This window comes from Donghicola sp. (genome assembly GCF_025210255.1).
GTDB lineage: Bacteria > Pseudomonadota > Alphaproteobacteria > Rhodobacterales > Rhodobacteraceae > Donghicola > Donghicola eburneus.
Genome location: NZ_JAOARZ010000035.1, coordinates 1 through 113,957, shown reverse-complemented (window position 1 = coordinate 113,957; position 113,957 = coordinate 1). Strand labels below are relative to the sequence as shown.

General features: G+C 58.0%; 108 protein-coding genes and 1 pseudogene (1 of these 109 running past the window's edge). 59 read left to right on the top strand and 50 right to left on the bottom strand.

Annotation, left to right across the window (positions count from 1 at the left end; all coding sequences use genetic code 11):
- The 5 genes from N4A58_RS16260 to N4A58_RS16240 form a co-directional block, all read right to left on the bottom strand.
- Nucleotides 1-1,095, bottom strand: partial view of a serine hydrolase gene (locus N4A58_RS16260; RefSeq protein WP_293711360.1) — the 5' portion only. It extends 105 nt beyond the left edge of the window; 1,095 of the gene's 1,200 nt are visible here — the first part of the coding sequence; the start codon lies at nucleotides 1,093-1,095; the stop codon falls past the left edge of the window.
- A gap of 96 nt (nucleotides 1,096-1,191) precedes the next feature.
- Nucleotides 1,192-2,199 carry an AraC family transcriptional regulator gene (locus tag N4A58_RS16255; RefSeq protein WP_293711357.1) on the bottom strand — a complete coding sequence of 336 codons (1,008 nt, stop codon included), beginning with the start codon at nucleotides 2,197-2,199 and terminating at the stop codon, nucleotides 1,192-1,194.
- A 117-nt stretch (nucleotides 2,200-2,316) separates the two neighbouring features.
- Nucleotides 2,317-3,282, bottom strand: coding sequence for a 2-hydroxyacid dehydrogenase (locus N4A58_RS16250; RefSeq protein ID WP_293711354.1), 966 nt, complete (start codon nucleotides 3,280-3,282; stop codon nucleotides 2,317-2,319).
- A 7-nt stretch (nucleotides 3,283-3,289) separates the two neighbouring features.
- Complete coding sequence (locus N4A58_RS16245) at nucleotides 3,290-4,057, bottom strand: SDR family oxidoreductase (RefSeq protein ID WP_293711351.1); 768 nt, start codon at nucleotides 4,055-4,057, stop codon at nucleotides 3,290-3,292.
- Nucleotides 4,054-5,250: a mandelate racemase/muconate lactonizing enzyme family protein gene (locus tag N4A58_RS16240; protein WP_293711348.1), complete on the bottom strand. Its 1,197-nt coding sequence runs from the start codon at nucleotides 5,248-5,250 to the stop codon at nucleotides 4,054-4,056. The genes N4A58_RS16245 and N4A58_RS16240 overlap by 4 nt, the downstream gene beginning before the upstream one ends.
- 198 nt (nucleotides 5,251-5,448) lie before the next feature.
- Between N4A58_RS16240 and N4A58_RS16235 the strand changes: the two genes are divergently transcribed.
- On the top strand, nucleotides 5,449-6,159 hold the full coding sequence (locus N4A58_RS16235; protein ID WP_293711345.1) for a FadR/GntR family transcriptional regulator: 711 nt from the start codon (nucleotides 5,449-5,451) through the stop codon (nucleotides 6,157-6,159).
- A gap of 9 nt (nucleotides 6,160-6,168) precedes the next feature.
- Here N4A58_RS16235 and N4A58_RS16230 read toward each other — a convergent pair whose 3' ends face one another.
- On the bottom strand, nucleotides 6,169-7,242 hold the full coding sequence (locus N4A58_RS16230) for an AraC family transcriptional regulator (protein WP_293711342.1): 1,074 nt from the start codon (nucleotides 7,240-7,242) through the stop codon (nucleotides 6,169-6,171).
- 179 nt (nucleotides 7,243-7,421) lie between these two features.
- On the opposite strand from N4A58_RS16230, the gene N4A58_RS16225 reads away from it, so the two are divergent.
- From N4A58_RS16225 to N4A58_RS16200, 6 genes are all read left to right on the top strand, one after another.
- A complete protein-coding gene (locus N4A58_RS16225; protein WP_293711339.1) occupies nucleotides 7,422-9,782 on the top strand; it encodes a glycoside hydrolase family 3 C-terminal domain-containing protein in 2,361 nt (786 codons plus the stop codon).
- A 39-nt stretch (nucleotides 9,783-9,821) separates the two neighbouring features.
- Nucleotides 9,822-11,045, top strand: a complete 1,224-nt coding sequence (locus N4A58_RS16220) for an ABC transporter substrate-binding protein (RefSeq protein ID WP_293711336.1) — start codon at nucleotides 9,822-9,824, stop codon at nucleotides 11,043-11,045.
- Nucleotides 11,046-11,111: 66 nt separating this feature from the next.
- A complete protein-coding gene (locus N4A58_RS16215) occupies nucleotides 11,112-11,987 on the top strand; it encodes a carbohydrate ABC transporter permease (RefSeq protein WP_293711333.1) in 876 nt (291 codons plus the stop codon).
- Nucleotides 11,987-12,862 carry a carbohydrate ABC transporter permease gene (locus N4A58_RS16210; RefSeq protein ID WP_092464918.1) on the top strand — a complete coding sequence of 292 codons (876 nt, stop codon included), beginning with the start codon at nucleotides 11,987-11,989 and terminating at the stop codon, nucleotides 12,860-12,862. Before N4A58_RS16215 ends, N4A58_RS16210 begins: the two co-directional genes overlap by 1 nt.
- Nucleotides 12,863-12,866: 4 nt before the next feature.
- Complete coding sequence (locus N4A58_RS16205) at nucleotides 12,867-13,937, top strand: ABC transporter ATP-binding protein (RefSeq protein ID WP_293711327.1); 1,071 nt, start codon at nucleotides 12,867-12,869, stop codon at nucleotides 13,935-13,937.
- 134 nt (nucleotides 13,938-14,071) lie between these two features.
- Nucleotides 14,072-15,142 carry a nitronate monooxygenase gene (locus tag N4A58_RS16200; RefSeq protein WP_293711324.1) on the top strand — a complete coding sequence of 357 codons (1,071 nt, stop codon included), beginning with the start codon at nucleotides 14,072-14,074 and terminating at the stop codon, nucleotides 15,140-15,142.
- A 7-nt stretch (nucleotides 15,143-15,149) separates the two neighbouring features.
- Here the strand turns inward: N4A58_RS16200 and N4A58_RS16195 are convergent, their stop codons facing one another.
- Entirely contained in the window at nucleotides 15,150-15,695 is a 546-nt protein-coding gene (locus tag N4A58_RS16195; RefSeq protein ID WP_293711321.1) for a YaeQ family protein, read from the bottom strand.
- Between the two features lie 215 nt (nucleotides 15,696-15,910).
- Between N4A58_RS16195 and N4A58_RS16190 the strand changes: the two genes are divergently transcribed.
- Both N4A58_RS16190 and N4A58_RS16185 read left to right on the top strand, forming a co-directional pair.
- Nucleotides 15,911-16,441, top strand: a complete 531-nt coding sequence (locus N4A58_RS16190; protein WP_293711318.1) for a hypothetical protein — start codon at nucleotides 15,911-15,913, stop codon at nucleotides 16,439-16,441.
- Between the two features lie 84 nt (nucleotides 16,442-16,525).
- Entirely contained in the window at nucleotides 16,526-16,912 is a 387-nt protein-coding gene (locus N4A58_RS16185; RefSeq protein WP_293711315.1) for an ester cyclase, read from the top strand.
- On the opposite strand, the gene N4A58_RS16180 is transcribed toward N4A58_RS16185, so the two are convergent.
- The gene (locus tag N4A58_RS16180; RefSeq protein WP_293711312.1) at nucleotides 16,903-18,333 is read right to left on the bottom strand and encodes an FAD-binding oxidoreductase; all 1,431 of its coding nucleotides are present in this window, start codon (nucleotides 18,331-18,333) and stop codon (nucleotides 16,903-16,905) included. The genes N4A58_RS16185 and N4A58_RS16180 overlap by 10 nt on opposite strands.
- A gap of 48 nt (nucleotides 18,334-18,381) precedes the next feature.
- Here N4A58_RS16180 and N4A58_RS16175 point away from each other — a divergent pair, with 48 nt between their 5' ends.
- Nucleotides 18,382-19,302: a LysR family transcriptional regulator gene (locus tag N4A58_RS16175; RefSeq protein WP_293711309.1), complete on the top strand. Its 921-nt coding sequence runs from the start codon at nucleotides 18,382-18,384 to the stop codon at nucleotides 19,300-19,302.
- Between the two features lie 5 nt (nucleotides 19,303-19,307).
- On the opposite strand, the gene allE is transcribed toward N4A58_RS16175, so the two are convergent.
- From allE to N4A58_RS16125, 10 genes are all read right to left on the bottom strand, one after another.
- The gene (gene allE, locus N4A58_RS16170) at nucleotides 19,308-20,045 is read right to left on the bottom strand and encodes a (S)-ureidoglycine aminohydrolase (RefSeq protein ID WP_293711306.1); all 738 of its coding nucleotides are present in this window, start codon (nucleotides 20,043-20,045) and stop codon (nucleotides 19,308-19,310) included.
- A complete protein-coding gene (locus N4A58_RS16165) occupies nucleotides 20,042-21,166 on the bottom strand; it encodes a M20 family metallopeptidase (RefSeq protein WP_293711303.1) in 1,125 nt (374 codons plus the stop codon). Before N4A58_RS16165 ends, allE begins: the two co-directional genes overlap by 4 nt.
- Nucleotides 21,167-21,169: 3 nt before the next feature.
- Entirely contained in the window at nucleotides 21,170-22,108 is a 939-nt protein-coding gene (locus N4A58_RS16160; protein ID WP_293711301.1) for a polysaccharide deacetylase family protein, read from the bottom strand.
- Nucleotides 22,109-22,112: 4 nt separating this feature from the next.
- Complete coding sequence (locus N4A58_RS16155; protein ID WP_293711299.1) at nucleotides 22,113-23,012, bottom strand: polysaccharide deacetylase family protein; 900 nt, start codon at nucleotides 23,010-23,012, stop codon at nucleotides 22,113-22,115.
- The gene (locus N4A58_RS16150; protein WP_293711297.1) at nucleotides 23,009-23,743 is read right to left on the bottom strand and encodes an aspartate/glutamate racemase family protein; all 735 of its coding nucleotides are present in this window, start codon (nucleotides 23,741-23,743) and stop codon (nucleotides 23,009-23,011) included. Before N4A58_RS16150 ends, N4A58_RS16155 begins: the two co-directional genes overlap by 4 nt.
- A 34-nt stretch (nucleotides 23,744-23,777) precedes the next feature.
- Nucleotides 23,778-24,590, bottom strand: a complete 813-nt coding sequence (locus N4A58_RS16145) for an ABC transporter permease (protein ID WP_293711295.1) — start codon at nucleotides 24,588-24,590, stop codon at nucleotides 23,778-23,780.
- Nucleotides 24,587-25,441: an ABC transporter permease gene (locus N4A58_RS16140; protein WP_293711293.1), complete on the bottom strand. Its 855-nt coding sequence runs from the start codon at nucleotides 25,439-25,441 to the stop codon at nucleotides 24,587-24,589. The genes N4A58_RS16145 and N4A58_RS16140 overlap by 4 nt, the downstream gene beginning before the upstream one ends.
- Nucleotides 25,438-26,496, bottom strand: a complete 1,059-nt coding sequence (locus N4A58_RS16135) for an ABC transporter ATP-binding protein (protein ID WP_293711291.1) — start codon at nucleotides 26,494-26,496, stop codon at nucleotides 25,438-25,440. The genes N4A58_RS16140 and N4A58_RS16135 overlap by 4 nt, the downstream gene beginning before the upstream one ends.
- Nucleotides 26,497-26,499: 3 nt before the next feature.
- Nucleotides 26,500-27,531, bottom strand: a complete 1,032-nt coding sequence (locus N4A58_RS16130) for an ABC transporter substrate-binding protein (protein WP_293711289.1) — start codon at nucleotides 27,529-27,531, stop codon at nucleotides 26,500-26,502.
- 115 nt (nucleotides 27,532-27,646) lie between these two features.
- Nucleotides 27,647-29,290 (bottom strand): thiamine pyrophosphate-binding protein, encoded by a 1,644-nt coding sequence (locus N4A58_RS16125; protein WP_293711287.1) that lies wholly within the window; start codon nucleotides 29,288-29,290, stop codon nucleotides 27,647-27,649.
- 300 nt (nucleotides 29,291-29,590) lie between these two features.
- Between N4A58_RS16125 and N4A58_RS16120 the strand changes: the two genes are divergently transcribed.
- Nucleotides 29,591-30,133, top strand: a complete 543-nt coding sequence (locus tag N4A58_RS16120) for a sigma-70 family RNA polymerase sigma factor (RefSeq protein ID WP_293711286.1) — start codon at nucleotides 29,591-29,593, stop codon at nucleotides 30,131-30,133.
- Nucleotides 30,130-30,882 (top strand): anti-sigma factor, encoded by a 753-nt coding sequence (locus tag N4A58_RS16115; protein ID WP_293711284.1) that lies wholly within the window; start codon nucleotides 30,130-30,132, stop codon nucleotides 30,880-30,882. Before N4A58_RS16120 ends, N4A58_RS16115 begins: the two co-directional genes overlap by 4 nt.
- 105 nt (nucleotides 30,883-30,987) lie before the next feature.
- Here the strand turns inward: N4A58_RS16115 and N4A58_RS16110 are convergent, their stop codons facing one another.
- From N4A58_RS16110 to N4A58_RS16095, 4 genes are all read right to left on the bottom strand, one after another.
- Complete coding sequence (locus tag N4A58_RS16110; RefSeq protein ID WP_293711282.1) at nucleotides 30,988-32,631, bottom strand: BCCT family transporter; 1,644 nt, start codon at nucleotides 32,629-32,631, stop codon at nucleotides 30,988-30,990.
- Nucleotides 32,632-32,714: 83 nt separating this feature from the next.
- Nucleotides 32,715-33,128, bottom strand: coding sequence for a universal stress protein (locus N4A58_RS16105; protein WP_293711280.1), 414 nt, complete (start codon nucleotides 33,126-33,128; stop codon nucleotides 32,715-32,717).
- 523 nt (nucleotides 33,129-33,651) lie between these two features.
- Nucleotides 33,652-36,012: a DUF1989 domain-containing protein gene (locus N4A58_RS16100; protein ID WP_293711278.1), complete on the bottom strand. Its 2,361-nt coding sequence runs from the start codon at nucleotides 36,010-36,012 to the stop codon at nucleotides 33,652-33,654.
- A gap of 60 nt (nucleotides 36,013-36,072) precedes the next feature.
- Entirely contained in the window at nucleotides 36,073-37,416 is a 1,344-nt protein-coding gene (locus tag N4A58_RS16095; RefSeq protein WP_293711277.1) for an NAD(P)/FAD-dependent oxidoreductase, read from the bottom strand.
- A gap of 178 nt (nucleotides 37,417-37,594) precedes the next feature.
- Here N4A58_RS16095 and N4A58_RS16090 point away from each other — a divergent pair, with 178 nt between their 5' ends.
- The 6 genes from N4A58_RS16090 (at nucleotide 37,595) to glnT (ending at nucleotide 44,043) form a co-directional block, all read left to right on the top strand.
- Nucleotides 37,595-38,890 (top strand): ABC transporter substrate-binding protein, encoded by a 1,296-nt coding sequence (locus N4A58_RS16090; protein ID WP_293711276.1) that lies wholly within the window; start codon nucleotides 37,595-37,597, stop codon nucleotides 38,888-38,890.
- 24 nt (nucleotides 38,891-38,914) lie between these two features.
- Nucleotides 38,915-39,553 carry an XRE family transcriptional regulator gene (locus tag N4A58_RS16085; protein WP_293711275.1) on the top strand — a complete coding sequence of 213 codons (639 nt, stop codon included), beginning with the start codon at nucleotides 38,915-38,917 and terminating at the stop codon, nucleotides 39,551-39,553.
- 198 nt (nucleotides 39,554-39,751) lie between these two features.
- A complete protein-coding gene (locus N4A58_RS16080) occupies nucleotides 39,752-40,642 on the top strand; it encodes a glutamine amidotransferase family protein (RefSeq protein ID WP_293711274.1) in 891 nt (296 codons plus the stop codon).
- Between the two features lie 4 nt (nucleotides 40,643-40,646).
- Nucleotides 40,647-41,330: a GXGXG domain-containing protein gene (locus N4A58_RS16075; protein ID WP_293711273.1), complete on the top strand. Its 684-nt coding sequence runs from the start codon at nucleotides 40,647-40,649 to the stop codon at nucleotides 41,328-41,330.
- A gap of 10 nt (nucleotides 41,331-41,340) precedes the next feature.
- The gene (locus tag N4A58_RS16070; RefSeq protein ID WP_293711272.1) at nucleotides 41,341-42,666 is read left to right on the top strand and encodes an FMN-binding glutamate synthase family protein; all 1,326 of its coding nucleotides are present in this window, start codon (nucleotides 41,341-41,343) and stop codon (nucleotides 42,664-42,666) included.
- A gap of 60 nt (nucleotides 42,667-42,726) precedes the next feature.
- Complete coding sequence (gene glnT / locus N4A58_RS16065; RefSeq protein ID WP_293711271.1) at nucleotides 42,727-44,043, top strand: type III glutamate--ammonia ligase; 1,317 nt, start codon at nucleotides 42,727-42,729, stop codon at nucleotides 44,041-44,043.
- Between the two features lie 58 nt (nucleotides 44,044-44,101).
- Here glnT and N4A58_RS16060 read toward each other — a convergent pair whose 3' ends face one another.
- A complete protein-coding gene (locus N4A58_RS16060) occupies nucleotides 44,102-45,049 on the bottom strand; it encodes a GlxA family transcriptional regulator (RefSeq protein WP_293711270.1) in 948 nt (315 codons plus the stop codon).
- 120 nt (nucleotides 45,050-45,169) lie between these two features.
- Here N4A58_RS16060 and N4A58_RS16055 point away from each other — a divergent pair, with 120 nt between their 5' ends.
- The 15 genes from N4A58_RS16055 (at nucleotide 45,170) to N4A58_RS15985 (ending at nucleotide 59,815) form a co-directional block, all read left to right on the top strand.
- Nucleotides 45,170-46,420, top strand: coding sequence for a sarcosine oxidase subunit beta family protein (locus N4A58_RS16055; RefSeq protein WP_293711269.1), 1,251 nt, complete (start codon nucleotides 45,170-45,172; stop codon nucleotides 46,418-46,420).
- A gap of 9 nt (nucleotides 46,421-46,429) precedes the next feature.
- Nucleotides 46,430-46,711 (top strand): sarcosine oxidase subunit delta, encoded by a 282-nt coding sequence (locus N4A58_RS16050; protein ID WP_293711268.1) that lies wholly within the window; start codon nucleotides 46,430-46,432, stop codon nucleotides 46,709-46,711.
- On the top strand, nucleotides 46,708-49,653 hold the full coding sequence (locus N4A58_RS16045) for a sarcosine oxidase subunit alpha family protein (RefSeq protein ID WP_293711267.1): 2,946 nt from the start codon (nucleotides 46,708-46,710) through the stop codon (nucleotides 49,651-49,653). Before N4A58_RS16050 ends, N4A58_RS16045 begins: the two co-directional genes overlap by 4 nt.
- Nucleotides 49,646-50,197, top strand: a complete 552-nt coding sequence (locus N4A58_RS16040; protein ID WP_293711266.1) for a sarcosine oxidase subunit gamma — start codon at nucleotides 49,646-49,648, stop codon at nucleotides 50,195-50,197. The genes N4A58_RS16045 and N4A58_RS16040 overlap by 8 nt, the downstream gene beginning before the upstream one ends.
- A gap of 1 nt (nucleotide 50,198) precedes the next feature.
- Nucleotides 50,199-51,116 carry a bifunctional methylenetetrahydrofolate dehydrogenase/methenyltetrahydrofolate cyclohydrolase FolD gene (gene folD, locus N4A58_RS16035; protein WP_293711265.1) on the top strand — a complete coding sequence of 306 codons (918 nt, stop codon included), beginning with the start codon at nucleotides 50,199-50,201 and terminating at the stop codon, nucleotides 51,114-51,116.
- 71 nt (nucleotides 51,117-51,187) lie between these two features.
- Complete coding sequence (gene purU / locus N4A58_RS16030) at nucleotides 51,188-52,072, top strand: formyltetrahydrofolate deformylase (RefSeq protein WP_293711264.1); 885 nt, start codon at nucleotides 51,188-51,190, stop codon at nucleotides 52,070-52,072.
- Nucleotides 52,073-52,216: 144 nt separating this feature from the next.
- Nucleotides 52,217-52,930: a FadR/GntR family transcriptional regulator gene (locus tag N4A58_RS16025; protein ID WP_072703370.1), complete on the top strand. Its 714-nt coding sequence runs from the start codon at nucleotides 52,217-52,219 to the stop codon at nucleotides 52,928-52,930.
- A gap of 358 nt (nucleotides 52,931-53,288) precedes the next feature.
- Nucleotides 53,289-54,668, top strand: coding sequence for an ammonium transporter (locus N4A58_RS16020; protein ID WP_293711261.1), 1,380 nt, complete (start codon nucleotides 53,289-53,291; stop codon nucleotides 54,666-54,668).
- Nucleotides 54,669-54,695: 27 nt separating this feature from the next.
- The gene (locus N4A58_RS16015; RefSeq protein ID WP_177218640.1) at nucleotides 54,696-54,872 is read left to right on the top strand and encodes a hypothetical protein; all 177 of its coding nucleotides are present in this window, start codon (nucleotides 54,696-54,698) and stop codon (nucleotides 54,870-54,872) included.
- Nucleotides 54,873-54,973: 101 nt separating this feature from the next.
- The gene (locus N4A58_RS16010; protein ID WP_293711259.1) at nucleotides 54,974-56,107 is read left to right on the top strand and encodes an aminomethyltransferase family protein; all 1,134 of its coding nucleotides are present in this window, start codon (nucleotides 54,974-54,976) and stop codon (nucleotides 56,105-56,107) included.
- 72 nt (nucleotides 56,108-56,179) lie between these two features.
- Nucleotides 56,180-56,782: a dimethylamine monooxygenase subunit DmmA family protein gene (locus tag N4A58_RS16005; RefSeq protein WP_293711257.1), complete on the top strand. Its 603-nt coding sequence runs from the start codon at nucleotides 56,180-56,182 to the stop codon at nucleotides 56,780-56,782.
- Nucleotides 56,779-57,726 carry a PDR/VanB family oxidoreductase gene (locus N4A58_RS16000; RefSeq protein ID WP_293711255.1) on the top strand — a complete coding sequence of 316 codons (948 nt, stop codon included), beginning with the start codon at nucleotides 56,779-56,781 and terminating at the stop codon, nucleotides 57,724-57,726. The genes N4A58_RS16005 and N4A58_RS16000 overlap by 4 nt, the downstream gene beginning before the upstream one ends.
- Nucleotides 57,727-57,734: 8 nt before the next feature.
- The gene (locus N4A58_RS15995) at nucleotides 57,735-58,775 is read left to right on the top strand and encodes a DUF3445 domain-containing protein (protein ID WP_092464952.1); all 1,041 of its coding nucleotides are present in this window, start codon (nucleotides 57,735-57,737) and stop codon (nucleotides 58,773-58,775) included.
- 5 nt (nucleotides 58,776-58,780) lie between these two features.
- Nucleotides 58,781-59,095: a multidrug efflux SMR transporter gene (locus tag N4A58_RS15990; RefSeq protein WP_293711252.1), complete on the top strand. Its 315-nt coding sequence runs from the start codon at nucleotides 58,781-58,783 to the stop codon at nucleotides 59,093-59,095.
- Between the two features lie 336 nt (nucleotides 59,096-59,431).
- Nucleotides 59,432-59,815, top strand: coding sequence for a response regulator (locus N4A58_RS15985; RefSeq protein WP_293711250.1), 384 nt, complete (start codon nucleotides 59,432-59,434; stop codon nucleotides 59,813-59,815).
- Between the two features lie 63 nt (nucleotides 59,816-59,878).
- On the opposite strand, the gene cysN is transcribed toward N4A58_RS15985, so the two are convergent.
- Together cysN and cysD are read right to left on the bottom strand one after the other, a co-directional pair.
- On the bottom strand, nucleotides 59,879-61,780 hold the full coding sequence (gene cysN / locus N4A58_RS15980) for a sulfate adenylyltransferase subunit CysN (RefSeq protein ID WP_293711249.1): 1,902 nt from the start codon (nucleotides 61,778-61,780) through the stop codon (nucleotides 59,879-59,881).
- A 43-nt stretch (nucleotides 61,781-61,823) separates the two neighbouring features.
- The gene (gene cysD, locus N4A58_RS15975) at nucleotides 61,824-62,729 is read right to left on the bottom strand and encodes a sulfate adenylyltransferase subunit CysD (RefSeq protein WP_072703342.1); all 906 of its coding nucleotides are present in this window, start codon (nucleotides 62,727-62,729) and stop codon (nucleotides 61,824-61,826) included.
- Nucleotides 62,730-62,842: 113 nt separating this feature from the next.
- On the opposite strand from cysD, the gene N4A58_RS15970 reads away from it, so the two are divergent.
- Nucleotides 62,843-63,796: a hypothetical protein gene (locus tag N4A58_RS15970; RefSeq protein WP_293711248.1), complete on the top strand. Its 954-nt coding sequence runs from the start codon at nucleotides 62,843-62,845 to the stop codon at nucleotides 63,794-63,796.
- Here the strand turns inward: N4A58_RS15970 and N4A58_RS15965 are convergent.
- Genes N4A58_RS15965 through atpD form a run of 9 tightly spaced genes read right to left on the bottom strand, consistent with a single transcriptional unit; the run spans nucleotide 63,793 to nucleotide 70,238 of the window.
- On the bottom strand, nucleotides 63,793-64,626 hold the full coding sequence (locus N4A58_RS15965) for a F0F1 ATP synthase subunit gamma (protein ID WP_293711246.1): 834 nt from the start codon (nucleotides 64,624-64,626) through the stop codon (nucleotides 63,793-63,795). The two genes, N4A58_RS15970 and N4A58_RS15965, sit on opposite strands and share 4 nt — an antisense overlap.
- Nucleotides 64,623-66,131: a F0F1 ATP synthase subunit alpha gene (locus N4A58_RS15960; protein WP_293711245.1), complete on the bottom strand. Its 1,509-nt coding sequence runs from the start codon at nucleotides 66,129-66,131 to the stop codon at nucleotides 64,623-64,625. Before N4A58_RS15960 ends, N4A58_RS15965 begins: the two co-directional genes overlap by 4 nt.
- Entirely contained in the window at nucleotides 66,124-66,858 is a 735-nt protein-coding gene (locus tag N4A58_RS15955; RefSeq protein WP_293711243.1) for a F0F1 ATP synthase subunit delta, read from the bottom strand. The genes N4A58_RS15960 and N4A58_RS15955 overlap by 8 nt, the downstream gene beginning before the upstream one ends.
- 12 nt (nucleotides 66,859-66,870) lie before the next feature.
- Nucleotides 66,871-67,119 carry a F0F1 ATP synthase subunit C gene (locus N4A58_RS15950; RefSeq protein ID WP_072703327.1) on the bottom strand — a complete coding sequence of 83 codons (249 nt, stop codon included), beginning with the start codon at nucleotides 67,117-67,119 and terminating at the stop codon, nucleotides 66,871-66,873.
- Nucleotides 67,116-67,814: a F0F1 ATP synthase subunit A gene (locus N4A58_RS15945; RefSeq protein WP_293711241.1), complete on the bottom strand. Its 699-nt coding sequence runs from the start codon at nucleotides 67,812-67,814 to the stop codon at nucleotides 67,116-67,118. Before N4A58_RS15945 ends, N4A58_RS15950 begins: the two co-directional genes overlap by 4 nt.
- On the bottom strand, nucleotides 67,814-68,092 hold the full coding sequence (locus tag N4A58_RS15940; RefSeq protein ID WP_293711239.1) for an ATP synthase subunit I: 279 nt from the start codon (nucleotides 68,090-68,092) through the stop codon (nucleotides 67,814-67,816). The genes N4A58_RS15945 and N4A58_RS15940 overlap by 1 nt, the downstream gene beginning before the upstream one ends.
- Nucleotides 68,089-68,364, bottom strand: a complete 276-nt coding sequence (locus tag N4A58_RS15935) for an AtpZ/AtpI family protein (protein ID WP_293711237.1) — start codon at nucleotides 68,362-68,364, stop codon at nucleotides 68,089-68,091. The genes N4A58_RS15940 and N4A58_RS15935 overlap by 4 nt, the downstream gene beginning before the upstream one ends.
- A complete protein-coding gene (locus N4A58_RS15930) occupies nucleotides 68,365-68,814 on the bottom strand; it encodes a F0F1 ATP synthase subunit epsilon (protein WP_293711236.1) in 450 nt (149 codons plus the stop codon). It abuts the gene before it with no gap.
- Nucleotides 68,814-70,238, bottom strand: coding sequence for a F0F1 ATP synthase subunit beta (gene atpD / locus N4A58_RS15925; RefSeq protein ID WP_293711234.1), 1,425 nt, complete (start codon nucleotides 70,236-70,238; stop codon nucleotides 68,814-68,816). The genes N4A58_RS15930 and atpD overlap by 1 nt, the downstream gene beginning before the upstream one ends.
- 277 nt (nucleotides 70,239-70,515) lie before the next feature.
- Between atpD and N4A58_RS15920 the strand changes: the two genes are divergently transcribed.
- Nucleotides 70,516-70,983: a (2Fe-2S)-binding protein gene (locus N4A58_RS15920; RefSeq protein WP_293711233.1), complete on the top strand. Its 468-nt coding sequence runs from the start codon at nucleotides 70,516-70,518 to the stop codon at nucleotides 70,981-70,983.
- A complete protein-coding gene (locus N4A58_RS15915; protein ID WP_293711231.1) occupies nucleotides 70,983-73,232 on the top strand; it encodes a molybdopterin cofactor-binding domain-containing protein in 2,250 nt (749 codons plus the stop codon). The genes N4A58_RS15920 and N4A58_RS15915 overlap by 1 nt, the downstream gene beginning before the upstream one ends.
- An 11-nt stretch (nucleotides 73,233-73,243) precedes the next feature.
- Here N4A58_RS15915 and hpbA read toward each other — a convergent pair whose 3' ends face one another.
- On the bottom strand, nucleotides 73,244-75,280 hold the full coding sequence (gene hpbA, locus N4A58_RS15910; protein WP_293711229.1) for an N-methyl-L-proline N-demethylase HpbA: 2,037 nt from the start codon (nucleotides 75,278-75,280) through the stop codon (nucleotides 73,244-73,246).
- Between the two features lie 305 nt (nucleotides 75,281-75,585).
- On the opposite strand from hpbA, the gene N4A58_RS15905 reads away from it, so the two are divergent.
- Nucleotides 75,586-76,212 (top strand): TetR/AcrR family transcriptional regulator, encoded by a 627-nt coding sequence (locus N4A58_RS15905; RefSeq protein ID WP_293711227.1) that lies wholly within the window; start codon nucleotides 75,586-75,588, stop codon nucleotides 76,210-76,212.
- Here the strand turns inward: N4A58_RS15905 and N4A58_RS15900 are convergent.
- Entirely contained in the window at nucleotides 76,209-77,138 is a 930-nt protein-coding gene (locus tag N4A58_RS15900; RefSeq protein WP_293711225.1) for an AEC family transporter, read from the bottom strand. The genes N4A58_RS15905 and N4A58_RS15900 overlap by 4 nt on opposite strands.
- A gap of 134 nt (nucleotides 77,139-77,272) precedes the next feature.
- Here N4A58_RS15900 and N4A58_RS15895 point away from each other — a divergent pair, with 134 nt between their 5' ends.
- Together N4A58_RS15895 and N4A58_RS15890 are read left to right on the top strand one after the other, a co-directional pair.
- Entirely contained in the window at nucleotides 77,273-78,154 is an 882-nt protein-coding gene (locus N4A58_RS15895) for a LysR family transcriptional regulator (protein WP_293711223.1), read from the top strand.
- Between the two features lie 60 nt (nucleotides 78,155-78,214).
- Nucleotides 78,215-78,640, top strand: a complete 426-nt coding sequence (locus N4A58_RS15890) for a YqaA family protein (RefSeq protein WP_092464969.1) — start codon at nucleotides 78,215-78,217, stop codon at nucleotides 78,638-78,640.
- Nucleotides 78,641-78,898: 258 nt separating this feature from the next.
- Here the strand turns inward: N4A58_RS15890 and N4A58_RS15885 are convergent, their stop codons facing one another.
- From N4A58_RS15885 to N4A58_RS15860, 6 genes are all read right to left on the bottom strand, one after another.
- The gene (locus tag N4A58_RS15885) at nucleotides 78,899-79,219 is read right to left on the bottom strand and encodes a hypothetical protein (protein ID WP_293711218.1); all 321 of its coding nucleotides are present in this window, start codon (nucleotides 79,217-79,219) and stop codon (nucleotides 78,899-78,901) included.
- A 79-nt stretch (nucleotides 79,220-79,298) separates the two neighbouring features.
- Nucleotides 79,299-80,768: an aldehyde dehydrogenase gene (locus tag N4A58_RS15880; RefSeq protein WP_293711216.1), complete on the bottom strand. Its 1,470-nt coding sequence runs from the start codon at nucleotides 80,766-80,768 to the stop codon at nucleotides 79,299-79,301.
- A 25-nt stretch (nucleotides 80,769-80,793) separates the two neighbouring features.
- On the bottom strand, nucleotides 80,794-81,828 hold the full coding sequence (locus N4A58_RS15875) for an LLM class flavin-dependent oxidoreductase (RefSeq protein ID WP_293711214.1): 1,035 nt from the start codon (nucleotides 81,826-81,828) through the stop codon (nucleotides 80,794-80,796).
- A gap of 2 nt (nucleotides 81,829-81,830) precedes the next feature.
- Nucleotides 81,831-82,754 carry a flavin reductase family protein gene (locus N4A58_RS15870; protein WP_293711212.1) on the bottom strand — a complete coding sequence of 308 codons (924 nt, stop codon included), beginning with the start codon at nucleotides 82,752-82,754 and terminating at the stop codon, nucleotides 81,831-81,833.
- Nucleotides 82,751-83,530 carry an alpha/beta hydrolase gene (locus N4A58_RS15865; protein WP_293711210.1) on the bottom strand — a complete coding sequence of 260 codons (780 nt, stop codon included), beginning with the start codon at nucleotides 83,528-83,530 and terminating at the stop codon, nucleotides 82,751-82,753. The genes N4A58_RS15870 and N4A58_RS15865 overlap by 4 nt, the downstream gene beginning before the upstream one ends.
- Nucleotides 83,502-84,101 (bottom strand): amino acid synthesis family protein, encoded by a 600-nt coding sequence (locus N4A58_RS15860; protein WP_072703279.1) that lies wholly within the window; start codon nucleotides 84,099-84,101, stop codon nucleotides 83,502-83,504. Before N4A58_RS15860 ends, N4A58_RS15865 begins: the two co-directional genes overlap by 29 nt.
- 105 nt (nucleotides 84,102-84,206) lie before the next feature.
- Between N4A58_RS15860 and N4A58_RS15855 the strand changes: the two genes are divergently transcribed.
- Both N4A58_RS15855 and N4A58_RS15850 read left to right on the top strand, forming a co-directional pair.
- Nucleotides 84,207-85,070: a LysR family transcriptional regulator gene (locus N4A58_RS15855; protein WP_293711207.1), complete on the top strand. Its 864-nt coding sequence runs from the start codon at nucleotides 84,207-84,209 to the stop codon at nucleotides 85,068-85,070.
- 187 nt (nucleotides 85,071-85,257) lie between these two features.
- Entirely contained in the window at nucleotides 85,258-85,719 is a 462-nt protein-coding gene (locus N4A58_RS15850; RefSeq protein ID WP_293711205.1) for a hypothetical protein, read from the top strand.
- Nucleotides 85,720-85,726: 7 nt separating this feature from the next.
- Here the strand turns inward: N4A58_RS15850 and oiaX are convergent, their stop codons facing one another.
- Complete coding sequence (gene oiaX, locus N4A58_RS15845; protein WP_293711203.1) at nucleotides 85,727-86,974, bottom strand: 3-oxo-isoapionate-4-phosphate decarboxylase OiaX; 1,248 nt, start codon at nucleotides 86,972-86,974, stop codon at nucleotides 85,727-85,729.
- A gap of 103 nt (nucleotides 86,975-87,077) precedes the next feature.
- On the opposite strand from oiaX, the gene N4A58_RS15840 reads away from it, so the two are divergent.
- The 3 genes from N4A58_RS15840 to N4A58_RS15830 are packed head-to-tail and all read left to right on the top strand — an operon-like array spanning nucleotide 87,078 to nucleotide 90,587.
- Nucleotides 87,078-88,097, top strand: coding sequence for a Gfo/Idh/MocA family oxidoreductase (locus tag N4A58_RS15840; protein ID WP_293711202.1), 1,020 nt, complete (start codon nucleotides 87,078-87,080; stop codon nucleotides 88,095-88,097).
- Nucleotides 88,094-89,806 (top strand): hypothetical protein, encoded by a 1,713-nt coding sequence (locus tag N4A58_RS15835; protein ID WP_293711200.1) that lies wholly within the window; start codon nucleotides 88,094-88,096, stop codon nucleotides 89,804-89,806. The genes N4A58_RS15840 and N4A58_RS15835 overlap by 4 nt, the downstream gene beginning before the upstream one ends.
- Before the next feature lie 52 nt (nucleotides 89,807-89,858).
- On the top strand, nucleotides 89,859-90,587 hold the full coding sequence (locus N4A58_RS15830) for a transcriptional regulator NanR (RefSeq protein WP_293711198.1): 729 nt from the start codon (nucleotides 89,859-89,861) through the stop codon (nucleotides 90,585-90,587).
- Here the strand turns inward: N4A58_RS15830 and N4A58_RS15825 are convergent.
- A complete protein-coding gene (locus N4A58_RS15825; RefSeq protein WP_293711196.1) occupies nucleotides 90,584-91,933 on the bottom strand; it encodes a four-carbon acid sugar kinase family protein in 1,350 nt (449 codons plus the stop codon). The genes N4A58_RS15830 and N4A58_RS15825 overlap by 4 nt on opposite strands.
- A 118-nt stretch (nucleotides 91,934-92,051) precedes the next feature.
- On the opposite strand from N4A58_RS15825, the gene N4A58_RS15820 reads away from it, so the two are divergent.
- The 7 genes from N4A58_RS15820 to N4A58_RS15790 all read left to right on the top strand — a co-directional run bounded on the left by N4A58_RS15820 (nucleotide 92,052) and on the right by N4A58_RS15790 (nucleotide 100,147).
- On the top strand, nucleotides 92,052-92,879 hold the full coding sequence (locus N4A58_RS15820) for a phosphogluconate dehydrogenase C-terminal domain-containing protein (protein ID WP_293711194.1): 828 nt from the start codon (nucleotides 92,052-92,054) through the stop codon (nucleotides 92,877-92,879).
- Between the two features lie 109 nt (nucleotides 92,880-92,988).
- Nucleotides 92,989-93,561 (top strand): sugar O-acetyltransferase, encoded by a 573-nt coding sequence (locus N4A58_RS15815; protein WP_293711192.1) that lies wholly within the window; start codon nucleotides 92,989-92,991, stop codon nucleotides 93,559-93,561.
- Between the two features lie 84 nt (nucleotides 93,562-93,645).
- Complete coding sequence (locus N4A58_RS15810) at nucleotides 93,646-95,076, top strand: alkaline phosphatase D family protein (protein WP_293711190.1); 1,431 nt, start codon at nucleotides 93,646-93,648, stop codon at nucleotides 95,074-95,076.
- Between the two features lie 340 nt (nucleotides 95,077-95,416).
- Nucleotides 95,417-97,120 carry a methyl-accepting chemotaxis protein gene (locus tag N4A58_RS15805; RefSeq protein ID WP_293711188.1) on the top strand — a complete coding sequence of 568 codons (1,704 nt, stop codon included), beginning with the start codon at nucleotides 95,417-95,419 and terminating at the stop codon, nucleotides 97,118-97,120.
- 217 nt (nucleotides 97,121-97,337) lie between these two features.
- Entirely contained in the window at nucleotides 97,338-97,538 is a 201-nt protein-coding gene (locus tag N4A58_RS15800) for a hypothetical protein (protein ID WP_143152075.1), read from the top strand.
- A 205-nt stretch (nucleotides 97,539-97,743) separates the two neighbouring features.
- Nucleotides 97,744-98,256 carry a methanogen output domain 1-containing protein gene (locus N4A58_RS15795; protein WP_293711186.1) on the top strand — a complete coding sequence of 171 codons (513 nt, stop codon included), beginning with the start codon at nucleotides 97,744-97,746 and terminating at the stop codon, nucleotides 98,254-98,256.
- Nucleotides 98,246-100,147 (top strand): response regulator, encoded by a 1,902-nt coding sequence (locus N4A58_RS15790; RefSeq protein WP_293711184.1) that lies wholly within the window; start codon nucleotides 98,246-98,248, stop codon nucleotides 100,145-100,147. Before N4A58_RS15795 ends, N4A58_RS15790 begins: the two co-directional genes overlap by 11 nt.
- 24 nt (nucleotides 100,148-100,171) lie before the next feature.
- On the opposite strand, the gene N4A58_RS15785 is transcribed toward N4A58_RS15790, so the two are convergent.
- A complete protein-coding gene (locus tag N4A58_RS15785; RefSeq protein WP_293711183.1) occupies nucleotides 100,172-100,447 on the bottom strand; it encodes a hypothetical protein in 276 nt (91 codons plus the stop codon).
- 565 nt (nucleotides 100,448-101,012) lie between these two features.
- Here N4A58_RS15785 and N4A58_RS15780 point away from each other — a divergent pair.
- Nucleotides 101,013-101,750, top strand: a complete 738-nt coding sequence (locus tag N4A58_RS15780) for a response regulator transcription factor (protein WP_293711182.1) — start codon at nucleotides 101,013-101,015, stop codon at nucleotides 101,748-101,750.
- 301 nt (nucleotides 101,751-102,051) lie between these two features.
- Here the strand turns inward: N4A58_RS15780 and N4A58_RS15775 are convergent, their stop codons facing one another.
- Nucleotides 102,052-102,912 carry a delta-class carbonic anhydrase gene (locus N4A58_RS15775; protein ID WP_293711181.1) on the bottom strand — a complete coding sequence of 287 codons (861 nt, stop codon included), beginning with the start codon at nucleotides 102,910-102,912 and terminating at the stop codon, nucleotides 102,052-102,054.
- A gap of 661 nt (nucleotides 102,913-103,573) precedes the next feature.
- Between N4A58_RS15775 and N4A58_RS15770 the strand changes: the two genes are divergently transcribed.
- The 5 genes from N4A58_RS15770 to N4A58_RS15750 all read left to right on the top strand — a co-directional run bounded on the left by N4A58_RS15770 (nucleotide 103,574) and on the right by N4A58_RS15750 (nucleotide 108,909).
- The gene (locus N4A58_RS15770; protein WP_293711180.1) at nucleotides 103,574-104,491 is read left to right on the top strand and encodes a PAS domain-containing protein; all 918 of its coding nucleotides are present in this window, start codon (nucleotides 103,574-103,576) and stop codon (nucleotides 104,489-104,491) included.
- Nucleotides 104,488-105,993 (top strand): HAMP domain-containing sensor histidine kinase, encoded by a 1,506-nt coding sequence (locus tag N4A58_RS15765; RefSeq protein WP_293711179.1) that lies wholly within the window; start codon nucleotides 104,488-104,490, stop codon nucleotides 105,991-105,993. The genes N4A58_RS15770 and N4A58_RS15765 overlap by 4 nt, the downstream gene beginning before the upstream one ends.
- On the top strand, nucleotides 105,980-106,408 hold the full coding sequence (locus N4A58_RS15760) for a response regulator (RefSeq protein ID WP_092465465.1): 429 nt from the start codon (nucleotides 105,980-105,982) through the stop codon (nucleotides 106,406-106,408). The genes N4A58_RS15765 and N4A58_RS15760 overlap by 14 nt, the downstream gene beginning before the upstream one ends.
- Before the next feature lie 42 nt (nucleotides 106,409-106,450).
- Nucleotides 106,451-107,503 carry a HAMP domain-containing sensor histidine kinase gene (locus tag N4A58_RS15755; RefSeq protein WP_293711176.1) on the top strand — a complete coding sequence of 351 codons (1,053 nt, stop codon included), beginning with the start codon at nucleotides 106,451-106,453 and terminating at the stop codon, nucleotides 107,501-107,503.
- 80 nt (nucleotides 107,504-107,583) lie between these two features.
- Complete coding sequence (locus N4A58_RS15750; protein ID WP_072703231.1) at nucleotides 107,584-108,909, top strand: AarF/ABC1/UbiB kinase family protein; 1,326 nt, start codon at nucleotides 107,584-107,586, stop codon at nucleotides 108,907-108,909.
- Between the two features lie 66 nt (nucleotides 108,910-108,975).
- Here N4A58_RS15750 and N4A58_RS15745 read toward each other — a convergent pair whose 3' ends face one another.
- The 3 genes from N4A58_RS15745 to N4A58_RS15735 are packed head-to-tail and all read right to left on the bottom strand — an operon-like array spanning nucleotide 108,976 to nucleotide 111,334.
- Complete coding sequence (locus N4A58_RS15745; protein WP_293711174.1) at nucleotides 108,976-109,701, bottom strand: NAD(P)-binding domain-containing protein; 726 nt, start codon at nucleotides 109,699-109,701, stop codon at nucleotides 108,976-108,978.
- Nucleotides 109,701-110,729 (bottom strand): proline racemase family protein, encoded by a 1,029-nt coding sequence (locus N4A58_RS15740; protein WP_293711172.1) that lies wholly within the window; start codon nucleotides 110,727-110,729, stop codon nucleotides 109,701-109,703. The genes N4A58_RS15745 and N4A58_RS15740 overlap by 1 nt, the downstream gene beginning before the upstream one ends.
- 2 nt (nucleotides 110,730-110,731) lie before the next feature.
- Complete coding sequence (locus N4A58_RS15735; RefSeq protein ID WP_293711171.1) at nucleotides 110,732-111,334, bottom strand: dimethylsulfonioproprionate lyase family protein; 603 nt, start codon at nucleotides 111,332-111,334, stop codon at nucleotides 110,732-110,734.
- A 536-nt stretch (nucleotides 111,335-111,870) separates the two neighbouring features.
- Here N4A58_RS15735 and N4A58_RS15730 point away from each other — a divergent pair.
- On the top strand, nucleotides 111,871-112,299 hold the full coding sequence (locus N4A58_RS15730) for a hypothetical protein (RefSeq protein ID WP_293711169.1): 429 nt from the start codon (nucleotides 111,871-111,873) through the stop codon (nucleotides 112,297-112,299).
- A gap of 413 nt (nucleotides 112,300-112,712) precedes the next feature.
- Here the strand turns inward: N4A58_RS15730 and N4A58_RS15725 are convergent.
- A pseudogene (locus N4A58_RS15725) lies at nucleotides 112,713-112,820 on the bottom strand (IS5/IS1182 family transposase); the annotation flags it as partial.
- Nucleotides 112,821-113,314: 494 nt separating this feature from the next.
- Between N4A58_RS15725 and N4A58_RS15720 the strand changes: the two are divergent.
- Nucleotides 113,315-113,957, top strand: a 643-nt coding sequence (locus N4A58_RS15720) for an IS30 family transposase (RefSeq protein ID WP_293711168.1), incomplete at its 3' end; no start/stop codon positions are given.

The following is a 113,957-nucleotide window of genomic DNA, read 5'->3' as shown; positions in this document are numbered from 1 at the left end:
AACGCCTGCAGCGCGATCAATCCAGTAGAAACTATTGGCCAACCCGGCCCAGCCGATGGCCCCAGCAGGGCGGCCTGTCGGGGACTCTTCGGTGTTCACCATAAAGGTATAGGACCAGTCTTTTCCGAGCCCCGGAAAGAATTCAGCATCATTCGACAGTTCCGGGTTCACGCCGGGCAACATGGTGACTTTCTGCGGCGGGACTAGGGCGCCCTTGACCGCCCATTCCACAGTCTCTGGCTTCAAAACGCGGCCGTTCGGGCCTGCGCCATCGTTCAGCCACATGCGGATGAACTTCATGTATTCTGGCACAGTCCCGTACAGACCATGGCCACCCATGTGCACTTCGGGATCATCCGGCAGTTCGAATTCGTCCATTGGGGTCAGGGTCATGTCTTCGCCCCTTGCGTGGATCGTGGCAGTGCGCGCCTTCATCGCTTCGCTGCGGGTAAAAGCGATATCCTCCATGCCCAGCGGATCAAAAACGCGCTCGCGCATGACCTCGCCCAAACGCTTGCCGCGGATGCCCTCGACCACTTGGCCAACCCAGTCGATATTGGTGCCATATTCCCATTTGGTGCCCGGATCGAAAAGCAGCGGCGTTTCGATGGACGCGCGGCTCCCTGTCACAATCGAGGGCTTCCCGTGCTCGTCGGCCATGCGCTTGTACATCTCGTTGAAGAAGTCATAGCCAAAACCCGCTGTGTGCAACATGAGCTGCCGCGTCGTGATTTCGGTCTTCGGGGCACGCAGACGGGGGCTTCCGTCGGCGTCAAAGCCCTCTAGAACCTGCACCTGACCAAGCCAAGGCGCATACTCCTTGGCGGGGGCGTCCAGATCGAGCAAACCCTCTTCGACACATTGCAGCGCACAGGTGCCCGCAATCGCCTTGGTCGTCGAAAAGATGGCAAAGACGGTGTCCTCTGTCATGGCGTCATCCCCCAAGCGGCGCTCACCGGCACAGCCGGAATAGATGTCACGCTCGCGATCCGTCACCATCGCAACCACGCCAAGGACACGTGCGGAACCTTGGCTGATATCGCGCAGAACGATGTCGAGCGCAGCCGCCAAATCTTCGGTGTGAATATCTTTCATCTTATCCTCCCATTGAGATGAGAAGATCAGGATGCGCGTTCGCAGCGCGGCAGGCTGCCACTGACCGGTACAGCCTGTCCCGTTTCGGAATCCAATTTACCCGCCTTTACGCGCGCGCGTTTGCGAGGGTGTTTCGCCGAACCGCTCGCGGTAGCGCCCCGCCAACGCGCCGAAATTGCTAAAGCCCCAAGCGCTCGCGATCGCGGTGACGGTCAGATGCTCTGGCTCCGTCTCCAGATCACACCGAAAACCCTCGAGCCGCCGTGCCGCCAGAAAAGCGCGCGGGGTGACACCGCGAAACTTCTGAAACCCGCCGGACAGGGTGCGCGCCGTGACGCCGACACGGCCTGCGACCTCGCCAATCGAGGGCGCCTCGCGCGCTTCGGCTTCCATGATCTCTTCGGCGCGGCGCACATAACCCGGCGCTGCGCAGCGCGCGCCAGTCTCGAGAGAGAGCCCCGCGGCCTCCGCCCAGTGCCGCAGCAGCTCAACGCACAGGATCTCTTCGATGTGGCGAGTCATCGCGGTGTCGGCCGCTCCGTCGCCAGCCTGCGCAACAGTACCCGCCGCGTAATCCAAGAGCGATAACCAAGGTGAGTCGGGCCCGCCAAACTTGACCCGCCGCGTCCATAGCCCGTCGTCGGGGACAAAGCCGAACCAACGCTCTGACATTTCCGCCATGCGCTGATGGGGGACCGTCAGGTTCAGCTGCATATGATCGGCATCCCCCTCGAGCCAGTAGTCCGTCCGTGAACAGTCCACCACAAAACTTTCGCCCGCGCCGGTGGCGACCGACCCGCCATCGGTCTGATGATCAAGAGCTCCGCCAAGGGTATTGAGAACAAGGATATTTCCTGCCTCTGGGTCAAAACGATCCAGATGAATTCCCGTGCCATACGAGAAACGCGTCATCGTCACGCGCCCCGCCTTGGCCGAGATCATCGTGGCATCGGGGCGCGACAGCCGCTGCAGCGGACGCACCCGATAGGGCATGTAAACCGATTGGCAGAAGGCCTCGACCTCGTCCCAATCCGCAGAGCGCGTGCTTGCGCCATGACGGATGAGCTGGCCTCGGGCATCCCGCACGAGGGCATTCTCCAACAAAATCCCGCTCCTCCTCGCGATTTCGATGATCACGCAAGGTAGCACACTTTTAAAGTGTTTCAGGAATGTTTGTTTACTGGTCTTCAAGACCGGCGGGAAAGAGCCAGTGCTGCGCTCTTAGCCCGCTGCGTTCCTAATAACATTGAGCAAGGCATCGCCCCGCGCGAGCCTGTTGATGTTCTCGGCCACCGTGGCAGTGCGCCGTGCGATGGTGCCCGTAGTCCAGCCCGACATATGCGGCGTGATCGTAACGTTGGGCAGCTCGTGAAACGGATGATGCGACGGCTGCGGCGCGCCAAAATCGGTGCATGGGTAAATGTACCACGTATCAATCACACCATTCAGGCGCCCATCTTTCAAAGCGTCGAACAAAGCGTCCTCGTCAATGACAGGTCCGCGACCCACGTTCATAATCAGGGCGCCATCGGGCATCGCAGACAGTACATCGGTCCCGATCATCCCCTTTGTCTGGCTAGTCAGGGGCAGGGTGTTCAGCAGGACATCGACCTGAGCAGCCATGTTCGGCAGCTCGTCCAGCCCACAGGGCGTGATGCGTGAATCCTCAATCGCCGACCGATTGGCCACGAACACCCGCATCCCAAAGGCCAAGGCACGCTCTTTAACCGCTTTGCCAATATGACCATGTCCGACGATGCCAATAGTCTGCTGGCCCAATTCGGTACGCAAACCGTTCGGTCCACCGGCCCAGTAGTGCCAATCTCCCTTGCGCAAGCGCGCATCTGCGTCGACCAGAGGCACATGACGGGACAAGAGTGCGGCCATCACATACTCTGCAATCGCATTCTCATGGCCAAAGGCGTTGCAGACCGCGCAGCCCTCTGGCAGCGCAGCCATGTCCACCTTGTCGTATCCTGCAGCGGGCAACTGAAAAAGCCGCGCGTTCTGAACGCTATCTCCTGCGTAATGGACCCCGACGACAACGTCGGCTGTTCCCATAGCCTCCGCCTCTTTCGCGCCATCAGCTGCATCCGAAATTACGGTGATGTCATGAGGCATTTCCAGTTGTTCGGACAAGCCCGGTTCAAAGGTCGCGGCGTTGGCACCGTAAAACACAATCTTCATTTTGCCCTCACAGAACCGAAATCATGCCGCCATCGGCGTATATGATCTGTCCCGACACGTAGTTTGACGCGTTCGAGGCCAGATAGATGCAAGTACCTGCCAACTCTTCTGGCAGACCCCAGCGGCGCATCGGCGTGCGCCCTTTGACCCATGCATCGAAGTCGGGATTATTGATCAAGGCTTCGTTCATATCGGTAACCATATAGCCCGGCCCAATGGCGTTTGCCTGAATACCCGCTTCGCCCCATTCGGCAGCCATTGCCTTGGTCAGCATTTTGATGCCGCCTTTTGCGACCGTGTAAGGCGCGACGGTGGCGCGCGCCAATTCCGAGGTCAGGGAGCCGATATTGACGATCTTGCCATGGCCGCGTTCTGCCATTCTCTTTGCCGCCTCGCGCCCAACCACAAAGGCTGCGGTCAGATTGATGTCAATCACGCGCTGCCAATCGGCTGTTTCAAGCTCGAGCATCGGTTTGCGAAACTGGATGCCCGCATTATTCACTAGAATGTCGATTGCCACCCCATCCGCATCGAACTGATCAAAAGCGGCCTTGATGGCCACCTCGTCCGCGACGTCAAAGGCCGAGGTCAACACGTAGTACCCTTGCGCTTGCATTTCTTTGGCAGCTTCCTCTAGCCGCTGAGGATTTACGCCATTCAGCACGACGCGCGCACCAGCTTGCGCCAGCCCTTCGGCAAAGGCGCGACCCAAACCACGAGAAGAGCCCGTAATAAGGGCAGTTTTACCGGATAAATCAAAAAGAGGATGGGTCATGAGACCTCCGAAATTCGTGTTGTCAGGTCAGCGCGATCAAAGAAGTCAGGCACCAGTTCGGTCCCCAGACCTGGCCCTTCCATCGGGTAGACGTAGCCGTTCTCGATACGCGGCACTTCGGTCACCAGTTCTTTGTACCAACCGTTGTAGAACGCCCGCACAGATTCCTGGATCAGGGTGTTGGGCTGGCTAAAGCTCATGTGAATGGCTGCGGCAAACCCAACTGGTCCGATGCAGTCGTGGGGGGCAAAGGGCTTGTGGTGCAGATCTGCCAAAGCGGCAATCTTGCGCCCCTCGGTTAGGCCGCCCGTCCAGCACAGATCCGCCATCACGACGTGCGCCGCGTCGCGGTCCAGATAGTCCTTGTAGGCAAAGCGCGAGCCCAGCGTTTCAGACGCGCAGGTCCAGACGTGGGTCGATCGCGCGAATTCGGCCAATGCCTGAGGGTTAGTCATGCGGATCGGATCTTCGTACCAGCGCGGATCGTAATCTTGCAGCACGCGGGCGATATCCATAGCCACGGGCAAATTCCAAAGGCAATGCATCTCGACCATGATCTCCATCCGGTCGCCAACAGCCTTGCGGATTTGTTCGAATGGGGTCACGGCGGCCTTCATTTGCTCTGCCGTGATGAACATGCCCTTGTTCTCAATCGCGGGTGGATCAAAGGGCCAAATTTTCATGGCGGTGATCCCCTGAGATAGCAAATCCTCGGCCAGCGCCCCGGCATCGGTCATAAAGGCATCCAGATCCTCGTACTGGCCTTCGCCGCGGTTCCATGTGTCCACCGGCTTGATCTTGTGTGTTCGAACGTAGCGTGTACCCGCACAGGTGTTGTAGACGCGGATTTTATCCCACGATTGCCCGCCGAGCATGACATGCACCGGCTGACCCGCAACCTTGCCAAAGATGTCCCAAAGCGCGATGTCGATGGCAGAGGCCGCCCGATATTCCACGCCAGTCGACGCCTGCGCATTTGGCAGGCTGACCATTTCCTTGTGCAGGGCTTCGATATTCAGCGGGTTTTGTCCCAGCAGACGCACGGCCAGTGTGTTGTGGATGTGCGCCTCGCATGCTTCTGCGCCGTAAAAGGTCTCTCCCAACCCTGTGATGCCCGCATCGGTTTGCACGTGGACCCACAGCACGTTGGCAAATTCCTCTGCACGGTAGGTGCGGATGGCGGTAATTTTCACGACGATGTCCTCCCTGCGCGCTCGGCGGCCCGAACGGCGATATTTCAAGGGCAGAGTAGGGGCCACCGCGCTAAGGCGACAATATTTTGTGACAATCTGCACTTGATTGTCAGACAATAACCGTCAATTTTCCAGAGAACACTCCATTTTGGCCCCCAGACCCAGAGTACGTTGCGCGATGCCGACCAAACACACGCCATGACAAAACCAATTTCTAGCCAGAGCGGGCTGGCAGAAATCGCCATGTCCGGTATCCGTGATCTAATCCGGTCCCAAGGATTGCGCCCAGGCGATATGCTGCCATCAGAGGCAGCCCTTGCCACCCATCTCGGTGTATCCCGCCCTGTCACGCGAGAGGCGTTGAGGGGCCTCGCCACATTGCGCATCCTAGACATCGGCGGTTCGCGCAAAGCGCGCGTAGCGATGCCAGACGCCTCTGCCCTGAGCCTTGTTCTGGATCATGCAACGTACAGTCAGGGCCTAAGCATCCAGCAGGTTCTGGATGTGCGCCGGACATTGGAAATGCGGACGGTCGCGCTGGCCGCCATGCGCCGCAGCGACGCCGAGGCCACGGAACTGCTCGACATCACCACACAGATGTTCACCGCGCTTGAAGGGGGGCATACCGAATTGATGGAGTTGGACATCCGTTTTCATTCGCTGATCGCCAATGCCTCTGGAAACCACCTTTACGCCATGCTCGTAGACAGCTTTTGGGTGATCACGCGGCAAACATGGCCGATTGGCTGGCGCTCGCGGGCGAACCATCAGAACCGCCGGGACAACATCAAATGTCACGAACGCATTGCAACAGCGATCATGGCCCAAGACGCTCGGCGCGCCGAAGAAGCAATGTCCGAACACTTTGATAGCGCAGTCAGTGTCCTGCTCCGCGCCGGCATCACCTGACCCAAGGCGTTATCGCGTGGCCAAGTTGCTGAGCGCGTCGGGCCGCTGTGCACTGGCCTCATGTGGTCCGCTCATCAAGCGGCGGCGCCCCACATAAGACGTCGGGAACAGAATCCGCTCAACCCCGTCTTTGATATCCGGAAAGCGCGCGGTCAAAAGCTGCCTTATATCCCTAATATCCTGATCCGACATTGTCTGGTCGCCGCTGAAATCGGGTTTCTGGCGACGGTAGTCTGTCGGGCTCCAGCCAAACCTCTCTTTGAACTTTTTATAAAAAACCGTGGGGTTTCCGAACTGTAAGCGCGCTGCGATATCCGTCACAGTCGCGTCTGTCCGCAATAGATCCTCTGCGGCTTTGTCCAATCGCAGGTTTAGGGCATAGGTTTTGTACCCCATGCCCAAGTGCTCCTTGAATTGGCGGGACAAGTAGCTGAGCGACAGGTTCTCGCGCTCTGCGATCGCGCCCAAAGTATCGACACCCGCAACCGGATCCAACTCGTTGAGAAGGCGCAATATCCGAGCACGGCCCGCAGAACGGGCCGCATCTTCTGACAGGTCCTGCTCTTTGAAAGGAATATTCGCATAGATAAAAAGCGCGAGCATATCTGCGGCGATCGCTCTGGACATGGCGTCTTCGGGTTGGTCGGGCAGGCCGATGATCAAGCGCGCGATCAGCGCCTTCATCGGGGCAATCTTTTCGCTAAAGGATCGACTGTGCAGAAAACTGCGGCACAAAAAGTGTCGTGTGCTGAATTCGGGCAGGCCCGAGCGCTCAAAATGGTAGGGGTCCAGGTGCACGCCGCAGACGAGCGTGTCGCGGGTTTTCGAGACTGAATTATGGGGCACATTTGAGTTGATGATCATCACATCACCCGCGCTCATGTCACACGCCAAGCCTTCGACCATCAGGCGCAATTGCCCCCGCAGCACATAGACAACTTCGAGTGCACGGTGCCAGTGATAGGGCACATCCGCCCATCCATGCGTAAAAGTTCGGCAGTAGGGCCGCTCTGTCAGCCCGGCCTGTCCTGTCGGGAATTGCGTCTCATAGGCCGAGGTCCGGTGCTCATCGTCAGTCTTCAAAGGGGCTCTCCGCTTTTTGCGCGCAAAAGGTCAAAAACTGTCACAGATAAAGTGCAATTTTCACCGCTAGATGAGTCCGAGCGGCTGTGTCACCGTCAAGAGTAACGCTGCCATGTTATCGGCATAAATACAGATTCTTGGACTTTTTAACGTCCAAAACAGCTTTAAAGGGCCATTTCATGGCATGGAACATCACCGATCAGGAAATTGACGCGCTGGTCTCGAAATTGTCTCTGAGCGCGAAAATTGACCTAGTCTCAGGCAACGGGCTGTGGCGGACATCGCCAAATTACACCCACAATATTCCCGAGATTTTGATGACGGATGGCACCTATGGCGTGCGCTACTCGGTCGAGCAAATTGATGGCCCACAGGACCGTGCCGAACAGCTCTCGGCCTTTCTAAGCGTCGTGAATGCGGATCTATCGCGCGGTGTCGAGGGGGCATTCGGGTCCTCGCGGCCGGCAACGTGTTTCCCGAATGGCTGCTGCTACGCATGTTCGTGGGACCCTGAACTGGCGTATGACTTGGGCACAGCGTTGGCCGCAGAATGTGCCCATTTTGGCGTGAACGTCCTGCTCGGGCCCGGCATCAACATCCGCCGGACACCCTTGGGCGGGCGCAGCTACGAATACTTTTCCGAAGACCCCTTTCTAACGGGCGAAATCGCGGCCGAATTAATCAAAGGCATGCAGGACAACGGCGTTGGCGCGTCACTGAAACACCTTGCCTGCAACAACTCGGAAATCCACCGGACCACCATGAGTTCCGAGGTCGAGGAGCGCGCGCTACGCGAGATTTACCTGTCCGCCTTCGAGCGAGCGATCCGCAAGGCCGAGCCATGGACTGTCATGAGTTCTTACAACCTGATCAACGGTGTTCAGGCGGCTGAAAATAAATGGTTGTTAACGGATGTGCTGCGCGACGAGTGGCGTTTCGACGGGGTCGTGATCTCTGACTGGCACGGGATCAAAGACCGCCCCGCATCGCTCTTGGCAGGGAATTGCCTAGACATGCCCGAAAGCGCCCCACGCAAAGAAGACCTGCGCCTCGCGGTCGAGGCGGGCGAGGTCCCCATGGATGATCTGGATGGGGCCTGCGTGCGCATGCTGCATTTGGTGCGCAAAGCACATGCATCTCATATCACAGAGCCCCAAACCAATTTCGAAGCTCACCATGAACTGTCCCGACGTATCGCCGCCGAAAGCATTGTCCTGCTGAAGAACGAAAACGATCTGTTGCCTCTTAACATGGACGCGATCGGATCTATCGCGATCGTCGGCGAAACAGCGCGCGCGCCAATCTATCAGGGCTCTGGCTGTGCCACGACCAGCCCAACGTTCGAGGACAATCCTGTAAACGAGATCATTAAGCTGGCTCCAAATGCCAACGTCACGACCTACGATATTGCTGATTTGCAAGGCGACAGCGCCGAGGACGTCCTGAACACGCTCAGCGCCGCAGACGTCGTCTTGTTCTTTGGCAACACAGAGGTAGGCGTCGATGGCGAAGGCGCGGATCGCGCCCATTTGAACCTTCTGGACGGCCAAGATGCGGCGGTTTCGCAGATCGCTGCCCGCAACCCCAACCTTGCGGTCATCATCGCGACGCCGGACGCAGTCGTGATGCCTTGGATCGACGAGGTGGGTGCTGTGTTGATGCCATTCTATGGCGGCCAAGGGGTTGGCAATGCCATTGCGCAAATTCTTTCGGGCGCTCAGAACCCTTGTGGCAAGCTGACAGTGACCTTCCCCGAAAAGCTAGAAGACGTGCCGGGCTTCCTGTCTTACCCCGGTGAAAATCACCGTCATGTCTACGCCGAAGGGCTGTTCGTCGGGTATCGCGGCTACGACATACGCAAGACCGAAACTTTGTTCCCGTTCGGGTTCGGACTCAGCTACACGTCTTATAGCTATGCAAACGTGACCTGCGATACAGACCGCATCACCGAGGACAGCACCTTTACGATCAAGGTTGACGTAACCAACACCGGTTCGCGCGCGGGCAAAGAAATTGTTCAGGTTTATGTCCGCCCTCATACCCCGCGCCTGAGCCGCCCCGTACGCGAGCTCAAGGGTTTTGCCAAGGTCGCGTTAGAGCCAGGTGAGACCAAAGAAATCCAGATCACGATCGAGGCACGCGACCTGCGCTATTACGATCCCGCCTTCGGGGAGTGGTTTCTGGATGTCGGCCCAATGTCGATCGAAGTTGGCGCGTCCTCCAGAGACATCCGCCAAACGCTCGAGATCACCGCAGAGGCGCGTCCCCTGCCTGCGACCCGGCTTGATATCAACAACGAAGCCTCGCAGATCGTCGAAAACCCTGAAATCCGGTCAGCTTTTGGCAACTTCCTGAAAAGTCGTTTGGACCTGACCGACGCAGAGACCGAGCAGATGCTGGATTACTGCGGCGGGTCGTTCCTCAACCTCTACGACACGGTGTCATGGGTTGCCGGTGAGAAAATCTCCAAGGCCGAAATGACCAGCTTTCTCGACCAAATAAACAGCGAGTTCGGAGCCGCGCGGAACCCCGCGTCGTAAATCCGAGCCATTCCTCCAACACCCTCCGGGAGAATCACCATGACTGCAAAGACCATGCTTCTGTCCTGCGTAATCGCGGCCGCCGCGACCCACAGCTTCGCGCAAGTCGCGGACGTTCAGCAATACTGGACCAGCGCCAGTGAGTCCAAAGCGATGAATGTGATCGCTGACGCCTTCAAGGCCCAAGGCGGCACGTGGATCGACAGCCCTTCGGCCGATTACGATAGCACAATTGCAGCCGCCACCAGCCGCATCGTCGGCGGCGAGCCGCCCTCGGCCGTTCTGATGACCCCGAACGGCGCGATGCTGGACCTTGCCGACGGCGGCATCCTGCGGTCCCTGAATGATCTGCGCGACGCCGAGGGATGGCAGGATTCGCTGGCCCCGCTCATTTATGAGCGCGTGACCGTCGACGGCGAGATGGTTGCACTCCCCTTAGGCGTCCACGCGGACAACTGGATTTGGTACAACACCGCGATCTTCGATGAGGTTGGGATCGAAGAACCCACGACGATAGACGAACTCTTTGCCGCCGCAGACGCGATCCAAGGCGCGGGTTACACCGCCTTTGCCGTTGGGGGCGAGCCATGGCAGGAACTTTACATCCTGACCGACATGATCCTGTCGCTTGGCGGTCCCAAATACTGGAACGAGATCATGGTCGAGCGGGACGATACCGCGCTTCAGGACCCGCTGCTGGTCACCGCATTCGAATACTTCCGCAAAGTCTCGGACTATGTGGACGCGGGCAGCACGGGCCGCTCTTGGAACCAAACCACCAACATGGTCATCACCCAAGAAGCTGGCATGCAGTTCATGGGCGATTGGGCCAAGGGCGAATTTCTGGCTGCCGGTCAAACTCCGGGCGAAGAGTTTGGCTGCTTCTTGATGCCCTCGGACAAGCCTGCCTATGCGGCGGTCACCGATGTCTTCGTCTTCCCCGAAATCGACGATGACGAACAGGTCGCAGGTCAAAACCTGCTGGCGCGCACCGTCATGGACCCAGAGATCGAAGTTCAGGTCGCCGCCGTCAAAGGCTCTGTCCCTGCGCGCACCGACGTTGACCTTTCGGCGCTCGACATCTGCGCGACGCGCGGGGCACGTGCACTCGCGACGCCCGGCGTTGCGGTGGCCTCGACCTATGATGCCCTGCCCGGTGACTTGAACGGCCAGCTGATCGACATGGCGACCCAGTTTTGGACCGATCCCGACATGACCGCAGAAGAAGGCGCCGCCGCCCTGCGCGACGTGCTGGCAGACTAACCCAAGACGCGGGCGGCTGACCCCTGTCGCCCGCACCCTGATTGTCATGACGCCCCAGGAGGAGCTATGACACGTTGGCTACAAAGGCAGATGTTCCGGCCGACCTTCACGGTTGTCGCGTTCTTCGCTGTTATTGCGATCTTCTTCTACGGGTCGATCGGCTGGACATTCCTGATGTCCCTGACGAAATCCAGCTTGATGCCGCGCTATGATTTCATTGGCTTTGAAAAGTATGCAGACCTGATGGACAACAAGCGTTGGATCGTGTCCTGCATCAACATGGTTGTCTTCGGCGCGCTGTTTATTGTTGGATCACTCATCCTTGGGTCGATCTTGGCCATTTTTATTGATCGCGGCATCCGCTTCGAGGGCGTCTTTCGCACAATATTCCTTTATCCATTGGCGATTTCTCTGATTGTCACGGGACTTGGGTGGCGCTGGCTGCTCGATCCATCCCTTGGGATACAGGCCATGGTCCGCGACATGGGGTGGGAAAATTTCGCCTTTGACTGGATCACTGAACCGGACCGCGCGATCTATACTTTGGTGATCGCCAGTGTCTGGCGTTCAGCAGGTCTCGTGATGATTATCGTTCTGGCGGGTCTGCGCAGCGTTGACGGCGACCTGTGGAAAGCTATCCGGATGGAGAAAATCCCTCAGTGGCGCGCCTATGTCCAAGTTATCTTTCCGGGCATGCGCCCCGTATTCGCGTCCTGCATCGTATTGCTTATGTCCGAAGTCATTCGCGGGTATGACCTGATCGTCGCAATGACCAACGGCGGACCCGGTATTTCGACGGAAATGCCCGCCAAGTTCGCGGTCGACTTCTTCTTCTCGCGTATGAACCTGTCGCTGGCCTCGGCCGCATCTATCCTGATGCTGCTTTTGTCGCTGCTGATGCTCGCGCCCTATCTCTATAGTGAATTCAGGAGGCGCGATTGATGTCTTCACCTGCAAATGCCGCCGCAATGCCGCGGGTTGCCGTCGTCGGCATGTACGCCTTCCTGATCGTCTCTGCCCTGTTCTTTTTAGCTCCGTTTTTGGTCATCCTGATCAACTCGGTTAAGCCCATGGCAGATATCCGTAGCGGGAACCTGCTAACCCTGCCCAGTGAGATCACCTTTGAGCCATGGCGCATCGCGTGGAGCAGCGCCTGCACTGGACTTGATTGTTCTGGCATCAAACCGGGCCTTTGGAATTCAATCCTCATCACGGTGCCCGCCGTCGTAATCTCGGTGCTCACCGGGGCACTGAACGGGTATGCGCTGGCCCAATGGCGCTCGCGCTTTGCGGACTGGCTGATGCTGTTTATCCTGATTGGCCTTTTCGTGCCATATCAGGCGATGCTCTATCCCACGGTCAAAATCTTATCGGGGATGGGCATCTTCCGCAGCTATACCGGCATTATCTTTGTGCATGTGGTTTACGGGCTGCCCTACACGACACTCCTGTTCCGGAATTTCTACGTTGGAGTCCCCGACGAAATCAGCCGCGCGGCGCGTATGGAAGGGGCCAGCTTCTTGCGCACCTTCTGGTCCGTGATCTTACCCATTTCGACCAACATCATCGTTGTCGTAGCGATCCTGCAGTTCACGGGCATCTGGAACGACTACCTTTTGGGTCTGATCTTTGCTGGCAACGACAACCTGCCGATGACGGTCCAGCTGACCAATATCGTGAATAATTCCCGCGGCGCCGCAGAGCCTAACGTTAACATGGCCGCCGCGCTGCTGGCCGCCATTCCCACTCTGATCGTTTACTTCGTGTCCGGTCGTTATTTCGTCCGGGGCATCGCTACCGGCGCCGTCAAAGGATGAAAACATGTACAATATCTCTCTGAACAAAATCAGAAAAACCTACGGCGACCTGACCATCCTGCACTCGATCGAGATGGAGATCACCGAAGGCGAGTTTGTCGTGATCCTTGGTTCATCGGGCTGCGGAAAGTCCACTTTGCTGAACATCGTGGCGGGGCTTGACACCTGCGACAGCGGACAAATCCTGATCGGCGATAAGGACGTCACGGATTTGGAGCCAAGCGACCGAGATCTTTCCATGGTCTTCCAAAGCTATGCGCTTTTCCCTTCGATGACCGTGCGCCGCAACCTGTCCTTCGGGATGGAGGTCGCCCGCGTTCCCAAAGCAGAACGCGAGGCCAAGGTGGCCAAGGTCGCGCAACTTTTGCAGATTGACGCTCTGCTGGATCGCAAACCCTCGCAACTGTCAGGCGGTCAGCGCCAGCGCGTCGCGATTGGCCGTGCACTCGTCCGGTCGACCGGGGTGTGCCTGTTCGACGAGCCGCTCTCGAACTTGGACGCCAAACTTCGAACCGAAACGCGGGTAGAGCTCAAGAAGCTGCACAATGACCTAGGCTTCACCATGCTCTACGTGACCCACGATCAGGTCGAGGCGATGACGATGGCCGATCGTGTTGCCGTGATGAACAAGGGACGGGTCGAACAATTCGCGCCGCCCCAAGAGATTTATGAAAAGCCCGCCAATCTGTTCGTTGCCAGTTTTGTCGGCTCGCCTGAAATCAACCAGATCGCAGGGCACCTGTCTGGCAATGGGTCCTTTGACATCGGAAAAACACATATCGATCTGTCAGCCTACACCTTTGAAAATGGCACACGGCCCGCGCAGGACGCCATCCTTGCCGTGCGCTGCGAGGATATCAAGATCGTCCCGCCTGCCGCAGGCCACATCACCGCGCAACTCGACTTCGTTGAACTCCTTGGCGCAGATGCCTTGGCTTGGGTGCTGTATCACGGCAAGCGGCTGAGCATCCGCATGGGAGTGGATCAGGCCCGCGCTCTTGAGTCCGAAGTCGGCCTACAATTTGACCTGACCAAAGCCTCTGTTTTCTGCGCCAAGGACGGTCACCGCTTGTGAGCATCGCGAGATAGGGCGAAAGATCAAAATTCGGCTAAAAATAGTTGTTGGTTTCGCCCGTTCATAGGCAAAGCTTGTTATTTGCGAGCAAGAGAAGCACCCTCGGCAATGATGAAGAGCGGGGGGAATGGAATATGCTGAGACAAGCAAAGCAGCGCGCGCAAACATTTTGCGACGACTATGGGCTGGATCTTCCAATCCTGATGGCGCCAATGGCAGGCGCTTGCCCGCCCGCATTAGCCGCAGCTGTTATGAAAGCGGGCGGAATGGGCGCTTGCGGCGCTCTGTTGATGGGGCCTGAAGCTGTTGCCCAATGGGCGGCGGATGTCCGAACCACGCAGGCAGGTCCATTCCAGTTGAACCTGTGGGTTCCGGACCAGAAACCGGCCAGAGACCGCGCGCACGAAACGCGCGTGGCGGATTTTTTAGCTCAGTGGGGGCCTCGACCATCAGAGATATCAGCGGATATCCCTGTCTCTTTCGCTGATCAATGCAACGCCTTGATCGAGGCGCGCCCCGCTGTGGTCTCCTCGATCATGGGTATTTTCCCGCCGGAAGTGGTCGCGCAACTCAAGGCGAAGGGCATTCGATGGTTCGCGACAGCCACGACTGTCGCAGAGGCGTTGGCAGCGGAAGAGGCCGGCGCAGACGCGATTGTCGCCCAAGGCAGCGAGGCGGGCGGACACCGCGGGGCTTTTGACGCGCAGAACGCGGCCGCGCAAACGATTGGGCTTGTCTCTTTGGTACCTGCGATTTGTGATGCGGTGAAGGTTCCAGTGATTGCGACTGGCGGTATCGCGGACGCACGCGGTGTGCTCGCAGCACTGGCGCTCGGAGCGTCGGCAGTCCAGATCGGAACCGCCTTACTCCGGACGCCAGAGGCCGCCATTCCAGCGTCTTGGGCCGATGCCATCGGACGCGCTCGCCCCGAGGATACGGCCGTCACCCGCGCGTTTTCTGGACGCCTCGGGCGATCCTTGCGCACAGACTACGTGACCGCAGCCGAAGCGGCCGATGCGCCCGATCCATTGCCATATCCACTACAACGATCCGCAACGGGACCTATGCGGGCGGCTGGAACACAGGACAACGATATCGCTAGATTACAGGCTTGGGCCGGCCAAAGCGCCGCTCTGGCACAGGCCGCACCAGCAGAGGATGTCGTCAGAAACCTGTGGGCCGAAGTCAAGGCGACCCTTGGGTAACGCCGCGCTATTCGGCGCGTTTCCAGATCTGGGGCGTCAAATAAACCACGCTCTCATCGACGCTGACCATCAGATCGCCATCTTGAATATTCACCTGCAGCTTCATTGCGCGGCTGGCCAGCCCCGCCAGCGCCGCCGTGTCTTCTTCGGTCAGATTTACGACCTCTAGTCCCGCAAAGCGGGCGGTGCTGTTCTTGACCTTGTCCCACCAAATCTCAGCCGGTTTGCCGCCATAGGCGTAGATATAGACTTTGCCCGCCTTGGCACAGGATTGCCGGATGACCTTCTCGCTTGGCAACCCGAGAGCGACCCACACATCTAGTTCGCCACTCAAGCTTTTCTGCCAGATATCAGGCTCGTCGTCCGAGGACAGGCCTTTGGTCATCTCCAGATGCTCGTGGGCATTCAGCGCAAAGGCGACAAGCCGCACCATCAACCGCTCATCGGTTTCTGACGGATGCTTGGCCACGGTCAGCTTGTGGGTCTCGTAATAGTGGCGATCCATGTCCGACACGGAAAGTTCGACTTTATAGATAGTAGCATTCTGCGCCATGGACTGTCCCAACCTTGCAAAGATCGGGCTGCCTACCCCGTCCGGCAGGATTTGGAAAGCATTGACCGGACGCGAGCACGGGACATTCTTGGCTCTCGCAATACGCGCACCTGTTGACACCCCACATAAACATCGCCCGACACTTGCGTTCTATCGGTGTTTCGCGGGATACGGGCCCATACCTTCAAGCCTCTTAGACAAGGTCGATCGTCAGAATGTCCCAAACCGACCATCTCGTCACCGATTGCTCGAAATGCGCGGCGCTCTGCTGCATCATGCTGGCCTTTGACAAGGGCGATGACTTTGCCTTTGACAAGAACCCGGGCGAACCCTGTCGGAACCTGTCGGGGCATTTATGCTCGATCCACGACACCCTGCGCCAAGATGGCTTCCGGGGTTGCGTGGCGTATGACTGTTTGGGCGCTGGCAACCGTGTGGTCCAAGAAGTATTTGGCGGCAAGACTTGGCAAACCGAGCCACGGCTCATTCGCGTGATGATGGAGGCATTCCATGGAATGCGCGAGGTGCACAAGCGCATCGACATCCTGCGCGCAGCAGAAACCCTGCCGCTTGACAAAAATGACGAGCAAATCCGATTGGGCTACCTTGCCCGGCTCGAGGACACGCGATGGAGTGGGTCCGAACTGAACGAGTTCGAAATGACACTCGCGCTCGAGATAGACATCTTCTTTCACAGCATCCGCAAATATATGCCGCCATCCTTTGCGGCCGAGATTGAAAGTTAAAAGACGCATCCAAAACTCGAACTGCTCCGACGCGCTGTCGGCTTAGGTAGAGTCAAGACGCCATATGATCAGAGAGGTATGCCCATGACACGCGACGAAATCATCAAGGCATACGAAGGCTACCTCGCCTGTTTGAATGCCCAAGACTGGACAAACCTGCATCGCTATGTGGCTGATCAGGTGACCTATAATGGCCATCTGGTCGGCCTAGACGGCTACAACACCATGCTGGTCGGCGATTTCGAAGCGATCCCTGATCTCTCGTTTAATCTCACGCGTTTTTCCTGTGATCCCCCCCTGATCGCGTGCAGCCTCGCGTTCGACTGCACGCCTGTCGGGCAGCTGTTCGGCATGCCCGTCAATGGCAAACGGGTACGGTTCACCGAGAACGTTTTTTACGAGTTCTCGGACGGCAAGATTGTGAACGTCTGGTCTGTGATCGACAAAGCTGCCATCGCGATTCAGATCTGATCGAACAGCGCACCCGGGTTCAAAATTCCCTGCGGATCCATCTGTGTCTTTAGCCCGCGCATCAGAGCCAACTCTTGGGGTGAGCGGCTATGATCCATCCAGCGGGCTTTGATCCGGCCAATGCCATGTTCTGCCGTGACAGCGCCGTCCCAATCCCGCAGCAACCCATAGATGGCAGCCTCGATACTCTCTTCAGCGGCGTGTGAACCGTCATGGGCCACCAACAGGTGCACGTTTCCGTCCCCGACGTGGCCGACCTTGATCACACCAAGGGCTTCGGGCATATCCGCCAACAAGATATCCGCCGCATCACAAAACCCACCAAGCGCAGACGGCGACACACCGATATCAAAGTTGATGTGATGGCCGAAGTCGTCGTCAACCTCGCCTACCGCCTCGCGCACTTGCCAGAGCGCACGCATTTCGCTGATGGATTTTGCCAGAACACCATCTTGGGCCAAGTCCGCTTCGAACAGATCAGCGAAGAACGCTTCCAACTCCGCTTCGCTCTCTGGGCCCTCGGCCTCTACCTCAATCAACAGATAGAACCCATACTGTCCATCAAGCGGCGAGGGCGCGAGGCTGGTTTTGTGACAAACAAAATCCCAGTAGTCGGGCCACATCCCTTCGAAGGCGGTGATACGCGAGCCAAAGCGCTGGCGCGCAGCGGTCAGACATTTCAACGCGGCCCCATGATCAGGTAGGGCGAACAGGGCAAGCGCACTTTGCGGGACATGCCGGCGCAGTTGCAGAACTGCGCGGGTGACGATCCCCAACGTCCCCTCGGACCCGATAAACATGTGCTTCAGGTCAAAACCGGAATTGTCTTTGACCGTTTTGCTCAGGCGCGAGATCACCGCACCGTCAGCGAGAACGGCTTCTAGGCCCAAAACGTTCGCACGCGTCATCCCGTGCTGCAGCACACGGATACCGCCCGCGTTGGTGGCGATCGTTCCGCCAATCGTGGCCGAGCCACGTGCGCCAATGTCCACCGGGTAATCCAATCCAGATTCGCGCGCGGCCTCTTGCACGGTTTCTAGCGGGGTGCCCGCCCAAGCGGTTAGGGTCATCGCGTCCTGATCCAACTCGATAATTCCCGTCATTCGCTCGGTCGATAGAACGACGGTGCCTTGCGGACTGCAGGCCCCGCCGGACAATCCCGTCCGTCCCCCCTGAGGAACTACGCCGATCCGATACCGGCTGCAGATCGCCATAGCCTCGGAGACGTCATGAACCGATGCCGGGCGTATAACAGCGAGCGGCGGCGTGCCGTGCAGGCCGGACTGGTCCGAGGCATAGCGCGCGCAATCCTCTGGTGAAGTCAGAATTCCTGCAGGACCAAAGACTTGAGCCAGCGCCTCGATCACGTCAGGCTGCGCCGTATCCTGTTGGCTTACCTGTTGAATATCGGTTTGGTCCATCTATGATGCGCTCCTTGACCCGTGGCCATTCGATTGTGGGAGTTTCTGATGCCGTCTAGCACCATCCTCGGTCGCTTGCCCGGTCTGCGACATTTCATTGAAGTTGCTCAACAGGGATCTTTCCGTGCTGCGGCAGACCGACTGCATGTGGCGCCCTCGGCGGTCAGCAAACAGATCAAGAACCTCGAGCTCGCGCTGGATGTAGAGCTCTTTCGCAGGGATCGCGGTCGCGGCGGTCTGGAACTGACCGAAGCCGGAGAGATCCTCCTGTTTCGCTGCGCTTCTGTCGTCAATGAACTGACCATCGCGCAGGACGAGATTGACCAACTTCAGGGAATGCAGCGGGGACACCTGCGTCTTGGCGTGAACGAAGTGCTGGCCTCGGACCTTTTGCCTGGCATTTTGCGGGACATGAAGTACAACCACCCCGGCCTGAACTTCTCGATCAAGGTCGAGAACACCCGAGAGATCGTCCAGCGTCTGCAAGAGGGCGATATCGACATCGGGCTTGGCTATAACTTTCCATCCGCGCCCGAGATCGAAACGCTCGCGACCCTGCGCAGGCGGACTTACGCGATCACATCCTTGGACCACCCGATGGCGCAGTTGCGCAAAGTCAAGCTGACCGATCTGGACGGAGAACAAGTTATCTTCCCCGATGAGTCCATCGCCATGCGCCAGCTCTTGACCGAAGCCATGGCGCAAGCCGGCGTCAGCGTCCACGAGGTCATGAACACCAATAGCTTCACCCTGCTGCGCCAAATGGTCGAAAGCGGGATTGGCATCGGCATTGTCTTTGGCCGTTTTCTGCAAATTCGGCGCGAGCGTATTTCCTTTGTCGAACTGCAAGACCTTCCGTTCGAGAGCCCGCCAGTGGCCTGCTGCCGTATGGCGGGGCGCACGCCAACGGCGTCCTCTGTTGCCTTTGGCGCAGCGATCCGGACGATTTTCGTCCAATATGGCGGGTAATGCGGTCATCGCGGCTCCAACGGAGCGCGATTGTAGTTTTTGTAGATCAGGTAGCGCGAAGGTTCGCGGCCCAAAGCACCAAACCACTGCGGCACGTGGGGTCCCATCCAGATGGCATCGCCAGCCCCAACAGGGTACCACTGATCATCCAAGCGGTAGACACCGCCACCGTCCAGCATAAGAAGCCCGTGTTCCATAAAATGGGTTTCCACATAGGCTAGCGACGCGCCCGGATGGAAATTCATGATATTGAATTCACCGTCAAAACCAGCGTCCGTCGGCAACATTTTTTGCACCATCAACCAGTCGTCACCGCGCAGAGCAGTGCCTTCGATGTCCGCGACCGCACCGAAAACCGGTGCGGGAATGTCGCCTCGGGCCAAGAACCGCCACTCAAACAGGACAAAAGAGGCACCAACAGACGCGTTCAGAGTCAGCGGTTCATTTGGCGGCAGAAATGCGTATCCATCCGGCTGCAGCGTCTGGCCCATCGCAAAGCCAACCTCTCCCTGAAGCACAAAGATGAACCGCGCGATGCCTTCGGGCGCTGGTGGAATATCAGTCAGACCATCCACACAGCGGACCAGTCCCATGGCAAATTTCGCACCCATATCTGGAGTGATCAGATAGGCCAGCTCTGCGCCTGGCCAGTCGGGCTGGGTGATCCATTCGTGGCTTTCTGGCGTCAGAAGCGCGTGGTTTCGTCGGATATCCGAGCGGGTTTGTCCAAAGCTAGGTTTCATGCGGTCTCTCCAGTGGGGCGCGTGCCCGCATAGGTCAGTATCAAGTCGCGCAGCAAAACCATGCGGCGCGATAGTGGCGAGACGAGGATATGTTCCTGCGGCGAGTGCCAATTATTGCCAATCGCACCAAGGCCATCGAGTGTCGGCACGCCAGCTGCACAAGTGAAGTTGCCATCGCTGCCCCCTCCAGAACGGGTTTCGATCATGGGAGCGTCCATTGATGCGTTGATCTGGACTGCGCGGGCGAACATCGACAGAGTTTCCGGCGTACGGGCTAGGCTTGGCTTTTCGATTTCACCTGACAATGTGATCGAGACCGATGGATCATCCGATTTCAGTGCCCGCAACGCATCTTCGACCGCATGCCCCAGGGCGTCATCGGCAAAGCGCACATCGATATCGCACGCCGCGTGGCCTGCGACGACGTTTGGTTCTGTCCCGCCGCGCACGCGGCCGACATTCACGGTAGTCTCTGTAGCCAAATCGGTCATCTGCTCCAGCTGCCCAATCGTCCGTGCCATCTGCAGGATCGCCGAGCGCCCATCGGCAAAGGCTGAACCTGCGTGGCTTTCGACCCCGTGAAAATCGAGCGTGTACTTGGCGCGCCCCTTGCGAAAGGTGATTGCCTCGTCCCCGCGAGCGGGCTCTGGGATAAGAGCCGCGCCCATCTTGCGCGCCTCTGCTTGGATAAGGGCGTGCGAGGTCGGAGAGCCGATCTCTTCGTCCGAATTGTAGATCAGCGTGACGGGGCCGGGCAGCGCCACGCCTCTGGCCACGATATCCTTCATCGCGCAAAGCGCTAGGAAACCGCCGCCTTTCATATCCGCGATACCGGGGCCGTATTGCCGATCTCCATCGCGGCGGATCTCAACGGTCCCCGGCGCGCAGACTGTGTCGATATGGCTAGTGACCAAGACGCCCGGTCCATCCCCGCCCGCAAAACGGGCGATCAGATGATCGCCCATACCATCCCGGCCAGCGACCCGCTCTATCACGCAACCAAGGGGTTCCAGTTGCGACTGGATCAGGTCGACGAGCTTTGCAATCCCTGCAACGTCACCGGTCGGAGTGTCGATCTCGACCCACTCTAGCAGGCCCTCTAAGATATCTTCGCTCTGCATGGGTTAGCTCAGGCTGTCTTCGTAGTCTTGCCAGATGCTCGGGGCGAGCTTCAGAGTTTGCTCGGCGGGGTGCGCCTTGTGCCAATGATCCGCGATCTCGGACCCGGTCGCAGCCCACACACCGGGGTGCGCCATTGCATCTCGCAAAACGGTTGCAAAGTTCTCGAACCGGTGCCCCCATCCCGAACGCGCAGGCGAAACACACATGTTGAAGTAACGGCCACGGCGGTACTGCGCGCGGAATTCAGCCCGCCAGTTGTTGAGCAGAGCTTGCGGACGTTCGAGGCCGGTCCCTTCGCGCGGGAACATCAAGAAGAAGGTATCATCAAAATGGTAGTAGTAGGGCAGGGCCAGCAATGCCTCGGCCTTGCCGACATCGGACACCCAGTAGTAGGGCGCATCATCCGCTAGACCGTTGCCAAAATAGCTATAGCCGCGCGCCCTGAGCAACCCGATTGTGTCGTCCGTGGCGCAGCCGGTGGCCGCCCGATCGTCAGGGCGTGACAGGGCAAACCAACCCTTGGGCGCTGCGCCTATGGCGTTGGTCAGAATGGCGGTGGCCCGGTCCATGTGCTCTGCCTCTTGGCCTGCGGCCAACAAAGACGGATCCTCGCCATACAATCCTTGGGCCGCGATCTCGTGACCGTCATCCAGAATGCGGTCAAAGATGTCGCGGTAGCTTTCGACGATCACCGCTGGGGCCGCGAAGGTTGCCTTGATGTTAAAATCTTTGAAAAGGTCGAGGAAGCGATCCAAACCTTCGTTCAGACCATAATGCCATGTGGGATAGGCCAGATCCTTGGCAGTGATGCCTTTGCCCGCGCCGGCGGGATTCAAATTGACGGTTAGTCCCAGCGCCATGTGCTGACCACTGGGCCAAGAGACCGCATCGTCGCGCATCCCGATCTCGTCAGAGGTGGTGTAGAAGTCTTTCCAAGGCATATCGTTACTCCGCCTCCGCCAGAGGGTGATGCATCAGGATGTGCTGCGCCAGTTCATCGCACGTCGGGAACCAGACGCCGGGCAGGGTTTTCATCCGCTGGATCAAGCGCTGGATCATGTCGACGCGCATGGCGTGACCCGACACGAAGGGATGAAGCAGAAAGTTTACGTAACCGCCTTGCTTGTACTGCTGCAGGAACGCGGACCACCAGATTTCGAACACCTCGTCCACGTCCATCACGCGCTGAGCATCATTGGGCGTGTCGAGCCAACCAAAGCTGAAATACATCGCGTCGTCCAAAGCGTAGTGAAACGGCAATTGCAGGATCGGGTTCTGCCCGTTTGAGTCAAATTCGTAGAACGGCATGTCACTGGCCGAGGTGAACGAATTGTAAACCACACCTTTGGATTTCAACAGCGCGGGTGTGTGACTGGAACGTGTCCCCGTGATGGGCTTGCCTTGCACGGCGCTTAGCGCTGCCAAAGTGCGGGTGAGGTGAGCATCCTCGACCACTGGATCGGCGTAGACCTCGTGCTCCCACATATGGTCTGCCAGCTCGTGCCCGTTCGCGACCACGTCTTTCAGTGCCTCTGGGTATAGCTCGCAAATCCGGCCAGGGGTAAAAAGAGTGACCTTCACGTCTTCGGCGTCAAACATCTCCATGATCCGCCAGACGCCGACACGTCCACCGAACTCACCCTTGGCTTTTTGCCCCCAAGGCTCGTTCAGCAATCTGCGCAGCAGCATCGCGTCAAAGTCTAGGGTAAAGTTCACCGCGATTTTGACACCCTCGGGGTAAGCGAAGTCGGGAATCGGGATACGGCGGCTCCGCTGGAAACGAGCCGTCTCAACAAGGCTCAGGAACGGGTCTTGAGCCGAAGCGGTGGGATCTGGGGAAGTCATTCCGCACTCCGGGTTGTGGTGGTGAAAGATGCGCGCGGCAAACCCGCGCGGTACAGAACGGCCGCCTCGGCCGCCTTGAGGCCAGCGATAACCGGATTGATGACCGGTACGCCCACTGCGGCGGTCAGCTTTTCCGGCAAGCCTGGGATGAATGACAGCGCAAAACAGCCCAGTACGAGCACATCTGCGCCTTGGGCGACACAGCCTTTGGCCCGTGCCACGATCGCAGACAGATGGCGATCGGGGTCGCGGTTCAGATCGGCGACAGACCCTCCAATGGTGACCTCGGAAACGAAACTCCCCTCTATCCCGATGCCGCGAATGCGGCGACGCAAGCCCTTGGGCGTGGGGTCAGACGACAGCACCGAAAACCGCTCTCCAAGCTGCGTTGCCGCCAAAAGCCCCGCCTCTCCGGGTCCAATAACGGGGAGGCTCGAAACTTCGGTCAACGCGTCCACTGCAGGGTCACTAAAGCACCCGATCAGAACGGCATCGTATTGGTCGGACCATTTCGATGCTGCACCGCGAAGGGCCGGAAAAACCATCGCTGCGTCCGCCGCTGACTCGATCGCATCGGGGCCGTCGTCGGGCGAATTGATGAAGACCGCAGCCGAAGGCGCCCATCCGCGCAGCATCTGAAGACGGCGCTCGACCACATCCGACCCGGCGGTGCGATGCAGGGGGCTGGCCAGTTGATAGAGCACACGGGGGGTGGCCGATGAAGAAAGCATCGGGGAACGTCCTTTGATCAAGGGTGGGTCGGGATCAGAAAGCGCGCTGCAATCCGACAAGTTTCTGGACAAGCGCCACGCCGCCAATCGAGAGCAGGATCGACAGGGTCGCAGCCGCTGCCGCTGTGGGCTTGAACTCGTAGGTCAGGAAGTCAAACAGCGCGAGCGGCAGGGTGTTACCCCCTAGCGGTTTCAGCAGGAGCGAGATGGTGTAGAGATCGAAGCTGTTAATAAAAGCAAAGATTCCTCCCATCGCCAGCCCCGGCATCACGAGCGGCAAGATTACCAACCGAAAGGTCTGCCATCCCGTCGCTCCGAGACTGGCCGACGCTTCCTCAAGCGAAGCGGGCACCTGACGGATTGCCGCCGCGATCGACACGTAGGCATAGGGGAAGGACATCAAAATGTGTCCCATCTGCAGGCCCATGACAGTCTTTGCCATCTGAATTTTGTATAGGAAAAACAGCAGGCCAACAGCGGTCAGCAACTCTGGCACCAAGAGCGGCAGGGTCATGCCCAGTTGGAACCAGCCTGACAGCTTGCCCGAGATCACCTGACCAGCCATCGCCGCCATCATCGCGACGGTCATGGTGACCACCGCTGTAATCGCACCAATCCGAAGAGACATCAGAAGGCCATCGACCAGATCTTTGCGCTCGAAGAACTCGACATACCAACGCCAAGAGAAGCCTTGGGGCGGGAATTCAATCATCATACCGTTGGTGAACGACGCGCCGATGATCATGACCAGCGGAGCCATCAGGAAGGTGTAAAGCAGGACGATCAGGATACCAAAGCCGATGTTCACCGGCTTTTGGTTGGAAAAGGTGTTGGTCATCTCGCTCATGCCTTGGACCTTTCCATGAGACGCGACGTGAGGGCGGTAAACAGACCCACGACAAGAATGGTAGAGACCGACAGCACGATGGCGAGCGCAGAGCCAAAGGGCCATTGGAAGGTGCCCGTCAACTCGCCGATGATGAGCGTCGGCATGTAGCTGACCATTTGCCCGCCAAGCAGCGCAGGGGTCACATAGGCGGCCACCGCCAATACGTAGACGAGGATCATGCCAGGATAGATGCCAGGAAAGCTTAGCGGTAGGATGATGTCACGGAACACTTCGCGGCGCGTTGCGCCCATCGAAGACGACGCCTCGATCAAGGTCGGTGAGATATTGCGCAGCGCGTTATTGATCGGCAGCACCATGAACGGCACAAACACGTGCACCAGCGCGAGGATCACCAGACCTTGGGTGAATAGCAGCCGCAGGGGGCGTTCGATCATCCCGAGTGCGAGCAGCGTTTCATTAAGTGGACCGTTCAGTGCGGCCGCGATCATCCAACCAAAATTCCGGACCAGAACACCTGTCATCAACGGGGAGGCGATGCAGGCATAGAGGAAAACAGCCTTCAGCCCTTTGGCTTTGGACATGTGCCATGCGATCGGATAGCTGACGATCAAGCAGAGCAGGGTTACCGCGCCCGCAGTCAGCAGCGAACGTCCTAGCACCCCCCAGTAATAGCCGTCACTCAGAATGCGGTCGTAGTGCATCGTGGTGTAGTCATCACCAAAGGGTTCTGACTGGCCAGGGGTGCGAAAGCTCATCTCGATCATGTTCGTGATCGGCAAGATCATAAACACAAAGATCAGAGCAATCGCAGGGATCGCGAGCAAGAGTTTCGGGCTGCGCAGGCTCATGGCGCGACCTCTGGCATCAGCCACGCGTGGCTGTGGTCAATCGCGATGCCAACCTCTTCGCCGGGTGCGACCTGATGGTTCGGCGGCGCAGTCAGCTTCAGGACAGAACCATCCTGCAAGGTGATTTCGCAGTGCAGCGCTGCACCTAGGAAAGCGGACTTGGTCACTTTGCCTCCAAACGTGCCAGCACTAGGCGAGGTCAATTCCAACGCCTCGGGGCGCAAGAGCAACTCAGCGGGGCCAGCGATGCCAGGTACGCCGCTCAATTCAAGCTTTGCGCCGGCTGCTTTGATCTCGTAACGGCCATCTCCCATCGGGATAACGGACTGACAGGGGATGAAATTCGCTTCGCCGGTGAAGTCAGCGACATAACGTTCGACCGGCTTTTGGTAAATTTCACGAGGTGTCGCGAACTGGGCCACGCGGCCTGCCTTCATCACGGCAACCATGTCGGACATTGCCATAGCTTCGGACTGGTCGTGCGTAACGTAGAAAGCCGTGATCCCAGACCGCTGCTGCAGATCGCGGATCAGCCAGCGCACTTCGTCGCGGAGACGCGCATCAAGGTTCGCGAGCGGCTCGTCCAACAAAAGGAGTTTCGGTTTCAGAACCAGAGCACGGGCCAAGGCGACACGCTGCTGCTGACCACCAGAAATTGCGCGCGGCAAGCGGTCGCGCAGACCATCCAGCCGGACCAGTTTCATCACGTCGTGAACGCGGGTCTCGATCTCTGCCTTGGGCAGCTTCTGAAGTTTGAGCCCGTAGCCGATATTCTCGGCTACGGTCATGTGCGGGAACAATGCGTAGTTCTGAAAGACCACGCCGAAACCGCGACGGTTGGCAGGGGTCCCGAGGATAGATTCCCCATCTACTGTGATTTCCCCGCCATTTGCCTCGAGAAAGCCGGCAAGACACCGCAAAGTGGTGCTCTTACCGCATCCAGAGGGCCCGAGTAATGTCACCAGTTGGCCGGACTCGGCCTTGAGTGACACGCCATCGAGCGCAAGAAAATCCTGATACCGCTTGCGCAGATCCCTGACTTCAACCGTCGCCATAACTTAGATTGTCCGTTCCCAGAGGTCGTTCAAGCCCGGCATGATTGCGAGCGTTTCGTCCCAGTCAAACCGGATGGCTTGGCTGACAACTTCGGGCTGCAGTGGCCATTTCTGTAGCTCTTCGGACAGCTCGACTGTCTTGTTGGTCGGTGCGATCAGCCAGTTTTCCGCCATCCACAGCTGGATTTCCGGGGACAGAACGAAGTTGATGTAGTCAAAGCCCAGCTGCTTGTCGGGGCTGTTTTCGAAGACCGAGAACGAGTGGTCGAACACCAGCATGCCTTCTTCGGGGACGACATAGTCGATCGGAATACCGGATTCCTGCATCGCTTTGACTTCGCCAAGATCGATGGGCGCGACAGCAACCTGACCCTGCGACAGCAGCGGTGTCAGCTGAGCCGAGTAGCCGATCTGCGGGAACGGACCCAGCTCCTTGAACTTCGCAACTGCAGTTTCGATGTCGTCGCGGCCCGAACCAAAGTGCTCGCCCGCCCACATCGCCATCATGGTCGCGGCAGAGTTGGTGATTTTATACAGACCCAGCTGGCCGCGGAAGCGTTCGTCCCACAGATCAGCCCAGCCTTTGGGCGGCTCGTCCACAAGGTCGGTGCGGTACGCGATGACCAGCGGGGCCAGCATGCCGGTGACAGCGGTGTTGCCCTTGAGGATTGCAGGTTCGATCACGTCGGCCATGTTCGGCACGTTCTCGGGTGTCAGTTCCGCAAAGTAGCCGTCGTTGCGGATCATCGCGGTGTACTTTTCGTTCAGCATAACGGCAGGGAACGGGGGATTCTCGGGGCCCGCAGCGCGGAAGTTCGAGATCCAAGCCATGCCCAAACCGATGTCCAGATCGAAATCCTTGCCAATCTGTTCAGCAAACTTGGGCATCACGTGCTGACGCCAGTCATTCTCCCAGCGGCCGCCGAACATGTTGACGATAAAGGTATCGGACTGCGCCAGCGCGGGCATCCCGATCGCCCCCAGCGCAGCAGCGCCTGCGGACGTCTTGAGGAAATTACGTCGAGTGAAGGTCATTGATGGATCTCCTGTTGGGGAACATTATTAGCGGGTCAGTTGCGCGTTTGGGAGGCGTAAGCTGCAGCCGCCCTATTTTACCCACCGGGGAGGCGGCGGGATTCGGTTGCGGGCCTTACATCTCGATCTTGTCAGGGTCGAGACGTAGGTCGATCAAAAGGGGTTTGCTCCGTTCGGCAATGGCAGTGCAGGCGGCACTCAGACTGCTTTCGTCGGTGACCCGGACGGTGGTAAATCCGAGCGTCGCGCAAGTGTCGGCAAAGTCGATGCGCGCAATCATCGACAGCTCCGGGCTCATGTTTCTGTTAGTGAATTGAACGTGTTCCGCGCCGTAGCTACCGTCATTACAGATAATGACGATCAGGTCGGCTTGCTGTTGAACAGCGGTGACCATTTCGCTCAGACCAGACAGAGTAAAACCGCCATCACCCGCGACCAAAACCGTGGGACGGTCCGTGATTGCAGTCGCGGCGCCGATCGCCTCTCCCAAGCCGCAACCAATCGCACCGAAATGCGAGGTGTAGACCAGATCTGCAGGACGGGTCACTGGCAGGTTGCGCCAGGCTGTGGTGACAAATCGGCCCAAGTCAGCCACCAGAACACGGTCTTTGGGCAGGGCCTGGTGCAAGCGCCTTAGGGCAGGGACCATATCAACCGTACCTTGGGCGGTCGGAGCAGCCTGCGGCAGGGTCGCAAAGGCGGCAGCCTCTGCTGTCAATTTCTCGCCTAGATCAGCCGTCGCGCCAGAACCGGGGATATCCGCCATGTCCAAAAGCTCGGTAAAGGCACGGGCTGTTCCAGCGATATCGCCAATGATCCGCACAGACGGAATATCGAGACGCGGCGTTTCCTCGGCGTCGGGCAGGATTTGCACGACCCGCTTGCCCTTGGTGTAGGCACGCTCTTCGGTGGTGTGTTTACTCAGGCTTGCGCCAAAGGCCAAAATGCAGTCGGACTGCATGATGACCTCTGTCGCAGTTGGATGGCTGAGACCGCCGCAGATACCGATATTAAAGGGCTCGCCTTCGAACAGGCCCTGCGCTTTGAGAGTGGTAGCGAGTGGGGCTTCAATCCGCGCGGCCAGCTCTATCAGAGCAGCCCGTGCTTCGGGGCTGCACGCTCCGCGCCCCGCAAGGATCAGGGGCCGGCGCGCCGAGGCCAACATGCCCGCGGCATCTTCCAGCGCATCGCCCGAAGCAGGCGCGGCCGTAAAATCTGGTACGGGCATCGCGTCAATGTCGGGGCTCAAATCCTCCCACATCAGGTCAACGCGCATGTTGAAAACGACAGGGCACCGATGGTGGGCCGCGATCCGGAACGCTCGGCTCAGATCCTCGATCGCAGTGTCAGGGCTGCGCATTTCAATGAATCGCGCACCGGTGCTGGCAACAACTTCGCGCTGGTCGATATTCTGCAGGTGCTGCAGATCGCCGGGCTTGGTATCACCGCACAAGACAACAAGAGGGATGCCGCCGCGCGCCGCCTCGGCCAAGGGTGTAATAACGTTGGTGAGCGCGGGACCATGTGTGATCGTAGCAACGCCAGTGCGTCCGGTCGTCTGTGCAAACCCGATTGCGGCCAAGACAGCGTTTGCCTCGTGGGTGCACGCCACATATTTCCCAAGGCTGCCTTCGATATACGCATCCACCATGAAGAGGTTGGCATCCCCGACCAAACCATACAGGTGTGTCGTCTGGTGAGCGGCCAGCGCCCGCGCCAATCCTTGGTGTAGTTTCATGGTATGTGCCGTATCTTTCATGTCTCGCCGCTGGCTGAACTCTGTGAGTGAATCAACATTATGCCGCAGCGCATCGCGACAAAAGTTCAAGTTACTCTCATTAAAAGTTCTGATAAGTGAACATTCCGGAACCACCTCACGGCAAAGGAATTTCCGCTTCGCATGCGGTGTCGCTTGCAAAAAAATCACAACTTGGCCGGCCGTGTGGTGTTCTGGAAAACAACCCGTGATTTGACAGAACGCTGGCGGGCCAATAGCCATTTGGGAACTGCGCGTCGGGATTGATCTCCTGAGCATTCCCAAACAGGAGCACTGTCCCGAGTGACACAACAAGCCATAGATCATGCGCAATTAATCTGCGCTTGCGCGGCAGGTGAGCGCGCGGCTCTCAAAGGCCTGCTGGATGCCGAAGGCGGACGTATGCTGGGTGTTGCCAAACGGATGCTGAAACGGACAGATCTTGCCGAAGATGCGGTTCAGGATGCCTTGGTGCTGGTTTGGCGTAAGGCCAGCCAGTATGACCCCGAACGTGGCAATGCGACCAGTTGGCTCTACACCATCTTGCGTAATAGGTGCCTGACAATGCTGCGGAACGAGGCCAGAGAGACGCCGACCGCACCCGAGGCGATTGACGAAACGATCGACGACGGCGTGCTCAACACCGCTTGGGATCGTCTTGAATCCACTTCCGACCTGAAACGGTGCCTTGCGGGGCTCGATTTCGACACGCGCCGCGCAATCCTGTCCTCCTATGTCTTGGGCCACAGCCATGGAGAAATTGCGGGACGCATGAATGCGCCACTCGGATCGGTAAAATCATGGGTGCGGCGCGGACTGGTCAAGTTGCGGGAGTGCATGACATGACAGATCGCTCTCTTGGACTACTGATTGACGAGGTTGCGCTCGGGCTAGCTGACGACGACGATGTTGCGCGGCTCGAAGCTATGGCCGCCGCAGATCCTATTGTCGCCGCGCGACTAGATCATGCACGCGCAACCTTTGCTCTACTGGACGACACCGCTGATCCACTGCCGCTGCCCGACGACATTTGGAAACGGATTGACCAAAGCATCGACCTTGCCGAAGCCGAGGCGGCTCCGGTCGCTGCGAACGTGTCGGGTCAGCGCGCCTCCAAGACCGAAGAAAGCAACGTTGTCGAGCTCGGCGCCGTGCGCGCGCAGCTTTCGCGCTGGCGTCTGTCCGCTCTTGCGGGGCTCGCTGCCGTGGTGGTTTTGGCCGTTGCGCTGTCTTGGACCGTGATGTCCCCCAAGAACCCAGCTGTCATCGCAGTGCTGCTTAATGATCAAGGAGACGCCGTTGCGCTGATCGAGGGACGCCCCGACAACACCACACGCGTTACCCTGCTAGAGCGCCCGGATGTTGCTGCCGATCAGGTCATGCAGGTCTGGACAAAACCGGATGCTGACGGCCCGCCCGTATCCTTGGGCCTGCTAGAAACCGGAGAGTCGCGCACCTTGACAATCCAAGGCCTGCCCGCGCCCAACGCGCAGCAGCTTTACGAGATCACGACCGAGCCTGCAGGTGGGTCGCCCACCAATTTACCAACCGGACCGATCCTTGGCAAAGGGTTGGCAAAAGAGCCTGTGATCTAGACTAAACGGCTGCGAAAAAACAGACTGACAGCTACCGATTGAACAATAAAAAGCCCTCTCCGACAACACGCCGGAGAGGGCTGAGTTCTTACGAAAGAGCTGTGCTTACTTCACTTTGCGCTCTGCAAGTAGACCTTTCCAGATCGCCCAACACATGACCAGCAGGACCACGGTAAAGGGCAGACCGGTCGAGATCACCATCGACTGCAGTGACTGCAGGCCACCCGCCGACAGCAGCAGAACGATCGCAACAGCACCTTCAAAGATGCACCAGAACACTCGCTGGGGCACGGGCGCGTCGACTTTGCCGCCTGCCGTGATCGTATCGATCACCAGCGAACCCGAGTCCGACGAGGTCACGAAGAACACGATGACCAGCACGATACCGATCAAGCTTGTGATCTGGGTTAGGGGCAGAGCGTCCAACATCTTGAACAGCTTGAGTTCCAGAGGCGCATCTTGCGCGGCAGTGTAGCCGTCTTGAATGACCTGCTGGATTGCCACGCCGCCAAAGACCGACATCCACAGAACACAGACCAGCGACGGGATCAGCAGAACACACACAACGAATTCACGCACTGTGCGGCCACGGCTGACGCGGGCGATGAACATGCCAACGAAGGGCGACCAGGAGATCCACCAAGCCCAGTAGAACGAGGTCCAGCCTTGGCTGAAGTTCACGTCTTCGCGGCCAATGGGGTTCGACAGTGCTGGCAAGTAGGTCAGGTAAGCCGCCAGGAAATCCACAAAGCCAGTCAGGATGGCAATGGTCGGTCCGGCGATCAGCACGAACAGCAACAGCAGTGCTGCCAGACCCATGTTGATCTCGGACAGAACTTTGACGCCCCCGTCCAGACCACGCACAACCGAGATCAGCGCGATTGCCGTGATCATCGAGATCAGTACGACTTCGGTTGTCGAGCTTACGGGAATGCCGAACAGTTCGTTCAGGCCCGCATTCGCCTGTGTCGCGCCAAAGCCGAGCGAGGTCGCCAGACCAAAGAGCGTTGCAAAAACCGCCAGAATGTCAATCACGTGGCCGGGCCAGCCCCAGACTCGGTCGCCAAGGATCGGGTAGAACGCCGAACGGATCGTCAGAGGCAGACCCTTGTTGTACGAGAAGAGCGCCAGTGCCAACGCAACAACCGCGTAGATCGCCCAAGGGTGCAGGCCCCAGTGGAAGATGGTCGCAGCAAAGGCCAGCTCGATTGCGGCTTGCTCGTCACCAGCCGCCGCGCCGAGCGGGGCCCAGTCGGTACGGACGCCGCCTTCGGTCGCGGTGCCGCCAATGGACGATGCAAAGTGGCTCATAGGCTCGGACACGCCATAGAACATCAGACCGATGCCCATACCGGCGGCAAACAACATCGCAAACCAACCCATGTAGGTGTAGTCCGGACGCGCATCCGCGCCGCCTAGGCGTACCTTACCAACCGGCAGCACGATCAGCAGCAGACAGAAGATGACAAAGATGTTCGCGGCTCCGAGGAAAAACCAGTCAAAGCCTTTGGTGACTGCGCTAAAACTCCAGCTGAACACGGCGCCTGCCTGATCCGGCAGTGCAAGCGCGTAAAAGACGAATGCAATCACGCACATCCCAGAGATCAAGAAGACGGGATTGTGTACATCCAGCCCGAACGGGCCAATCTGTGTTTCAATATTATCCTGACCGATTTCATAATCGGTATCGATAATCTGGGACTTCCCTTCGGGTTCCGGGATCCCCTGATTTTCAGTTGTTTCGGCCATACATGGCCCCCCATTTTTTCACTATTGTTTTACTGTTCCCAGGGATCTTAAGTCCCACGGGCCCTGTTGGTTCCGCTAACAATTCAACGAACCACCATCACCGACACTTTTGCGCGGCGCGCGATCGTGCCGCCGTTGGACGGCCAGATGTAGTCTGTGAGGTTCGGAATGTGGCTGGCCATTACAACCAGATCCGCACCACATCGGTCCAGTGCGTCCAGCAGCGTCGGGTCCAGATCGGTGGACGGATCGTGACTGGTCATCGCCAAGCTATCCGTTGAAATTCCAGCGTTTTCGCCCTGAGCAGCGGCAAAGGCAGCGAGCTTTTCCGAGAATTCCTGCGGTGTGTGCGCAACGGAGCTAGGGGTCGCCGCTGCGACGCCGACATAAACGACCGTTGCCTTGTAGTGCGTTGCCAGATCCGCCGCGCATTGCAGCGCACGTTCTAGCTTGTCTGCATGTGCCAGGTCGACCGGCACCATGATTTTTGTGAACAAATTTGTCCCTCCTGCTGATTGGACCAGCACGGCGGGCGCACTGGTCTGTTCGGTCTTGGCCGGTAGGCGATCCCGCCTGGTCCTTGCGCCACTGGCCGCTCAAACACCCCAAAGGTGCGACGTCTTAGAGAGTTTTTATTGGGCGTCCTCTGCGTGAAAGGCACAGACGCCATAGACCTTTGATATAGCCTAAAGGTTTTGTGACAGGACTTAAAAGCGACACTTCTTGGTCGCTCAGCGATTTTCGGTCACAGTTTCGTGACAGATCGTTAGTTGCCTGCTCCGACCAGTGGTCCCTGCAAACGCTATATTTCACAGTATTTTTCGAACCCAAGCCATTGCGTTTTCAGGCATCGACCCTCTCGGCGACGCGCCGGCCGTATGCAATAAGCGAGCTTGGGTTACAAGTGCAAGCCGCCGCGCTGTCCGGCCACTTTCGGCGGACAGCGCGACAGCTCATACATCACAAAGGATATATCAGCGCCTGTTGCCTGCACTGGGCAAGGCAAGCGAGAGCCGCGCTTCAGCTGCGCGGCCGGGATTTTCGCGGATCGTAGTGGGGGAAGGGCGCGATTTTGGCCGCATAGCGTTTCAGGTGACCATCCAGTTGGCCGACCTCCACCTCGGTCCCGACATCCGCATGCGCCACGTCGACCCGCGCCAGCGCGATCCATTGCCCCGTCCGAGGAGACCGCATAGCCGAGCAAACCTCGCCGATTTGCGCGCGGCCAATCCGAATGCAATCGCCGTGGGCGATGGCATTCTGCCCTTCGACCTCCAAACCTACGAACTTCCTCGACGGATGCTCTTTGCGGCGGAGCAGCGCATCGCGCCCGACGAAATCAGTGGTTTTCGATTTGAGCGGCACTGTGAAACCGATCCCTGCTTCGAACGGGTCGGTTTGGTCAGAGAAATCATAGCCCGCAAAAACCAGCCCACTTTCAATCCGCACAAGATCGAGCGCAGCCAAACCCATCGGCTTAATCCCCATGGGCTGTCCGGCCGCCCAGATTGCATCGAAAATCGCGGCACCGTCTTTGGGGTGGCAAAAAACTTCGTAGCCCAATTCACCCGTGTAGCCCGTCCGCGAGATAACAACAGGAATTCCTTCGGAACCACCAAGGCGCGCAGGCGTAAAGCGGAACCAGCCCATCTCGGTCAGGTCTGTGTGATGAGGCGCCGTCCAAAACAGCGATGTGATCAGCTCGCGGGACTTCGGGCCTTGGACCGCCAGATTATGCATCTGATCTGTCGAGGAGCGGATCATCACGTTCAGGCCCAAACGCGCGGCCTCTTCGCGCATCCATGCTCCGCCCACATCCGATCCGCCAATCCAGCGGAAATTCTGCGGCCCAAGCCGGAAGAGCGTACCATCATCCACCATACCCCCGTGCGGATAACACATGGCAGAATAGACGACTTGGCCCTCGGCCAGTTTTTCCACATTGCGCGTCAGCACCCAGTTCATCAACGCTTCAGCATCTGGGCCCGTCACCTCGAATTTGCGCAGTGCGGACAGGTCCATGACGACCACGTCCTTGCGGCAGGCCCAATAGCTTTCGACCGGATCACATTGCGGGAAAGAGTTTGGCAGCCAGAATCCGTTATAGTCGTCAAAGTCTTGGGTCATTGCGGCAAAGCGATCGTGAAAGGCGCTCTCGCGGGTCATGATGGGATCCTCGTCAGGGGTCGGGCGCCACGCGGTCGCGCGGCTAAACCGCTCTGCGCCGTCATATGTGCGCACGTGAATTTCGGTCAGCAGCCAGCCGTTCGCAGGGGATGTGTCGTCGGGGCAGGCCGAGGACACGCAGATCAGGTCAGTCAGCGCCCGCAGCAGAACATAGTCACCAGGACGCGACCACGGCTCGTCGGAATACATGACGCCGTGCTCATCAATGCCGGTGTTGAAAAAGAAGTTGGCCGCCATCCAGCCCGGTCGTGCGGGCACGCCATACTGGGCCAGCGCCCCATTGAAGTTGTCCGAGCAATTCAAATGACCAGGATACCCGATATCGTCATAGTATTTGGCATTGCAGGCCAGTGCAAAGGCGTCATGGCGCCCGCAAGTGTCCTGCACCACTTCGATCAAAGGGGTAAGATCGTGGTCGAAATATTTTCCATGCAAGCCGGGCATGGGGTAGCTGTGCCCTTGGATCGTGCGGGTGGTGGTCACATCCAGAGGGTGGAAAATACCCTTGTCCACCTTGCGCGCATCAAAGGCTTGGAAGTCCGTACACTGCCGTCCGTCCACGTCCATGATCTGGATGTAATCACCCTTTTTCACGCGATAAGCCCGCGCGGTGGCAGAGGCCACGCGCAGGTCGAGCACCGGCTCGGCCAAGGGATCAGGCAAAGCGAACGCACCTGACTGCCGTGCGGTGGCTCGGGTTAACGTCACTGCAAGCGGGGTCGCAGTGACCTGCGCCTCAAAATCAGGAGCGGGGCAGGGGGCCGTGATTAAAACCCAGCCATCAGCTTGCGAAGCAAAACTTTCTGCCGTGCCTGCGGGTGATGTGGACGAGAACATTTGCAACGTTTGCGCACTGGAAACATCAATTCCGCGCTCAACCAGACCCGCTTGTAGGCGCGGCATATCAGCAAGCGCAGCACGCACGCCAGCTCCCTGCGCATTTCCAGCAGCCCCAAGGATTGCCGGATCGCATCGCCCATCACGGTGCGCCGCCAATACCTCGCAGATCTGGCCACCTTCGGTATTGCGGACGACCAGCCTGTCGCCAGCCTTGATTTCGATCAGCGCAGCGCCGCCACCTTGCACGGTGTAGCGCTCTTCTTTCGGGCCAAGCCCGTAGGCGGCCGCACGCCGCGGGACGGAGCCACGCGGCGGGCCGGGCCGGAACGGCTGACCAATCTGGTCGAGGATCATAGCATCTCTCTTTGCATGAAAGGTGCCTCGGGCCGATCAGGCCCGAAGCGCAGGTCTTGCTTAGTTTTGCAGATAGACTTCAAGGCTATCGTCCAACGCATCTTTCCACGGGGTGTGATGGACGGGCGCTTCGGTGCCGGTGATGACCGACGTGTACGAATTGTTGCGGAAGCCCATAATGTTCTCGGCCTTGTGCTTCTTCCACTCAAAGAATGCCTCGCAGGCACCATCCACGTTGAAGGACGGATAGTCAGTCTCAGCGACAAGCTCTTTGATGTAGTCCGCCTGATACTTTATGGCGTATTTGGTGTCGTCCGAGGCCTCTTCGCGCGCTTCGCGCTCTGCCACGTCAGCCATCAGAACCTGCTTGTCTGCGGGGATCTCGATCCGGCCCATGATCGCGTCACGCACCCACCATGCCTGAGCATCAAACATATTAAAGGTGAACCACTGATCCTGCATACCCAGATAGAAAAGCTTAGGATTGTGGACATAGGCCACGCCTTTGTACAGGTCCGCGGTTGCCAGACGGTTCGCTGTCTTGAGCCGCAGATCATCTGGCAAGAACGGGAAATAGTGGCGATAGCCGGTGCACAGGATGATCGCGTCGATATCCTTGGTGGTGCCGTCCTTGAAATATGCCGTTTTGCCTTCGACACGTTCAAAACCGCCTTTTTCCTCCCAGTTGTCGGGCCAATCAAAGCCCATGGGGGCCGAGCGATAGCAGGTGGTGATCGAATTCGCGCCGTACTTCCAGCACTGGGACCCGATGTCTTCCGCCGAGTAAGACGAGCCCATCAACAGCACATCTTTGCCCTCGAACTCGCGGGCATCGCGGAAGTCGTGCGCGTGCACGATCCGGCCATTAAAGCGGTCAAAACCGGGATATTCAGGCACATTGGGCGAAGAGAAGTGACCAGACGCCACAATCACGTTGTCAAAGCGTTCGCGGGTCACGGTGTCTGACTTCATATCATGGACGGTGACCTCGAAATCGCCCTTGTCGGCGTCGTATTCGACCCAACGAACAACGGTCGAGAAACGGATCCAGTCACGCACATTCGCCTTGAGCACGCGGCCTTCGATATAGTCGAATAGTACCGCGCGGGGCGGGTAGGATGCGATCTGCTTGCCGAAATGCTCTTCAAAGGAATAGTCGGCGAACTCCAAACCTTCTTTGGGACCATTCGACCACAGGTAGCGGTACATCGAGCCATGCACAGGCTCGCCATTTTCATCGACGCCGGTGCGCCACGTGTAATTCCACAGACCGCCCCAGTTCGACTGCTTTTCAAAACATACGATTTCGGGGATTTCTGCGCCCTTTTGCGCTGCGGATTGGAAGGCTCGTAGCTGAGCAAGTCCCGAGGGGCCCGCGCCGATGACTGCAACTCTTTTGGTCATGTCGTCTTCTCCATGTTGGCTCGCTTATTGGTGTGAACCATTTTTGTGAATTGGTTCTTTTGGTTGTTACTGGTGTGGGCCAAAAATTTAATGGTGGTCAACAAATTTTCTTTGGGAGAGAATAATTGTTGGGAAAACCTACCCCGGACTGTCGTGTTTTTAGGCGTGAGGTAAGAAGATGAGCGCAGCCTCCTTGGCACAGCGACTCGCCGTGTCGGGCAGCTTGCCTCGGCTCAGCGTCCAGATGCGGGCCGCTGTGCGGATCGGCATGCTGGTCCCCATGACCGGCCCAGAAGAGTTCTGGGGCCGTCCAGGCCTGAAGGGCTGCCAGATTTGGGTGGATTGGATCAACGAACGCGGCGGCATGATGATCGGGGGCCGCCGCCATCTCGTCGAACTCGTCGCCGAAGACAGCGCGCATGGCGAAGAGGCGACGCTAGAAGCGGCCCGTCGCATGGTCGAAACCCAAAATGTTCGCCTGATGCTGACGCTCGGCGGACCGAACATGGGCTTGGCCTTTGCCTACCTGATGGAAAAAAAGGTACTGACTGCCACGCTGCTGCCGTCTGACCTGTCGCCGGATCACCCGACGCTGATCGCTCCGGCCGAGGTGCACCCCTTCTTTAACGTCACAGGCGTCGAATGGCTGGCCCGCGCCCACCCCGACGCACGCCGCATCACGCTGTGTTCGCAGCAAGATCCACTGGGACTACCGTCACTTGCCACCTACCGTGCCGCGTGCCGTGTGGCTGACCGCGATGTAGTGGCTGAAGTCCTGTATGATGACGACACCGCCGATATCGACGCCATCGTTGCCGAAATGATGGCGTCGGACCCAGATGTCCTGTGCTGGTGCAGCTCGCCGCCCCCGACCATCGACGCCATGACCCGCGCTGCCTATCGCGCAGGCTTCAAGGGGCGCATTCTGGCCTGCACCTGCGACACCTATCGCGACCTTCTGGAAAGCACAGCCCCCGAATTTATGGAGCGGTTCACCTTCCAGTTTCCAGATTTTGACGATCCAGCTTTGGACGACGCGGAATTCTTTTTTCGACAGCCCAAAGCCTTCTTTCAGACATACACGCAACGATTTCCGAATGAATGGTCCGCCGTGAGCTGGGAATATGCGTCGATCCTCGACATCTGGCACGAGGCGGTCGAGACAGCCGCCAGCCTCAGCACCTCTCCGGTTCTGGCAGCGCTAAAACGCGGTCGGCACATGCCTCATGCCTTCGGGATGGCGAAATGGTGGGGGGACGACGTTTATGGCATCGACAACGCCTTGGTCGGCGATTGGCCCGTCGTGTCCATCAAGGGAGGAAAAGCCGTGATCGAAGAGTTCGGCTCCGTTCTGGATTGGCTCGAAACCCACAAAGACATCCTGATCGAAGAGTTGGGCAATGTCGGGCAGCTCTGGCATCAGCGGGGAAAACCCGACCTTGTCAGTGCGCTCGCGAGCGCAGACGAACAATAAAAGCAAACAAGACAGAGTAGGCCCTTGGAAAAGAAGACAGGCACCGCCCCCCTCCGCCAGAACCCTCATGCCATCAAGGAGCAGCGGGAAAAGAACCTAGAAGTCGCGATTGGCCGTCAGGTCCGCGAGTTGCGCAAGCGGCAAAGGCTGACGGGGGCTGATCTGGCAGGGATGACGGGACTATCTGTCGGGATGCTGTCCAAGATCGAAAACGGCGTCATCTCTCCGTCGCTGAACACAATCTCGGCTCTGGCGAATGCACTGAAGGTGCCTCTGATCCAGCTGTTCTCGGGCTACGAGGAAACACGCGGCTGCATGCATGTCAAAGCAGGCGAGGGCGCAGAGATCGAACGCGAAGGCACCCGCGCAGGCCTTCAGTACAATCTGCTCGGCCATATCGGGTCTAATAATTCCGGCGTGGTAGTCGAACCTTATCTGATCACGCTGGACGAAAACTCACACTTCCAGACCTTTCAGCACGAAGGAATCGAGTTCCTCTATATCCTCGAGGGTAAGGTGAATTACCGACACGGCGACCAGCGCTATCTATTGGAAGAAGGCGACTCGCTGTTCTTTGATTCGGATGCTCCCCACGGCCCTGAGGAGATCACGAGCCTGCCGCTGCGCTACCTGTCGATCATTACCTATCCGCAGACACGCTGATTGGTCCAATAGTGGACCAATCGCGGTTCAATCCATACGCGCACCCAAATTTTCGCACAATTCTTAGGCACAAAAGCTTCATTCCGAGCAATTTTCCGGTGGAGAGATAAACTTTCCTGTTGGGAAAATAAATATCCCGCTACTAAAGGGTCAAGGACGCAAGCTCGCGTCTCGTCTTAAGTCACAAGGAGACCCCCCATGTGCGGCATTGTTGGCCTATTCCTGAAAAAGGACGACCTGCGCCCCAAGCTGGGTGACATGCTGACCGATATGCTTATCACCATGACTGACCGCGGCCCCGACAGTGCGGGCATTGCGATCTACGGTGACGAAGCGGCGGGAAGCACCAAGATCACCGTGCAATCGGACACCCCCGATATTGCCTTTGCAGGACTGGAAGCTGCGCTGAACGAAGCGCTAGGCGCCACCGCATCGGTCAAAACAGTCGACACCCACGCCGTGATCGTTTTGCCTGTCGAGAAACAGGATGCAGCGGTTTCTTTCCTCGAAGGAAAGGGCCTGCGGATCATGGGCGTTGGCTCGTCGATGGAAATCTACAAAGAGGTGGGCCTGCCCAAGGACGTTGCAGCGCGATTTGGTCTGCGCGACATGGGTGGCAGCCACGGCATCGGCCACACCCGCATGGCGACTGAATCTGCCGTGACGACCATGGGCGCACACCCGTTCTCGACCGCCGATGACCAGTGTCTGGTCCACAATGGCTCCCTGTCGAACCACAACCAGATGCGCCGCAAGCTGGCGAAAAAGGGTGTCTTCACCAAATCGGAAAACGACACCGAAGTGGGCGCAGCCTATATCAGCTCGCGCATCGCAGAAGGTGCCTCGTTGGGTCAGGCGCTGGAAGGGACCATCGACGATCTGGACGGCTTTTTCACCTTTGTGACTGGCACTAAGAATGGTTTTGGCGTGGTCCGTGACCCCATCGCCTGCAAACCCGCCGTCATGGCCGAAACCGAAGACTACGTCGCCTTTGCCAGTGAATACCGCGCCTTTGCGGACCTGCCGGGCATCGAGGCCGCCAAAGTCTGGGAACCCGAACCCGCCACCGTCTACTTCTGGGAGCGTTGATCCGATGACCACTCTGGATATGTCCACCACCCCCCTGCGCGAGGTCAACGTGACCCTGCAAGAGGCCGCGAAATCCCAATCGAACAGCGCGTACGAGATCACAAATCCTCGCGGAAGCCACGCAGTTGCTGTGGGCCTTGATGGCCCGCTGTCGGTCACGATCAAAGGCTCGACCGGTTACTACTGCGCGGGCATGAACAAATCCGCGACCATCCGCGTTGAAGGCTCCACTGGCCCCGGCGTTGCGGAAAACATGATGTCCGGCGAGGTCGTGATCGAAGGCGACGCGTCCCAGTATGCAGGCGCGACCGGCCATGGCGGTCTGCTGAATATCAAGGGCAACGCGTCTTCCCGCTGCGGCATCTCAATGAAGGGCATCGACATCGTCGTCCACGGCAACATCGGCCACATGTCCGCATTTATGGCGCAAAAGGGCAATCTGGTCGTGTTGGGGGACGCGGGTGACGCGCTGGGGGACTCGCTGTACGAAGCGCGCCTGTTTGTGCGTGGCTCCGTGAAATCTCTGGGTGCCGACTGCATCGAAAAAGAGATGCGCCCCGAGCATCTGGAAATCCTCAAGGACTTGCTGGCCAAAGCCGGCGCGGACGCGAAACCCGAAGAGTTCAAGCGCTATGGCTCGGCCCGCAAGCTCTACAATTTCAACATCGACCACGCCGACGAATACTGAGGAGCGCGACATGGACAAGACACCCCAAACCGATCCGCGCCAGAGCTGGACGTTTTCGAACTCGGTAAACTCTGAAATCCGCCGTGCCGCTGCAACCGGCATCTACGACATCCGTGGTGGTGGCGCGAAACGCCGCGTGCCGCACTTTGATGACCTGCTGTTCCTTGGCGCGTCGATGTCGCGCTACCCGCTCGAAGGGTACCGCGAGAAATGTGACACCTCGGTCACCCTCGGCACCCGTTTCGCCAAGAAGCCGATCGAGCTGAAAATCCCGATCACCATTGCGGGTATGTCTTTCGGCGCGCTATCCGGCCACGCCAAGGAAGCCCTTGGCCGAGGTGCGACAATGGCGGGCACGTCGACCACTACTGGCGACGGCGGCATGACCGAAGAAGAGCGCGGCCACTCGGAAAAGCTGGTCTACCAGTACCTTCCCAGCCGATATGGCATGAACCCTGACGATCTACGCCGCGCCGATGCGATCGAGATTGTCGTGGGGCAGGGTGCCAAACCGGGCGGCGGCGGTATGCTGCTGGGGCAGAAAATCACCGAACGTGTGGCTGGCATGCGCGATCTACCCGTGGGCATCGACCAACGCTCGGCCTGCCGTCACCCCGACTGGACCGGCCCCGATGATCTGGAGATCAAAATCCTCGAGATCCGCGAAATCACCGGCTGGGAAAAGCCGATCTACATCAAGATCGGTGGTGCACGCCCCTACTATGACACCGCTCTGGCGGTCAAAGCAGGCGCGGATGTAGTCGTTCTGGACGGCATGCAGGGCGGCACTGCGGCGACCCAAGACGTGTTCATCGAGCACGTCGGCCAGCCAACTTTGGCATGTATCCGTCCCGCCGTTCAGGCGCTTCAAGATCTGGGAATGCACCGCGAAGTGCAGCTGGTCGTCTCTGGCGGCATCCGTTCTGGCGCGGACGTGGCTAAAGCGCTGGCTTTGGGCGCAGATGCTGTCGCCATCGGCACCGCTGCGCTGGTCGCACTAGGGGACAACGACCCCAAGTGGGAGGCCGAATATCAAGCCTTGGGATCGACCACAGGCGCCTATGACGATTGGCACGAGGGCCGCGATCCTGCGGGCATCACCACTCAAGACCCAGAGTTGATGAAGCGTCTGGACCCAACCGCTGCGGGCCGCCGTTTGCGCAACTACCTGAACGTGATGACGCTGGAGTGCCAGACCATCGCGCGCGCTTGCGGCCACAACCACGTGCACAACCTTGAGCCAGAGGATCTGTGCGCCCTGACCATGGAAGCCGCCGCGATGGCGCAGGTTCCGCTGGCGGGCACCAACTGGTACCCCGGCAAACCCGGCTTCTAAGAGACACGCCAGAGGGGCCAAAGAGCCCCTCTGCAACCAACAGGGAAAAGGGATAATAATATGAGTAAACTCGCGAAATTTGCCGAAGAGAACGGCGTTAAGTACTTCATGGTCTCCTACACTGACCTGTTCGGCGGTCAGCGCGCGAAACTGGTCCCCGCCAGCGCCATCGCGGATATGGAAGAAGACGGCGCGGGCTTTGCCGGCTTTGCCACCTGGCTTGATCTGACGCCCGCTCACCCCGATATGCTGGCCGTGCCCGACCCCGACGCGGTGATCCAACTGCCTTGGAAACCCGATGTTGCGTGGGTGCCCGCAGATTGCGTTATGGAAGGCGAGCCCGTTGAACAAGCGCCCCGCAACGTGCTGAAAAAGCTGATTAAAGAGGCATCTGCAGCAGGCCTGCGCGTCAAGACTGGCATCGAAGCCGAATTCTTCCTGCTGACGCCCGAGGGCGACAAAATCTCGGACCCCTTCGATACCGCAGAGAAACCCTGCTATGATCAGCAGGCGGTCATGCGCCGCTACGACGTGATCGCTGAAATCTGCGACTACATGCTGGACCTCGGCTGGGGCCCCTACCAGAACGACCACGAGGACGCGAACGGCCAGTTCGAAATGAACTGGGAGTTCGACGACGCGCTGGTGACCGCCGACCGACATTCGTTTTTCAAGTTCATGGTGAAATCGGTCGCCGAAAAGCACGGTCTGCGCGCGACCTTCATGCCCAAACCGATTGAAGGTCTGACTGGCAACGGCTGCCACGCCCACATTTCGGTCTGGGATATGGACGGCAAGACCAATGCCTTTGCGGGCGATGCGGGCGGTCAAATCGGCGAGGTCGGCCTGTCAGAGCAGGGTGGCTTCTTCCTTGGCGGGATCATGAAGCACGCCGAAGCCTTGGCCGCGATCACCAACCCCACCGTGAACAGCTACAAACGGATCAACGCCCCGCGCACCATGTCGGGCGCAACCTGGGCCCCGAACACGGTGACGTGGACCGGCAACAACCGTACACACATGGTGCGCGTTCCCGGCGCTGGCCGTTTCGAGTTGCGCTTGCCTGATGGCGCAGTGAACCCCTATCTTCTGCAAGCCGTCATCATCGCGGCGGGCCTGTCGGGCATCAACGCCAAGGCCGACCCGGGCAAGCGTTGGGACATCGACATGTACGCCGAAGGCCACACCGTCACCGACGCCCCCAAACTGCCCCTGAACATGCTGGACGCGATCCGCGCATTTGACGCCGACGAAGGGCTCAAGTCAGCTTTGGGAACCGCCTTCTCTGCGTCCTACATCAAGATGAAGCATCAGGAATGGAACGCGTTTGTCTCGCATTTCTCGGCTTGGGAAAAAGACAACACGCTCGACATCTGATCCGGTGATCCATCCCATCCGGGGCAGGTTCCCTCCTCGGATTTCCCTGGGTCCGGCATCACGCCGGGCCCTTTTTCCGTCTTAGGGCAGAGGGCGCGGTGCCATACACCTTGCGGTAGGCGTCCGAAAAATGGGTTTGACTGGCAAAGCCAGTGATCTGCGCCACCTCGGACAGCGGCATCCGGCTACCCTCGATCAACTCGCGCGCGGTTTCGAGTCGAATGCGGCGATATTCCTCCATCATCGAGCGGCCAATAGACTCGACAAACTGCCGGCGCAGCTGTCGCGATGACACACCCGCCAGATCGGCAAGTTGCTCTTGGCTCAGCGGGTCCGCGATGTGAGACTCCATCATCTCGAGCGTCGCCATCACGGCATCCGGCACCACGCCGTAGCGAGCAGAGATCGAAGACTGCTGCGGCGCGTCCGCTCCGCGCACATCGGTCTGGATAAACCAATCCGAAATTCGCTGCGCAAATCGCGTTCCGTGATCCCGCGCGATGATGGCGTGCATCATATCCAGCGGTGCAGACCCACCGGCGCACGTGTAGCGGTCGCGGTCGATCACAAACAGGCGGCGCTCCAGCAAGGAAACTCCGTCCATCCCTTTGAATGCGTCATAATGATGCCAGTGGACCGTGAAGCGCCGCCCCGACATTAGCTCTGCTTTAGCAAGCAAAAGAGCACCGCCCGAGATCCCTCCCAATGCCACTCCATTGCGATCCGCCTGCCTCAACCAAGCGAAAAGGCTTGGGTCATTGATGCCCGCCGGATCGCCACCCGCAACCACGAAAAGAATGTCATAAAGCGGTGTAACGTCGCGAAAATACTTTGTCTCAAACCATGCCCCAATTGAAGATTGCGCGGTCTTTCCAGTGGTAGAGAGCAGGGTCACATCGTAGGCCAGAGTTGGCGCAAACATGTTTGCGGCGCGCAAAGGTTCAAGCGCTGCTGCGGTCGAGAGAAGCGCAAAATCATCCACCAAAAGAAAGCCGATTCGCCTCATGTCTCCCCCCTCAGCCCGATGCTTCTATTCGCGGCCATTTTACAGAGAATAACGTCCAATAGAAAGAAGATGTACCGCAGCAAGACCGATAAAACAGACGTCATACGAAGGAGAGAAATTATGAAATTCTCTGGATTTAAGGTCTTTAAGGAGGCGGTGACCGGCCACAAGGGCTGGAAGCCCCTTTGGCGGAACCCCGAGCCGAAAAAGTCCTACGATATTATCATCGTTGGCGGTGGCGGGCACGGCTTGGCTACGGCCTATCATCTGGCCGCGACCTACGGGCTAAAAAACATCGCGGTGCTCGAGAAAAGCTGGCTTGGGTCGGGCAACATCGGGCGCAACACGACGATCATCCGGTCGAACTACATGCTGCCCGGCAACCAGCCATTCTACGAATTTTCGATGAAGCTCTGGGAGAGCCAAGAGCAGGATCTGAACTTCAACTCGATGGTCAGCCAGCGTTCAATTATAAACTTGTGCCACACGGACGCACAGCGTGATGCTTACCGCCGCCGTGGCAACGCGATGCACCTATCAGGCGCCGGCGGCACATTGCTGTCGCAAGACGATCTGCGCGAGATGGTGCCCTTCTTGAACTTTGACAACGCCCGCTTCCCGATCAAGGGCGGCCTGATGCAGAAGCGCGCAGGCACGGCCCGTCACGACGGCGTTGCCTGGGGTTACGCGCGCGCCGCAGACATGCGCGGTGTAGACCTGATCCAGAATTGCGAAGTCACCGGCTTCCGTATTGAGGACGGCAAGATGTTGGGGGTCGAGACCTCTCGCGGGTACATTGGCGCCAAGAAAGTGGGGGTCGCTGTCGCAGGATCCTCGTCGCGCGTCATGGCGATGGCAGGCATGCGACTTCCGATCGAGAGCCACGTCCTGCAAGCCTTTGTTTCCGAGGGCTTAAAACCAACCATTCCCGGCGTCATCACCTTTGGCGCAGGCCACTTCTATGTCAGCCAGTCGGACAAGGGCGGGCTGGTTTTTGGCGGCGATATTGACGGCTACAATTCCTACGCACAGCGCGGCAACCTGCCCGTGGTCGAAGATGTGGTCGAAGGCGGCATGGCCCTGATGCCCATGATCGGCCGTGCGCGCCTACTGCGCAGCTGGGGCGGCATCATGGACATGTCCATGGACGGCTCCCCGATCATCGATAAGACTCATATCGACGGCCTCTATCTGAACGCGGGCTGGTGCTATGGCGGGTTCAAGGCGACCCCGGCCTCTGGCTACTGCTTTGCCCATCTCTTGGCCACCGACACGCCGCACGAGACCGCGGCCGCCTACCGACTGGACCGGTTCGCGCGCGGCTATGTCATCGACGAAAAGGGCGTTGGCGCCCAACCCAACCTGCACTGAGGCCACCTGATGTTGATCCCTCATCCCTTGCTTGGTCTGCGCGACGCACAAGAGTTCACATATTACGGCGACGCTGCGCTGATGAACCGACCCGATCCGACCACAGACACCGCCGAAGCGGATTTCTGCGACTACGTTTTTCTACGCGACAACCCCGCTGGTGTGCATCGCGAACTGTGGTTCCACGAACAGGGCGACCGCTCTTGGCTCGTCGTGACTCGCAATACCGTCACACACGAAATCCTGAGCGCCGAATTGCCAACAGACGTCAAATCCCGAGGTGCGAAATGACCCGTTTGACTGGCGGTCTGATCGACCGCTCCAAGCCCCTGCACTTTACCTTCAACGGGCAGGGCTACAAAGGCTACGCTGGCGACACGCTGGCCTCGGCTTTGTTGGCCAATGGTGTGCAGCTGATGGGCCGCAGCTTCAAATACCACCGCCCGCGCGGCGTCTTCTCCGCCGGGTCTGAGGAACCGAATGCGCTGGTCACTCTGCGGGATGGTGCGCGATCCGAGCCGAACACCCGCGCGACAGTAACCGAGTTGTACGATGGCCTGACCGCCAAATCACAAAACCATATCGGCCCGCTGGACCGCGATATCTTGGCGATCAACGACCGCCTCGCGCCCTTCTTTGCCGCAGGGTTCTATTACAAAACCTTTATGTGGCCGCGTGCCTTCTGGGAAAAGCTTTACGAACCCGCGATCCGCAAAGCTGCGGGTCTTGGCGAATTGTCGATGCTGCCGGATCCCGATGCCTATGACAAAGGGTTCTTGCATTGCGACGTACTCATCGTCGGCGCGGGCGCAGCGGGCTTGTCCGCTGCTCTGACCGCAGGACGGGCAGGGGCCAAAGTGATCCTCGCGGACGAGGATTTCCAGGTCGGTGGCCGTCTTCTGGCTGAAAGCGATCTACTGAACGAGGCGCCAGCCTCTGATTGGGTCAACCGCACGCTGGCTGAGCTAGACAGCTTGCCAAACGTTCGCATCATGCCGCGCACCACTGTCTTTGGCACCTACGACCACGGCATCTATGGCGCAGTCGAGAAGGTTGCAGATCATGTGCCAGTGCCCGGCAATCATGTCCGCCAAACCCTATGGCGGATTACGGCGAAATCCTGCGTTCTAGCCGCTGGTGCAATCGAACGGCACATTCCCTTTGCCGACAACGACCGCCCCGGGATCATGTTGTCGGGGGCCATGCGTGCCTATGCCAACCGATGGGCGGCCGCACCGGTCAAGTCTCCTTCCGATCCCATTGCCATTTTCACCAACGGCGACGATGGGCACCGCACCGCGCTGGACCTGATCGCCAAGGGCGCGCCCGTGCTTGGGGTCATCGACACCCGAGAGGATGCTCCGAAATTCGGGGACTATCAGCTTTTCTCTGGCAGCACCGTCACCGGCTCAAAGGGGCGGCTAGGCCTAACCAGCATCCAAATTACCCGCAACGGCCAGTCATCTTGGCACGATGTGGGCGCTCTGGCTGTGGCCGGCGGCTGGAACCCCAATGTGCATTTGTCCTCGCACCATCGCGGGCGGCCCGTTTGGGACGACACCCTGCTCGCCTTTGTTCCCAGCCCGAATGGCCCCAAGGGAATGCATCCTGCTGGCGCCGCCGCGGGCCAAGGGGGCACGCAGGCCGCTCTGACAGACGGCATGCGCGCCGCGCAGGCTGCCCTGACCGAGATCGGCGTTACGGGTGCGGAAATTACATTACCCAAGGCCGAGAACCGACCCAGCGCGCAAGAGGCCTACTGGCATGTCCCCAGCAAAGAACGCGCCTGGGTCGATTTTCAGAACGACGTGACCGTCAAGGACATCGCCCTGTCGCACAAGGAGAACATGCGCTCGGTCGAGCATCTGAAGCGTTGGACAACTTTGGGGATGGCAACCGATCAGGGCAAGACCTCCAACATCTCGGCGTTGGCTGTTATGGCTGAACTCAGCGGCGCGACGATCCCAGAGACCGGCACGACGATCTTCCGCCCGCCTTACACCGGCGTTTCGCTGGCCGTTTTGGGCGGCGGCGACACCGGTAAACACTTCCGCCCAACCCGACTGACCCCGACCCACCACTGGGCCGAAGCCCAAGGCGCGGAATTCGTCGAAGTTGGTGCATGGATGCGCGCACAATACTTTCCACAGGACGGCGAAACCCACTGGCGTCAGTCGGTCGACCGCGAAGTCAAAGCTGTCCGCTCGAGCGTTGGCCTGTGTGATGTGACGACCCTTGGCAAAATCGACGTCCAAGGCGCAGATGCGGGCGAGTTCTTGAACCGCGTCTACGCCAACATGATGGGGACGCTCAAGGTTGGTATGGTCCGATACGGCTTGATGCTGCGCGAGGATGGACACCTGTATGATGACGGCACCTGTGCCCGCCTGTCCGAAGACCACTACGTGGTGACAACCACCACAGCCAACGCTGGCTCTGTATATCGGAACATGGAATTCGCCCACCAATGCTTGTGGCCAGAACTGGATGTTCAGTTGATCTCGACCACGGATGCGTGGGCCCAGATCGCTGTCGCGGGCCCAAGATCCCGCGAACTCCTGAGCCGGATTGTCGATGACTTTGACATCTCGAACGAAGCATTCCCCTTTATGGCCTGTTCGGAGCTGACAATCTGCAAGGGACTGCGCGCGCGTCTGTTCCGGATCTCTTTCTCGGGCGAATTGGCTTATGAAATCGCAGTACCCGCGCGCTATGGTCACGCCCTGATGGAGCGCTTGATGGAGCAGGGACGCGACCTTGGTGCGACCCCTTATGGAACAGAGGCGCTTGCCGTCCTGCGGATTGAGAAGGGGCACGCGGCAGGCGCTGAACTGAACGGGCAAACCACAGCCGCGATGCTCGGGTTAGGCAAAATGGTGTCCGCCAAAAAGGACTCGATCGGCGCGGTGATGTCCCGCCGCGAAGGTCTGGCCAAGGACACCCGCCGTCTGGTTGGACTGAAACCTGTCAATAGCGCGATGCAAGTTCGGGCGGGTTCGCACCTGTTCACCAAGGGCGCAGAGCAAAACCTGTCAACCGACCAAGGTTGGGTCACTTCGTCCTGCTATTCGCCCCATGTGGGCGGCTACATCGCCCTAGGGTATCTAATAAATGGCGATACCCGCCAAGGCGAAATCATAACTGCGGCCAACCCTCTCGAAGGGCAAGAATTCGATGTCGAAGTCGTTTCGGCCCACTTCGTTGACCCCGAAGGAGTACGTCTCCGTGACTGATTTGACCCCTATCACTGCGCTTGGCGCACAAACCGCGCGGCAAGAAAAGTTTGGCGCGCTCACTATCACCGAGAATGCCGACCTTGGCATAGCCTCGCTAGCCCTGCGAAAGGGACAAGAGGCGCCGACGGTCTTTGGCCTGACGCTGCCTGATGTGGGCAAAATCAGCGGAACCGATGGCACCAGTGCTTTTTGGACGAGCTTCGGCCAGTGGATGATCATGGGCGCGGGGCAGGGGACGAGCGACTTTGCCAAAACCGTAAAGGCAGAGGCATCAGCCTGCTCTGTGACCGAACAGACCGATGGCTTTGCTGCATTTGAGCTGACCAGCGACGCAGAAACGCTGGAAAGGCTGATGACAAAACTGGTGAACCTGCCCGCCTCAGCTTTTTCGGCAGGGTGCGCCGCCCGCACGGGACTCGAACACATGACGGTCTTCCTTGTTCGCCCTTCGGAGACGACCCTCACGGTGATCGGTATGCGGACCTTTGCAGATGCCCTCTGGCACGCCCTAAGCACTGCCGCCAAACGATTGGAGACATGAGATGAGCGCCACACTTCTGGACGGCAAGGCCTTTGCCGCAACCCTACGCAGCAAAGTTTCTGAACACGTCAGCGGACTGAAGGAAACGCACAGGATTACCCCCGGCTTGGCCGTGGTTCTGGTCGGTGAAGACCATGCGAGCGAGGTCTATGTTCGAAACAAAGCGCGGCAAACCGTCGAAACCGGCATGCAATCCTTTGAACACCGCCTGCCTGCCGAGACTTCCGAAGCCGATCTGCTGGCCCTGATTGACCAGTTGAACAATGATCCGGCTGTGCACGGCATTCTGGTGCAGCTCCCTTTGCCGGGCCATATGAATGCGGATCTCGTGATCAATGCGATTGAACCGGCCAAGGATGTTGATGGCTTCCACATCTCGAATGTTGGCCTGCTGGGAACGGGACAAAAGGCGATGGTGCCCTGCACGCCGCTGGGATGCCTGATGTTGCTTCGCGATCACCTTGGATCTCTGTCCGGCATGAATGCGGTCGTGGTTGGCCGCTCGAACATCGTAGGCAAACCTATGGCGCAACTGCTGCTAGGGGATAGCTGCACGGTCACCATAGCCCACTCCCGCACCAAAGGGATTGAGGCGCTGTGCCGCTCTGCTGATATTCTCGTCGCTGCGGTCGGACGTCCGGAGATGATCAAGGGAGACTGGATCAAATCTGGAGCGACTGTGATCGACGTCGGCATTAACCGCATTGAAGCCCCTGAAAAGGGACTGCGCGAGGATGGCACCGTCAAAACCCGCCTCGTGGGCGACGTCGACTGTGACAGCGCCGTTCAGATCGCTGGCGCAATCACACCTGTTCCCGGCGGCGTCGGCCCGATGACCATCGCCTGCCTTTTGGCCAATACCGTGACGGCGTGCTGCCGTGCAAACGGTTTGCCAGAGCCCCAAGGCCTAACCGCCTAATCCCCACCTTTCACACAAAAAACAAACAGATAGAGCGCGCCCCGCAGCGCGCTGCCAACTCGGAGTATGTGATGTCGAAATATTGCCTTACCGTCACCTGTGACACCAGCCGCGGCATCGTGGCCGCGATTTCCACCTTCTTGGCCGAGCACGGATGCAACATCACCGACAGCTCGCAGTTCGATGACATGGACACCAGCCAGTTCTTTATGCGCGTCGGCTTTGCCTCTGAAACCGGCGCGACGCTCGAGGAATTGGAAGCAGCGTTTGCTCCCGTGGTCGAGAAATTCGGAATGCAGGCAGCCTTTCACAACGAAGCCGAGAAGATGAAAGTCGTTATCATGGTCAGTCGCTTTGGCCACTGCCTAAACGATTTGCTCTACCGTGTCCGCATCGGCGCTCTGCCGATTGAGGTGGTCGCAGTGATCTCGAACCACATGGATTACCAAAAAGCTGTCGTGAACGCCGACATTCCGTTCCATTGCATCAAGGTGACCAAAGACAACAAACCAGAGGCCGAAGCTGCGATCATGAAGGTGGTCGAGGATGCAGAGGCAGACCTGATCGTGTTGGCCCGCTATATGCAAATCCTGTCGGACGAGATGTGCGAAAAGATGTCGGGACGGATTATCAACATCCATCACTCGTTCTTGCCGTCATTCAAGGGCGCAAACCCCTATAAACAAGCTTATGCCCGCGGCGTGAAATTGATCGGAGCAACCTCTCACTATGTGACCGCCGATCTGGACGAAGGTCCGATCATCGAGCAGGACATCGTTCGCGTGACCCATGCGCAGTCGCCCGCAGACTACGTGTCGCTTGGCCGTGATGTCGAAGCGCAGGTGCTTGCCCGTGCTGTGCATGCCCACGCCCACCATCGCGTTTTCCTAAATGGCAATAAAACTGTCGTCGTTCCGGCCTCTCCCAGCTCCTACAGCTCGGAAAAAATGGGCTAAGACGCGCAACGCATCCAGTTTTGAGAGGCTCGGCAGTTCGCCGGGCCTCTTTTCGTGTGCGCAATTGGCTCGACGGCTCTGGACCAATCACGTCACAACACCTTAAAGTCGGTCCTTGTTTCATGCCTTTACCAAGGACCGACTTTGCAGAACCCTTCGACGCCAGCGGATGGGGCCTACCTTCCGGGGGCAACCGTCAAATACGTTATTGAAACGCTCTCGACGCGGATCGCCACGCAGGAATATGCGACAGAAGAGCGTCTTCCTTCGGAACGTCAGTTGGCGCAGGAATTGGGTGTTGCGCGCAACACCGTGCGCGAAGCCCTAGACCACTTGGAAAGCCGCGGCATGATCCGCCGTCGTCCTGGGTCCGGTTCGTTTGTCACGTATGACCCGAATATCGAAGGCAAGACTCTGTCCCCCGTGGCCGCTGAAACTGGCCCACTGCAATTGCAGGTGATGCGCGGGATCATCGAGCCCGAGATGGTCCGGCTGGCCATTGTGAACATGTCGCCCAAGCAGATTGAGGCCCTGTCCGTAGTCTTGTCCAAAATGGAAAAGGTCCAGACCGACGCCACAGCCTTTGTCCGCTTGGAAGAGGAGTTCCACAGATTGCTGGCCGAAGGAACCGGCAACCCATTGCTTGTGGCCTGTTACAATCTGGTCTTGGATGCACGGCGTCAGTCATTCCGTGCAGCGATGTATCGTCGTCACCTGACGCCCATGCGTCTGGCCATTTACCAGCGCGGCTATAATGGCCTGTTCAATGCCATCGCTGCCCGCGACATCGAAGAGGCCAGCGAATTCATGAAGCTCGCTTTGATAGAAGATCAAAGGCTTTTGCTGCAAGAGGACTAATTGGTTCAACAGGTCCAACGGCAGCCCTGAACCAGCGCAACGCCAATTATAGTAGCCCCAAAAACCCAGATCGCGCAGGTGATTCACCCGCGCGACCCATCCTCGCTTGTCTATGATAGCGCGAACGGACGTCAAAAACCGTCAAGAGCCCGCCTAAAACTTCATCAAAGATGAGGCCGGTGCTTGGGTTTTAACAGACCTGTCCGTCAAAAATATTTCCTACCACGAAAAAAGTTTGTTCCAAGGTGATTTTCACCGTTCACTTGGTCCTGTCGAGGGACCATTCCATAAAATTGGTTTGAGCCAATCCGGTCCGCTCGCAGACTCTTCGCAAGTCTAACAGGACGAGGATAACGCATTGGAACAAGATCTCGCATCTCTGGCTGCCGCTGTCGCGGAGCTGACGGACAAGGCGGCCGCCACCAACGGCACCTTTGCCGAAACATTCTACTATCTGACGATCCCGCTCATGGTCCTGATCCATGCCGGGTTCCTCGCTTATGAAATGGGCGCATCGCGGTCGAAAAACGCGCTGGCCTCTGGCATCAAGAACATTCTCGCGTTCGCGATGATCATCCCCTTCTTCTACTTTGTGGGCTGGTGGATCTACTGGGCCTTCCCCACAGGTCTGACCCTGAGCGAAGGTGCAATGGGCATTTCCGGATTGGCTTATGCCAACGAGATCGCCTTGCCTTGGAGCCAATATATGGGCCCCAACTTGGATGATCGCTCGTCGGGCGTTTTCTGGGGCGCATTCGTCCTGTTCGCCGCAACTACCGCGTCGATCATGTCCGGCGGCGTCATTGAGCGCATCAAGCTCAGCGGCTTTGTTGTGCTGGCCATCATTCTTGGCTCGTTCGTCTGGATTCTCGCAGGCGCATGGGGCTGGCACTCTGACGGCTGGCTGGTCACCCAGTGGGGCTACCACGACTTCGGCGCAGCGGGCGTTGTGCACATGATCGCGGGCTTCTTCACCCTTGGTGTTCTGATGAACCTCGGGCCGCGGATCGGCAAGTTCAATGCGGACGGTACCGCAAACCACATCGCGGGCCACTCAATGCCTATGACCTTGATCGGTCTGATGCTGATCATCGCGGGCTTCTGGGGCTTCCTGATGGGCTGCGTCATCGTTCCCGGCGAGGCATGGTCGTGGGGCGACACAATCGAAGCCACCATCTACGGCACGCCCATGACCATCTCGGGCATGACCTTCAACACCTTGATGGGCTTTGCTGGTGGCATCATCGGCGCATGGATGGTCACGCGTGATCCGTTCTGGATGATGTCCGGCGCACTTGGCGGTATCATCTCTTGTGCGGCGGGTCTGGACCTCTGGTACCCGCCTATGGCCTTTGCCATCGGCTTCATCGGCGCCTGCGCCATGCCATTTGTGGCGTCGTTCGTCGAACGTCGCGGCATCGACGATGCGGTTGGCGCATTTGCCGTCCACGGTTTCCTTGGCATGTGGGGCCTGCTGGCAGTGGGTATCGCAGCCCAAGGCTACCCAGCCCTATTTGGCGAAGACGTGATCACCACATCGTTCATCGGCCAGTTGGTTGGCGCGATCGTTATGGGTCTGCTTGGCTTTGTTCCTGGCTACGTTGCCTCGTGGTTCCTGAAGGTCACAGGCCAGCTACGCGTCCCCGCCGAAGCCGAAGTGCTGGGTCTGGACGCTGTCAAAGTCCCTGCCTCTGCCTATCCCGAAGCTCTGCACCCGTCGGTCAGCCCGGCCGAGTGACTCCCTGTCATCTGAAAGGAATACGCAATGGAATCTCCGTTTGACATGACCACCTGGGACGGCGTCACCGGCGCCATCTACACAGGCTACGGATCGGCCGAAGGCTTCTGGCTCTTGCTCTGCCTCGTGCTCGTTGTCGTCGCGATCGTGTTCGGCTGGCGCCACGAAGAGCATGCCTACAAGGCCACCGAAAAGAAGGGCTGAGCCCTTTGACGGGCCGCCTTGGTCCGGCGCTGGCGGCACGGTCCCGCCGCCAGCGCACCCCCATCCATCACCACACTGACTGACCCGTAAGGACGAACACAATGATCGCATCATGGAGATTTTCCGCATTGGCGGACCGGCACCGCGCCATGGGCTCCGATCTCGAAGACTGGAGCGGCATGGGCACCGCATGGACCTATGACAAAGATCAGACCGAAGAATATCTGGCGATCCGCACCAAAGCTGGCGTCATGGATGTCTCGGGCCTGAAAAAGGTCCACATCTCTGGTCCGCACGCCCAATACGTGATCGACAAAGCCACGACCCGCAATATTGAGAAGCTAAAGCCCGGCCGGTCGACCTATGCGACTATGCTGAACGAAGCGGGCAAGTTCATCGACGACTGCGTGATCTACCGCATGGGGCCGCACAGCTTCATGGTCGTGCATGGCTCTGGCGCGGGCCACGAGCAGCTGACCAAGTTTGCGGCGGGCCGCAACTGCGTGATCATGTTCGACGACGACCTGCACGACATTTCGCTTCAGGGGCCTTTGGCCGTCGACTATCTGGAAAAGCACGTGCCTGGCATTCGCGATGTAGTCTATTTCAGCCATATCCAGACCACGCTATTTGGCAAACCGGTCATGATTTCGCGCACTGGCTACACCGGTGAGCGCGGCTACGAAATTTTCTGCCGCCGTCAAGATGCCCCCGAAATCTGGGATACGATCGTGTCCGAGGGCGCAGAGATGGGCATCATCCCGACCCGCTTTACCACGCTGGATTGGTTGCGGGCCGAAAGCTACCTGCTCTTCTTCCCTTACGACAACTCGGAAATGTACCCGTTCGAGGACGAAGCTGCTGGCGACACCCTGTGGGAACTGGGGCTCGATTTCACCGTCTCGCCCGGCAAAACCGGCTTCTGCGGCGCCGAAGAGCATTACCGCCTGAAAGGCAAAGAGCGCTTCAAAATATATGGCGTGAAACTTGAGGGCACCGAGCCTGCCCCCGAAGGCGCGCCCTTGCTCAAAGATGGCAAGGAAGTCGGCGTCGTGACAATCGGCATGTATTCCGAATTGAACGGCCACAACGTAGGCATCGCCCGGATGCCAGTTGAGTGCGCGGTCGAAGGCACCGCCCTGACCGTCAAGATTGGCGAAACAGACGTGCCCGCCATCGCGCATCCGATGCCCTTCTACGACGTCGACAAAAAGCGGCGCACTGCCAAGGGCTAAGCGCCCATCCCGTCACCGCGGGGGCGCGCCTTGCGCCCCCACACTGACCGCCCAACAGGAAATTCGTTCGCTATGTCTATGACAGAATTCTCTCCATCGATCGAAAGCCGACCGACCTACGCCCCTCTGACATCTCATGGTGCCGCGCCTGCAATTATGGTCGCGGACGCCGCAGGTGCCGCCGCGCTCGCGGATTTAGCCGCGTCTGACAGTTCGGTCATGGACAAGGCCCATGTGGTTCTTGTGGCCCCCACCGCCGAAGGCCCCAGCCAGATTCAGTCGCTGCGCCCCTTGGCCGTTCATGTCACCCCAGACCTTGATGCCGCGGGCCCCATGCTAAAGCAACTGCTTGGAACTGCACGGATGGGCACCCAACTGTTTCTGGCGGGGTCCGAGGGCCTGATGGGCCACATGTCCGCCCTTGCCACCGCCGAGGGGCTGCCGCTGGATGCCATTCAGATGGAACATCGCGGCACCATCGCGCGCCGTATGCAATGCGTGCACTGCAAAGGCATCACCGACAACGTGACCACCGACCCGTTCACCTGCTCTCATTGCGGGCTGACTTTGTTTGTGCGCGATCACTTCTCACGGCGTCTTGGCGCATTCCAAGGGGTTTGCGTGGACGCTGAAACGCCTGGCGTCGTCCCAAACAGCGTGGAGATCCGCCCATGAACAAATTGACGCTCAAGGTCACCGAAACCCAGCAACTGTCCCCACTGGTCAAGCGCTTCCGCTTTGAACACCCCGATGGTGCGGCATTGCCCCTCTTTTCAGGCGGCGCCCACATCACCGTTGAAATGCCCGAAGGCGAGCTGATCCGCCGCAATTCCTATTCTCTCGTGTCGGACCCCTATGACGGATCGGGCTACGAAATTGCCGTCCGCCGAGAGGACACCGGCCGTGGCGGATCGCGTTACATGCACGAGAAGGTCAACGAAGGCGACTTAATCACAGTCTCCGCGCCCAAGAACCTGTTCCAATTGGACCTGCGCGCCAAGAAACATATTCTGATCGCGGGCGGCATTGGCATCACGCCCTTCCTGTCGCAACTGCGCCAGTTGGACCTAGCCCAAGCGCCCTTTGAACTGCACTACGCCGCACGGTCTCGCAAAGAGGCCGCGGGCCTCGCCATGTTGCCGGAGGCTGCGCACATCCACATCCATATCTCCGAAGAAGGAAAACGGATGGATTTGGGAGAGATTTTGGACGGCCAGCCTCTTGGCACCCATGTCTACACCTGTGGCCCAGACGGCCTGATCAAGGCAGTCGCCGACCAAGCCGCACGCCTGAATTGGCCCACATCCTCGGTCCATTCCGAGGCATTCACCGCCCCCCCACCAGGCGAGCCGTTCGAGGTCACCATCACCTCGACCGGACAGAAGGTCCGCGTCAAAGCCGATCAAAGCCTGCTCGAAGCACTCGAAGCGGACGGAATTGAGATTGACTATTCCTGCCGCGGCGGCGCCTGCGGACGCTGTGAAACCAGCGTGACCGCTTGCGAAGGGCGCATCCTGCACCACGACCACTGGCTCAGCGACGACGAGCGCGCCGAGCAGACAAAAATCATGCCCTGCATGTCGCGTTTCAAAGGCACGCGGCTCGAACTCGATCTCTGAGGACTGCCATGACCTTCCAATTCAACGAAGAGACTTTCCGCGGCGACTACACCTATTTTAATTCGCCTGCTGCTGTTCAGCGCTTCCCATTCCCGTTTGATCAGGACAGCTACATGTACTCGGTCAATATCGAGCGCCATCCGGGCGGGCCCAAAGGCTCCCCATTTGAATTCGCGTTCGATGTGGACGAACATTACGTGTCCGAAATGAAAGACCGCGAAATCACACTGGCCGAAGACCCCATGCGTTGCCAGTCTCTGCCGCACATGGAATTGGCGGGCTGGGATTTGCTCGAGCTGATCATGGTGTCCAAGGCCCGTGATTATCCCGACCTTTTCACGCTGACCCGCGATGGCAACCAGTGGCACTGGATCAACAAGCCCCTAGGGATCGACAAGAAGTTTACCTTCCTTGACCCGACCACGCTGCCTTGCGGGCCAATGGAATACATCACGCGCCAAGCCCAAGGAGATTTCGCCCTGCTGCACGAACGCGAGGGCAACCTTTGGCTAGATGCGGGCATGATCACCAGCCAAGCTGACTGGTCACTGGATTTCGACGTGGGGATGAACTTCTTTGAATGGCATGCGCCAGTACCCAAGGCCCGCAAGATGGGGGTGTTCGACAAAGCGCTCAAGTTTCTGCTGGCAGTCGACCAAGAGCAATCCTACCGCCGCCTAAACTGGACCATGACCGTGAACCCGCGTCTGGATACCAGTCCAGAAAACTACCACAAATGGGGCCCTGAAAAGCGGACAATCACCCCCGAAAACGTGGGGGCCAAGCAATTCCTGCGGGTGGAACTACAGACGTTCTGGCGGTTGCCGCGTTCAAACGCACTCGCCTTTCCGATCCGGTGCTATCTGTGCAGCCTTCAGGATCTGGCGACCGTGCCAAAGTGGGGCCGCCGCCTGCACCGCGTCTTGCGCGACATTGACCCTGACCTCGCGGACTACAAAGGCTTTGCCGTTAACCAAGAGACCATCGTGTCTTACCTATCGCAGTTCGATGATGGCGCGCCCACTTCGGCCGGCATCTTTCCGGACTGATCCGGATGGCGTGGTTCATCCTGTTCTTCGCGGGCCTGCTCGAGATCGTGTGGGCCACGGCGATGAAATCCTCAATGGGCTTCACCCGTTTCTGGCCAAGTGTCCTGACGATCGTGACGATGCTCGGCTCTTTTGGCTTGCTCGCGATTGCGACCAAAACCTTGCCCCTTGGCACCTCTTACATGGTCTGGAGCGGAATCGGGGCTGTGGGTGCGTTTATCGCGGGGATCATCTTGTTCGGAGAGGATCTTTCGCCGGTCCGACTTGCCGCGGGTACAATGATTGTTTGTGGTATTACCCTGATGAAATTGGGGACCTGACCCCGGCTAATCTCTTTACGCAGTTGGCCTTTGCGCCCAAGGGCCGGCTGCACTTTTCTTTGGGCTAAAGGCCCCACTGCGCGAAAAGAAATGGTTACAGTCCAGAGTCTGGCTTGGCAGCGAGCCACAGCTTTTATTCATTTCCTTTCATAGCATTAACCAAATCCCAAGCTTAAACATCTGCCGCCGGTTAGCGAAAAAATACACATACAACACATCTGTAAAAGCGATATCCGGTATACATCTATGACTTCTTGAATATTTTTCGGTAGGAAGCGGAACATATGATGCATTAACGTCGTTCCATTCCTGAGAAATAGTGTGTGTGAGACAAACATGACGGATCAAAAAGCCCTTCGGGTTCTCATCGTAGAGGACGAACCAATCGTGGCGATGGACCTCGCCGAGATGGTCGAAGGGTGGGGCCATAATGTTGTCGGCCCCGCCAGCAAACGCGCCAACGGCGTCGCACTGGCAGAATCCGAGGACATCGACTTTGCCATTCTCGACGTCAACCTTGGCCGCGGAGGGACAAGCGAGGCCATCGCTGCTGCCCTACGCGCCCGCGGAATACGGTTCATGTTTCTGTCCGCACACAAAGCGGCCGCCATCGACTTTTGCATGGGCGAAGATGTGATGCAGAAGCCGGTGATCGTCTCACAACTCGAGACACGCTTACAGGATTTCGCCGAGACGACGTTCAGCCAACAAGCTACCTGATCTGCACATAGAAAACCCCGCGCCAGATGACGCGGGGCTTTTTGCTTCTGAGCTGAACCGAACTTACGGGATCAGGCGATCGATGATCGCGTCAGCCGCTTCTTCAGGGCTCATCGCCGTGGTGTCGATGCGGATCTCGGCATTGAACGGCGCCTCGTATGGCGAGTCGATGCCGGTGAAGTTCTTCAGCTGACCCGAACGCGCCTTGGCGTACAGACCTTTGACGTCACGCTCTTCGGCAACTTCCAAAGGAGTGTCGACAAAGACTTCGACGAACTCGCCGGGCTGCATCATGCTGCGGACCATGTCACGCTCCGACCGGAAAGGCGAGATGAAGGCTGTGATGACGATCAGACCTGCGTCGGTCATCAGCTTGGCCACCTCGCCCACGCGGCGGATGTTTTCGATCCGGTCCGCCTCGGTGAAGCCAAGATCCTTGTTCAGGCCGTGACGCACATTGTCCCCATCCAAAAGGAAGGTGTGACGGTTCATGCGCGCCAGCTTTTTCTCTAGGATGTTGCCGATGGTCGACTTGCCCGAGCCCGACAGACCGGTCAGCCACACAACTGCGGGCTTCTGGTTCTTCATTGCGGCGTGATCGGCACGGTCGATGTCGGTCGCCTGCCAATGGACGTTGGTCGAACGACGCAGAGCAAAGTTGATCAGGCCAGCTGCCACGGTCGCATTGGTGATTTTATCAATCAGGATGAAGCCACCCAGCGCATGGTTGTTGTCATATGCGTCAAAGGGGATTTCGCGATCCAGAGTGATGTTCGCCACGCCGATCGCATTCAGGTCCAGCGTCTTCGCGGCCAGTTGCTCTTGGGTGTTGACGTTCACTTCGTACTTGGGGTGCTGGACGGTGGCCGACACAGTCTGGGTGCCGATCTTCATCCAATAAGCGCGACCGGGTACCATTTCCTGCTCGTCCATCCAGACGATGGTGGACTCGAACTGGTCAGCGACTTCCAACGGAGCCTGCGCCGCAACGATAACCTGACCGCGCGAACAGTCGATCTCGTCCTTCAGGGTCAGAGTCACGGACTCGCCTGCAACGGCGAGGTCGCGATCGCCTTCAAGGCTAACAATACGCGCCACTTCCGAGGTTTTGCCCGACGGCAGAACACGCACCGAGTCTCCGGGACGGATCGAGCCGGTTGCAACCAGACCCGCAAAGCCGCGGAAGTCGAGGTTCGGGCGGTTCACCCACTGCACGGGCATCGAGAAGGGCTGTTCCTGCTCAACCGTGTTGCTGATCTCAACCTCTTCGAGGTGGGGCAGCAGGGCAGGGCCGGTGTACCACGGCATCGTGTCGCTGTGCGCGGCGATGTTGTCGCCCGCGAGGCCAGAGATCGGGATCGCTACGAACTCTTCGATGCCAATGCTGCGCGCAAAGTTGGTATAGTCTTCGATGATCGCGTCGTAAGTCGCCTGATCGTAGTCGACGAGGTCCATCTTGTTGACGGCCAGAACCACGTTCTTGATGCCCAGCAGCTGCACGAGGTAGCTGTGGCGACGGGTCTGGGTCAGTACGCCTTTGCGCGCGTCGATCAAGATGACAGCCAGATCAGCGGTCGATGCGCCAGTCACCATGTTGCGGGTGTACTGCTCGTGACCGGGGGTGTCGGCGACGATGAACTTGCGCTTCTCGGTCGCGAAGAAACGATAGGCCACGTCGATGGTAATGCCTTGCTCGCGCTCGGCGGCCAGACCGTCGACCAGCAGAGCGAAGTCGATGTTGCCGCCCTGTGTGCCAACGCGCTTGGAGTCGGCTTCCAGAGTGGCAAGCTGGTCTTCAAAGATCATCTTGCTGTCGTACAGCAGACGGCCGATCAGGGTCGATTTGCCGTCGTCCACCGAACCACAGGTGATGAAACGCAGCATGGTCTTGTGCTGGTGAGCCTCGAGATACGCGTCGATGTCTTCGGCGATCAGGGCGTCTGTTTTGTAAATAGGATCAGTCATTTATAAATTCCGTACTGGCGTGAAGGGACCGAAGAAGCGGCGCTTAGAAGTAGCCTTCCTGCTTCTTCTTCTCCATCGAGGCGGCCTGATCGTGGTCGATCGCACGACCCTGACGTTCCGAAGTGGTGGTCAGGAGCATTTCCTGAATCACTTCGGGCAGGGTTTTTGCTTCGCTTTCCACAGCGCCGGTCAGCGGGTAGCATCCCAAGGTGCGGAAGCGGACAGAACGCATTTGCGGGGTCTCGCCGTCTTGCAGCGGGAAGCGGTCGTCATCCACCATGATCAGCAGGCCGTCACGCTCAACAGTCGGGCGGGGCGCCGAGAAGTACAGCGGCACGATTTCGATGCCTTCGAGGTGGATGTACTGCCAGATGTCCAGTTCGGTCCAGTTCGAGATCGGGAACACGCGAACGCTTTCGCCCTTGGCTTTGCGCGCGTTGTACAGGTTCCACAATTCGGGACGCTGGTTCTTGGGGTCCCAGCGGTGGTTGGCCGAGCGGAACGAGAACACGCGCTCTTTGGCACGGGATTTCTCTTCGTCGCGGCGCGCGCCACCAAAGGCCACGTCGAAACCGAATTTGTCCAGCGCCTGCTTCAGGCCCTCAGTCTTCCACATGTCGGTGTGCAGGGCGCCGTGGTCGAACGGGTTGATGCCACGCTCAGCGGCTTCGGGGTTGCGATGAACGAGCAGCTCCATGCCCGCATCCTTGGCCGCTTTGTCGCGCAGCTTGTACATGTCTTGGAACTTCCAAGTGGTGTCCACGTGCAAGAGCGGGAAGGGCGGGGGAGCTGGGTAGAACGCCTTCTTGGCGAGGTGCAGCATTACTGCGCTGTCCTTACCAACCGAATAGAGCATTACGGGGTTTTCGGCCTCGGCCACGACCTCGCGCAGAATGTGAATGCTTTCTGCTTCGAGGCGCTGAAGGTGCGTCAATGTTTTCTGGGTCATACTCGAATCATCTCTTTAATCGCTGAAACCTACTTAGCTTTGGGAAAACGCTGGCGAACCCCCCAAATGGGGGGTATCTTCCTGCAATGCAGTATGTCGACGATCAAACATCTTTGATTCAAAGCCTTTTTTCGGCCAGTACTGGCGCGGGATGGCAGGATTTCCTGACCCCTCTGCGCGACTTTACGCAAGCTGACGGCGCAATGCTGCACTTCCAGCCCGTTCGCGGCACCGCGCAGACATGGTCTATCGGGGTGGACTGCCTTGCGCTGCAGGATCTGATGCCCTCTCTCCGCTTTGACCGCGTTTACGGGCAAGAGGACCTTACGACCACACGAGCGCTCGACGGTTTTTTTCGGATAGTAAAGGTGCGCGCAGACGGCAGCGCTAACGCCAGTTTGTGCATCTTGCGCGAGGCGCACCGGCGCGACTTTCGCAGTCCAGACCGCCAGTTTTTGACGACCGTTTCGCCGTTCCTAGGCCAGTGTCTATCTACATGGGCAAGACTGACTGCCGAGAGGGGGCAGGCCGATCAATCAGAGCACTTACTTGCCGGTTTGGGTGCAGGCTGGGTGATCACTGATCTGACTGGCAATATTCAGTCGATGTCGCCAAATATTGACGCTCTCCGCGCCTTCAGGAACATGCGGATTTCCGAGCGACTTCGGCTTGAGTTTGCCGACCCAGAGATGGCGTTGCGGTTTCGGACGGCGTTTGCGGCCTGCGCGACCCAAGGAACCGCAACTGTCATATTCACGGCGGATGTTGGCACCGAGCTGACCCTGCAAAGGCAGAACGCCGAAATCCTCGTGCGGCTCAGAGAAACGCCGGATCACACAGCCCTCCCGGCCGAGGCTTTTGCCCAACATTTCGGCCTAAACCGCAGCGAAGGGCGGCTCGCGGCACTCATTTGCGACGGGCATAGTCTGAAGTCGGCGGCCAAGGTCTTGGGCTGGACGGATGAAACCGCGCGCTCGTGCTCCAAAGCGATCTTTGCTCGAATGGGCGTTCAGGGGCAAACCGGCCTACTGCGCCGGGCTTTGACCAGCGGTGTCACGCTCGATTAACTCTGCGCAAGTCCCGACACAGCCAGTTCCAGAATTTCTTCGGTAATCTCTTCTTGCCGCAACTGGCGGGATGTGGCGACCATCTGCGCCAACGTCTCTGCCGTATTATCCTGAGCGGCGATCATTGCACGCATCCGCGCTTCATTTTCTGCGGCAAAAGACTGAAGTGCCGCCTCGGCCAATTGAGCAAACACGTATTCTTGCACCAAGCTTTCGAGCATGACCGTGGGCGACAGTGAAAACAATGCATCCCCGTCATCAGCCGCGGGAAACCGGTCAAAATCAAAGGGCACCAAGCGATCGACATGAATATCCGCGCCTCCGGCCGCGGGCGCAGCATGAACAACTGAGATCGATCCAAAAGCACCGGCCGCCAGTCTTTCAAACAGTACATCCGTCAAACGCGTGGCCAAACCCAGCGCTAACGCAGGTTGCGACACCATTGGGGCCTGCCACCCCAGTGGCCATCCCCGCTCGACGGCCTCGGACACACCACGCTCTCCGACCACAAAAAGAGTGTCTTTGGCATAAAATTGACGGGACACATGGTCAAACACGCGGTCCGAGAAGCCCCCCGCAAAACCCTGCTCCGCTGCAAACACGACAACCGCGTGACCCTCTCGGTTGGGGAGCTCGTCCGCCGGTGGAACGCGCGCAAGCACCTGTGAAATCCCCGTGACGATTGTCGCGGCGTAGCTTCTCACGCTCTGCAAATGCTGGTTCGCCTCTTGCACGCGGGAGGCCGCAATCCCGCGCATGGCTTTGATCACCGACTCTAGCTTGTGAACCGTGTCGATCCGAGCAGAGATATCGGCCAAGCGCCCACTCAAGGCGCGCGCTCCACCTGCAACTCATTTATCAACGCCTCGACCACAGCGATCAACTCTGCGCGCTGATCAGCGCCAAGTGGGCCAGCTCCCAGTTCGACGCTGTTACCGAGCCGTGAGGGCAAACGTTCCCTCAGCGCGGGGATCAGCGCCTCGTCGACCTGATCCAGCAAACCATCTGCGAGGGCCGCGAGCAAAGCAACTTGATCGACCTGACGCAATCCAGAGTAGCGCGGCTGCACCAACAAGGACCGAATACGCGCGCCTCGGGTGATCTGCGCTTTGACGCGCTCGTTCGAGATGCCGCCAAACCGCGTGAACATCTCAAGTTCTTGGAACTGCGCGTAGTCTAGCCGCACACGCCCTGCGACAGATCGCAAGGCTTTGTTCTGCGCTTTACCCCCGACACGGCTGACAGACAGACCGACATCCACCGCAGGCCGTTGGCTGGCAGAAAACAGGTGGCTGTTCAGAACGATCTGCCCGTCGGTGATCGAAATCAGATTGGTCGGAATGTATGCCGATAAATTCCCCGCATCTGTTTGCGCAATGGGCAGCGCCGTGAGTGATCCGCCACCAAGCTCCGGCGATAGTTTGGCCGCCCGCTCCAGCAGGCGCGCGTGCAGGTAGAAGACATCCCCCGGATACGCCTCGCGGCCCGGCGGCTCGCGGGTCAAGAGCGCCAATTCGCGGTGGGTCGCAGCGTGGCGGGTCAGATCATCAATGACAATCAGCGCATTCTGGCCGTTATCGCGAAAAAATTCGGCCATCGTCATACCCGCAAAGGGCGCGATCCACTGCATGCCGGGCGTCGCGGCGGCGCTACCGACGACGAAAATGCAGCGCGACGGGTCTCCGTGAGTGCGGACAGCGTCAATAACGCGCTCTACCGCCGACGCCCGCTGGCCCACCGCGACATATACGCAAATCACGTCCGAATGCTTTTGGTTGATGATCGCATCAACCGCGAGAGAGGTTTTCCCCGTCGCATGATCGCCCACGATCAGCTCTCGTTGCCCGCGCCCCAAGGCAAACAGGCTGTCCATGACCAGAACGCCGGTTTCAAGCGGTTCGGACACCAGGTCACGCTCAATGATCGTGGGGGCAGGTCGCTCAACCGGCCAATGGTCTGCGCCGGCGATATCTGGTCCGCGGTCCAACGGACGCCCCAACGGATCAACAACGCGGCCCAGCAGAGCCTCTCCGACCGGCACACGCAGAACGTCTCCGATGTCGGTCACGCGGTCGCCGACAGAGACGGTTGTTCCTTCGTCCAAGAACACCGCATTGATCCCGTCGCGATCCAGACTGTGCGCGAATGCGAACGCGCCATTCTCGCATTCCAACAGAGCGCCCAGAGGCGCATCCGGCAGTCCGTCGATCTGCGCGATTCCGTCCGCCAACCGCAGGATGCACCCAACCGGTGTAGCTTGCGGCCCAAGCTCGGCTTGGTCTACAATTCGCGAGTTCTCTTCGAGCCATCCCTTGGGGAGCGCTGGTTCAGGCATAACGCACAAGCTCCTCTTTTATTTGCATCAGATCGGCCGCCAGATGATTGCGCACTGTCGCCGTCTGCGCATCCAGCTCGAAGCCAGCAATTAACGATGGATCTACAGTGATCGCGACCTGAACATCACGTCCTAGCGCACCAGAGATGTCGCCCCGCAGCTTGGCCGTTTCCTCTTGTGTCAATGCACGCGGAGCGCGGACTGCAACAGGGCCCTTTGCGCCGATGCGGGACCGTGTAGCATCTGGCAAAGCAGCCAGAGCTTCGGCCAAACCCGTGGAAAATTCTGAAACCTGAGCTTCTTGAGGCAGACGGGTCAGTAGTTTCCGCGCGATCTGCACGGCTAAAGTCGCCGCCTCTTCTCCCATTTGGTGACGCGCGTCTTTTTGCATCTGATCGACCGCTTTGGCGGCATCCTGTCTGATCTGCGCTGCCTCCTGTTCGGCACTAAGGCGCATTTGACGCTTGATCTCCTCGGCCTCGTATCGCGCCTTTTCCTGTAGATCAGATAGCTCGCGCGCGAACGCAGCGCGCTCTGCATCGGCCGCGGACTTTGCGGCTTCGGCTTTTTCCATCGCCTTCGCGGCGCGGCGCAATTCGGCCTGCGCGGCGTCTTTACGCTCTGCAATGATGGCCGAGACGGGACGGAACAGGTAGCGTGCCAAAATCCACACAAGAACCAGTGCGTTGATGGCCTGTAGCCCCAGCGTCCACCAATCGATGCTCATTCACGCCCCCGTTCAAACAAAGGGATTGGCGAACAGAACCAGCAGCGCCACGACCAGCGCATAAATCGCTGTGGTTTCGATCATGGCCAAACCTACGAACAAAGTCCGGCTCAGGGTCCCCGCGGCTTCGGGCTGGCGGGCGATCGCCTCCATGGCGGCGGCGACAGCGCGCCCTTCGGCCAAAGCGGGGCCGAGTGCGCCGAACCCCACAGACAAAGCCGCTGCGAGGATTGAGACTGCTTGGACAAGGTCATTGGTCATTGAGTAGGCTCCTTGGTCGCAGGCTTGGCGGTGGCGTGTCCGCCTTCGACCGCCGAACCGATGAAAACGGTGGCAAGCACCGCAAAGATGTAGGCTTGAACCGCTCCTGTCAGCAGATCCAAGGCCATAAGCGGGATCGGCAGAAACAGCCCCGCCAGAGATAGAACGATGCCGATCACAAACACGCCGCTCATGACATTCCCGAACAGACGGACGATCAGCGAAAAGGTTCGCGTAATTTGCTCTACGATGTTCAGCGGAATCATGACCCAACTTGGGTCCGCAAAACCGGCGAGGTAGCCTTTGACGCCTTGGGCCTGCACTCCGTAGATCACCGTCGCAACGAAAACGATCAGGGCGAGCGCAGCGTCAGTTTCCAAGTGCGCTGTCGGCGGCTCTATCCCGGGGATCAACGAGGACCAGTTCGATATCAGCACAAAGACAAAGATCGTTCCGATCAGGGCGCGATATGGTGCGGGATCGCGGTTCATGGTGTCGCGGATTTGGCCATCGATTGTGTCGACCAGCAACTCCACAGCGGATTGCAAACCGTCTGGGGTGGTCCGCAGCCGCCCTGACATCCAGACCGAGAATGCCGCCAGACACGCCATGATCCCCCAAGTCACCAGCACAGCCGAGGTGATGGGGACCGGGCCCACATAGAACAGCGGCTGCGTGATCAGCGGATTCTCCATTACACCGCCTCATTGGTGGGGCGACTACGGCGCAAGACCAACACTCGGGCAAGAATAACGCCAGCCAGCGCGGCCAACAGCGAAAGCGGCCCGAGCGGCGCGATCCCATAAAGAGCGCCGCCAAGCACTGCAAAGCGCACAAGTTGCAGGACCAGTCCTAACCCCATGGGTCCGCCAACCAGCATCTGTACGACGCGCGAAAGGCTCAGGAAATGCGCGAGCCCTAGGGTGAACCCTGCCAGCCCGCCGAACGCGATGAACATTGTGAGCTCCGTCATTGTTTATGCATCCACTTCCATGCTGCGTGCAGGCCGATGCCTGCACCAATGAAAATCGCGGGAGCGGTAAAGAATATCCCGCTCTCCGCCACGCGATCGACCAACCGGCCAAGGACGATCCCAATCAGGATCGGCATGACAACCAGCCACCCCAGTACCCCGATCTGGCCCAGTCGCGCCGCAACCGAGGGCTCGGGGTCCTCTGCGCCAATCCGCTGGCGTTTTGCGGCACGGCGGGTCGCGTCCTCCATCTGATCGCGCGGGTCGGCCATCTAACGTCCCTCTGTCGTGATGGCCGGAGGATGATCCAGTCCAGCAGGTCTTTGCGGATGAAAGACCTGCATCATCTGGCGCACGGTTTGGGTCTGCATCCGCATCGCCTCGACCCGTGCGCGGCGCTCCTCGTCTTCTTCGGCTTGGCGCAGGGCACGCACATGGGCCAAAAGCGCCTCTAGATCATCGCCGAGGACCCCTTCGCGGCAGGCAACCTCCACAACAGATCCGCCGGTCACGCGCAGTAGCCCAGAGCGCATCGCGCAATATCGCTCGGTGCCTTCGGCGGTCTTCCATCGCAGAACGGATGCTGGCAGCACCGTTAAAAAATCCACGTGACCTGCCAGAATTCCAAAGCTGCCAGACTGATCTTCGGCACGGATGGACCTGACTGACTGTGCTGCCACAAGCGTGTGTAAGGGCGTGGTAACGGACAGTGACAAACCCATCACGCTGCCCTGCCGCCTTGTCTGACAGTTTCTTCTTTGGCGCGGGCTTCGTCCAACGAGCCAATGAGATAGAGCGAGGCTTCGTCCCAATCGTCGGCCTCTCCTTCGAGAATAGCACGGCACCCTGCGATGGTGTCCGCCAAGGCGACCGAACACCCTGCAATGCCGGTCATTGCCTCGGTTACGGCGAAGGGCTGGGTAAGAAACCGCTGCAAGCGGCGGGCCCGTTCAACCATCTGACGGTCCTCTCGGCCCAACTCCTCCATCCCGAGCAGGGAAATGACGTCCTGTAGTTCGCGGTAATGCTCAATCGCGCTGCGGACGTCATTTGCCACAGCGACATGCTCTTCCCCAACGATCAGCGGATCGAGCAAGACCGAAGAGGATGCAATGGGATCAACCGCAGGATACATGCCATCCGCTGCCATCGCACGCGACAGGACGACCATCGAGTCCACATGGCCCGCAATCGCGATCACGGCTGGATCTGTGAAATCGTCTGCAGGCACATAGACCGCTTCGATCGCGGTGACAGAAGCGTCTGGACCAGAGGCAATCCGCTCTTGAAGCTGTGCGACTTCGGTCGCGAGGGTCGGCTGATAGCCCACGCGGCTAGGTAAGCGCCCCAGCAGACCAGAGACCTCGGCCCCTGCCTGAACAAAGCGAAACACGTTATCCATCAGCAATAGGACATTTCGATGATCAACGTCGCGAAAATGCTCGGCAATGGTCAGTGCTGTCATAGGTACCCGCCAGCGTGCGCCGGGTGGTTCATTCATCTGACCGTAGACCAGAACGGTGCGGTCCAGCACGCCTGCCTCGGTCATTTCAAGCAGCATTTCATGCCCTTCGCGAGAGCGCTCGCCGATCCCCGCAAAGACGGATATTCCGTTGTAGCCCGCGACCATGGCATGGATCAGTTCCATCACTAGAACGGTCTTACCCACACCCGCACCGCCAAACATTGCGGCCTTACCCCCTTGGGCCAAGGGGGTTAGCAGGTCGATCACCTTGATCCCTGTGTGAAAAAGTTCTGACGGAGCACCGCGATTTTGCAGACCGGCTGCCGGCTGGTGGATGGATCGGCGCGGAGCATTCGCTGGCAACGGGGCGCGTTTGTCACCCGCGCGACCTGTCACGTCGAGCAACCGCCCCAAGACAGCCTCGCCGACGGGCACCTCGATCGAGCCACCCGCTGTACGTACCGGCGCGCCGCGTCGCAGGCCCGAAGTCGACTGCAAGGCAATGCACCGTGCGATCCCATCCGCAAGTTGCGCCTGAACCTCCAGCAACAGATCGCCGTCATTTCGCGCGACCAGCAACGCGTCGTTGATTGCGGGCACATCACCGTCCGCAAATGCGACGTCCACCACCGCGCCGCGTACGGCAACCACCTGTCCTTGGCTTTGCAAAAGGTCTTCCATGGGCGTCGTCCCGAAGATGAATCCCCTTGGTGGTAGCGCCCTGTTCGTCGTGTTTTCATGATCCTGATCAAGGCACGCACGGAGTCAGCCGATCAGGCACTTCGAAAACGTTCACGATCCCGTGCAATGCTACGAAAACAGGCAGGTAATTCGAGTGTTTGGGGCGGGACAGAAGATGAGAGCTCGAAATTTCTTCGCCCTTTTGACGCCAAGTCCGACTAGCATGGACGGCAACGTTGATTATCTGCGTTACAAGACCAAGACAGAAAGGCCCGCCATGCAAGCAAGCTTCACTGTGAACGGCCGTCCGCATCAGGTGGACGTGCCCGAAGATATGCCGTTACTTTGGGTCCTTCGTGACATTCTGGGCATGACAGGCACCAAATATGGCTGCGGGATCGCGCAATGCGGCGCCTGTACGGTCCATTTGAACGGCGAGGCCGTGCGCTCTTGTCAAGTTGGCGCTTACGATCTGGAAGGCGCCGAGATCACAACGATCGAGGGGCTGGGGACGCCCGACGCCCCGCACCCAGTCCAAGAGGCTTGGATCGAAATGCAGGTCGCGCAGTGTGGCTACTGCCAGTCAGGACAGATTATGCAGGCTGCGGCGTTGCTCAAGGACATCCCCGTGCCAACAGACGCCGAGATCGACGATGCGATGTCCGGCAATCTGTGCCGCTGCGCCAGTTACCCCCGCATCCGCGCCGCGATCCATCTCGCCACTACCAAGATCGGAGGTCGCTGATGGGCAAGCTGCGCACGCTGACCCGCCGCACGTTTCTGATCGGGTCCGCCGCAATTGCTGGCGGCGTCGCCTTTGGCACCTATTTGGTCAAACGGTCGATCCCGAACCCTTTGCTCGACGATCTACAGGACGGCGAGGCTGCTATCACACCTTATATCAAGATTGCGCCGGACGGGATCACCCTGATCACGCCGCGAGCGGACATGGGGCAGGGGGCCTATTCGATCCAAGCGCTCTTGATTGCCGAAGAGCTGGATATCGATCCAGCCACAACCACGATCACACCGGGCGCACCAGACCCTGCCTATTACAACGCCGCTGTATTGGCCGAAGGCGTTCCTTTTCCCGCGTATGACCGCAGCACCATGGCCGAAACCGCGCGGGCCTTTATGTCGATCCCGGCCAAGCTGTTCGAGGTCCAAATCACCGGCGGATCTTCGACCGTACCCGACAGCTATGACAAACTGCGGACTGCGGGGGCCGTCGCACGAGAGACCTTGAAAGAAGCCGCAGCACGCAAGTTTGGTCTCGCGCGTGCAGATATATCCACGAAAAATGGGCAGGTGGTACTGCCGGACGGAACGGTAATCCCGTACACGGACCTTGCTGCGGATGCCGCGCAGTTGGATCCCGTGACAGAGGTTGAGCTCAAGCCTGCGACGGCGTGGACACGATTGGGCAAGCCGCAGCAGCGTCTGGACATGGTCGCCAAATGCACCGGGACAGAGACCTATGGCATCGACTTGAACGTTGAGGGCATGGTGTATGCCACCGTCCGCGCAAATCCCGGTATTGGTGGTGGCATTGCACGTCTGAATAGTGATGCGGCCCGCACCACTGCAGGGGTGCAGCAAGTTTTGCCCATCACGAGTGCGGTCGCTGTGATCGCGGATAACACATGGAGCGCCTTTCAAGGCGCAAACGCGCTCGACGTTACGTGGGGGCCAGCCCCCTTTCCCGAGAATTCTGATAGGATGTTCGAGGCACTCGAGGCCGCGCTTGGGGACGATGACGCCTTTGACCACCGACAACGAGATGACGGCAACATCGACGCCGCATTGGAACAGGGCGCAGAGATTGACGTCACTTACCGCGTCCCCTATTTGCCCCATGCCCCGATGGAGCCGATGAACGCGCTGGTTCGTCTGACCAATGATGCCTGCGACATCTGGGTCGGCACGCAAATTCCGCTGTTCATCCGTAAAAAAGCCGCATCCATGACCGGCCTCGACGAAGAGCAAGTCCACGTCCACGTGCAACCAATGGGCGGCAGTTTTGGTCACCGGCTCGAGATGACCCACGTTGAGCAAGCGATTGAAATTGCAATCGAGATGCGCGGCACCCCCGTCAAACTGGTCTGGAGCCGAGAAGAAGATATGACCCACGACTACCCACGACCCGCGGCTATCGCACGGGGCCGCGGACGTACGGATTTGGGTCATGTCATCAGCATGGATTTGTCAGTCGCGCAATCTGCGATGACACCAAGCTGGATGAACCGCCTGACTGGTATGACCCTGCCCGGACCGGACGCGACGATCACGACGGGATCGTGGGACCAACCTTTTGCGATCCCGAATTACCGCGTCACAGGATACCGCGCACCCGACATGGTGCCCGTATCGTCGTGGCGGTCAGTTGGCGCGTCCAGCAACGGGTTTTTCCACGATTGTCTGCTAGACGAATTGATCCATGCGGCAGGCGCTGATCCTCTGGCAGAGCGTATTCGACTGTGCATGGATGACACCTCGCGCAAAGTGCTAGAGGCTGTCGGCGAAATGTGCGGCTGGGACGGACCTGATCTGGGCTACAACCACGGGCGCGGTGTCGGGTTCTGCGTGTCCTTTGGCGTGCCCTGTGCACAAGTCGTGGACGTAACGCGAACCGAAGAGGGCATTCGACTGGATCGCGTCTACGTCGCCGTAGATGTGGGCGATGTTTTGGACCCTGTGAACCTAGAGGCGCAGGTGACTGGCGGCGTTCTCTTTGGCCTTGGCCATGCGATGAACTGCGCGCTGACCTACGCCGATCACGCGCCAGAACAGGACAACTTCTACGCCAATACCGGCCTACGCCTGTACCAAGTGCCCGAGGTCAAAGTGAAGGCCCTGACCAACGGCACACGCATTCGAGGCATCGGAGAACCGGGTGTGCCCCCTGCAGCACCAGCGCTTGCCAACGCGATCTTTGCTGCGACGGGACAGCGGATCAGGGAATTACCCCTGAACCGCCATATCGATTTCGTTTAGTCGGCGCTGTTTCAGAGCCCCCGTGCCAAACGCAAGGCGTCATAAATCGCGGCGTGCGTATTCCGCGCGGCGACAGCATCCCCGATCCGGAAAAGACGGAAGGCACCCTCGGGGTTCGTCTCGACCTCTTGGATCCCACCTGTTGCCAACGCGTCGTAATCCACTTCGCCCCCATTGCGTGATAGCGGCTTGAGTTCAAAGTAAAGCTCGTCCAGCGGACGGGTGCCGTGGTTGACCACCACCTGATCTACGATCCGCTCTTTCTGGAAATTGCCGTAGTCGGACCCAAGGATCGCCTTGAGCTGATTTCCCTCTTTCACGACGGATTTCAGCCGCCATGTCACCGTAAAGGTCACATCCCGCTCTTGCATCGCGCGCATGTAAGGCACGAGGTTCATGGCCATCACCTCGGGCGCAAACGAACGGTCGGGCGTCACGATTTCAACCTTTGCGCCGGTCGCGCTGATCATATCCGCCGCCTGCAGCCCCGAGTGGTCGCCCGCGTCGTCAAAAACCAGAACATCCTGGCCCGCTTTGACATCGCCAGAGATGATATCCCAGCTTGACACCACCTTGTCATTTCCATCGGTCAGAACATCCGTATGGGGCAAACCACCTGTCGCGACAAAGACTTCGTCCGGATTGGTCGCCAGAACATCCTCGATCTCAGCATAGGTGTTGAACCGGAAATCGACACCCAGTTTGGTGCACTGCTCGAACCGCCATGCGATGATCGAGATCATCTCGCGGCGGCGCTCCTGCTGCGCTGTCAGGCGCAACTGGCCACCCGGTTTATCGGCTGCCTCAAACACTGTGACGTGATGGCCGCGCTCTGCGCTAACCCGCGCTGCTTCCATACCTGCAGGGCCCGCACCGATGATCGTGACACGTTTGGGCGTCTCGGCTTTTTCGATGGTGTGAGGCTGCTCGACCTCGCGCCCCGTCGAGGGGTTGTGCGTGCAAAGCGCCATTCCGCCCTGATAAATCCTGTCCAAACAGTAGTTTGCGCCGACGCAGGGACGGATATCATCCTCGCGCCCTTCGACAATTTTGCGCACTAGATGGGGGTCTGCCATGTGCGCGCGCGTCATACCAACCATGTCGACCTTGCCCGAGGCGATCGCATGGCGTGCTGTCGCGACATCCGGGATCTTGGCCGCGTGGAAGGTCGGGAAATCTGTGGCCGCACGGATTTCACCTGCAAAGTCCAGATGGGGAGCGTTGCGCATGCCTTGGATCGGGATCAGATCGGTCAAACCCGGATCAGTGTCGATATGCCCTTTGACCACGTTCAGGAAATCGACCATCCCGCTATTTTTGAAACGCTGAGAAATCGTCAGACCGTCCTCTTTGGTCAGGCCGCCTGGCAGGTCCTCATCGCCCGAATATCGAATACCCACGATGAATTCTTTGCCGCAGCGCTCGCGGATTGCACCAAGTACGTCCCAGACAAAACGAAGACGATTATCCAAAGATCCGCCGTAGGGTCCCTCCAACGAGTTCGTCAGCGGCGAATAGAACTGTTCCATCAAGTGGCCATAGGACTCCAGCTCGATCCCATCCACACCGGCAGCCTGCATCCGCTCTGCCGCGTCGGCGTAGTCCTCAATGATGCGTGCGATATCCCAATCCTCAGCCACCTTGGGGAAGGCGCGGTGAGATGGTTCGCGCAGATGGCTTGCTGACACAACTGGCAGCCAGTCCGCTTTGTCCCACCGGGTTCGACGGCCCAAATGAGTCAACTGGATCATCACCGCGCAGCCATGGTCGTGACAAGCATCAACCATTTCCTTCATGTGGCCAACGACTTCGTCTTTCCACGCCAGAATGTTGTTAAAGACCGGCGGACTGTCTCGCGCCACGCTCGCCGAGCCCGCTGTCATGGTCAGGCCAACACCTGCCTTGGCACGCTCCAGATGGTAGGCGCGATAGCGCTCCTTGGGCATCCCATCCTCGGGATAGGCCGGCTCGTGACTGGTGATCATAATACGGTTTTTCAGCGTCAGGTGCTTCAGCTGAAAGGGTTGGAGCAAAGGATCGTTAGACATTTCAGGCTCTCTGTGGACCGGGACTTGCGTTGAATATTGAGTGATGCTGAATTAAAATGTTCATACATGTCAAGAGACGTCCTTTCGTGAAGAACAAGAATACATGCGCACCAAAATGCTGCGCAGCATTTTTCGATTGCAATTTATAATGATGATTTTTCTTGGCTAGGTTCTCTCAAAGATCTCAATATTTCTGCAACGCAGCATTTTCAAATTACCATAACTGATAAACACTACTGCACATTCTTCCACATGCGGTCCATGAATGCTTGCCAACACTGGCCACAATCCCTAGGAAATGAGGAATGAGCACAGAGCCCCTTCCCGAGCGCGGTTGGCGCGGATCACCTGATGTCTGGCTGGACGCTGCTTACGACGCCCTTCTTCAGGGCGGGATCGACTCTGTCAAAGTCATGCCCCTCGCCAATAAACTGAAGCTGTCGCGCACCAGCTTCTACTGGTTCTTCAAGGACAGAAAACAACTGCTCGACGGGCTGTTGGACAGATGGGACGTCCGCACGACCGAGCCTTTGATCGCTGCAACGACCGAATACGCATACTCGGAAACAGAGGCGATGCTGAACGTGATTTTCACCTTTCTCGAAGGTCAGGCGTTTGACTCGCGTATGGAACTCGCAATCCGTTCTTGGGCGCAAAAAGACCCAAATGTCGTCACACGCTTGCAACAGGCAGACACCCGCCGCATCGACGCACTGCGCGAAATGTTGGAAAAATGGGGACATGATCCGGCGGACGCGGATGTTCGTGCCCGAACGATTTATTTGGTGCAGGTTGGCTACATCTCGATGCAGGTGCAGGAACCTATCGAAGTGCGCTTGGAACGCTTTCCATCCTACGTCGAGATTTATACAGGCAAGCGCCCACCGGAGCACGAAATGGACCGCTTCAAAGCGCGTCTAGGCCTGCTCTAAATCGGCATCCAAAGTCCGAGCACCCAGATCACGCTGGGAATAGCCGCAATCCCCATTACCGTTTGCGTTGCCGTGATCCCCGCCATTAAAGGCGCGTCACCGCCAAGTTGCCGTGCAAGGATATAGGCCGATGACGCAGTTGGCAGGACTTGGAACAACAGTGCGGTGGTTAGCGCAGGGCCATGCAGTCCAAAGACCAGTGCGAAGGCCGCCGTCGCAAAAGGCATCAGCAGAAACTTAATGCCCGAAGAGACGGCAACAGGGGCCACCCACTGACGCGCCGTGCCAAGCTCTAGCGCAGCGCCCACACACAAAAGCCCCAGCGGGAGGGACGCGCCACCCAAAGCCTTGAGCGCACCGGCAATTCCAGAAGGCACGCCCAAACCCAGCATCTGAAACAGGATCCCCGCGAGTGAAGACATGATCAGCGGATTGCTGACCAGCTGCTTGCCCACCCCCAAAGCGTTCAGTTGCGCCCGCCCATGGCGCGCGAACACGAGGACGCACAAAATATTCACCGTCGGCACGATAGAGGCATTGCAGATCGCTGCCAACGCGACGCCTTGGGCCCCAAATATCCCCGCAGCCAGCGTGACACCAACATAGTTATTGAAGCGAACACTGCCCTGAAAAACCGAAGTGAAAGCGGGCCCATCCACGTGGATCAACGGCCTCAGTAGTACCACAAGCGCTCCGACCGTCACCGTGGCAAGCACCAAGGTCAGCGCCAACTCGGCCACGGGCACCCCGCCCAACTCTGCGGTCGCAAGACTGTGAAAGAAGAGGCAAGGGAGCAGAACGTAATAGCTCATCCTTTCCGCCTGCGGCCAGAAGGCCGCTTGGATGAAGTCCGTTTTTCGCAGAACCGCGCCCGCGCCGATGATCAGAACAACCGGCATCAAAGCCAATAATACTGCTCCGTCCATCATTGTCTCCTTCGGGTTCTGGCCGCCAATGGCGGACCTCAAATCATGCATGGACGTATCACGCCAAATCGGCGCGGAAAAATTCTTAATACTCCCTCAATCCATGATATAATCTCATGGATTGGAGGACGATTATGTCTATACGTGCATTGCGCACATTACAGGCCATCGCACGGCACGGTTCGTTCGCAAGTGCAGGTGCGGCCGTGGGCCTGACGCAATCGGCAGTCAGCCTTCAGGTCAAATCGCTCGAAGAAGAATTCGGGGCCAAGCTTTTTGACCGCTCTCGCAGACTTCCAGTGCTGACCGATGCAGGAAAGGTTCTGGTCGAAAAGTCCGCCGAAGTGCTCGCGCTTTACGATCAACTGGGACCTGCATTGAGCGAAGAGGGTGTACTAGCTGGCAAGGTGAAGCTGGGGGTGATCCAGACGGCTCTTGCAACTTTTTTGCCCGACGCGCTGGTACAGTTAAACGCGGCCCACCCTGATGCCCGTTTTCACGTGGTTGCGGGAATGTCGGCAGAGCTGGCCGCGCAAGTCGCCGCGCACGAGTTGGATGCGGCCATCACGACCGAACTTGTGCGGCCCCATCCGTCGGACCTCATCAGCACTCCGCTCTATGAAGATCAATTCTGGGTGGTCGCCCCTAAGGGCCAAGAGCACCTATCGCCATCAGAGCTTTTGCAAGCCTATCCGTTTATCAGGTTTGACCTTGCGTCATGGGCCGGACGCATGATTGATCGTGCCCTGCGACAGATGCAGATCCGCCCACAAGAGGAGATGATCCTCGACAATCAGCGCGTTATCCTAAGCATGGTCGAGCGCGGCCTTGGCACCGCGATTGTCCCGATGTTACCGCAGCTCGCGCAGGAGATCCCGCTGACATGCCTGCCATTTGGAACGCCGCATATGACACGGCGCATCGTCATGCTGGAACGCCCTGGCCATTCCGGCGGGCAACTCGCCGCCGCGATGGCAGAGGTGATGATTGATTTAGCCGGCTCGCGCACCTGTTAGGGTCCCCCCGTTGCATCTACTCCAAACATTGGGCATGGACAGAAAAACCGAGGACCCTCGATGCCCTATGTCAGTCTCTTTTTCGCGGCATTCATTGCTGCGACTGTCCTGCCGATGCAGTCAGAGGTCCTATTGGCCTATTACCTACGCGACCCGGCGCTTTCGATTGCAGGGCTCCTGATCGCGGCCACGGTCGGCAATGTGCTGGGGTCCACGGTCAACTGGTATTGCGGACGTTTCTTGCGCCACTTCCAAGATCGCAAATGGTTTCCTGTAAAACCAGAGCAACTGGGCCGCGCAGAACGCGTTTACCACAAGTACGGCCGCTGGAGCCTGTTGATGAGTTGGGCCCCGTTCATTGGTGATCCGCTGACAGTGATCGCGGGCATTCTGCGCGAGCCTTTGCCGAGTTTTCTACTGATCGTGACGATCGCCAAGGCCGCGCGGTATCTTCTGGTTGCGGGCCTTGCCTTGGCTTGGCTGTGAGCTCACGTCAAAATCAAATGAGCGAAACCAGACCAGCCACTGCCCCCACGATCAAAACCACCCAAGTCAGGATCCAATTTTTTGGTGGCGTCATCCGGTAGCAATGGCCGCAGGACGTCGCGCCAAAGCGCAAATGATGGTTGCACCGAGGGCAGTGATAGACCCGCCAGACGCGGTCAGATCGCGACTTGAACAAAAACATAAAAATCACCAAACACGTAAAATACGCGGGTAATTTACGCACTCTGGCTACTTTTCTCAAACCTTTACAGAGGTGTAGTGCTCTAGTTCAAAGCGAATGTTCACATTGATGCCACAAGGGGATTGGGCATAGCTCGTCAAAGCATCGCTCAGCTTTTTGGCAAGCTCTTGGGCGAACACCGCATCTCGGTGCTCCTTGGGGAGCATCGCGAGGCGCAGATAAATGTGACTGTGGTTAAACTCTGCGATCGGATGCGCTCGGCCTTTGCACGCGCCGGACGACGGATCATGAGCGTGGATCACGTCCTCGATCTTCTGCAGCACCTCTTTGGCGGGCAGGGTTTGGTCGGCGGAATAGTAAAGATCGGCGTGAGGCATTTGGGCTCCGGTCGTGCAGATAAGCTAATGTGCCGCGCTAAGATGCGCGGCAGAGCGGCCCTGCGCAACGGCTTTATCGTCAGCGCATCACGAAAGGGTTGGCCATCGGTTCTGCCGAAGTGTTGATCCACACCGTTTTGGTGCGCGTGTAGTCATGGATCGCTTCGATCCCAGCTTCGCGACCATATCCCGACTGATTGAAGCCACCGAACGGCGCAATCGGAGAGATCGCGCGATAGGTGTTTACCCAGCAGATGCCGGACCGTATGCGCGCGCTGACGCGGTGGGCTCTGGCCAAGTTCTGAGTAAATATCCCAGAACCCAGCCCGAAATCGGAGTCGTTGGCCAGAGCCAATGCCTCTTCTTCGGTGTCAAAGGGCAAAAGCGACATGACAGGGCCGAACATTTCGACCTTGAGCGTCTCTGTCTCGGCGCTCGCGCACTCAACGAGTGTCGGTGCCATAAAATTCCCAGCGCGGTCGAGCGGCGTGCCACCGAAGTGGATGATCGCCCCTTGGGACTGCGCTTTGCCGAGTGTCGCTTTGATCGTATTGATTTGCGCCTCGGTGCACAGCGGACCCAAGTGGGTATCGGCAGCCAGGGGGTCACCAACCACAATGCCTTTGGCCTTTTCAGTGATTTTTGCGATCAAACGCTCCAGAATAGGGCGATGCACCAGACCGCGCGACCCAGCCACACAGCTCTGACCAGAGGCCCCGAAATTCCCCGCAATCAAGCCATTCGCCGCGCCGTCCAGGTCAGCATCCTCGAACACGATAATTGGAGATTTTCCCCCTAACTCTAATGAGGTCACTGCGAAATTCTGAGCCGAGTTGCGGATCACGTGACGCGCCGTCTCTGGCCCACCTGTAAAGGCGATCCGATCAACGTCAGGATGACGGGTCAGGGGAATGGCGCAACTCTCGGCATCCCCAGTAACAACCGACACCACGCCCTTCGGGAAACCCGCTTCTTGTATCAATCTTGCGAATTCCAGCATCGGCGCCGGCGCGATTTCAGAGGCTTTGAGCACCACCGTGCACCCTGCCGCCAGCGCAGGCCCCAACTTGGTGGCCGTCAGGAACATCTGCGCGTTCCAAGGCACCACGGCTGCCACGACACCAATCGGCTCGCGCCGTGTAAAAACGTGCATGTCGGGTTTGTCGATGGGCAGGACTGCGCCCTCAATCTTGTCTGCAAGACCGGCGTAATAGCGGTAGTAGTCACCGACATACTTGGTCTGGCTCGCGGTTTCTGCCAGCAGTTTGCCACTATCCGTCGTTTCGATCCGGCCCAGCGCTTCTGCACTATCTTCGATCAAGTCGGCCAACCGGTAGAGCAGTTTGCCGCGCGCAGTCTGGGTCATGTCTCGCCATATGGGATCTTCCAAGGCACGCTTGGCCGCGGCAACAGCACGCTCGACATCCGCAGGCGCAGCGCACGCGAACGTCGCCCAAGGCCTCCCAGTCGCCGGATTTTCAGTGCGCATGGTCTGACCCATCGCGCCCTCGCTAAAGGCGCCATCGATAAACAATTGGAAATGTTGCACGGCGGTCTCCTTCTTGGGGTGGGGGTCAGTGAAAGGCGGGCATAACTTCGTCGATGAACCGCGACAAAGAGGCATGCTTCTTTTCGGCGCTCATGCCGCTATCGACCCAGAACGCGAATTCGTCGTACCCCATGTCCTCGTAACGTTTGATCTTATCGATCACCTGCTGCGAGGTGCCGATGGTCAGATCATTGAGCAAACTTTTGGCGTTCGTTATCGGGTTTGCCGCAACCTCTTCATCGGTCAACTTGGGCATCAGCCCCTGAGAGATCGGGCGCTTGTTCTGGAACCACGCGCCAAAATAGGCGTAGTAACGCGCCAAATCCTGCGCTGCGTGACCGACGTCTTCTTCGTCGCGCCCCACATAGGTGTGGTGCAACAGCATGATCTTGGGGCGGGTGCCATCATGGCTCTCGCACGCCGCATCAAAGCGATGCATGAGCGCGGTAATTTCCTCTATCCCTTGCCAAAGTGGCGTGACCTGAATGTTGAACCCGTTGTGCACGCCGAACTCATGACTGTTCGGGTCACGCGCTGCGATCCAGATCGGTGGGCCATCCTGCTGCACCGGTTTGGGCGAAGAGGTACTGCACGGAAAAGAATAGAACTGCCCCTCGTGCGCGTAATCGCCTTGCCACAGTTTGCGCAGGGTCGGGGCGGTTTCGCGCATCCGCAGGCCCGCTTCCCATGCATCCATGCCCGGCATTACGCGCTCATACTCATAGACATAGGCACCACGCGCGATCCCCAACTCCAGCCTCCCGCCCGTCATCAGATCAGCGGCGGCGGCCTCTCCTGCCAGCTTGATCGGGTGCCAGAACGGTGCGATCACGGTTCCAGTCCCAAGGCGCACATTCTTGGTATGGTGCGCCAGATCGACCAGCGACATTAGCGGGTTCGGCGCGATTGTGAATTCCATCCCATGATGCTCTCCGGTCCAGATTGCACGCATTCCGCCGTCATCAGCCAGTTTGCAAAGGTCCAGAAATTCTTCGTAAAGGACCGCGTGAGGCTGCTGGGGATTGAGCCGTTCCATGTGCGCGAACAGAGAAAATTCCATCGTCAAAGCCTTTCCGAATAAGAGTGAATCTCTCCGCGATCGGCGTTCCCGATGTAGAGAGTGAAATCGCGTGTGCGGGTTTCGCGAGCGAAGCGCGCGAGCATGCGGGCTTCTGCCGGACTGGCGCAGCATGTCTCCGGCAAGTCCGCGATGGGCACCGGAACCAGTCCCGACGCAGGCTCGACCGCAGTTACCTTGCCCAGAAGCCATGAGTGGTGCGTGCCAGAGCGGTCATCTTCGTAGACGGAATAGACCGGCCCTAGATCGACCGCGATGTGCCGCGCGGCCATGGCAGCGGCCAAACCATCCCGCAGGCCGATCCGATCCGAAACGGTCATTGCGGGCAGGCGGTACCCTTGGTCCGAAGGTTCGAGCAGGACCTGATCCAGATACCGCAGAATTGCGCCGCACGTATTCCGCTTGGCTGCGGGGTCACGGGCGGACCGTTCAAGCCCTAAGCTAAAGAACTGGCCGTCCGCGTAGCCCAATCCGTGCGCGTCGTCTGTGTTGTAAGAGGTCACTTCGCCAATCAAGACAAGGTGATCTCCGGCCTCTTGGGCGCTGTAGGTTCGGCACGTGAACTGCGCGATAGCCCCGTCGATTAGGGGCAGGTTCTGCGCCCCCGCGTGGTGGGGCACCTTGGCGAACCGGTCGCCTTTGTAGCTGGCAAAGGTGGTCGCAACGTCTTCTTGCCCCTCGGCCAAGACACTCACCGCGAAATCGGTGCAGCCCTCGAACGCTGTGTAGCTCGACAGGAATTTGCCCGGACACACCAGCAGCAGGGGCGGGTCCATGGAGACAGAGGCAAAGGAGTTCGCGGTGAAGCCCACGGGCGTTCCATCAGCGTTTCGCGTGGTGACCACCGTCACGCCTGTCATAAACCGGCCAAAGGCACTGCGCAGAGCGCGTGGATCGAAGTCAGTCATAGCTCGCACCTTTGTATCAAGTCCCGCAGAGCTGCATTCACAGCTGCGGGGTGCGTCATCGGCATCATGTGTGCAGCCCCATCCAAAACAACGGACCAACCATTTGACGAACGTTTCGCCATTGCGGCGGACATCTCTGGCGTCGAATTGGGCTCGTCTGATCCGGTCATAAAAAGGGCAGGGCAGTTTAAAGCTCTCAGCGCTGCATCGCTCGGCCCATCCTCGGCCGCGAAAACTCGATAGGCCGCGCGGTATCCAGCGGGATCGGCGTTCCGTAGCCATTCTGCGCACGCCGACCGTTCAGCAGAGAGCGCCCGCCCGAACCAACGACTCAAAGTCGGCTCTGGGTCTGCCAAGCTCACGCCATCCAAAGAGGCCGCACGCGCCTGCACTGCAGCTTTGGCGTCGTCGGACCGGCGGTAGATCGCATTGAACGCGCCAATGCCGCGCACAAGCTCTGGGTAGCGGCTGGCCAAATCCAACGCCATCGTCGCGCCCATCGAATGACCGACGACAACCGCTGGCGTGCTCATTGCGTCTGCCACCGCCGCGACAAAATCCGACAATGTTGGCGCACCCGTCAGCATCGGGCTGCCGCCGTGCCCTGCCATATCTGGCGCGATCACGCGAAATTCCTTGGACAATTCTTCGATCTGCGCGCCCCACGCCTCTGCCCGCAGGCCGACGCCGTGCAGAAGTAGAACTTGCGGGCCAGCGCCCGCAATGACGGCTTTCAGGCGCCCGAAATCAGACCGCTGCCGGGTTTTCCAAGTCATGGCCCAACTCCTTGAGATCCTGATAACGGTCCCCAATCCGGTGGTGCGGACGGCCTGTGGTCGCCGCGCCCAAAACGACCACGATCTCGTCTGCGCGGGGGGCGTCAGGGATCGCAAATTGGATGGTCAGATAGTGGGAGCGTCGACCCGCGTCGTTCTTATCCATCAGCGGCACCATAATCGGCGCATTAGCCGGCCCCCGTGTATTGGTAAAAGACAAGTAGGATTTGGCATCCACAGCCGAGCGGTAGTGGTTCCCAAAGCGCAGTGTGTGGATCAGCCCTGACGCATGCTCGACCTCCCCATCCAGACCAACTACGGCAGCTTTGCCGTAAGCCTCGATCTGATCTCCTCCCCCGGCGAGCGCGATCATCCGGTCGGTCAGCAAAGCCCCAAGTTCAGGGCCATATGCGTAAATCTCTGGCTTCAGGTCTTCGACGTAGCGTCCGGCCCATGGGTTCTTGACCACCGCAGCCACAGCAAACATGCGCCAGGGTGTTTCAGCCTTGCGGAACCCTTCGATCAGGACTTCCTCGTCAAACGTCACAATTTTACGGATTTCCGGTTCCATAGATTTCCCTCGTCTCTGTCGGGAAAAGGTATGATCTGCATGGACATGTCGGACAAACGAAGGAAAATCACCCTTAGCCATAAGCCAGACTAATGAGTGACTTCCATGATGCAAAAATCGCTTCCACCGCTGAACTGGTTTCGCGCATTCGAAGCCTCTGCCAGACGGTTGAGCTTTACCGCCGCGGCCGAAGAACTGAACATGACTCAGTCGGCGGTCAGTCAGCAAATCCGCGCGCTGGAGACCCGATTGGCGACCCCGCTGTTCATCCGGCAGGCGCGGGGTCTGGCTCTGACGGACGATGGCCGCAAACTGCTACCCAAAGTTGAGAGTGCGCTAGAAACACTGGCCGCAGCCACCGCGCAGTTCGGGGTAGAGACAGAGGGCGCCCATCTCACCATTGCCTCGTCAGTGAGCATCATCGACTGGGTGATCGCGCCAGCGTTGCCAACTTATCTGGCCGAGCAGCCCGAGCTCTCATTACGGCTTGTCAGCACCATCTGGCCGGACGATTTCACCGCCGCCCGGGCAGATGTCCAAATCTTTTTCGGCACGCAGAAGCAGGCCGGAAAAGCAGCCCAACCCCTACGTCCCAGTGTACTGATCCCCGTCAAATCCCCAAGTCTTGCAGGTGACTTGAGAACTCTGCCTCTGATTGAGTCCGTGGGCACATCAGACGGATGGGCGGGGTGGACGAACACATTTGGCGAGCCCACAGCGAAACCAACGCTGTTCGTCGACACGTACGGCGCGGCTTTAGGCATGGCGACCGAAGGGAATGGTGTGGCGTTGGTCAGCGCTGTCTTGGCCGCACCCGCACTGGCCAGCGGCGCGTTGGTACACGCAGATACGCGCAGCCTCTCCGCCAAGGAGGGCTACTATTTGAGCGTGCTTTCTGATTCTACCGCAGCGCGTGAATTCGCGCAGTGGATGATATCGCTAACAAAGGCTGCCCCCTCTGCAGTGTAGTTTTGCGATTTCACACGACAAACTACTGCAAAAACCACCTATCCTATCCCCGAAAGGCGGCCCAAAACTCCGTTGATATAAAACATGTATCCGAAGGCGGTATTTCAGAGCCGAGTGGCCGTATTGAGAGGAGAGGCGCTTTTCTGAAAGATAGCGTAACTTCTTAGCGTTGACCGACAGGTGTCTTTTGAGCAGTACGACTATCGCCCTTTTCGAGCAAAATCCCGACCATGCGTCTACCTTGCGTGCAATGCTCGCGCAATTCCCAGCGCTAACCGTGCGCTGCTATGACACCCCTGCTGCCCTGCTGCAGGATGATGAACACGTCGATGTCTATGTTCTGGGTCTCGATGATTTGGGCAGCGCCGAAACGGATTTTCTGGCGAAACTGCGCGCCACGCAGAACGGTATGATTGCAGGGATCGCCCTGTGCTCTGCCAAAGAAGAGCAAGAGCTCGTTCGTGCCTTCGAAGAGCACGACTTCGACAGCTTTGTTTCCAAGGATTGGGTATCGCCCGCTCAGATGTATTTGGCCGTCACTGCGGCTCTACGCAGCGCACGCTGGCGCCTGAACCACAAGTGCGCTGTGCACGGCATGCCAAACTTACGCTGTGGCAGCACGATCACGTTCCCAGAGGCCGCCGAATAAGAGCGGGCTATCCCCACTTGGCCAGAGACGCGGCCAGCTCTGGATGACCTTTGGCGTAATCCTCGAGCTCGGCCCCAGCTGCAGCGCAGTCCCATGCTTGCCGGATCGCCCGCACGCCGGCCGCAATTCCCATCGGGTGACCGTGGATGCCGCCTCCGCCCAGATACATGAGGGCCAGTGTCTGGCCTGTCCGGCGATAGGTCTCGACCGCTTGACCTCCCCATTGGCCAGAGCAAACCACGGGCAGGGGGCGATCATCCTCGGAAAAGATCGGCGTCATCACGTCCTCGAAGGACTGCACAAAGCTTTCGTCCGGCTCCCAGTATTTCGCGGCGATGCCGTTGATCTGAAACTGGTCGACCCCCAACAAGCGCCAAATCTTCTGATAGGCCGCGAAGTCCATTCCGAGGCCGGGGTGCCGCGTCAGGATATCCCAGCCGTTTCGGTGCGCATGCAGGCACAATTGCGAGCGTTTGCGTAAGAACGCCATGCCGCCGTAGCCGACCGAGTTGATGTTCACCACAGCAGCATTCCCACCGTAGGACGCAACAGTATCATGATTGCGCATCATAGTGTCGGGATCGGCGGAGCTGATGCCAAAGGCATACATGACCTTCTTGCCTGTTTTTTGCTGGTGTGCGTCGATCACTGGCATGATCGCTTTGACACGCTCTTCTAGGGGGGAATAGGCGGGGCTCATCAGCTTTTCGTCGTCCTTGATGAAATCGACGCCTGCCTCGCACAAGGTTTTGACGACCGCTGCGGTTTCTTCTGGCAGCAGCCCCAAAGACGGCTTGATGATCGAGGCGATCATCGGCCCTTGATCAACCCCCATCAAATGTCGCGACCCAGTGATGCCGAATTGCGGGCCCGGATGGCAGGCCCACTCTGGCGGCAAATCAATATCGCGAACACGCACGCCGGTCAGACCTCGCACGGCAAACACACCGCCGACGGTAATCGTCATCAGCGCTGCAATATCGGTGCCCACAGCATCCATCGGGTAGGCGATGGTAACGTCCGCTCGTCGGTAGCGCCCCACACCTTCTGGGTCGGGGAAAGAAGGGGTATCTACCGCGTCCAAGTGCGAAATATCCACTACGCGGGCTGCACATCGCGCCTGCACTTCCGCCGTTTCGTTGGGTAACTCGGTGAAGGTTCCTGTGGACTGGTCCGACGCAATTTTGGCGGCGAGGGGTTCTATTTCCCCAGCAGTTTCAAGTCGGTAAGTGACCTTGATCATGTTCTGTGACATCTTGCTCCCCCGCGTGACTAGGCCGACAGTAATAGTGATCATACCAGTTGACAAGGCAAGGGATATTCGAAAGGCTCGGGCAGAGCATGGAGGAGAGCCAAAGATGAAAATTGCCCTAATCGGTTGCGGGTTCTTTGCCATGAACCAGCTGCACGCTTGGAACGGGATCGCGGGAGCAGAGGTTGTCGCTTTGTGCGATCGCGACCCGGAGCGGCTGTCAATCGCCGCCGCCTTGGCCCCTCACGCCGCGACCTACACCGATGCCTCAGAAATGTTCGCCGCGGGCGGATTTGACTTGGTGGATATTGCGACGACGGTTGGCTCTCATAGCGCATTGGTCGAGATGGCAGCTGCGCATCAAGTGCATGTCATCTGCCAAAAGCCGATCGCGCCTACACTTGCCGATGCCCGCGCGATGGTCGATGCGGTCGACGCTACGGGCAAAACTCTGATGATCCACGAGAATTTTCGCTGGCAATCGGCTGTTCGTGCGGTGATCGATGCGCTACGAAGTGGCGCAATCGGCGAGCCGTTTTTCGGGCGGATCAGTTTTCGCTCGGGCTACGACGTCTACGCGGGCCAACCCTATCTGGCGGAAGGCGAACGTTTCATCATCGAGGACCTTGGCATCCACATCCTCGACATCGCGCGCGCGCTGTTCGGCGATGCCACGCGGATCACAGCCACCACGCGACGCGTCAACCCTGCGATCAAGGGCGAGGACGTTGCCACCATGCTGCTGGACCACGCAAGCGGCGTAACAAGTGTGGTGGACTGCTCTTATGCCACCCGCCGCAGCCCTGAAACCTTCCCTGAGAGCTTGATCGAGATCGACGGCACACTTGGCACGTTGCGGCTGGATGCGGGGTACACGCTGTCAGTTCAAATCGGCGATCAAGTAGAAACCCGCGATGTCTCGCCAACGCTTTTGTCTTGGGCGGACCGTCCGTGGCACAACATCCAAGAGAGCGTGCAAATCATCCAACAGCACTTTGTCGACTGCCTGAACCAAGGTATTGCACCGGAAACCGATGGGCAGGACAATCTCAAGACCTTTGCGTTGGTCGAAGCGGCCTATCTGTCAGCCAATGAGAATCGCACCGTGGACCTGACAGAGTTATGACACCGTTCGAATTGTACGGCACGGATGCCCCGAGCACACCGACAGAGCTGATCACACTCGGCGATCTCTCTTTCACCCTAGAAGCGGGAGCGCTGCGGCATATCACCTACAAAGGTGTCGAGATGCTGCGGGGCATCGCGTTTTTGGTCCGAGATCGCGACTGGGGCACGATGATGCCCTCTCTGACAGAAATCTCGCGCGACACTGCAGGGTACTTCCGACTAGAGACGGAGGCGACATATGTCGGGACCGCCACGCTGACCGTCCGCATCGTGATCGAGGCCGACACCGATGGCTTGACCGTCCGCGCATCAGGCCAAAGCGATGGCGCGTTCGAAACGAACCGCGCGGGCTTTACCATCCTTCATCCAGCCGCCGTCGCGGGATGTTCGGCCCAAATCAGCCACTCTGACGGCAGCACGGATATGGCACCGTTCCCGCTGATGATCGAGCCTTGGCAACCGTTTATGGACATCACCGCACTGACCCATGACCGTGCCGGCCTGCGGGTGAGTTGCGATCTGTCTGGCGATACCTTTGAAATGGAAGACCAACGGCAATGGGGCGACGCGAGCTTTAAAACCTACAACCGTCCTCTGGCCCTACCATGGCCCTACGAGATCGCAGCTGGCATCCCGCTCGAGCAAAGCGTGCGTTTGACGTGGACAGAAATTTCCGTTCACCCCGAACCAACAGTGCAGCAGAGCGTCCCAAACCCACACTTCCCCGAAACCGCGATTGTGATCACCGCAGCAGATGCTGAGGCCCTGACACAAGCGCCGAGTGACCTGACCGTCAGCGCCCAGCGCCTGCTTTGTCACATGGATGCTGCCCTTGGCGGCACAGAGGCACAAATGCGGGCCTTTGCGGGACTACAGAAAGCCATTCCTGATATCGCCTATGACTTGGAGTTGATCTGCAAGTTTGATGGTCCGGTTGAGGCAGAACTTATTTCGCTGCGCACCCAGATGGATGCAGCAGGATTTGTCCCTGACAGCGTTTTGGTTTGCCCATCGGTGGATCGGCAGTCCACACCTCCGGGCTCGGAATGGCCGGACTGTCCGCCTCTGGACGAAATCCACGAAACTTCAGCCCGCGTCTTCAGCGATACGGTGCGCGGTGGCGGCATGGTCAGCTTCTTTCCCGAACTGAACCGCAAACGCCCGCCGTTAGAACATCTGAATTTCGTCAGCCACAGCCTATGTCCGATTGTGCACGCCGCCGACGATTTGTCGGTGATGGAAACCCTCCAGACGCTTCCGCATATCACGCGCTCGGCCAGAGCCCTCATGGGCGAATGCGAGTATCGGCTTGGGCCTTCAACCATCGGAATGCGGCAAAACCCTTATGGCTCACGCACGATCCCGAACCCAAACCGGCAGAGGGTCTGTATGGCGGATGACGATCCCCGCCACCGCGCGCACTTCGGGGCCGCGTACACGCTGGGGGTTGCCACAGCGATCGCAGAGACTGGCATCGCAATCTGGACCCCTGCGGCGCTCTATGGCCCCCGAGGACTGACTGGGCCGATCGTGCAGGTAATCGCCGCACTGATAGAACACGCAGGGGCCCCCGTTCATCGCGCCGTCATCGACGAGGGCATCGCAGAGCTGCACGTCGGATCGACCAAATTCATGGCAAACCTGACCCCTCATGAGCGCGGAGGCCTGCCGCCCTACGGGTGGTCGCGCAGCCCGCTTGCCGAGTAGTGGTATAACATCTTATACACCGTTGATATTGCTGCCCCAGCAGGAGCCCGCCATGATCCCGCCCACCGCGCCCAAGGCAAGCCAAGACAAGATTGTCCGTCGCAAATTGTCCGATCAGGTTCTGGACAAGTTACGAGAGATGATCCTGTCGCACGAGTTGAAGCCTGGGGATCACATGCCTTCGGAACGCGCCTTGATGGAACGGTTTGGCGTGGGACGGCCTGCAGTGCGCGAAGCGTTGCAAAACTTACACAACAGCGGCCTCATCAGCATCAACCACGGCGAACGGTCCCGCGTGAACGCGATAGACGCCAACACTGTGCTCAGTCAGTCCGACCAAGTCGCCCGCATGGTCCTGAGCGCCGCGCCGGACAATCTGGAGCATCTGAAACAAGCACGGCAAATGTTTGAGTTGGGAATGGTCCGACTGGCCGCACAGCAAGCGACGCCCCAAGATATCGCCGATCTGCGCAGCATCCACGCAACGCAGAGCGTGCAGGATCAGGACGCCACTGCCTTTATCGAGGCAGACATGCGCTTTCACACGCGCATTGCTGAGATTTCGGGCAATCCGATCATCCTGTCTGTCTCGCGGGCCATGCTTGGATGGCTATTTGAGTACCACGTCAGCTTGCTGCACTGGTCCGGAAAAGAGGACGTAACACTGGCCGAGCACGCCAAGATCATCGACCTGATCGAGGCTGGGGATGCTGACGGAGCCGTCAGCGAGATGGCCAAACACCTTGACCGTGCGGCTGCAGTCTTCGAACCCAAGGGTTAACGAGGGCCACCACCCTCTCTGATCCAGCCAAAGAAATCCATGCTGCCCATTTGGCCGCCCTTGAGTGCGATTTGCAGACCGTCATGACGATCTCCCCCATAGCCGACGCACAAGGACGCCCCTGGAATGGTAGGCGCAAGGGCCTGCAAAGCCTCTAGCCCCAAGGCGCGCATCCCATGTCCCGACGTATCCCCGCCGGAGATTACGGCGCGGCGGATGTCACAGCCTTGCAAAATGCCATCCAGCACGCGGCCTAGACCCATGCCGATCGCTTTGTTCGCCTCTTCCATTGGAATGCCCGCTGTACTTGCAGCTTCTCTCGCAGCAGAAACGGCGGGGTCATCCGGACCTGTGGCCGAGCAGATCAACGGGCTATGGCCTTCGGCTGCTGCTTTTAGGCCCGCAGATATTGCCGCTGAAATCACTTGATCGGTGCTATCGGGGTCTCGAATGATCGCCGCGGCATCAAACCGAATGACCTCGAAACCGTTCGCTTTGGCCCACGCGATCTGCTGTGCGGTACTGGGAGAGACAGAGCCGGAGACAACAGCGATCTGGTCAACCGCGCCAGCAGAACGCGGGCTGGGTGCAGGTGGGATGAGCCCTTGGTCCTGCCAATGGCGAACAAGCGCATATTCAACCCCTTGCGACCCAATAACAAAGCTCAGATCCTGCCTATTCTCCCAAAGCAACCGACCAGCGGCCAATTCGCTGCGCTCTTCCATACTGTCGACCGATAATAGCTGCGCGCCCTCAGAAAGAAGCGTTTTCAAACGCGCCTCCCCATCGCTCCAGAGCGCCTCTAGATCAATCAAACCGCTCGGAAGACTGGTCTGCGCTGCGATGTGCTGCAGCAAATCCGCCTCTTGCATCGGTGTGACGGGATGGCGTGACATAACGGGATGGCGATCAAGCCGGAACACCCCGTCAAAGGTGCCAGCAAACAGATGACCAAAGGCTTGGTATCTGCGCATCTGGGGCGCAGCCGTCAGCATTGGAATTGCACGCGCGCCGGTGACACTGAGACCGATCTCTGCCGCCTTGCCGATGCTTCCCACATGAGGGGCCGAGTCGAACGTCGAGCAAACCTTGTAGTGCAAAAGCGGCGCGCCTGTGCCCAACAGGAACCGGAATGCATCAGGCAAATGGCTGACCATCCAGTCGGGTCCCTCGGCTCGCGCGGTACTGGCAACGCCGATCGCACTGCAATCGGCAAAACGCGCGCGCACTTGATCCGAAGGCGTGTCTGCGAACAACACAGTGTCTATTCCGGCAAAGGCCAGCACCTCCATCACTGCGGCCGCGCCGGTGAAGTCGTCCCCGAACCAACTGATCAAAGGTGCCAAGGCGCATCCCCCTCCATTTTCCGCCGCACAAGCCGCGTTGACAATCTGGAGTGGATATTATCTGATCATACCAGTTAGGCAAGTCATCCCGAACACGGGATCTGGAGGAGAATTCAAAATGACCAAAGTGGCTCTGTTCGGCGCTGGTGGAAAAATGGGCGTACGGACCGCCCTTAATCTGGCGGAAACCGATTTCGAGGTCGCCCATGTAGAAGTCAGCGAACCGGGCCGCGCCCGCCTGAAAGAGGCTGTTGGGGCCGAGTGTGTCGATGTAGACGACGCGCTAGCGAGCGCAGAGGTCGTCATTCTGGCCGTTCCGGACACTGCAATTGGCGCGGTCGCAGGGGGTATTATCGACAAGCTGAACCCCGACACGATGGTCGTGATCCTTGATGCCGCCGCACCCCACGCGGGTCATCTACCTCCGCGCGAGGACATCACCTATTTCGTTACGCACCCCTGCCACCCAGCGATCTACCATAACGAAGAAACAGAAGCTGCGCGTCTCGACCGATTTGGCGGCGTGGCACACCCGCAGGGCGTCGTGAATGCCCTCATGCAAGGCCCCGAAGAGCATTACGCCCTAGGCGACTCCATCGCCAAAGCGATCTATGCGCCTGTCCGCCAAACCTATCGCGTGACCGTGGAACAAATGGCTTATCTGGAACCGGGCCTGTCAGAAACTGTCTGCGCCTCTTTGCTGGTCGTGATGAAGCAAGCCATGGACGAGGTCGTGAAAACCGGCGTGTCCGAAGAATGTGCCAAAGACTTCCTGCTGGGGCACATGAACATCCTTGGCGCTGTAATTTTCGGCGTCCAAGAGGGGCAGTTCTCGGATGCCTGCAACAAGGCTATCGAGTTCGGCATCCCCGCCTTAATGCGCGATGACTGGAAAAAGGTCTTTGAGCCGCAAGAGATCATGGATTCGATTAAGCGGATCACCTGATAATATTTGAATGGTAGGATTTGTGCAGCGGGACTCTGCTGCGCACCCCTCGACCTGAAACTTGGAAACGGTGGCGTAACATGGTTTTGTCTTCGACGAGGAGGCGGCCATGATCACCGAAAAACAGAAGATGTTGGCTGGCGAGTATTACATCGCCTCTGACCCCGAACTTCAGGCCGACGTTCAGCGCGCTGCGCAGTGGATGGACCGCTTTAATGCAGCGCACTCACGGACACCCAAACAGACGGATACCTTGTTGCGAGAGGGGCTTGGACAGGTGGGCCAAGACTGCATAGTTCGGCCCCCTTTCTACTGCGACTACGGCTACAACATCGCGCTCGGCACCGCCGTTTTCATCAATTTCAATTGCTGCATTTTAGACGTAGGGCCGGTCACGATCGGTGATCAGACCCTCATTGGGCCGGGCGTTCAGATCCTCACCGCCGATCACCCGCGGAACCCCGAGCAGCGGCGACAGATGCTAGAGTACGGTCGACCCGTTCACATTAGCAGGAATGTCTGGATCGGAGCAGGGGCAATTATTTTGCCCGGCGTGACAATCGGGAACGACGCGATCATTGGCGCTGGAAGTGTGGTGACGCGCGATGTACCTGCACGCGCTACGGCGATGGGCAATCCGGCGCGGGTCAAAACGACTGTACCGACTGGCGACCGTCTATAAATTCATCCACAGTCTGTATAATTTCCGCCTAGAGGTCCAAGCTGTCTTATTGTGCGGGCGCGGCAGGCTTCCTACTTGCTAAGCATGGCTTATCAGATATCCCAAACCGTCGGCCCCGTGTTGTTTCTGGACAGCGTGTCAGAGGCGCGGATGCACCTTGCTGCGCTTTTCATCACCAGCGGCGAAATACCTGCGCCAGTTGTGTTGGACGGGCGCGAGGAGCAGCCCCAAAGCATTGCGACCTATGACACAACCACCGTCTGGCGCGTGCGGTTCTCGCTGCCAGCGGACGCGGCATCAAGCTATGCTTGGAACGGCGAAACCTATCCTGTCGCGGGGGATTTGAGCGGCGATCTGCGCATGGGCTACGTGTCCTGCAACGGCGAAGAGATCGGCGACATGGAGCGCGAAGGGTCTGAGCGGAACGCCATGTGGGCGCGTCTACGCGAACAGCACCGCACACGGCCATTGTCCTTGCTTCTGCACGGAGGGGACCAAGTGTATGCCGACGAAGTAAGCAACGGCCACCCGCTGAGCGAAGGCTGGCCGGACGACATTCCCAAAGACCCATCACGCGCCGACTTGGCTGACCTATCGCACCACCTGCGAGAGCGCTTCATGGCCAGATATGCCGCGCTTTATGCCGCGCCGGAGTTTGCGTGGCTGGCCGCGCGGGTACCCTCTTTGATGCAGTGGGACGACCATGACATCTGCGATGGTTGGGGCTCTCTCAAGCGCTCTCGGACGTACTCTCCGGTGGGGCAGGCGCTATTTGCCGCTGCCAGAGAAGCTTTTCTCGTTTTCCAACACGCAACATCCGAAGGTGATCTGCCGCCCAGATTTGCCGATCCGAGGGGTCAGCACTTGGGCTGGACCATCAACACCCCGAGCCTGCGGATCATCGCGCCCGACCTACGCGGCGAACGCACCCGCCGCCAAATCATGGGCTTGGGCGGATGGGGAATGATGAACGCCGAGGCCAACCGCGACGCCGAAGGGCACACATTTCTTATGTCTAGTGTCCCGCTCCTTGGCCCGCGCCTGTCGATCCTCGAGGCGATCATGGTGGCGATCCCCAGCATGCAGAAATACGAGGACGATCTACGCGACCAATGGCAGAGCCGAGCGCACCGCGATGAGTGGCGGCGGATGCTCCGGTTGGTCCGCGACATGGCCCTGCGCGAAGGGCATGACATCACCGCGCTATCCGGCGAAATCCATCTGGCGACTCGCGCGACAATGGACTTGGGTCAAGGGCTGGAACTGAATCAATTGGTCGCGTCCGGCGTCGCCCACCGCGCGCCGCCCGAGGCATGGGCTCGCACGCTCGGGGCGTTGTCATGGCTGGGGGAAAACCCGCTACCAGAGCATCCCATCCGGATTGCCCCGCTGCCCGGGCAATCGAGCCGCTACACCGCTGAGCGGAACTACCTTTTGATCGAGCGCGAAAGCGGGCAATGGCAGGCTCGATGGGACCTAGAGACCAGCGGATTAACACCCCGACTACAGCTCTGAATTCACCGCATTTTTCTTTTCATCAGGCCTCTCAAGGGCGGGGCTTCGCGCAATACTTTCGTTTAGAATATCGCGTCGCGGGAAGCGCAGTGCGATTTGAAATGCCACACAACTTCTAATAAAGCACTTTTACCGCACATCTTTTATTGTATAAATTCCAAACGCTTGGTCAAATTTCTGCAGCGCAGCAATTCTGGAACACACCTTTGTATTAAGCTTCCACCAAAGAAACTGGAAACTCCTAGTTTGAGCGGGCTGCATTCATGGATGGGAATGTGTCAGTTGTATTTTTGGAAATCCGTAAATGCACTTTGGCAATTCGTATCGTAGGGGACAGCAGATGACGTTGCACCGCACAAATGAATTTCTCTCGTCAGCAGAGAGCACCTTTACCAAAGCTTATGACCTGCTTGGCGCGCCCGTTGTGATAGCGGATCGGGACTTTGTGATCCGCTATCTGAACGATGCAGCGCGCTCCATGTTCAAGCGCATGGAAGCACATATCAGGCAAGAGGTGGCTGGTTTCGTGGCAGAAGATGTTCTGGGACAACCGATTGACCTCTTCCACAAAAGCCCTCATGTCCAGCGCGCGATGCTGCAATCGCTGAAATCACCATACAAGGGTCAATTCACAGTCGGGGGCTCCTCGGTTGAATTTCTGGCGACGCCTGCGTTTGATACCAACGGGGAAGTCGACATGTATTTGGTAGAGTGGCGCGACGTCACTGATGCCAAGAAGGGCCAAACGCAGGTTGCGGAGCTGATGTCGCGGGTGAGCGAGATGGCAAAAGCGCACTACAACGGGATGATTAGTCATTTCGTCGACACGGCAACGCTTGAAGGCGACTACGCCGCAGTCGCAGAGCAAATCAACCAGATGGTTGCTGGTCATATCTCGATTAAAAAGCAGATCATTGGCTGTATGCAGGCCTACGCCAAAGGCGACTTTGACAAGGGGATTGAGCGTCAGCCCGGGGAGCGGGTGTTTATCAATCACGCAGTGGACGAGGTGCGCACATCCTTCCAGACCATCGTGACCGAGGTCGATGCCATGTCCACAGCAATCGTGAATGGCGAATTGGACCGCAACACCCACGCAGATGCCTTTCAGGGGCAATACAAGACGATTATCGAAAGCTTTGAGCGCGCCTACGACAGCTTGAATACCACCTTCACCAGTATTCGGGACCAAATCGAGGATATCTCGGGGTCAATAAATCAGGTCAACGAGTCAGCAGAAAGCATGTCGACCAGCGCGCAAGAGCAGTCAGCGGCGATTGAACAGATCTCCCGTTCGATCGAGGCGGCAGACTCATTTGCCCGTGCCAACAACACTGCCGTGCAAGAGGCACAGGGCTTGATCGGGCAGACCCGTCAGATCTCCGAGGCTGGCAGCACAAAGGTCGAAGAGATGCATGCAGCGATGGAGCAGATCACGAACTCGTCTTCCAACATCAAGAAAATCATCAAAGTCATTGATGAAATCGCATTCCAAACGAACTTGCTGGCTCTGAATGCCGCAGTCGAGGCGGCACGCGCAGGCGATCAGGGGCGTGGATTTGCCGTAGTCGCCCAAGAGGTTCGCAGCCTTGCCAGCCGGTCGGCGACGGCCGCCAAAGAAACCTCAGACCTCATCGAGGCATCGACGAAACATGTCGCGGCGGGCACCAAGCTGTCCAAGGAAACACGTGAAGCCTTTGTGGAGATTTCGGACAAAGTGCAGCTGATCGAAAGCAAGGCCGAAGCGATCTCGGACGGTTCCAGAGAGCAGGCGCGAGGTGTTTCGGAGATTTCAACCGCAGTAGTCGAACTTAATAAATCCAGCGCCTTGGTCGCCAGCAGCAGTCACGAATTGGCTGGCGAAACGGGCCGTATGGAGATGGCAGCACACTCCGTCAAAGACGCAATCAATTCGCTGCAACTCCGCGAACGCAGGTCACCGGCGGCGGCTCTGTTTGCAGAGGTGGACAGCGACATGCAACGCCAGATTATGCAGTTTCTTGCACAAAATGGGGTCGACATGCGCCAAGTGAGCCACCGCTGAGCGAGTGGGCGATGTTGGGACCCTAGTGTGCTTGGAAGCGCTATCCGAAATAGTCCTCAGTTACCCCCCCTCACAATACCTTCGGAAAGTGATATGTGTCACAAAAGGTGAAGAAAACCTGAAGCCTAACGGAGCTGATTACCTCAGCACGGTCAATGTTGAAGGTGAGCAGAATTCACTCGTGCAAATTCATTTTCGATCCCTGGACCACGCAAAGATGACCGCGATGAATGAGACGCAAATCAGATCCGTCAGTTTAGGCAAGGGTTTCGGGCAATCGAATCCGCAGTCCAAAGTGACCAAGTTTCACGCCTACACGCTGGCGCCTGTCTTGGTTGGACTGCCGACTTCATCAGTCACGCTCGCGCAGATTGAGGTGTTAAAAATCTGGCTGGATCGTCGGGATCTGCCCTCCTGAAACAGGCAAAGTCGCCCCACGCTATTGCCCATGTAAATCATAAGTCTAGATTGCCATATTAAAGGTTGGGAGGTTTAACTAAATAATAGACCTCGGGTGTGTACCAAAGTCCGCATGATACTTCGCGGATTTATCAGGTGCTTTGATTGTGTGTTGCCGCATGAGTCCGCGGCATCCTTGTCAGATCAATGCCGTGGAGGACGCCTTGGGAGCCGAACCAATTGAAAGAAAAGAAGATCTGGAGCGCGAAGTTTTCTTGCTCTCTATGGTCAATGCCCTGTCCGGCACGTTGCAGGATGTGGTCGGGCTTAAAGATGCAGAGGGCTACATTTCAACCGTAGGCGAGCGCATCGGCGAGACTATCTGCGGGGCCTATCGCAACAGCTCGGACAACGGCGAAATCACACCTGATGATTTGTCTTACATCTTGACCGATCTGAAGGCCCGTATCGGCGGCACCTTCAAAGTCGAGAGCGAAGACAGCAAAACAATCGAATTTTCAAACACTAAGTGCCCTTTCGGATCTTTTGTGGATGGGCGCCCGTCGCTCTGCATGATGACATCCAATGTCTTTGGCACGATCGCCGCGACACTGCACGGCGAAGCGCGGGTCGAATTGCTGAAAACAATCGCGAATGGGGACGGGTGCTGCAGCGTGTTGGTCCACACGGACGGCTCCGCTGGCGGCGGGAGAAGGTATTTCGCGTATGACGACTAACCCGGCCCTGCTGCAGGAAATCATCGAGACGTTCGACAAGCCCTCGTTCATCACCACTGTTCGCGCTGACATGGTGGTCACCAACGAGGCTGCACGCTCGATGTACAGCGCGGGAGGTGCCGAGGCGTTGTTTAGAGCGGAGTCGACCAAAGCCTTCCTCGGTAGCATCGCGAAATCGACAAACGTTCGGTTCGACAAAATCGTCGATCATCTCGGTCAAGAGCATCGCGTTGCAGGCAAACGGCTCGACCGCAACGGTCACCTGATGCTGTGGTTTGAAAAGGCCGACAGTCAGCACGACATGGCAGGCTTCACGTCTGAGGTGAAAAAGCGCGAGGCCGAAACATCGAAGCGGCGCGCAATGGAAAAATCCAGCAAGGATCTTGTCGCGGCGTCTGGCGATATGGTCCTGATCGTTGCGCGCACCGGCAAGATCCTAGAGTCGTCAGAGTCGTTTCACAAACTGACAGGCATTCACACTTCGGCCACACTGAATCAGCAGGTCAAACGCTATGTTTTCTTAGGCCTCAAAGAAGGAGTCGATGGATGGGCGCTGCAGACCCCGCTATGCTCGGCCGTTGAAGGGTATATTCAGGGCAGAGAGCGCCGCATCCCAATTGAAGTGACGCTGAAGCCGATTGTCTGGAAAGGCAAAGACGCAACCCTGTACTCAATTCATGACCTGTCCGAGACCCAGCGCGCGGAGTCCGCAATCCAGCGGATGCGTCTGCTTGAAGAAACACAGAAGAAAGCCGAGATGGCCAGTCTGGCCAAAAGCCGCCTGATCCGAGCAATCTCGCACGAGATGCGAACGCCGCTGAACGGGATGTTCCTGAGCCTTGATATTTTGGAAGACGGCATGACCCTGTCCAGCGCTGACAAGCGTTTGTTTCAAACGCTCAAGAAAAGCACTGAGCGTTTGCTGGGTCAGGTCGACAACATCATGTCATTTGTGCAGTCAGACACCCCGAGCGACACACAAGAGCAAACCGCCATTGATGTCGGCAAGGTGCTAAATGCGCTCTACACCGAGAATGTGTCTCGCACCCGAGCCCGGCATTTGGACAGTACGCTGGTAAACAACATCGGCTCGCACATGGCCCTTGGGAAAGAAAGCGTCCTGCAGAGCCTGTTCCAAAGCCTATATATTGAAGCGCTCGCATCGCCCGAGGGCGCATCAGTGCGGGTCGAATGCGATAGCGTAGTCCACGACGCCCAGATCACTTACCGCCTGTCCATCACCGCTCCGACCTTCAGATCCAAGCTAGTTGACGGGAATCTGGCACGCAAAGTGTACTCAGGGCAGGGGTCTGACAAACATAAGCAGGAAACGATCGACCTAAACCTGTGGATTTCACAAAACGCAATTTTGGAGTTGGGCGGATCGCTGACTTTTGAAGAAACTGGAGAGGACTCTGCCAGCGCGGTCGCGACTTTCTCTTTCCCACGGGCATCACAGCCGCGTCCAGTAATTGGCTCTATGTCTGACAAGTTGCCCCAGGATCTGAGTGTGATGATCGTCGATGACGACCCGATCAATCGTCGAATTTTGTCGCTGTTACTCAAGAAGAACGGCAATGCCGTGTGGACGGCCGAAAACGGTCAAGAAGCCGTTGCGTTAGCCATCAAACACAAACCTGACTCTGTGGTCATGGACCTTAATATGCCTGTGATGGACGGTATCAGTGCGACGCGTGAAATTCTGAGTCAAGCAGCGTTGGCTCATACAAAAGTCATCGGTGCGACAGCTTATGTCAGTGACGAAATCGAGGCAGAGTGCCTTGGCGCTGGGATGCTCGAGCTAGTGGCCAAGCCATTGCGCAAAGAAAAGCTGTTTCACGCCCTGTCACGCCATTTATCAGCCCAGCCCCCCATCGGGGCCACCTACTAAGAAATAGGGGTGTGAGAGCGCAAGCTAGATGCGCGCTTTCTGGGCATCCGATAATTGAGCGTCCGCATCCAAAGCCAAGGACCGCAGTTTACCGCGATATTCAGACCGGGTCATTTTACTGAGGGTCTTCTGACAGTGGAGGCGATCCGGCTGAGCGACATCCGATTTGGCAATACCCATAACCGCCAGCGCCCTGAGAAGCTCGCGTTCTTCGGTCGATAGACCGGAAGCCCCAAAGCTTTCCTCCATTCTCTCAATAAGAGAACGGATTTCGACCAGTCGATCAAGTGCGTCACTCATCTATAAATCCTCGGCCAAGCTAAATTAAGGCGGCAAGCAAACGGTAACATATGCTTTCGTATAGGTCCAGTATCTCGCGATATCTTAGCCAAGTTTGAAGACTGGTGAGCAAACTGGGTCTGTAGGGGGCTGGCACATTCCAAACCCCCTCAAACAGCGAGCGGCAATTGTGCGCAAACAGCGACGAGCAAGAAAAAGTTGAGATAAGTCAACTCACTGTCGAAGGCGGCATTTGAGAAACTATTGCCCATTGCGGCACCTGCTAACAGTTGGAAAAGCGATCTACATTTATCGAAAGTGTGTAGTTGCACATACGAAAATTACGCAATAAATTCAATAATTTGCACGCATTCTCGGTGTAGGTCATAGATTCTAACCTAATAAATTTGTTAGGAAAATTCGCCTCTCGTGAAACCAAATGGGTGATCGTTTCGTAACTCAACTAATCCACCAGAGAACATTCTCTGAGCTGGGTTATGTTGTTGCTGATGAGTGCTCTGCCTTTGCGGACTGGCCCCTTATGAGGGCTGCAAATTTTGAACTATAACTGTTTGGCGGGTGCCCAATGGACGGAACATTCGAAGGTCTCCGCTTCGACTACAAAGCGGACCTCTTTATGAAAAAGCCGATCGCTCTCATCGGATGCATGGACCTGTTTTCCCAGCGCGTTCAGCGAACGCTGTCTGCGGAATTTCCGCAAAATGATATCAAGTTCTTTGATACACTCAATGCCGCGCGTACCTATGCGGGCGACGCGGGCCCGATGTCTCGCTTCGAGATCGTGTTGATTGACGCTCCCACATTCATGGATCTGATGCTGGACGGGACGCTGTCGAGCACGACAAAGGATGGTGCCAAGCTGGCAATTGCATACGAAAATGACGCCGTCCACGAGCACCTGCTTGACCGCTACCGCGAGGCTATATCAAAGCATGGTATCAGCCTATTGCCGATGCACACGACGCTCGAAGCTTGGCTCTGCATGTTGGGATTGGTTGGCAACGGTGTGCAGTTCGTACCTGCTTCGGCCGCGCTACAATCCGCCCACACGGCCAGCCGCGCAATGGCATCCTATAATACGCAGGACGAAAGCAATGAGCCACTGCCTAGGCTCACCAAACGAGAGAGCGAGGTCTTGCGGGCGATTGCGGGCGGGAAGCCGAACAAGCTCATCGCGGTCGACTTGGAGATTTCAGAGCACACCGTCAAACTGCACATTCACCGCGTTATTTCGAAACTAGGTGTGACTAACCGTACAGAAGCCGCCGCGTTCTATTTCAAAAACCCCGAAGCTTACTCATAAAAGCATTTCAAACACGATAAATGGCGCCCCAAGTTGGGCGCCATTTTTTATGCGTTCGGATTTTGGTTGAAACCACAGGGCCTATTGAAACTTAGTGACAGCTCTGCCGCAGCGACTGCACTGCCCTCGATAGGCGCTACGACCCCTGAAATACCCCGTGAACGTAAACGCAGAAACACGGTGACCAATAAGAGCACAAAACAGTCGGATCTTCATTTGATCACTCCACGTGCCAGAATATACAAACGCACAAGGAGCGAGGTCATTGAGACACCCACCCCTTGGTCCTACGCTTTTGGAATTATTTTGAAATCCGCGACAGCAACGCCGGATTAACAACCAAATTACGAACCGCGTGTGCATGGTCCTCTTCGAACACGTTATCTTCGTACCACGCGCCAACAGAATTGATGTCGACCTTAATAACCTCAGGTCGCACTGACCACGTCACTTCGAAGGGGGAGGCAACCTCGTTATAGCTTGGGCCCGTGGTCGACCCTGTATAGAGAATGGGCGTTCCAGTGTCTGACGGGACATTGGGAGCCTGCCAGTAGCCATCCACTTCGTTCAGTTGCGCCAAGCTTTCAAAGTTCTGCGCTGACGCATCATTCACCAAAACCATCACTTGGGTTTCGACGCGCAGCTGCGGATTTCCGTTACTGTCTGCGAGGCAAGCGCCAAGTGTGGGACCCGGCACGACGTCTGCCGATGTGTGTACGAAGTGGACCTCAATCGTGTCACCGGATTGCAGCTTCCCGTGATCACCAGTCCCGATCGGCGCGGCAATCGGCGTCAGCTCGGCTTCGGTCAAATCACCATCATAGGCATACCCCGTACCGTGGCCTGCGCCATCACCGTTCCCGAGGAACTTGGTGAACTCGCCACCCGCATGCTCGGCGCCTTTGTGGAAGTGGATATTGCACAGATTCATTTGGCTTGCTGCCGGCGCCATACCGAAAATCCGCTTGTTCGAGCCTTCCGAATTGCGCAGATCGCGCGGCGCCTGAGGACCAAATCCCGCTCCAACTGAACTCGCCGCCAATGCAGCACGTTGCTGTGCAATTACCTCATCGCCTACCTCGGTGAGGCCTGCAGCAAAGCCAGTCAACGGGGCACACAGTGCGACGCCCAATGCGAAAGACTTTTTAAGTTTAAGTTCCATTGTTCCCCTCCGCTGAAACGCCAGATAGTTACGAAAAAGTTTGAAATTCCGCGCTTCAAAAGTGTTGCAAATTATCGAAAGGGTGCATTCTTTCCATCACTCGGGCCAGATAGCCGATGTGTTTATCCCAATCAGAATAGAGCTGCGGCTATAGGAAAATCGATCTGCACTCAGGCACTTTATTTCGAACGAACCTACGCACAGACCCAGGATGCATGACCAATGGATAGACTCCGCTCATCTATGACAACTTTTTAAAGGTGAGTTTTATGGCTCATCAAAGCGCGAACTACTGCAATCTAGAGCCGAGTTAGCTCGGCATATTTATAGAATAAAACTTACAAATTTAGAGCACGGACTGAAAAGATGATTCTGGCCGCGACACTCTCATTACCCGCGAGGCTCACTTAAACCCATGAAGAGTATGACTTACTGGTCGACAAGCGGCGAAAATACGCGCTAGTAAGCATGCCTTTGCCGAACATGCCGCAACCATCTGACATTAAACCAAAAGTTGACTTCCAAAGTCCGGCATTGGCAAAGCGCAACATCGCGCTTGCAGCTGCCAGATCAAAAGTCGGCAAAATTTTGATGCATCCTGAAACTATCGAGGTGACACTACGTACATCCATTGTATGGGAAATGTAACTGGAAGAACGACATGCAGTTGCCTGATCGGACAATGTGGGTGCACCACGATACTAATTTTCGCATCAGCGCGGTGGGCGATGCCCTAACGCAAAAAATCAAGGTGCCCGCGCAGGAACTCATCGGCCTTGGCCTCGATGATCTGATTTCGGCCGAGCAGAAGTCCGAATTTGAAAAGTTTCGCGCCCAACAAGAACATGTCGAGAGCTCTGATACGCCCATTTGGCGCATCCAGACCGGCGACGGGGAACCTCTTTACGCTCGGATCAAAACCGCGCCCGCACCCGAGGAAGGCACGCTGCAAACGTTGCTGGAGCCGACAGAGCTATCACGGACAGAGCAAATTAGTACGCGCATGCCGTATTCTGTGCGGATCGCAAATCGCTTCTTGAACCACGATGTTTTGGCACCACTGAAAATGTCCCGTGGTGCACTGGAAATGGCAACCGAGAGCGCTGATGCAGATACTCGCGAACTGTTAGAAATTGTCATGGCGCGTCTCGAGCGGATCAGCGACGACATTGAAAGCTTTGCCCAAGTTGGCCTTGGCGCGCTGCCACCGCGCCTGACCTCGGCAGGTACTCTGATGTCCGCAGGCGACAGGGCATTGGCACGACACTTTGAGAATACCTCGTTTACTATGTATTCCGTGGACGACCTGAGTATTCCCTCAGAGACCCTATATGCGGTGATCGACAGCGTGATGATGCGCTGCTCGGCAAAGAAGCTTGCGAGCCGTGCCGATGTTCTGCTCGACGTGGACTCGCTAAACATTGTCCTGACGCTTCGAGCCGAGGGCACAGCACCTGATGCTTTCGCCGGAAGCGCGACATCCGGCACAGCCAAGGGCACCTTTTTGGAAGAGTGGACGAATGTGCTGCTCCTACGCCATGGGATCAGTCTGAACCTGACTTGGCGCGCGCCTGAATGATCAAAGATCACGTTCTAAAGCCCTTTAGCCCAGTCCAAAGCAATATGGTCTGGGGGCTGGTTCTCTTACTGCTGGTCGGCTCTCAGATCATTGAAACCCAGCGCGCTGAAATCGAAGCCGCCTTGCCGGTTTTCAAAGCGCTGAACCGCACGCAACTGTCGACCGCGATTATGCTTAGCCTGATCGCAATCGCCATGTTGCGGACGGGATTGCCTTGGTTCCGGCATGTCCGCATCGCGGTCAATGCTCTTCTCCTGATTTTCTTTGCCCTCGTTGTTCAGGCGCATTTGACGGGCATCATTTTCGGCAAAGAGTTTTTTGTTCAACTCTCTCAGAACGTGTCAGAGGCGCTACCTGGCGTTCCCTCTCTCGAGACCGCTTTCGCAGCCATGGTCGCAGGCAGAATGATCGGCGCGAAGCCTGATTGGGTGCAAGCCGCTCGCTTTTTCACTGTATTCTCGCTCGTGTGTTACGGCATCTACGAGCTGACGGTGCTAGAGGACAAGGTCCTGCACCTGACCGACGGCAGCGGCATGGGGCCGGCAACCATCGTATTCTTCTGCACGATTCTGGTTTATTTTGCCAAACAACAGGGCCCAGACTTGCTGCCGGAATGGCGGCTCTCACTTTTCCCCACTGCGTCCATTCTGATCCTCATGAGTTGGTTCACGAATGTTCCTGAACCAGACCGTGCGATCGAATACATTGCACTGACCGCTTTGTTCATCACCATCCTCCTTGGCTTCAAACAAAATCTATCCTTCAGCTATGAGAACGCAGCGCTAGCCCGCAAGAATGCGGCACAAGCAAAACGGATCGAACAACAGAATGCGGATCTTTCTCTGCTGGTCACCTCTTTGTCACACGACCTCAAAGCGCCGATCCGCAACGGCCGGACTTTGATCCGCCAGCGAAATAGCCTGAAGCAAGCGAAAGGGCTGACCGATCAAGACGTCGACGAGATGCAGTTGCGCACGCTGGACCGCATGGAAGCGCTAAGCCGCAACTTTGTCGAATACATCATGAGCCACTCCGAACCCATGCGGATCGAGCCAATTAATCTGTCAGATCTGCTGCTCGAGGTGTCCGAACCGTTCGCGGCGCGGGCGAAATTCGAGCTGAGAGTGCCGGACCAAACCCTACTGCCTGCAGACAGGCAGGCGCTGGCGCGGTCGTTCGAAAACCTGTTTGAGAATGCAATCCAGCACGCCAAGAGCGATGACCTACGACTAAGGCTCGAAGTCATTGAGACCAAGAAGTCTATCACGATTACGCTCGAGGATAACGGACAGGGCATCGCGCCAGAACTACACGAACGGGTTTTTAAGCCGTTTGAAACATTCGAGGCTAAACACAAATCCGGCTCTAGCGGGCTTGGATTGTCCATCGTGCGCCGGTTGGTCGAGCGGATGGAAGGCCGGATTTCCTCGTGCCTTCCTCGTACCTTGGGCGGCGCGTGTTTTGCCATGAGCTTTAAAAAGGAAGAACATGCCACATCGTGAAATAGAGGTCCTGATCGCAGAGGACGAAGACCTCGACCGGTTCCTTTTGGAAAGTGCGTTCAAAAAGAAGCAGGTCACAAACCCCATCCGGTTCTTCGAGAACGGCAGAGAACTGATCAGCTTCCTGAAAGAGAACGTCAGCGATTCACTGCACGACAAATTCATTGTTCTCACGGACTTGAATATGCCTATAATGAATGGGTTCGAGTTACTCGCGGAATTGCGGTCGGATCCGCTCATGCGCAGAATTCCAGTATTTGTCCTGACATCATCTTCCGACGAGACCGACATCAAGCGCGCGTCAGAGTTGGGCATTGCAGGGTACATCAGCAAGGAGAACGCTGGTGAGGATTTTATGCAGGGTATCGAGCTTATCGGGAAATGGATAACGATCTGCTCGGTACCGGAACTCTAAACGGACAATGATCCAAGCTGATAGGGCGCTCGGGAACGACTGATGAATTACTACGTCCTGGAAAATGAGGATTTGGATCTGTGGCGCGTGAAAAAGGCGCTGTCGCAACTGGGGCTTCCAGAACCCAAAGTCTTCCGCAGTGTCGGCGAGTTCGCAGCCTTTGACCTGAGCACCGTGCCAGAGCGGTCGATATTCCTGTTCGATTTTTACCTTGGGGATGGCACGGGCTGTGACGCCGCACGCATGCTTCGAGATTGCGGACATCCTGCCGCCCGCGCGGGCGTCGTCGTTCTGACCGGCAGCCTTGATGGCACTATGGCGATCGAGGTCACGCAGTCCAACGTTGACCAGCTGTTCTTCAAGTCCGAACTCAATGCCGAAAATCTAGAGCTGATCCTACGCCGCGCCAAGGAGGCCCAACGCCAGCGTGCTGCGGCAAAGCTCTATCAAACGCGTCTGCGGTCGATGGCGACGATGCTGGCCCACGACTTACGCTCGCCACTCGTCGGCATTCAGATCGGCTCTGAACTGATCGCGAACGAGGCAGTCATGTCCGACATGTCGCGCAATCTGGTTGAAAAAATCCAGCATGCCAGCAACGAAGCTCTTGAGATAATCGCAGAGCGCCTCGCCTCCGTGTCTTCGGAGAAAGAAGTGGACCTGGAGGCGGACGGTCAGGAGGTGCGTCTGGACGAGATGGCCGCCCAATTGGAAAAAATTTACGCCGTACAACTGAAGAAGCGGAACGCAAAGATCAATGTGCGGCCCTCGCAGCCTTTCGTCAGCAGCCGTGATGCGCTGCAGGATGTCTTTATGAACGTGGTCGGCAACGCGCTTAAACACGCCATCGCGGACCCCTTACAGATCGATATCTGGAGCGAAGAAACACCTGATTTTGCCATCATTTACATTCGCGACAATGGGCAAAAATCCGATCCGGCCCTAATCGCGTCCTATCTGGATGGCACCCGCCGGGCAGAGGGGCACGGTTTGAACTACATTTCTGACCTGATGCGCGTTCTCGGGGGCAACCTGACCTGCGATGGGGATGGTGAAAGCTATCTGGAATACCGGATCGAAGCACCGGTCACCTAGACGATCCGCGTGCGAGTTGATCCTCGACTTTGCCCGCGCCTGACCCATTTACTTTGGTGACCCAACCTCGAGAGGGCACCTTGGCCAGACGCTCTGAATACCATACAGCACCTGTCCCGAGCGGACGGCTTTCACGCTTGCTCCGCATGGGCAGCATGGCAGGCGGGATCGCTTCGGGCGTCGCGGCGGGCGGGGTTAAGTCACTGGCGGCGGGACAGAAACCGAAACTCGAGAGTTTGGTGTTCACACCCCGCAATATGACCCGGCTTTCAACCGGCCTGTCGCAAATGCGCGGCGCGGCGCTGAAGCTAGGACAGATGCTGTCGATGGACACCGGCGTCGTTTTACCGCCCGAACTGAATGCGCTTCTGGCTGGGATGCGCGATGGGGCCGTCGCGATGCCGCCCAAACAATTGCGCAACGTTTTGGATCGAAACTGGGGGCAGGGGTGGTACAAACGCTTTGCTCATTTCGATGTGCGGCCCTTTGCAGCGGCGTCGATAGGGCAGGTTCACCGAGCACGGACCCATGATGGTCGTGAGCTGGCGATCAAGGTGCAGTATCCGGGCGTCCGGCAGAGCATTGACAGCGACGTCGACAACCTCGCATCTCTGTTGCGGGTTTCCGGCGTTGTACCAAAGGAATTGTCATTAGACGAGGTTCTGACCGAAGCCAAAGCGCAACTCCACGCCGAAGCGGACTACAGGGCCGAAGCGACAAACCTCGCCATGTTCCAGCGTCTACTCAGCAACTCTGATCGGTTTGTTACGCCTGAATTGGAGCTAGACCTTTGCACCCCGCAGGTTCTTGCCATGAGCTACGTCCAGAGCGCCCCCCTGGAAACGGTACAAAACGAGCCCCAAGAAACCAGAGATATGATCGCCGCATCTCTCATTGAGCTCGTTCTACAAGAGTTGTTCACATTTGGCACAATGCAGACCGATCCAAACTTTGCCAATTTCCGATATGTGCCAGAGACGGGCCAGATCGTGTTGCTGGACTTTGGCGCGGTGAAATCATTCTCACTGGAATTACAACAAAAATTCAGAACGCTCGCTCAGGCCGCTCTTGGCGGGAGGCATGATGAGATGCGTGCCGCTATGTTGCGGATCGGATACTTTGCCGAGACCACTCCAGAAAAATACCAAGCCATCCTTCTGGAAATGTTCGACATGGCCATGACTCCGATCCGGCAAGACGCACCCTATGATTTCGCTGCATCGGACTTAATGGACCGCCTACGTGACCGCGGCTTGGAAATCGGCTCGGAACGGGAACTGACCCATGTCCCACCAGCTGACACCCTTTTCTTGCATAGGAAGATTGGTGGGACCTATTTGATGGCAACAATGCTTGGCGCGCGGGTGCCATTGCGCCCTCTGGTCGAGAAATATTGCTGCGAGTAGACCATGCCCAACAGTTCGCGCAGATCTTTGTTCGGTCACACACACTTGAGGCTTTCCAGTCCTCCATCACTCCTGAAGCGCCTTCAGGCCTTCTTTTAGGTGTACGGTCATTCCACCATCAACCATCATGGCCCGCAGACGCTGGTTGTAGCCACCCGGGGTGTCGAGCGCCCTGAGCAGAGGCGCGCAGGGCCCCGCTAATAGGCTGGAGCCGACCAACTCTCGAACAAAGCGCTCGCTATTCTCTGCGTCCGCGCCTTGGGCGGCCAGCCACTCAGCGGCCTGTTGCACCATCAAAACCGCCGGAGACAAAACCGCTTGCGCACATAGCCAGTCGGCCAACGCATCCTCGCTATCGATTGGGAAAATCGTATTTCTTGCACCAAAAACTTCTTCGATCAGTTCAGTCTGCCCAAACACTAAAATCTGCGAACCACCCGTCGAGATCGAGGGGAAAGGGATCATCCGTGCCACCAATTGCGCTGGCGCGACAAGCGGCGCCACCTCCGCGATTTGCGGCCCTGCCATCAGAGAAACAATTTTTTGCCCTTCGCGAAATGTCAGACCGGAGAGGACGTCTTTGTAGACCCCATCTGTCAGCCCCAAAAAGATGACATCGCTCGTATCGACAACAGATTGGTTCTTGGCCACCGACACGCTACGGAACTTCTCTGACAAACGCGCAGAGTTGATCGCGTTACGCTCTGAAACTATGATTGTGTGGCCATCGTTGCCGATACCCTCGACCAGAGCCGACGTGATTGTCCCCAGCCCAAGTACTCCGATACGCATCAGCGTGCTCCCCATGTGTCAGAAAGCCGGTAGCCCTGCGGCCAAGGATCGCTCGGGTCCAGCATGTGTTGATGAATGCCCGTGATCCAACCTCGGCCAGATATTTCGGGCACAATGGCCGGCAGTCCACACACCTGTGTCTCGGCCACAATTTGCCCTGAGAAACGAGACCCAATAACCGAACGCGCGGTCAACCGATCTCCATTATTCATCAAACCACGTTCCCGCAAAACAGCCATGCGCGCGGACAACGCCGTCCCGGTCGGTGAGCGGTCTACCTTGCCCGGCTGAATGGCGACTGCGGCGCTCGTTTCCAGCCCATCGGCCCCGTACCCAAGAGGTCCCGCAAAAAGACAGAACGAAATATGAGACCAATCCGGGTTTTCGGGATGGTGAAATCCCAACTGCTCGTTCGCCGCATTGGTGATCTGCACACCCAGCTTGGCGAGCTGGTGCGCCTCGTCCGCGACCAGATCAAAGCCCAAGGCGGCAGCATCGACGATGACAAAGCTGTCACCCCCATAAGCCGTGTCAACGGTGAGCGTCCCCATACCGTCAATCTCAACCGTTGCATCCAGCTGAGACGCAAAGGACGGCACGTTCCGCACAAAAATTCGCTCTGCTTTTCCATCGCGGCACTCTGCACGCACACGAACCAATCCGCCCGGCGCTTCGAGCACCAAATGCGTCTCTGGCTCGTGCATTGGAACGAGCCCGCCATCCAGCAACACTGTCGCGACGCAAATCGAGTTAGAGCCAGACATGGGCGGTGTGTCCTCGGGCTCCATGATGATCCAAGCGGCCTGCGCTTCTGGATTTTTGGGCGGCACCAACAGGTTCACGTGGCGAAACACGCCGCCTCTCGGCTCGTTAAGCATAAAATTCCGAAGCGTTTGGTCTTGGGCGATCCAACGGCTTTGCTCCCAAATACTATCTCCGGGCAGGGGCAGAACACCCCCGACAATCACATCACCGACCTCTCCTTCGGCGTGAGCCGAAATGATGTGAATGGTTTTGGTCGACCGCATGGCTATGCCTCCTGTGCACGCAAAAGCCAGAACGCAAATAACGGCGCGGGACCTGATCTCATGGCATGCAGGATGCCCGGCGGGTTGTAAAATGATCCACCTATGCCGGGCGCGAACCAATCGCCATCATTCTGGCTGAATTCCCCTGCGCTAAGGACAAGATAGGTCTCTTCTGGCGGGTGCGTATGATCAGGATAACGAACGTTTGGAGCAAGAAGAGAGGCACCAAGCCAGACATCTGTGCGGGGCTCAATGCCGCCGGGCCCCACGATCATCGCGTTCGCATGACCCGCCTCAAAAGTTGCGCTGGCATTTGCTCGGTCTCCCGTCCTTGTACGCCAGTGAACTTGAGGCTCAATTGCTAGAAAGGCCTCTGCCAAGCTCCTGAGCTTATCTGGAAGAGCCTGCAAATCCAAAGCCTGCGACAGCCAAACATCGCACACAGGGAGCCTTGCTCCATCGCGCTTTGAAGACTGCTTCTCCGCATTTAGAGCTTTAAAGGCGCTCGATATGCTTCTCCGAGAGGCATCACTCGTCGCGCAACGCCCAAACGCATTTTCGGCTTGGTTCAAGAATGTCTGCAGAAGAGGTGGGCGAAGTGACATATGCAGGCTCCGTCGCGGATATGGCTCAGCCATCATCAAGCTGCCGCAAAATGTGCAGACATGTCAATTTCAGAAATGGACAATGAGGAATCACTTTGCTCGCAGGGCAATTCTGATCGAGGTAGTAGGCCCGACCATCCGATGCGGCGCGCGCTGCATTGCGCGTCTGGGATCAAAAGTCGCGACTTACTCTGTGTACTTGTATCAAATCGGCATTATGTCGCCGAGCGAGTACGCTCACCAATTCCATATGCCTCCGCACTCCACCCCACACTCAATTAAACCATTGTATTATCGATCTTAAACTAGGGCTTATAACGAGCAAGAAACCTCCCAACGCCGCAATACCGTCAGCACAGCATCGCTCAAGCGGCGCAAAGGTTTTGCAATTTTGACGCTAATGCAACCTAAAGTGTACATCAGTCTATCAAAGGAAACAAAATTTTTCATCCATCCGGCTCGCCTTTGCATTTACATATGTATAAGACTACCAGAACGATCCTGAAACTCACGCAAACAGAATGAGAATTTGCAGAATGATACGTTCATCCTTAAGTGTAACAGCGACGATTGCTTACGCTTTGGCGTTTCTCCTGTATTTTTTTGGTATCTCAAATGGAATTGGTGAAGCAGAGACAACGACGAGCATCTTTTACATGGCTTTGGTTGGCGCAGGTGCTTTGATAGCGCTCATCTGGATGGGAAAAACTGGAGAACAACTTCTCTATCCCTTTATCTTGACGGGCGCTGTGTCGGTTGGCGCGTGCTTTACCGTTATTTTGGAGACAAGCTTTTCGGCGCTACTTTCCATAGGAAGCCTCGCCTATGGCGCCATCGCAAATATCACGGAGATAGAAAAATCAGTCGCTTTCGGAATACACGACCTGAAGGCAACCGCTCTTCCCTTTTTATTCCTTGCGCCTATCTTGTCAATCTATGCCTTAGACCGCGTTAGTAAAAATTAAGATACGGAATTTTTTCCAATTACGACAAGAAATTCTAAGCGGATGGCGAGATAATAAAGACACGTCGGTTGGTGACAGGGATAGGCGCTGTTGTGTAAATTACCCAGCGATAGCACTTCCCCTTTCATCTAACACACTTACCTCGCGGCCACGGTCATCGAGATGCCGAGTGCCGTAAAGCGGTTGAGGCCCGCTACGCGGATCTGATCTCTGCCACTCACACCCGCGCCAGTTCAGCCAGAGCGCCCGGCCCAAGTCTTTCGATGCTCTAAGAACACGTCGCGAGCGGGCTCCGGCTGTGCCTAGCTTCCATAACTTGGCCTCCCGTCTCCGGGTGGCGCGAGGGCACGACAGCATGTCGGTCCGAGGAAAATCTGAACGCTGAAACATCGCGCACGCCGTTTTGGAATGTCATGGTTGCGCGTACGCCACTCGCCCTCCACCTTGATGCCGGTGCTGTCCACGAGCCGATGCAGCCGACCCTTCGAACTGCGATACATGAGAAGCACGTTAACGGTTTTTGGCGGCTTGACGGAGCGTATCCAGACAGTTCGAGCAGGCTCACTACGATCCGGTCTCTTGGGGTTACAGCAAACGGAGAAATATCGTTGAGAGAGGGAGGCCTGAAACGCCTTAGCGCTATAGGCCCGCTTACGGCTGCGACGCCCCGACCGAATGGCTTCCCACTGGATCGAAATTATCGGTCAACCGGGCTGCCTCAGCGCCTGATTGTAGCTTTGCCAGTTGGTGGTCTAGTTGTTCGTGTTCGAAGGTCTGCTCGAGCTGCACAACCAGCACGCTTGTTTCACGTGATGAAGACTTTTGGATTTACGAAAGCCGCTCTTCACACTTTGTGCGCGCCATTAGCATCTGGGTATGAAACGCCAAGGTACATCTGAACACACAGCCGAAATTAACATAACTATGATTACAGGATTTACCGTCGCGGTACGGGCACATTCTAGAATGGTTGCGACACCTCCTCTATCTTGCTGAAAGAGCAAGGAGAACAGACATGGCGCATACTGAGTTGGATTTGCGAGAGAGGCGCATCATTGAGGACATGCTCAACGCAAAATTTTCGATCAGCAAAATTGCCACCGAGCTTGGGAGACACCGCTCAACAGTCTATCGCGACATAAAGCGGAACTTTTACACCGATGGCGAGCTGTCGAATCTCAGTGGTTACTACGGTGTAATCGCACAACGGCAAGCTGAAGCTCGGCGTGCGCGGCGGCGGAAGCTTATTCGTCTTCCCAAGCTTCGACAGGCCGTTATCACCCAGTTAAAAGAAGGCTGGTCCCCCGAACAGATTGCCGGTCGGCTTGCATTCGAAGGACATACCATTCGTGTCAGCCGTGATACGATCTACGCCCATGTTTACAGCGCCGAGGGACAATCTGAAGAACTTGCCAGATACCTTCCAAGTCGCCGCAAGAAGCGACGGAGCCGGTATGCCAGACGCCCAAGAGGTCAGGTATTTCCGCCAGATCGGTCCAACCATCAGCGTCCAGAGCACGTGAACACCCGCGAGACCTTTGGCGACTGGGAAGGCGATTTGATGATTTTTGAGCGCGCCCAAGGCAATATGAACGTTGCCTCGCTTATCGAACGCAAGACGAGGTTTGCCGTTCTGTTTCGCAACAATGATCGCAGTT

What these genes read in the sequence shown, in the direction of transcription:
- N4A58_RS16015 (WP_177218640.1), top strand. Translation starts at nt 54,696, where the DNA reads ATGGAATCTCCGTTTGACATGACCACCTGGGACGGCGTCACCGGCGCC.
- N4A58_RS16155 (WP_293711299.1), bottom strand. Translation starts at nt 23,012, where the DNA reads ATGACTTCCCCAGATCCCACCGCTTCGGCTCAAGACCCGTTCCTGAGC.
- N4A58_RS16165 (WP_293711303.1), bottom strand. Translation starts at nt 21,166, where the DNA reads ATGCAGAGCGAAGATATCTTAGAGGGCCTGCTAGAGTGGGTCGAGATC.
- N4A58_RS16100 (WP_293711278.1), bottom strand. Translation starts at nt 36,012, where the DNA reads ATGATCCTCGACCAGATTGGTCAGCCGTTCCGGCCCGGCCCGCCGCGT.
- N4A58_RS15780 (WP_293711182.1), top strand. Translation starts at nt 101,013, where the DNA reads ATGGACGGAACATTCGAAGGTCTCCGCTTCGACTACAAAGCGGACCTC.
- folD (WP_293711265.1), top strand. Translation starts at nt 50,199, where the DNA reads ATGAGCGCCACACTTCTGGACGGCAAGGCCTTTGCCGCAACCCTACGC.
- N4A58_RS15960 (WP_293711245.1), bottom strand. Translation starts at nt 66,131, where the DNA reads ATGCCTGAACCAGCGCTCCCCAAGGGATGGCTCGAAGAGAACTCGCGA.
- N4A58_RS15740 (WP_293711172.1), bottom strand. Translation starts at nt 110,729, where the DNA reads ATGCGGTCGACCAAAACCATTCACATCATTTCGGCTCACGCCGAAGGA.
- N4A58_RS16090 (WP_293711276.1), top strand. Translation starts at nt 37,595, where the DNA reads ATGAGCGCAGCCTCCTTGGCACAGCGACTCGCCGTGTCGGGCAGCTTG.
- N4A58_RS15915 (WP_293711231.1), top strand. Translation starts at nt 70,983, where the DNA reads ATGGGCAAGCTGCGCACGCTGACCCGCCGCACGTTTCTGATCGGGTCC.
- cysD (WP_072703342.1), bottom strand. Translation starts at nt 62,729, where the DNA reads ATGACCCAGAAAACATTGACGCACCTTCAGCGCCTCGAAGCAGAAAGC.
- N4A58_RS16235 (WP_293711345.1), top strand. Translation starts at nt 5,449, where the DNA reads ATGACAAAACCAATTTCTAGCCAGAGCGGGCTGGCAGAAATCGCCATG.
- N4A58_RS15905 (WP_293711227.1), top strand. Translation starts at nt 75,586, where the DNA reads ATGAGCACAGAGCCCCTTCCCGAGCGCGGTTGGCGCGGATCACCTGAT.
- N4A58_RS15950 (WP_072703327.1), bottom strand. Translation starts at nt 67,119, where the DNA reads ATGACCAATGACCTTGTCCAAGCAGTCTCAATCCTCGCAGCGGCTTTG.
- N4A58_RS16125 (WP_293711287.1), bottom strand. Translation starts at nt 29,290, where the DNA reads ATGAAAGATACGGCACATACCATGAAACTACACCAAGGATTGGCGCGG.
- N4A58_RS15775 (WP_293711181.1), bottom strand. Translation starts at nt 102,912, where the DNA reads ATGGAACTTAAACTTAAAAAGTCTTTCGCATTGGGCGTCGCACTGTGT.
- N4A58_RS15985 (WP_293711250.1), top strand. Translation starts at nt 59,432, where the DNA reads ATGACGGATCAAAAAGCCCTTCGGGTTCTCATCGTAGAGGACGAACCA.
- N4A58_RS15830 (WP_293711198.1), top strand. Translation starts at nt 89,859, where the DNA reads ATGATCCCGCCCACCGCGCCCAAGGCAAGCCAAGACAAGATTGTCCGT.
- N4A58_RS16250 (WP_293711354.1), bottom strand. Translation starts at nt 3,282, where the DNA reads ATGAAGATTGTGTTTTACGGTGCCAACGCCGCGACCTTTGAACCGGGC.
- N4A58_RS15840 (WP_293711202.1), top strand. Translation starts at nt 87,078, where the DNA reads ATGAAAATTGCCCTAATCGGTTGCGGGTTCTTTGCCATGAACCAGCTG.
- N4A58_RS15995 (WP_092464952.1), top strand. Translation starts at nt 57,735, where the DNA reads ATGACCTTCCAATTCAACGAAGAGACTTTCCGCGGCGACTACACCTAT.
- N4A58_RS16010 (WP_293711259.1), top strand. Translation starts at nt 54,974, where the DNA reads ATGATCGCATCATGGAGATTTTCCGCATTGGCGGACCGGCACCGCGCC.
- N4A58_RS15770 (WP_293711180.1), top strand. Translation starts at nt 103,574, where the DNA reads ATGCAGTTGCCTGATCGGACAATGTGGGTGCACCACGATACTAATTTT.
- N4A58_RS16210 (WP_092464918.1), top strand. Translation starts at nt 11,987, where the DNA reads ATGTCTTCACCTGCAAATGCCGCCGCAATGCCGCGGGTTGCCGTCGTC.
- N4A58_RS15860 (WP_072703279.1), bottom strand. Translation starts at nt 84,101, where the DNA reads ATGGAACCGGAAATCCGTAAAATTGTGACGTTTGACGAGGAAGTCCTG.
- N4A58_RS16160 (WP_293711301.1), bottom strand. Translation starts at nt 22,108, where the DNA reads ATGCCTTGGAAAGACTTCTACACCACCTCTGACGAGATCGGGATGCGC.
- glnT (WP_293711271.1), top strand. Translation starts at nt 42,727, where the DNA reads ATGAGTAAACTCGCGAAATTTGCCGAAGAGAACGGCGTTAAGTACTTC.
- N4A58_RS15760 (WP_092465465.1), top strand. Translation starts at nt 105,980, where the DNA reads ATGCCACATCGTGAAATAGAGGTCCTGATCGCAGAGGACGAAGACCTC.
- N4A58_RS16185 (WP_293711315.1), top strand. Translation starts at nt 16,526, where the DNA reads ATGACACGCGACGAAATCATCAAGGCATACGAAGGCTACCTCGCCTGT.
- N4A58_RS16115 (WP_293711284.1), top strand. Translation starts at nt 30,130, where the DNA reads ATGACAGATCGCTCTCTTGGACTACTGATTGACGAGGTTGCGCTCGGG.
- N4A58_RS16245 (WP_293711351.1), bottom strand. Translation starts at nt 4,057, where the DNA reads ATGACCCATCCTCTTTTTGATTTATCCGGTAAAACTGCCCTTATTACG.
- N4A58_RS16080 (WP_293711274.1), top strand. Translation starts at nt 39,752, where the DNA reads ATGTGCGGCATTGTTGGCCTATTCCTGAAAAAGGACGACCTGCGCCCC.
- N4A58_RS15940 (WP_293711239.1), bottom strand. Translation starts at nt 68,092, where the DNA reads ATGACGGAGCTCACAATGTTCATCGCGTTCGGCGGGCTGGCAGGGTTC.
- N4A58_RS16200 (WP_293711324.1), top strand. Translation starts at nt 14,072, where the DNA reads ATGCTGAGACAAGCAAAGCAGCGCGCGCAAACATTTTGCGACGACTAT.
- N4A58_RS16195 (WP_293711321.1), bottom strand. Translation starts at nt 15,695, where the DNA reads ATGGCGCAGAATGCTACTATCTATAAAGTCGAACTTTCCGTGTCGGAC.
- atpD (WP_293711234.1), bottom strand. Translation starts at nt 70,238, where the DNA reads ATGGAAGACCTTTTGCAAAGCCAAGGACAGGTGGTTGCCGTACGCGGC.
- N4A58_RS15895 (WP_293711223.1), top strand. Translation starts at nt 77,273, where the DNA reads ATGTCTATACGTGCATTGCGCACATTACAGGCCATCGCACGGCACGGT.
- N4A58_RS16050 (WP_293711268.1), top strand. Translation starts at nt 46,430, where the DNA reads ATGTTGATCCCTCATCCCTTGCTTGGTCTGCGCGACGCACAAGAGTTC.
- N4A58_RS15745 (WP_293711174.1), bottom strand. Translation starts at nt 109,701, where the DNA reads ATGCGTATCGGAGTACTTGGGCTGGGGACAATCACGTCGGCTCTGGTC.
- N4A58_RS16135 (WP_293711291.1), bottom strand. Translation starts at nt 26,496, where the DNA reads ATGGCGACGGTTGAAGTCAGGGATCTGCGCAAGCGGTATCAGGATTTT.
- N4A58_RS16130 (WP_293711289.1), bottom strand. Translation starts at nt 27,531, where the DNA reads ATGACCTTCACTCGACGTAATTTCCTCAAGACGTCCGCAGGCGCTGCT.
- N4A58_RS16220 (WP_293711336.1), top strand. Translation starts at nt 9,822, where the DNA reads ATGACTGCAAAGACCATGCTTCTGTCCTGCGTAATCGCGGCCGCCGCG.
- N4A58_RS16000 (WP_293711255.1), top strand. Translation starts at nt 56,779, where the DNA reads ATGAACAAATTGACGCTCAAGGTCACCGAAACCCAGCAACTGTCCCCA.
- N4A58_RS16045 (WP_293711267.1), top strand. Translation starts at nt 46,708, where the DNA reads ATGACCCGTTTGACTGGCGGTCTGATCGACCGCTCCAAGCCCCTGCAC.
- N4A58_RS15785 (WP_293711183.1), bottom strand. Translation starts at nt 100,447, where the DNA reads ATGAGTGACGCACTTGATCGACTGGTCGAAATCCGTTCTCTTATTGAG.
- N4A58_RS15920 (WP_293711233.1), top strand. Translation starts at nt 70,516, where the DNA reads ATGCAAGCAAGCTTCACTGTGAACGGCCGTCCGCATCAGGTGGACGTG.
- N4A58_RS15990 (WP_293711252.1), top strand. Translation starts at nt 58,781, where the DNA reads ATGGCGTGGTTCATCCTGTTCTTCGCGGGCCTGCTCGAGATCGTGTGG.
- N4A58_RS15900 (WP_293711225.1), bottom strand. Translation starts at nt 77,138, where the DNA reads ATGGACGGAGCAGTATTATTGGCTTTGATGCCGGTTGTTCTGATCATC.
- N4A58_RS16145 (WP_293711295.1), bottom strand. Translation starts at nt 24,590, where the DNA reads ATGAGCGAGATGACCAACACCTTTTCCAACCAAAAGCCGGTGAACATC.
- N4A58_RS15855 (WP_293711207.1), top strand. Translation starts at nt 84,207, where the DNA reads ATGATGCAAAAATCGCTTCCACCGCTGAACTGGTTTCGCGCATTCGAA.
- N4A58_RS16175 (WP_293711309.1), top strand. Translation starts at nt 18,382, where the DNA reads ATGCCGTCTAGCACCATCCTCGGTCGCTTGCCCGGTCTGCGACATTTC.
- N4A58_RS15730 (WP_293711169.1), top strand. Translation starts at nt 111,871, where the DNA reads ATGATACGTTCATCCTTAAGTGTAACAGCGACGATTGCTTACGCTTTG.
- N4A58_RS15835 (WP_293711200.1), top strand. Translation starts at nt 88,094, where the DNA reads ATGACACCGTTCGAATTGTACGGCACGGATGCCCCGAGCACACCGACA.
- N4A58_RS16005 (WP_293711257.1), top strand. Translation starts at nt 56,180, where the DNA reads ATGTCTATGACAGAATTCTCTCCATCGATCGAAAGCCGACCGACCTAC.
- N4A58_RS16060 (WP_293711270.1), bottom strand. Translation starts at nt 45,049, where the DNA reads ATGAGGCGAATCGGCTTTCTTTTGGTGGATGATTTTGCGCTTCTCTCG.
- N4A58_RS15865 (WP_293711210.1), bottom strand. Translation starts at nt 83,530, where the DNA reads ATGACTTGGAAAACCCGGCAGCGGTCTGATTTCGGGCGCCTGAAAGCC.
- N4A58_RS15820 (WP_293711194.1), top strand. Translation starts at nt 92,052, where the DNA reads ATGACCAAAGTGGCTCTGTTCGGCGCTGGTGGAAAAATGGGCGTACGG.
- N4A58_RS16075 (WP_293711273.1), top strand. Translation starts at nt 40,647, where the DNA reads ATGACCACTCTGGATATGTCCACCACCCCCCTGCGCGAGGTCAACGTG.
- N4A58_RS16070 (WP_293711272.1), top strand. Translation starts at nt 41,341, where the DNA reads ATGGACAAGACACCCCAAACCGATCCGCGCCAGAGCTGGACGTTTTCG.
- N4A58_RS16180 (WP_293711312.1), bottom strand. Translation starts at nt 18,333, where the DNA reads ATGGACCAAACCGATATTCAACAGGTAAGCCAACAGGATACGGCGCAG.
- N4A58_RS15805 (WP_293711188.1), top strand. Translation starts at nt 95,417, where the DNA reads ATGACGTTGCACCGCACAAATGAATTTCTCTCGTCAGCAGAGAGCACC.
- N4A58_RS15810 (WP_293711190.1), top strand. Translation starts at nt 93,646, where the DNA reads ATGGCTTATCAGATATCCCAAACCGTCGGCCCCGTGTTGTTTCTGGAC.
- N4A58_RS15790 (WP_293711184.1), top strand. Translation starts at nt 98,246, where the DNA reads ATGACGACTAACCCGGCCCTGCTGCAGGAAATCATCGAGACGTTCGAC.
- N4A58_RS15870 (WP_293711212.1), bottom strand. Translation starts at nt 82,754, where the DNA reads ATGACTGACTTCGATCCACGCGCTCTGCGCAGTGCCTTTGGCCGGTTT.
- N4A58_RS15800 (WP_143152075.1), top strand. Translation starts at nt 97,338, where the DNA reads ATGACCGCGATGAATGAGACGCAAATCAGATCCGTCAGTTTAGGCAAG.
- N4A58_RS16150 (WP_293711297.1), bottom strand. Translation starts at nt 23,743, where the DNA reads ATGCTTTCTTCATCGGCCACCCCCCGTGTGCTCTATCAACTGGCCAGC.
- cysN (WP_293711249.1), bottom strand. Translation starts at nt 61,780, where the DNA reads ATGACTGATCCTATTTACAAAACAGACGCCCTGATCGCCGAAGACATC.
- N4A58_RS15890 (WP_092464969.1), top strand. Translation starts at nt 78,215, where the DNA reads ATGCCCTATGTCAGTCTCTTTTTCGCGGCATTCATTGCTGCGACTGTC.
- N4A58_RS15735 (WP_293711171.1), bottom strand. Translation starts at nt 111,334, where the DNA reads ATGTCACTTCGCCCACCTCTTCTGCAGACATTCTTGAACCAAGCCGAA.
- allE (WP_293711306.1), bottom strand. Translation starts at nt 20,045, where the DNA reads ATGAAACCTAGCTTTGGACAAACCCGCTCGGATATCCGACGAAACCAC.
- N4A58_RS16055 (WP_293711269.1), top strand. Translation starts at nt 45,170, where the DNA reads ATGAAATTCTCTGGATTTAAGGTCTTTAAGGAGGCGGTGACCGGCCAC.
- N4A58_RS15765 (WP_293711179.1), top strand. Translation starts at nt 104,488, where the DNA reads ATGATCAAAGATCACGTTCTAAAGCCCTTTAGCCCAGTCCAAAGCAAT.
- N4A58_RS16225 (WP_293711339.1), top strand. Translation starts at nt 7,422, where the DNA reads ATGGCATGGAACATCACCGATCAGGAAATTGACGCGCTGGTCTCGAAA.
- N4A58_RS15930 (WP_293711236.1), bottom strand. Translation starts at nt 68,814, where the DNA reads ATGGGTTTGTCACTGTCCGTTACCACGCCCTTACACACGCTTGTGGCA.
- N4A58_RS15815 (WP_293711192.1), top strand. Translation starts at nt 92,989, where the DNA reads ATGATCACCGAAAAACAGAAGATGTTGGCTGGCGAGTATTACATCGCC.
- N4A58_RS16095 (WP_293711277.1), bottom strand. Translation starts at nt 37,416, where the DNA reads ATGACCAAAAGAGTTGCAGTCATCGGCGCGGGCCCCTCGGGACTTGCT.
- N4A58_RS16205 (WP_293711327.1), top strand. Translation starts at nt 12,867, where the DNA reads ATGTACAATATCTCTCTGAACAAAATCAGAAAAACCTACGGCGACCTG.
- N4A58_RS16140 (WP_293711293.1), bottom strand. Translation starts at nt 25,441, where the DNA reads ATGAGCCTGCGCAGCCCGAAACTCTTGCTCGCGATCCCTGCGATTGCT.
- N4A58_RS16110 (WP_293711282.1), bottom strand. Translation starts at nt 32,631, where the DNA reads ATGGCCGAAACAACTGAAAATCAGGGGATCCCGGAACCCGAAGGGAAG.
- N4A58_RS15945 (WP_293711241.1), bottom strand. Translation starts at nt 67,814, where the DNA reads ATGGAGAATCCGCTGATCACGCAGCCGCTGTTCTATGTGGGCCCGGTC.
- hpbA (WP_293711229.1), bottom strand. Translation starts at nt 75,280, where the DNA reads ATGTCTAACGATCCTTTGCTCCAACCCTTTCAGCTGAAGCACCTGACG.
- N4A58_RS16190 (WP_293711318.1), top strand. Translation starts at nt 15,911, where the DNA reads ATGTCCCAAACCGACCATCTCGTCACCGATTGCTCGAAATGCGCGGCG.
- N4A58_RS15755 (WP_293711176.1), top strand. Translation starts at nt 106,451, where the DNA reads ATGAATTACTACGTCCTGGAAAATGAGGATTTGGATCTGTGGCGCGTG.
- N4A58_RS15885 (WP_293711218.1), bottom strand. Translation starts at nt 79,219, where the DNA reads ATGCCTCACGCCGATCTTTACTATTCCGCCGACCAAACCCTGCCCGCC.
- purU (WP_293711264.1), top strand. Translation starts at nt 51,188, where the DNA reads ATGTCGAAATATTGCCTTACCGTCACCTGTGACACCAGCCGCGGCATC.
- N4A58_RS16215 (WP_293711333.1), top strand. Translation starts at nt 11,112, where the DNA reads ATGACACGTTGGCTACAAAGGCAGATGTTCCGGCCGACCTTCACGGTT.
- N4A58_RS15875 (WP_293711214.1), bottom strand. Translation starts at nt 81,828, where the DNA reads ATGGAATTTTCTCTGTTCGCGCACATGGAACGGCTCAATCCCCAGCAG.
- N4A58_RS15955 (WP_293711243.1), bottom strand. Translation starts at nt 66,858, where the DNA reads ATGAGCATCGATTGGTGGACGCTGGGGCTACAGGCCATCAACGCACTG.
- N4A58_RS15935 (WP_293711237.1), bottom strand. Translation starts at nt 68,364, where the DNA reads ATGGCCGACCCGCGCGATCAGATGGAGGACGCGACCCGCCGTGCCGCA.
- oiaX (WP_293711203.1), bottom strand. Translation starts at nt 86,974, where the DNA reads ATGTCACAGAACATGATCAAGGTCACTTACCGACTTGAAACTGCTGGG.